Here is a 115,343-nt window from a genome sequence, read left to right as displayed (position 1 = left end):
CGACGCCGTCGACCCCGCCGGGCCGGGTGGCGACCACGCGGGCCTCCCCGCCCCCGGCGGGCAGGCACCACAGGGCGGCGGGGGCGTCGTCGCCCCCCTCGCCCTCGACGGCTGCCGGGTCGGGTCGGGAGGAGGTGAAGAGCAGGTCACCGGCGGGGGTGAACACCGCGGAGGACTCGCCCCGCGCGCCGCGGGTGAGCCGCCGGGCGGCCCGCTCGCCCGCCGGGTCGACCTCCCACAGCGACGTCGTCGAGCCGCCACCGCGCTGGTCGAGCAGGGAGACCGCCGTGACGAGCCGGGTGCCGTCGGGCGACAGGGCGAGGCCGGACGTGCGGGGCAGGCGCGTGAACGCCGTCAGGTCGTGGAAGGGACCGGTCACTGCTCCTGCCTACCAGCACCCGACCCACCGGTGCCCGAGCGGGCGGCGAGCATCGCGTTGTAGGCGGCGAGCTCGGCGTCGCCGTCGCGGTCGGCGGCGCGGTCGCGGCGCTTCTGCTCCTTCTCGTCGCTGCGCGACCACTGCACCGCCAGCACGACGACGAGCAGCAGGGTGGGCAGCTCGCCGATGCCCCAGGCGATGCCGCCGCCGGTGCGCTGGTCGGCGAGGGCGTCGACGCCGAGGCCGAGGCGCGAGAACCAGTCGGCGGCGAGCAGCTCGTTGCCGGTGGTCAGGGAGACGCCGAAGAAGGCGTGGAAGGCCATCGTGGCCAGCAGCAGCACCAGGCGGAGCGCGTACGGGGTCTTCCACTCGCTCGGGTCGACGCCGATCACCGCGGAGGCGAAGAGGTACCCGGTGAGCAGGAAGTGCACCTCCATCAGCTCGTGGCCGAGGTGCGTGGAGAGCGCCAGCCCGAACAGCGGCGAGAAGTAGAAGACGATGACGCTGCCGGCGAAGAGGACGGCGGCGACGACCGGGTTGGTGATGGACCTCGCCCAGCGGGAGTGGACCAGGACCGTGAGCCACTCCCGCGGGCCGCGGCTGCCGTCGCGGCGCTTGGGCAGGGTGCGCAGCGCGAGCGTGATGGGCGCTCCCGCGACGAGCAGCGGCGGCACCACCATCATGATCGTCATGTGCGCCACCATGTGGGCGCTGAACAGCAGGTCGATGTAGGCCTGGGGCCCGAACGAGGTCACCCACGCGAGCACCGCGCACCCGGCGAACCAGGCGATCGAGCGGCCGACGGGCCACCGGTCACCGCGGGCCCGCAGTCGCTGCAGACCGGCGGCGTAGGCGACCACGAGCGCACCGGCCGCCACGAGCCACAGCAGGTCGGGGGCGGGCTGCAGGAGCAGCCGCGGCAGCGTGGCGGGCAGCGGCGGCACGACGTCGCTGGTGAGCTGCGCCGCGAGGGTGCGGGGGCCGTCGCCGGCGGCCGAGGCCGGAGGGCCGGTGCGCACGAGGGCGACGGCGACGCCGATGACCGCCGCCATGAGGACCACCTCGCCGGTGACGAGGCGCCAGAACGGTCGCTGCGCGGTGGCGCGCCCGGCCGTGCCGGAGCCGACGGAGCCGCCGCGCCCGCCGGCGCCGCGGGCGTCCAGGGCGGCCAGGGCGTGGCGCCGGTGGGCCCAGCCGGCGGCGCCGAGGGCGACCGTCGCCGCGGTCTTGACCCCGAGCAGCGCGCCGTACGGGCTCACCAGGCCGCTCGCCGTGGCGCCGACCTGCACCCAGCCGTTGGCGAGCCCGGAGACGACCACCAGCACGAAGGACCCGAGCGCGAGGGCGGAGTAGCGGCGGGCGATGACGGCGAGCCGGTCTCCCAGCTGCGGTCCCACGACGGCCAGGGCCACCAGACCGCCGGCCCAGGCGCCCACGCCCAGCACGTGCAGCCACCACCCGGACACGGCGGTGTGGTGGCCGCCCTCGGCGCTGCCGTGGCTGCCGAGGGCGATGGGCACCAGCGACGCGGCCACCAGCAGCGCTGCGGCGCCCGCCCCGCTGGCGGAGGTGATGCCGAGGCACACGACGGTGCCGGCGAGCACCGCGAGCACCGCGGCGCTGAGCAGCACCTGGCCCGGGGTGACCTCGGTGAGGAAGTACACGATCTGGCTGCCCAGGTCGGGGGCGGTGAGCGGGGTGCCGGCGATGTCGGCGAACGACAGGACGGGCTGGACGACGGCGGCGAGGACCCACGCGACGGCGGCTCCGGCGGCGAGGCGGGCGGCGGTGCGCCACGCGGCCGTGTCGGGGACGAGCGCGAAGGCCATCAGCAGGAGCGTGCCGAGCACCACGGAGACGGCCAGGTCACCGGCGGTGCGGACGACGGGCAGGCCCCAGCGCACCAGCGCCCCCGCGTCGCCCAGGACGCCCGGGACCGCCGCTCCGGTGGCGACCATGCTCACGACCAGGGCGAGGAGCGCCACGGGCACGCCCAGCACCAGGGCGAGCCCGGCGGGCGACCGGGTGGGGCCCGCGCTCGGCGGACGTCCCGCACCCGACCGCCCTGCGCCCGGCGCACGACCCGACGCCTGCTGCTGCACCACCACCCGAGAAGGGTAGGTCTCGCCGACGGCAGCCCCACCCGTTCCGAGAACCGGAGTAAGGCAAGCCTTGCCTGATCTAGCGCCACGGCCCCACACTGGCGCCCATGACCGCCTCCCCCACCTCCCCGGCCCTGCTCCCCGCGGCCGTCAGCGCCCGGACCATCGCGGCGGGCAGCGGCGTCGCCACCCTCGCGGTCGCGGGCTGGCGCAGCACCGGGGTGCTGCACGGCTGCGACGACCTGGGTCGCCTGGTGCTGCTGCTCCCGCCCGACGCGGTGCTGCCCGACCTGCCGCCGACCGGCCCGCCCGCGGGCACGACCGTGCTGGAGGTCGAGCGGAGCGCCGCCCTGCCCGACGCGACCGTGCCCCTGACCAGCATCCAGGCCTGGGTGGAGCTGGAGGAGGTGCCGCCGAGCGAGCGCGCCGACGCCCTCGAGCTGCTGGCCTCCTGCCACAGCCTGGCCGGGGCGCTGCGCAGCTGGCGCGGTCGGCGGCTGCTGCGCGGCACCGTGCTGCACGCCCACTGCCACCGCGCCCCGCGGTGCGAGGAGGTCGACGGCGCCGACTTCACCGCCGCGCGACCCGACGCCGTGGCCCCCTGGGAGGCGGACGCCCTCGAGCGCGTCCGGCTCGAGCTCCGCGAGGAGCTGCTGTCCGGGCTGCGCCGCTGCGGCTCCTCGGGGCGCTCGGCGCTGGTGCTGGACGGCCCGGCGTGGCGCGGCACCGGCGACCTCGCCGACGCGCTGCCCATCGCCGTCGACGAGCGCGGCATCACGGTGCTCGGCGTCCTGTCCGACGGCGACCGGCTCCACCTGCGGCTGCCGTTCGGCGCCGTCCCTGCCGACGTCGAGGACGTGCTCGACCTCACGGCGACGGCCCTGCACGAGGCGGTCGCCGCAGCCGCCTGACCGACCGGACGTGGCGCTCCGTCGCTTGATCGTCGCCGGGGTTCGACCCCACCCCGGCGACGATCATGCAGGTCCGCGCCACCTGGCGACGCGGACCGGGGCCTCAGAGGCGGCGGTCGGCCAGCACGGGGAACCGCTCGCGGCAGGAGGCCACCTCGTCGAGGTCGACGTCGACCGACAGGACCTCCTCGCCGGCACCGGCCTCGGCGAGGTCCTCGCCCCACGGGGAGACGACGGCGCTGTGCCCGGCCATCTCCGTGCCGGCGTGCGTGCCTGCGGTGCCGACGGCCACGAGGACCACCTGGTCCTCCACGGCCCGGGCGCGGGTCAGCAGCCGCCAGTGCGCGAGGCGCGCCGCCGGCCAGGCCGCGGGCAGCAGCACCAGCTCGGCGCCGAGGTCGACCTGGCGGCGGAACAGCTCGGGGAAGCGCACGTCGTAGCAGGTGGCGAGCCCGGTCCTGGTGGTCCCACCCGCTGCGTCGAGCGGCAGGTCGACGACGACGACGTCCTCGCCGGCCTCCATGAGCTGGGGCTCCCCGACGCCGAAGCCGAAGCGGTGCACCTTGCGGTAGGCGGCGGCCACCGCGCCGTCGCGCCCGAGCACCACCGACGTGTTCCAGAGGTGGCGGCCCTGCGGACCGGGCTCGGCCGTCCGCTCGACCAGCGACCCGGCGTGCACCACGGCGCCGGCGGCGCGCGCGGCGTCGGCTAGGGCTCGCAGCACCGGGCTGTCGTCCAGGGGCTCGGCGCGCTGCTCCCACTCCCGGTAGCTGAAGCCGCCCGGGGCCCACAGCTCGGGCAGGACGACGAGGTCGGCCCCGCGCTGCTCCGCCACGAGCGCCGCGACGCGCTCGACGCGGGCGGCCACCGGCTCGTCGTCGCCGTAGCCGACCTGGAGCACGCGCACGTTCACCGACCTGGACACGGCTGGCACCCTAGGCGCCGTGAGCGCACCCGTCCTCCTCCTCAACGGCCCCAACCTCGGGCGCCTCGGGCTGCGGGAGCCCGACGTCTACGGCTCGACCACGCTGGCCGAGATCGAGACCGCCTGCACGGCGCTCGCCGGTGAGCTGGGGCTCGACCTCGCGTGCCGCCAGACCGACCACGAGGGCGAGATGATCGGCTGGGTCCACGAGGCCGCCGACCTCGGCGCCGGCGTGGTGCTCAACCCGGCCGGGTGGACCCACACGTCGGTGGCCCTGCGCGACGCGTGCGCGCAGCTCACCGCGCCGCTGGTGGAGGTGCACCTGAGCAACGTGCACGCCCGAGAGCCGTTCCGGGCGCACTCCTACATCTCACCGGTGGCGGCAGCCGTCGTCGCCGGGATGGGTCCCGAGGGCTACCTGGCCGCGCTGCGCTACCTCGCCGGGCGCCTCACCACGAGCTGACGCCCCCTCCTCCGCAGCCGGGCGCCTCACTGCGGTTCCCGACCCTCTCGGAACCGCAGCCAGGCGCCTCACTGCGGTTCCCGGCCCCTCCGGAACCGCAGCCGGGCGCCTCACTGCGGTTCCCGACCCTCTCGGGACCGCAGCCAGGCGCCTGGCTGCGGTCCGGGGAGGGGTCAGGCCCAGCGCAGGGCGGTGTCGGGGCGCTCCAGGACCCGGGCGACGTCGGCGAGGAACTTCGAGCCGAGGTCGCCGTCGACGAGGCGGTGGTCGAAGGACACCGACAGGTCGACGACGTCGCGCGGGCGGACCTTCCCCTTGTGCACCCAGGGCTTCTTCTTGACCTGGCCCACGCAGAGGATCGCGGCCTCGCCCGGGTTGAGGATCGGCGTGCCGGAGTCGACGCCGAACACGCCGATGTTGGTGATCGAGATCGAGCTGCCCGACAGGTCCGCCGGCGACGACCTGCCCGACCGCGCCGTCTGCACGAGGTCGCCGAGGGCGTGCGCGAGGTCCTTGAGGGACATCGTGTGCGCGTCCTTGATGCTCGGGACGATGAGCCCGCGCGGCGCGGCGACGGCGATCCCCAGGTTCACGTAGTGCTTGACCACGATCTCCTGGGCGAGCTCGTCCCAGCTGGCGTTGATGCCGGGGTGGCGGGCGGCGGCCAGGCAGACCGCGCGCGCCACGAGCAGCAGCGGGGAGACGTGGACGTCGCGGAACTCCCGCTCGCCGCGGATGCGCTCGAGCATCTTCATCGACCGCGTCACGTCGACGGTCACGAAGGCCGTGGCGTGCGGGGCCGTGAACGCGCTGGCCACCATCTGGCGGGCGGTGGCGCGGCGCACCCCGCGCACGGGGATCCGGGTCTCGCGGGGCTGGGCGGGGACCATCGGCACCCCGCCGACCAGCACGTCGTCACCGGCCGGGGGCTCGGTGACCGAGGCGCCCGCGCCCGGGCCGGCGCCGTGGCGCGGCGGGGGCGGTGAGCTGAGGTCGACGCGGGCGTCGACGAAGGCGCGGACGTCGTCGCGGGTGACCACGCCGCCGTCGCCGGAGGCGGGCACGCGGGTGAGGTCGACGCCCAGGTCGCGGGCGAGGGCCCGCACCGGGGGGCTGGCCAGGGGGCGGCCCGTCTCCTGGGAGGGGACCCGCGAGGGCGCGGCGGGGGCAGCAGCCGCGGGGGCGCCGTTCCGGGCGGACGCCGCGACGGTGCGGCGGCGGCGGGCGGGGTGCCCGGCGGTCGCGGGCCGCACGCCGTACCCGACCAGGACGGCCTCGCGCTCGGCCTCCTGCTCGTGCTCGACGGCGGAGACGGCGCCGCCCTCGCGGCCGGAGCCGCCCTGGCCGGTGGGGGCGACGGGCGCCGGGCGGTGCGGGTGGTCGGCCTCGACGGAGGGGGCGGTGGTCTGCACCGCGATGAGCGGGGTGCCGACGTCGACGGTGGTGCCCTCCGGCACCAGGAGCGACACGACGGTGCCGGAGAACGGCGTGGGCAGCTCGACCACCGACTTGGCGGTCTCGACCTCGACGACGGGATCGCCGTCGGTGACGACGTCGCCCACGGCGACGCGCCAGGTGACGACCTCGGCCTCGGTGAGGCCCTCGCCGACGTCGGGGAGCAGGAACTGCTGGGTGCTCACGGTCTCCTCCTGGTTCTCGGTCTCGGCAGCGGGGGCGGTCAGCGCGCGAGCACGCGGTCGACGGCGTCGAGCAGCCGCTCGGCGTCGGGGAGGTAGTGCTCCTCGATGCGGGCCGCCGGGTAGGGCACGGCGAACCCGCCGACGCGCAGCACCGGCGCCTCGAGGGAGTGGAAGGCGGCCTCGGTGACGCGTGCGGCGACCTCCGCGCCCAGGCCGAGGAAGACGGGCGCCTCGTGGACGACCACGACCCGCCCGGTGCGCCTCGCGCTGGCGACGACGGTGTCGGTGTCGAGCGGCGAGAGGCTGCGCAGGTCGACGACCTCGAGCTCCACGCCCTCCTCCGCGGCGGCCTGGGCGGCGTCGAGGGCGACGCGCACGGTGGGCCCGTAGGCGACGACGGTGGCGGCGCCACCAGCAGCGGCGCGCTCGGCGGTGACGGGGCGGGCGACCCGCGCGGAGTGCAGGGACGGGGCCTCGGCCAGGGACGCGGCCCCGGCGGTGACGTCGCCCTTGTCCCAGTAGCGGCGCTTGGGCTCCATGACGACCACCGGGTCGGGCTGGGTGAGCGCCTGCCGGAGCATCCAGTAGGCGTCCTGCGGGGTGGCCGGGGCGATGACGCGCAGCCCGGCGGTGTGCGCGAAGTACGCCTCGGGCGACTCGCTGTGGTGCTCCACCGCGCCGATGCCGCCGCCGTAGGGGATGCGCACGACGACGGGCACCGTCCCGGCGCCCGCCAGGCGTGCGGGCATCTTGGCCAGCTGGCTGACGATCTGGCTGAAGGCGGGGTAGACGAACCCGTCGAACTGGATCTCGCAGACGGGCCGGTAGCCGCGCAGCGCCAGCCCGACGGCGGTGCCGAGGATGCTGGCCTCGGCGAGCGGGGTGTCGACGACGCGGTCCTCGCCGAAGGCGGCCTGCAGCCCGTCGGTGACGCGGAAGACGCCGCCGAGGCGGCCGATGTCCTCGCCCATCAGCAGGACCTTCTCGTCGGCGGCCATCGCGTCGTGCAGCGCGGCGGTGATGGCCTTGGCGAGGGTCAGCGTCGTGGGGGTGCTCTCGTCGGCACCTCCGGCCGGGCTCGGCGCGGGGCGGGTGGCGGTGGTGGTCATCGGGCCTCCTCCGGCTCGGTGGCGATCCAGGTCTCCAGCCAGGCGCGCTCCTGCGCGACCAGCGGGTGGTCGCCGGCGTAGGCGTGGTCGAACATGCTCAGCGGCTCGGGGTCGGACATCTCCCGCACGCCGCGGCGCACGCGGGCGGCGAGCTCGTCACCCTCCGCGCGCACGGCGTCGAAGAAGGCGTCGTCGGCGCCGCCGGTGGACCGCAGGTGCGCCTCCACGCGGGTCAGCGGGTCGCGGGTGGCCCAGAGCTCGTCCTCCTCGCGGGGGCGGTAGCGCGAGGAGTCGTCGGAGGTGGTGTGGGCGGCGACGCGGAAGGTGAGCGCCTCGACGAGGGTCGGTCCGCCGCCGCTGCGGGCGCGGTCGGCGGCCTCGCGGACCACGGCCTCGACGGCGAGGACGTCGTTGCCGTCGACCTGCACGCCCGGGACGCCGAAGCCCTCGGCGCGGCGGGCCAGGGGGGCGGCGAACTGGCGGGAGGCCGGCGAGGAGATCGCCCAGCCGTTGTTCTGGCAGAAGAAGACCACGGGGGCCTGGAAGACGGCCGCCCAGTTGAGCGCCTCGTTGACCTCGCCCTGGGAGCTGGCGCCGTCGCCGAAGCAGGCCAGGACGGCCGTGTCGCGCGCCGGGTCTCCGGTGCCGACGTCGCCGTCGCGCTGGACGCCCATGGCGTAGCCCGTGGCGTGGGGCAGCTGGGCGCCGATGACGAGCGTGTAGGGGTGGAAGCCGCTGGCCGTCGGGTCCCAGCCGCCGTGGCTCGCGCCGCGGTAGAGGCTGAGCACCTGCAGCGGGTCGACGCCGCGCACCCAGGCGATGCCGTGCTCGCGGTACGTCGGGAAGACGTGGTCCTGGGCCGCCAGGGCCCGGGCGGCACCGATCTGCGCGGCCTCCTGGCCGGTGCCGCTCGCCCACAGGGCCAGCTCGCCCTGGCGCTGCAGGGCCGTGGCCTCCGCGTCGAAGCGGCGGACCATCGCCATGTCGCGGTAGCGCTCGCGCAGCTGCTCGGCGCCGACGCCGGAGACCAGCTCGGCGTGGCGCGCGCGGTCGCCGGAGGCGTCCTGGCGGACGCCGTCGGGGCTCAGCAGCTGGACGGGCTCTGCGGTGGCAGCGGGCACGCGACCTCCTCGGACGGACTACCTACGGGTCCGTACCTTACGGTTCCGTAGGTCCGAGGGGAAGCCGCGCCACCCCACCGCCCCCAGCCGTCACGCAGCACCCGGCCGCGGGCCGGGTCAGCCGACGCGGTCGGGGCTCCAGGTGGGGAGGAAGGCCCCGCACACCTCGAGCAGCACGTCGTCGGCGGCGACGTCGCCGACGGTGGCGCGCACGCCGTCGTCGCCGTAGCCGCGCACCGACAGGCCCGCCCCGGCGCACGCGGCCACCAGCGCCCCCGTCGAGCTGCCGACGGGGAGGAAGACGAAGTTCGCCTCCGACCGCGGGAGCCGCCAGCCCTGGCGGGTCAGCTCGGCGACCACCCGCTCGCGCTCGTCGACGATGGCGTCGACCCGCTCCAGCAGGGCCTCGGACTGCTCCAGCGAGGCCACCGCCGCCAGCTGGGCGATGCCCGAGACGCCGAAGGGCACCGCGGTGCGGCGCAGCGCCTCGGCCACCGGCTCGTGCGCCACGGCGTAGCCGACCCGCAGCCCCGCGAGCCCGTAGGCCTTGGAGAAGGTGCGCAGCACCATGACGTTGGGGTGCGCGCGGTGCGCGGCCAGGCCGTCGGCGGCCTGCGGGTCGCGCACGAACTCCAGGTACGCCTCGTCGACGACGACGAGCACGTCGCGCGGCACCCGCGCCAGGAACGCCTCCAGCTCCTGGGCCCCCACCACCGGACCGGTGGGGTTGTTCGGCGTGCACACGAGGACCAGGCGGGTCCGCTCGGTGATGGCACCGGCCATGGCGTCGAGGTCGTGGCGGCCGGCGCCGTCGAGCGGCACCGGCACGGGCGTCGCCCCGGAGAGGCCGACGACGATCGGGTAGGCCTCGAAGGAGCGCCACGCGAAGACGACCTCGTCACCGGTCTCGCACACCGCCTGCAGCAGCGAGCCGAGCACCCCGACGCTGCCGGTCCCGGGGACGACGCGCGCCGCGGGGACGTCGAGGTGCTCCGCGAGCGCGCCGACGAGGTCGGCCGAGCTCATGTCGGGGTAGCGGTTGAGCTGCGCGGCGGCGCGCTGGACGACCTCGAGCACCGCCGGCAGGGGCGGGTAGGGGTTCTCGTTGGAGGAGATCTTGAACGAGGCGCCGCCGGGCCCCACCGGGGCCGGCCTGCCGGGCACGTAGCCGGGCAGCGCGGTGACGGCGGCGCGCACGCGCGGGGAGGTCGGGCTGGTCATGCGCGCCACGGTAGACACCGCGGGGCGCGCCGCGTGCTCCACGCGGTGGACCGGTGATCACTCCCGCGTGCGGACTCCGCCGCGCAGGAGCACCCTCGCGAGGTGAGCAGCACGACACAGCCGCGCAGGGGCGGCGCAGAGGGCCAGGAGAAGACCACCGGCAAGGTGATCGCGATCGCCGTGGTCGCGGCCGTCGGCGGCTTCCTGTTCGGCTTCGACAGCTCGGTGGTGAACGGCGCCGTCGACGCCCTCGCCGCCCAGTTCAGCATCGGGGCGCTACTCAAGGGCTTCACCGTGTCGTGCGCACTGCTGGGCGCAGCGGTGGGCGCCTGGTTCGCCGGCCCGCTGGCCGACAAGTACGGCCGCACCCGCGTGATGGTCGTCGCGGCGGTGATCTTCGCCGTCAGCGCCGTCGGCTCGGGCCTCGCGTTCGCCGTGTGGGACCTCATCCTGTGGCGCGCCGTCGGCGGCATCGGCATCGGCGCCGCCTCCGTGATCGCCCCCGCCTACATCGCCGAGGTCTCCCCCGCCGCCATCCGCGGGCGCCTGGGCTCGCTGCAGCAGTTCGCCATCACGATCGGCATCCTCTCCGCGCTCGTCTCCAACGCCCTGCTCGCCGGGGTGGCCGACGGCGCGAGCGGAGACCTGTGGTTCGGGCTGCCCGCGTGGCGCTGGATGTTCCTCGTGGGGGTCGTCCCCGCCGTCGTGTGGGCCGGGCTCGCGCTCGCGGTGCCGGAGTCTCCCCGCTACCTCGTGGCCAAGGGCCGCAAGGAGGAGGCGGGTCGGGTGCTCGCCAGCATCCAGGGCCTGCGTGACGGCGCCCTGGTGAAGCGCCGCATCGCCGAGATCGCGAAGCACCTGGCCGCCGAGCGCGACCCGTCGCTGCGCGACCTCAAGGGGCCGCGCCTGGGCCTCAAGCCGATCGTCTGGGTCGGCATCCTGCTGTCGGTGTTCCAGCAGGCCGTGGGCATCAACGTGATCTTCTACTACTCCACGTCGCTGTGGAGCTCGGTCGGCTTCGACGACTCGCAGTCCGCGCTGTTCTCCGTCATCACCGCCGTGACCAACGTGCTCGTGACCCTGGTGGCCATCGCGCTGGTCGACAAGGTGGGCCGCCGGCCGATGCTGCTGGCCGGCTCGCTCGGCATGACCGTGTCGCTCGGTGCCATGGCGCTGGCCTTCACGCAGGGCACGGCCAGCGGCCAGGACCTGACGCTGCCGGCCCCCTGGGGCCCGGTGGCCCTCGTGGCGGCGAACCTCTTCATCGTCTCGTTCGGCATCACCTGGGGCCCGATCGTCTGGGTGCTGCTCGGCGAGATGTTCCCCGGGCGCATCCGCGCGGCTGCGCTGTCGGTCGCCGCCGCCGCGCAGTGGATCGCGAACTTCGTCATCAGCACCACGTTCCCGCCGCTGGCGGAGATCGGCCTGCCGGTGGCGTACGGCCTCTACACGGTGCTCGCGCTCCTGTCGTTCTTCTTCGTGCTCAGGGCGGTCCCCGAGACGAAGGGCCGCGAGCTCGAGGACATGGACGACCTCAAGGTGGAGCGCCGCCAGCGCTCCCACGCCTGAGGTCTGCGCCCACCGACCCGCTCCCTCACCCGTGGGGCGTCGGGTCGACGGTCCTGCCCACCACCTCGGTGACCGCCGAGGTGGCGCCGGGCCCGGCCGTGAAGGGTGCGAGGTGCTCGCGCCAGGCCACCAGCGAGGGCTCGTCGGAGGCGTCCACCCGCTCCGCGAGCTCGACGTAGCCGTCGCCGTCGTGGGCCCCGAGACCCTCCGGCGTGGGCGCCACCACGGTGGTGCGGCCCGGTGCGTCCGGGCTCGGGGCCAGGTCGAGGGCCGGCACCAGGTCGTCGGGGTGCTCCATCGACAGGACGGTCACGCCGGGCGGCACGTCGGCCGCCCCGACCGGTGACCCGGCCGTCACGACCGTGGTGACGGTGAACCTCTCGGCGACGGCGGGGTCGCCGGCGACCTGCGCCGCGGCGATGCCCCCCAGGCTGTGGCCGGCGAGCATCACCGGCTCGTCGCGGGCGACGCCCGCCTCCTCCAGGGCCTGGACCACGAGGTCGGTGTAGGCCGAGGGCATCCCCGCCTCCGCCCTCAGCGCCGTGCCCGCCGACATCGGGTTGCGCGAGTCGGGGTCCCAGTCCTGCACCCCGGGCATGTAGACGATGGCGCTCCTGCGGCCGTCGGCCGCCGTGACCACCTCGACGCGGACGCGCCCGGCCGGCCCGGTGTGCTCGTCCGCCGTCGCGCGCACCCGCGCCATCACGGCCCCCGTCCCGCTCGGTGGGCCGGCGGTGGCCACCGCAGCGGGCACCGGCACCACCGCCGTCGTGACGCGGGTGGCGTCGGCGGTGCCCGAGACGGCTCCGACCTCGAGCAGCCCCCGGGCGACGCGGGGCGAGGGCGACCGGCCCGCCACCACCGCACCGGCTCCTCCGACGACGGTGCCGACCAGCGCGGACAGCAGGAGGCCGGGGTCGGCCAGGCGGACGCCCACGGACGGTCCGCCCGCAGCTCCCGCACCGGTCGCCCCGGGCACCCCGGCGACCACGGCGTCGGTCATCTGCTGCGCCGTCATCCCCCCCACCGGTGCCGGGGCGGCCAGGGCACCGACGAGCCGGTCGGGACCCAGCTGACCGCTGGGTGCTCCCCCGCCCAGCGGGCCGGCGAGCCCGGTGGTGGGCCGGCGGGCCGTCTCCTCGGCGTCGGGGACGGCTCGGTCACCGCCGTCCCGGAGGAAGGCGCCGACCGCGGGGAGCGCACCGACGGCGGCGCTGAGCAGCAGGGGCGAGGCGGCGACGACGGTAAACCGCGTCACCACCCAGAGGCCGTCGGCCGTCGCCTCGGCCTGCCGGTAGGCCGCCGCGGCGAGCTGCACGGCGGTGGCGAGCTGGTCCTCCTGGTCGCCGCCGTCGCGCAGCCGGCGCACGGCGGCGACCACGTCGCCCTCCAGCTCGAGCACGCCGCCGGGGCCGGCGGCGAGGCCCGCGAGACCGTCCAGGAGGCTGCGGCCGAGCCCGAGGTCGGCCGCGGCGTCGTCCAGGGCCGCGGCGCTGGAGCGCAGCCGGACGACGGCGGCGTCCAGGTCCTCCAGCTGGGCGGCGGTGCCGCCGGAGCCGCCCCGGACCCGCAGGTCGCTGCTCACCACGCGTCCCCCGAGACGAGCCGGGCGCGGCGGGCCGCCTCGTCGGCGAGGTCCAGGAGGTGGCGCTGCACGTCCAGCAGCTGGGCGGACCGCTGCTCCAGGACCCCGGTGAAGGCCCCGGCCGCAGCGCCGTGCCAGTCGGTGCCGACGAGCTGCTGGTGCACGGCCACCTGGGTCGAGACCACGGCGGCCGCGGCGCGGGCCCGCGCCGACAGCGCCTCCAGCGCGGCGGCGGCGAGCGCGGCGAGCTGGGCCTGCACGGCCGCCGCGGTGCCAGCGGCGTCGGCGGCGGCGGGGTCGGGGAGGAGCGCGGTGGCTGGCACGGCGAGAGGCTGGCAGGAACGGGTCCACACCTGCGGCGACGTCGGGTCCGCCTGTGGAAAACCCCGCCGACCGAGGGCGCCGCGCCCCACCGGGCCGGGGCCGGAGGTGCACGACCTGTCGCTCGCGACGTACCGTCCGGTGCCGTGGACGACGCACGACCCGTCTGGCAGGGGCTCGCCGAGCCGCAGGAACCGACCTTCGCCTGCTCCCCCCCTCCGGGGACGGCGCGCGTCGACGTCGTCCTGGCGGCCGCCGGCGGTCGGGTCCCGCAGTGGGTGCTGCGCCGCCTGCCCGAGGGCTACCGGCCGGTGCCGGTGCCGATGGACGCCTCGGCCCCCGACGGCCTGAGCAGCGCCTGGGCCGTGGGCCTGTCCCGCTCCACCGCGCCGGTGGTGGCGCTGCTGGACGGGCGCAGCGGCGTCGACCCCCACGAGCTCGAGCGCCTGGCGGAGCCGGTGGCGAGGGGCAGCGCCGACGTCGTCGCCGGGGCCCGCCGGGCGGGGCTCGGCCCGTCCGCGCTCGCCTGCTGGCCCCCGCACCGCCGGCTCGCGGCGCGCCGGGCGACCCGGCGCCTGCAGCAGGACCCGGCGCTCGCGGCGCTGCGCCCCACCGACGCGGTGCCCGCCCTCGCGGGGCGCCGGCAGCTGCTGGCGGCCGTCGCCGTCCCCGGCCCGCGCGAGCTGCTCGCCGCGGCCGCGGACGGCGGGTGGCGGTTCGCGGAGGTACCCGTGCGCTGCGGCTCAGGGACGCTGTCGCGGTGACCCCCGGCGCGTCGCCGGCCACCTCGCCCGAGGAGCTCCTGGCCGGCCTGGTCCACCGCGTCGAGGTCGAGGTGCTCCACCTGCTCGTCTCCCCCGTCCACCGGTACTTCGGGAGGCCCAAGGACGGGCCGCTGCCCTTCGACGGCGCCGACGGCGCCGAGGACGGGGACGACGGCGCGCGCGGCCCCGCGAGCGAGGACCGCGAGACCGCCGACGTCGTCGCGGGGCGAGGGATCGTCGGAGACCGCTTCTTCGGCAAGGCCGCCCACATGGACGCGGCCGTCACGCTGCTCGCCGTCGAGGCTCTCGAGGCGGTGGCCGCCCAGCTCGGGGTCGCGCCGTTCGACCCGCTGCTGGCCCGCCGCAACGCCGTCCTGCGCGGTGCGGAGCTGGAGCCGCTGCGCGGGGGGCCCTTCGCCCTCGACTGCGGTGACGGGCCGGTGCTGCTGGCGGGCCGCCGCCCCGCCGCGCCGTGCGCGTGGATGGACCGGCAGCTGGCTCCCGGGGCCCACGCGGCGCTGCGCGGGCGGGGTGGCCTGCGGTGCGAGCCGCTCGGGTCCGGCCGGCTGCGCCGCGGCCCGGCCCTGCTGCTGTCGCCGGTGCCGCTCGACCCGGCGCGGGCCGGGGACGCCGTGCTCCCGCGGGGAGGCCGCCGGCTCCCCTGAGGCGGCGCACCCCGGTGGTCCCTCCCGGCCGTCCCCCTACACCACCGGACCCCGCCGGAAGGATCTCGACGCGCCCACGGCGTGGCGCCACCGTTCGACCACGCTGCGTACCTAGCGTTCTCGTGGTGACCGCTGTGCCGGAGATCCCGCACCCCTCCCGCTCCCTGCTGGAGGAGCTGGTGCTGCTCGAGGGCGGTGCCCAGGAGCGGCCCGTCGGCGGCGTCCCCCGCCCGCGCGCCGGGCTCGAGCTGGTCGACACCCCCGCGGCCGCCGCGAGCACCCCCCTGTCGGTCCGTGCCTGCGCTCGGGTGCGCGGCGCCGCGTCCGCGACCGGGCTCGGCCTCGTGGTCACCGGCATCGCGCTGCACCTGCTGCCGCTGCCCTGGCCGCTGCTGGCCGGCGACGCCGCCACGGCCGCGGGCCTGGCGGGGGTGGCCCTGGTGGGTCTCGCCTCGCTGCTGTCGGTGCTCGCGCCCCGCGGCCGCTGGAGCGCGCTGCAGGTCATGGGCACCCCGCTGGCCGGTCGCAGCGTCGAGGTCGACGACTCCAGCGCCGGGCCCGCCGCCTACGGGCGCGCCCACGCCGTGGGGCTGGTGCTCGACGTCGCCGTCCCCGACCCGGCCGCCGTCCCGGTCCCCGGACGGCGCGCGGCGCTGGCCCGCCGCCTCGGCCTGCTCCCCGTGGGCGACGCCGCGACGTTCGGCCAGCCGGTCCTGGCGCCGGCCGACGCCACCGTGGTCCGCGTGGTCGACGGCGTGCGCGACCACGCCTGCCGCGCGAGCGCCCCGGCGCGGGTGCTGGGCGGGCTGCTCGACGCCGGCCGCGAGCTCCTGGGCGCCCGCGCGGTGCTGGGCAACCACGTCGTCCTGGACTGCGGGGGCGGCCGCTACGCGGTGCTGGCGCACCTGCAGCGGCGCTCGGTGCGGGTGTCGCGCGGCGACCGCGTGCTGCCCGGCCAGGTCGTCGGCTCGGCGGGCTGCTCTGGCGCCGTCGCCGAGCCCCAGGCCCAGCTGCTGTGCGTCGACACACCCCGCCTGCGGGTGGCGGCGGGCGTGCCGGTGCGCCTGGTGGTCCAGCTCCCCTGACCTCCCGGCGGCGCACCGGTCACCCGGTCGGCCGCACCTCTCCAGGGCCCCCGCACCGCTCGGCGCGGGGGCCCTCGTGCACCTGGGAGGATCGGGCTCCGTGACCACCTCGAGCACCCCCCTGGCCGACGCCGGCTACGCCCTCGGTCCCCTCGACGGCCGCTACCGCGGTGCGGTGGCCCCGCTGGTGGAGCACCTGTCCGAGGCCGCGCTCAACCGCGAGCGGCTGCGCGTCGAGGTCGAGTGGCTCCTGCACCTGACCACCACCGGTGCCGTTCCCGGTGCCCGTCGCCCCGGCGACGACGAGGCGGCGCACCTGCGGGGCCTCGTCTCCGGCTTCGGCCCGCAGGCGGTCGCGGAGATGGCCGAGATCGAGCGCGAGACCGTGCACGACGTGAAGGCCGTCGAGGTGTGGCTGCGCCGCCAGATGGCCGGCACCGCCAGCGCCGACCTCACCGAGCTGGTCCACTTCTGCCTCACCAGCGAGGACGTCAACAACCTGTCGTACGCCCTGATGGTCCAGGGCGCCGTGCACCGCACGTGGCTGCCCGCGGCGCGCGCCCTGCAGGTCCAGCTGGCCGGCATGGCGCACGACGCCGCCGGTGCCGCGATGCTGGCCCGCACCCACGGCCAGCCGGCCACGCCGACGACGCTGGGCAAGGAGCTGGCCGTCACGGCCGCCCGCCTGGACCGCCAGCTGCGCCGCGTGGAGCGCACCGAGGTGCTCGGCAAGCTCAACGGCGCGACGGGCACGTACGCCGCCCACGCCGTCGCCGTCCCGACCACCGACTGGCAGGAGGTCTCCCGGACGTTCGTGGAGGGCCTGGGCCTGGTGTGGAACCCGCTGACCACCCAGATCGAGAGCCACGACTGGCAGGCTGAGCTGTACAGCGACGTCGCCAGGTTCAACCGCGTGCTGCACGACCTGTGCACCGACGTGTGGAGCTACATCTCGCTGGGCTACTTCGCCCAGGTGCGCGGGATGGGCACCGTCGGCTCGTCGACGATGCCCCACAAGGTGAACCCGATCCGCTTCGAGAACGCCGAGGCCAACCTCGAGGTCTCCAGCGCCCTGCTCGACGTGCTCGCCTCGACGCTGGTGACCTCGCGCCTGCAGCGCGACCTCACCGACTCCTCGATGCAGCGCAACGCGGGCACCGCCTTCGGGCACTCGCTGCTCGCGGTCGAGAACGTGCGCAAGGGCCTGGCCGGTCTGGACGTCGACGAGGCCGCGATGGCCCGCGACCTCGACGCCAACTGGGAGGTGCTGGGCGAGGCGGTGCAGTCGGTGATGCGCGCGGCCTCCGTGGCCGGCGTCGCGGGCATGGACGACCCGTACTCCCGCCTCAAGGAGCTGACCCGCGGCCGCCGCGTCGACGCCGAGGGCATGCGCGCCTTCGTGGCGGGCCTGGGCCTGCCCGACGAGGCCCGCGACCGCCTCCTGGCCCTCACCCCGGCCGGCTACACGGGCCTCGCGGCGGAGCTGGCCCGCACGGTCTGACGACCGCCCGGCGAGGGGCGGGTCCGGTCGGACGCCGACAGGACCCGCCCCGCCGCGGCGTTCAGCCGCGGGCGGCCGCGATCGCCCGCACCTCGTCGGCCGACAGCTCCACCGACGCGACCGCCAGCAGGGCCGGCAGCTGCTCGGGGCGGCTCGCGGAGGCGATCGGCACGGCGCCGAGAGCGCGCAGGTAGGCGAGCGCCACGGTCGCGAGCTCGGCGTCGCGGTCCTGCGCCACACCGCGGACGGCGTCGAGCACGGCCCAGCCGCTGTCGGTGAAGTGCTTGCCCTGCACGCCGCTGGCGCGGGGCGACGTCGGCAGCTCGCCGTCGCGGGAGTACTTGCCGGTGAGGAACCCCGACGCGAGGGTCGAGTACGGCAGCTGCACGAGACCGTGGCGCTCGGCGGCGTCCACGACGCCGGCGGAGGTGGGGACGACGGCGCTGCCGGGGTCCTGCACGGCCACGGGGCCCGGGACGCCCGCGCGGCGGGCGGCCTCGACCGCGGCGTCGATGCGCTCGGCCGACCAGTTGCTCACGGCCCAGGCGCGGGCGCGGCCGTCGGCGACGGTCGCGGCGAACGCCTCGACGACCTCCTCGACGGCGCGGTCGGGCTCGTCGCGGTGGGCGTAGAAGAGCGTGACGGCGTCGAGCTGCAGGCGCTCCAGGGAGCCGTCGAGCGAGCGGGAGACCGACGCCGGGGAGAGGTCGGTGGGGTCCTTCGCGCCGGTCTTGGTGGCGATGTGCACGCCGCCCTCGCTGGCACCGCTGCGGGCGAGCCAGCGGCCGATGACCGCCTCGCTCTCGCCGCCGCTGTGGCCCTCGACCCAGGCGGAGTACACGTCGGCGGTGTCGACGAGGTTGCCGCCGGCCTCGCGGTAGGCGTCCAGCACGGCGTGGGAGGCGCCCTCGTCGGCGGTCCACCCGAACACGTTGCCCCCGAGGCACAGGGGGAAGAGGCCGACGCCGGTGCCGCCGAGGGCGACCGTGCCGGTGCCCGAGACCGAGGTGCTGCCGGTCGGGTCGGCCGGGGTGCTGCTGGGAGCGCTGGAGCTGGTGGTCATGAGCGGCTCCTACCCGCACCCGGCCCCGGGATGCGTCAGCGGCGCGGGGGGCGCTCGGCGTCGGGCGGGGTGGTCTGGTCCCAGCCCTTGAGCACGGGCTCGCGGATGGTCTCGCGCGGGCCCTCGCGCCGCGCGCTGCGCATGGCGTGCGCGACCATCGCGATGAAGAAGCCGATGAGGATGATCGTCCCCCAGAGGACGACCCCGACGATGCCCGAGCTCACCTCTCCACGGTACGTCCGCGGCCGGCGTGCTCCCGACCGCCGATCGCGGACGTGGTCGCGGTCACGACGGGCGGGCGCGACCACCCGGGTCTAGCGTCCGTCGGGTGTCGACGCCGACCGCCGCCTCCGGGCAGGGCTCCTCCGCCACGGCCAGCACCACGGGCGGTCGCCGGCACCGCGACAGGTCGCACTGGCTCTACACCGCCGTCATCGCGGCGGTGGTGCTCGGGGCGCTCGTCGGCGGTCTCTTCCCCGACGCCGGTGCGTCGCTGTCCGTGCTCGGCGAGGCCTTCGTCCGGCTGATCACGATGATGATCTCGCCGGTCATCTTCTGCACCATCGTGCTGGGCATCGGCTCGGTGCGCGCCGCCGCCACGGTCGGCAAGGTGGGCGTGCTGGCGCTCGTCTACTTCGTGGCGATGTCGACGTTCGCCCTCGCCATCGGCCTGGTGGTGGGCAACTTCGTGCACCCCGGCGACGGGCTGCAGGTGCGGGGCACGTACGAGCCGCCCGCCGGGGAGGCGGAGGAGGGCGGGTTCCTCCTCAACCTCATCCCGACCACGCTGATCTCGCCGCTGGTGCAGGAGCAGGTGCTGTCGACGCTCTTCGTGGCGCTGCTGGTGGGCTTCGCCATCCAGTCGCTCGGCGGCAGCACGGCCGAGGCGGCGCTGCGGGGCATCGGCACGTTCCAGAAGGTCGTCTTCAAGGTGCTGGCCATGATCATGTGGGTGGCGCCGATCGGGGCCTTCGGGGCGATCGCCGGCGTGGTGGCCGAGACCGGGTGGGACGCCCTGCTGGGCCTGCTGCGGATCATGCTGGCCTTCTACGCGACCTGCGCGATCTTCGTCTTCGGCGTCCTGGGCACGATCCTGCGCCTGGTGACGGGGGTGAGCGTCTTCAGCCTGCTCAGGTACCTGGGGCGCGAGATCCTGCTGATCGTTTCGACGTCGTCGTCGGAGACCGCGCTGCCGCGCCTGATCGCCAAGATGGAGCACCTCGGGGTGGCCCGGCCGGTGGTCGGGATCGTCGTGCCGACGGGGTACTCGTTCAACCTCGACGGCACCGCGATCTACCTGACGATGGCCTCGATCTTCATCGCCGAGGCCACCGGCCAGCCGCTGAGCCTCCCCGAGCAGGTCAGCCTCCTGGTCTTCATGATCATCGCCTCCAAGGGCGCGGCCGGGGTCACCGGGGCGGGCCTGGCCACCCTCGCGGCGGGCCTGCAGAGCCACCGCCCCGAGCTCGTGGGCGGGGTGGGCCTCATCGTCGGCATCGACAGGTTCATGTCGGAGGCCCGCGCGGTCACCAACTTCTCCGGCAACGCCGTCGCGACGCTGCTCGTGGGCCACTGGACGCGCCAGCTCGACCGGGAGCGCGTCACCGAGGTGCTGGCGGGCCGGCGGCCCTTCGACGAGGCGACGATGCTCGACGACGGGCACGGCGGCGGCGCCCACGACGCCGCGACGGAGACCGCGCGCGGCGACGCCGCGGACGCCGTCCACCGCTGACCGGCTCCACCCCAGCGGTCGGGACGCCCCCTCACAGCGGACGCCCAGCCCGCGCTCGGACACTGGGCCGCGTGACGCAGGTGGAGCCCGCCCACGAGGGCCAGCACGAGCAGCCCGAGCAGGAGCTCGCCCGCGGCCGCGTGGCCGCCGAGGTGCTGCTGGTGGCGGCGCTGTCGCTGGGGCGCTCCGGCGTCTACGCCGTCGTCCAGCTCGTCGCGCTGGCGACGGCGGCCGGCGGCGTGGCCGCCGGCACCGCGACGCTCAACCCCTCGCGCAGCCAGCGCCCCTACCTCGACCTCACCTACCAGCTGCTGGGCATCGGCTTCGCGCTGGTGCCGGTGGCGCTGTGCCTGTTCCTGCTGGCCGGTGGCACGTCGGGCCGCGGGCCGCTGCTCCCGGCGCTGGGGCGCACCTGCCGACGGATCGGGTTCGACCTGCGGCGTCCGGGCCGCGACCTGCTGCAGGGCGTCGGCCTGGCCGCCGTCATCGGGATCCCCGGCCTCGGGCTGTACTGGCTGGGGCGCCAGCTCGGGTTCACGGCCGACATCCAGGCGTCGGCGCTGAACACCCTGTGGTGGACCGTCCCCGTGCTCGTCCTCTCCGCGCTGCAGAACGCGGTGCTGGAGGAGGTCGTGGTCGTCGCCTACCTGCTCGACAGGCTGCCGCGCCTGGGGCTGCGGCGCCCCCGCTGGCTGGGCCGGCTGTCCCCCTCGGCGTGGACCGTGGTGTGGGTGGTGGCCGCCAGCTCCCTGCTGCGCGGCAGCTACCACCTGTACCAGGGCTACGGCCCGGGCTTCGGCAACCTGGTCATGGGCGTCGTCTTCGCCCTCGTCTACTGGCGCACCCGGCGCGTGATGCCCCTCGTGGTGGCGCACACCCTGCTCGACGTCGTCGCGTTCGTGGGCTACCAGTACCTCGGAGGGGCGCTGGGCCTGCGCTGACGACGAGCCGACCGACGGCGGGCGGCTCAGCGCAGGAGGTCCGCCAGGGCGTCGATACCGGGGACCGCGAGGTCGGGCTCGGTCATGACCGCCGGGTGCGGCCCGAGCGCCCCGGCCCGGCCCGGCCTGTCGACCCAGGCCGTGGTCAGCCCGGCGCGGGCGGCCCCGTCGACGTCCCAGGGGTGGGCGGCCACGAGGAGCGCCTCCTGCGGGGTCACCCCGGCCTGGTCGAGCGCCCAGGCGTAGGTGCTGGGCGCGGGCTTCCACAGGCCGCCGGGGGCGTCGGCCACCGACAGCGCCCCCTCCACCAGGTCACCGGCGCCGCCGGCGGCCAGCAGGCGGTCGGTGGTGCCGGCCGCGCCCTGCGACAGCGGCACGAGCCGCAGACCGCGCTCGCGCAGGGCCTGCAGGCCGGGGAGCACGTCGGGGTGCAGCGGCAGCTCGCCCACCGCCTCGACGACGGCGAGCGCGGCCTCCTCCAGCCGCTCCGCGGGCAGGCCCGCGTGGTGGAGCACCGAGCGGGCGCCGGCGAGGCCGACGTCGGTGAAGCGCTGGGCGTCGCCGTGCAGCGCGAGGGCGAAGCCGTCGCGGAGCACCCCGGTGAACCAGGTCTGCGCGAGGTGGCCGGGGGCACCGACGGCCTCGAACGCCCCGGCCAGCTGGGAGGTGTCGGTCAGCGTCCCGTTGACGTCGAGGAGCACCACGCGCAGCGGGGGCTCGGCGCCGTCGAGGGCGTCGCCCCCCTCGCGCGCGGCGTCGCGGGAGGTGTCGGCGCTCGGGGTGGCGAACCTGTCGTCGCCGGGAACGGTGCTCACCGCACGAGCCTGCCCCGGCCCTCACGCTCCCGCCTCACGAGCAGCTCACGGACGGGGCACGAGCAGCTGGGTCGCCGCGAGCTCGCGGTACAGCGGCGCGGTCTCGAGCAGCTCCTCGTGGCGTCCGGCGCCGACCACGCGACCACCGTCGAGCACCACGATCTGGTCGGCGTCCACCACGGTGGAGAGCCGGTGGGCGACGACGACGAGCGCCGTCCCCCCGCCGTGGCGCTGGACGGCGGCGAGCGCCTCGGCGAGCGCGGCCTCGTTGCGGGCGTCGAGGCTGGCGGTGGGCTCGTCGAGGAGCAGCAGCTCGGGGCGGGCCAGGAGGGACCGGCAGATGGCCAGGCGCTGGCGCTCGCCGCCGGAGAGCATCACGCCGGCCTCCCCGACCTGCGCCTCCAGGCCGAGGGGCGAGCGGGTGGCGAGCGCGGTCAGCCCGACGGCGGCGAGCACCTCGGCGACCTCCGCCTCGGTGGCGCCCGGTGCGGCCAGCAGGAGGTTCTCGCGCAGCGTCCCGGCGAGCACGGGCGCCTCCTGCTCGACGTAGCCCAGCCGGGCGCGCAGTGCGGCGCGGGGCAGGTCGCGCAGGTCGGTGCCGTCGAGGCGGATGCTGCCGGAGGTCGGGTCGTCGAAGCGCTCCAGCAGCCCGAGCAGCGTCGACTTGCCGGCGCCGGAAGGGCCGACCAGGGCCGTGCGCGTGCCGCGGGGGACGCTGAACGAGACGCCGTCGAGCACGAGGCGGTCGCTGCCGCGGTGGGCGAAGGAGACGGCGTCGAGGGCGAGCAGGGGGGCGTCCGGTCGCCGGGCGAGGGGATCGCCGGGCCGGGTGGCGGCCGCGGTGGGGCGGGGTGCCGGGTCCTCGGGGTCGAGGGCCAGCACCTCTTCGACCCGCTCGAGGGCCCCCAGCCCGAGCTGCAGCTGGGAGTAGGCGCCGAGCAGCTGCCCCAGGGGCATGACCAGCAGGAACAGGTAGAGGATGAACGCCACCAGCTCGGCGACCCCGAGGGCGCCGCTGGCCACGCGGTACCCGCCGACGCCGAGGACGGCCACGAAGGCCCCCTGCACCGAGACGCCGACCAGCGGGGTGATGAGGGCCTGCACCCGGGCGGCGCGGACGCCGGCGTCGTAGGCCTGGGCGGCGGCGGCGCCGACGGCCTCGACCTCGCGGTCGGTGGCCCCGGAGGCGCGCAGGGTCCGCACCGCCCCGAGCGCCCGCTCGACGGCGGCGGTCATCGCGCCGACGCGCTCCTGGGAGGCGCGGGCCAGGGCGCGCAGCCGGCGGCCCACCGAGACCCCGGCGACCATCCCGACCGAGACGGCGGCGAGGGTGACGAGCAGGAGCACGGGGTCGACCAGCGCCATCGCGACCACCGCACCGACGGCCACGACCACCGAGGAGGCCACCTCGACCAGGCCGGAGGTCACCACGGCCCGCAGCAGGGTGGTGTCGGCGCCGACGCGGGAGATGAGGTCGCCGGTGCGGCGGGCGTCGATCTCGGCGACGGGCAGGCGCAGCAGCCGGTCGACCAGCCGGCGGCGGGTGCTGAGCACCACGCCCTCGGCGGTGCGCTGCAGGAGGTACTGCTGCGCCGCCCCCAGCAGCGAGGCCGCCACGAGCACGACGACGACGGCCACGACGGCGCCGCCCGCGGGCCGGGAGCCCTCGACGGTGGTGATGACCCGGCCGACGAGCAGGGGCTGCGCCAGCGACGCGGCGGCTCCGACGAGCGACAGGCCAGCCGCCCCCAGCAGGGGGCCGCGGTGTGCCCGCAGGTGCGGCAGCAGGGTCCGCAGGCCCACCCGACCGCTCGTCGGCGCCGCGGAGCTCATCCCCGCGCCCCGGTGGCCGCGGACGGGCGGGCGGGTCTGACCAGAGCCGCCAGCAGCAGGGCGAGGGCGGCGCCGGTGCACCAGCCCGCGAGGACGTCGGTCAGCCAGTGCGCCCCCAGGTAGACGCGCGTGAGCCCCACCGCCAGCGCGAACGCCCCCGCCGCACCGACGGCGAGCACCCGGGCCGAGGCGCTGCGCAGGGCGAGGACCGCCAGGACGGCGAGCGCGGTGGCCAGCGACGCCGACGCGGTGGCGTGGCCGCTGGGGAAGGACGGGTCGAGCGGGGCCTCGAGGGCGTCGGTCGCGGGAGGCCGCGGCCGGTCCACGAGGCGCTTGGCGCTGGCGCTGACGGCCGGCGAGAGGCCGACCACCAGGAGGCCGTAGACCGCCGGCCGCCACGAGCGCCAGCGCAGCGCCAGGGGCACGGCCACCGCCGCCGCCAGCACCGCCCGGTAGGGCGTGGTGCCGAGGTCGGAGACCGCGTGCACCACCGGTGTCAGGCCGGGGGAGCGCAGCGCCTCACCCGCGGCCTTCGCGGGAGCGTCGAGCCGGGCCAGCAGCCCGTCGTGCGTCGCGTCGGCCCAGACCGCGACGGCCAGGGCCGCCAGCACGCCCGCGGCGACGAGCAGGAGCCGCCGCGCCCGGTGGCTCACCGGGAGGTCCCCCCCAGCCGCGCAGCGCGGGAGCGGGCGTCGGCGGCGGCCGTGCGCAGCATGGTGCCCCGCGGGGAGGTGGCCATCAGCGCCAGCTCCTCGGCGGGGCTCGTGACCCCGTCGAGGAAGCGCAGCACCCGCTCCGGCGGGTTGCGGCGGAAGAGCCGGACGAAGAAGTCGGGCCCGTCGAGACCGCCCCGCTCGCCACCGGCCAGCAGGCCGCGCAGCACGAGGGCGTCCATCCAGGCGTGGCGGCGGGGGTAGGGGCGCGGCAGGTCGACCCGGTCGCCCGCGACCCCGCCGACCAGCTGCTCGGCCAGGGCGCGGGCGTCGCGCTGCATCGCGGAGAACGCGTACCCGGTGGAGGGGCGCACCGCGCCACCCGCCGTGCCCAGCCGCAGCACGCGGCTGCGGACCAGACCCGGCGGCGGGGAGGCGCGGCGGGAGAACACCGCGTCGGTCATGGGGATGGCACCGGTCTCGGAGTGCTCGACGGTCCCGGCGGAGGTCCCCAGCGCCCGCTGGCGGTAGGTGGCCAGCTCGGCGGCCTGGGTCGCACCGTCGAGCAGCTCGGGCACGAACGCGGTGTGCTCCACGAGGGCGGTGGAGGCGTCGGTGGGCAGGCAGTAGCCGAAGGCCAGGCCCGTCGGAGGCTGCGGCACCGAGAAGTCCATGAGCACCGCGCGGTCCGGGTCGACGCCGGCCGCCGGGACCCTCACCCGCTCCCCGAGGAAGTGCTGCACCAGGGAGCTTGTCGCCGCCCGCACCGGCGGCGCCGGACGGGAGTCGAGCACCAGCGACCCGCGCACCTCACCCGCCCCGGTGGTGACGACGGCGCCCGCGCCGTCCTCCCGCACCCCGTCCGCCGTCGCGGCCAGGTGCTCGACCTCCAGGGCCCCGCGCTCGCGGGCGCGGTCGACCAGCGCGGCGACGTGGGCGTAGTAGTCCTCGCCGCGGACCATCGCGTACCGCAGGCGCCCCAGGTCGAGGGGGAGGTCGGCGCCGCCGGGGGCGACGACGTGCACGGCGTCCCAGGCGCGGTGCACCGCGGGGGCCAGCGACGCCTCGGCGGCGGAGCCGCGCTCCACCCAGGAGCACCAGGTGCGGTCGGCCGGGCGCTCCACCAGGCGGTCGAGCGGGTCGACGACGACGACGCGCAGCGGCGCGCTGCGACGGCCGCCGGCACCACCGGGCCCCTCCAGGGCCAGCGCGAGCTGGTGGAGCACCGCCGTCCCCGCTCCCCCGGAGCCCAGGAGCACCGCGTCTGCCGGGAGGGACGCTCGTCGCACCCGTCGATGCTCGCCCACAGGCCGGCGATCGTCACGCGGAGGGGTCCCGGACGAGCGCTACCGTGTCGCCCGTGAGCACCCTCGTGACCACCGAGCGCCTCGTCGTCCGCGACTGGGAGCCCTCCGACGTCGCCGCAGCGCTGGCCGTCTTCGGCGACGACCGCGTCGCCCGCTGGCTGGCCCCGGCCGCCGAGGCGGTGGCCGACGAGGCCGAGATGCTCGAGCTCTTCGAGGCGTGGGAGCACGAGCAGGTCCGCCAGGACGGCGACCTCGAGCAGTTCGTCGGCCGGTGGGCGCTCGCCCGCAAGGACGACGGCGTCGTGGTCGGCGCCCTGGTGCTGCGCACGATGCCCCCGCACGACGCCGACCTCGAGATCGCGTGGCAGCTGGCCCCCGAGCACTGGGGCCACAGCTACGCCAGCGAGGGCGTGCGCGGCCTGGCCGCGTGGGCCTTCGAGCAGGGCGCCGCCGAGGTGTTCGCCGTCATCCGCCCCGGCAACGAGCGCGCCGAGTGGATCGCGCGCCGCCTGGGCATGGAGTGGGTCGGCGAGACCGACAAGTACTACGACCTGCACCTGCGCGCGTTCCGGCTCCGCCCGAGCGACCTGGCCCCGCCGGACCCGGTCACCACCGGGATGATCCCCGTGGTGAAGGCGACGCCGCCCCCCGCCTGAGCGGAGCTCAGCGCCGGCGGCGGCCCTCGTCGGAGCGCACCCGGCGCGGGAACCGCTGCGCCAGCGCCACCCTGATCGGGGGCACCACCACGCCCTCGGCGGCCAGCTGCGCCCGGACCTTCCGCCGGGTGGCCAGCACCCCGACGAGGCCGACCGCCCAGATGACGTACTGGACGCTGAACGCGGTGCGGAAGTCGTCGAGGGAGTAGTCGCCCCCGGTCGCGTCGAGCACCACCCCGACGGCCAGCACCACCACCAGGCTCGCCACGAACCCGCCGACGTTGACGATGCCGGTCGCGGTGCCCTGCCGGTCGGCGGGGTTGAAGGTGCGGGCGTAGTCGAAGCCCACCATCGAGCCCGGTCCGCCGCTGGCCAGAGCGAGCACCAGCACCCCGAGCAGCCACAGCGGCGCCGGCCCCGGCCAGGCGATGACCGCCGTCCACGCGGCCGCGTTGAACGCCACGATGGTCAGCACCAGCCACGACCGCCGCAGCGGGTGCCGCGAGACCAGCACCCCCAGGAGGGGACCGGCCACGAGGCCGGCCACCACGTACGCGGTGAACAGCGCGCTGACCGTGGCCTGCGGGACCCCCTCGCCCCGCTCCAGGAACGGGAAGCCCCACATCAGCGCGAACACCGTGCCGGGGAACTGCGTGACGAAGTGGCTCCACAGCCCCAGCCGCGTGCCGGGGTGGCGCCACGCCCGCACCAGGTCGCTGCCCGCCTTCGACCAGCTCAGCGGCGGCCCCGAGCGCGAGCGCACCCCGGGGGCGTCGCGCACCACGAGGGCGACCAGCACCGCCGCCAGCACGCCGAGCGCCGCGGCGGACGCGAACGCCGTCGTCCACCCCCGCACCGCCAGCAGCGCCACCAGCGGCACCGCCGAGAGGACCTGGCCCAGCTGGCCCATCAGACCGGTCAGCTGCGTCACCACCGGCGCGTGGCGCGCGGGGAACCAGGCGCCCACCAGGCGCAGCACGCTGATGAACGTCAGCGCGTCACCGGCGCCCACCAGCACCCGCCCCAGCACCGCCAGCGGCAGCACCGCCCCCACCGCGAGCACCAGCTGCCCCAGGGCCATGAGCAGGCCGCCCGCCACGACCAGGCGCCGCGTGCCGTACCGGTCGAGCAGCACCCCCGCGGGCACCTGCAGCGCCGCGTAGACCACCAGCTGCAGCACGGTGAACAGGGCCACGGCGCTGGCGGTGGTGCCGAACCTCTCCACGGCGTCGAGCCCGGCCACGCCGAAGGAGGTCCGCTGCAGCACGGCGACCACGTAGGCCACCACCGCCACCGCCCAGACCGTCCAGGCGCGCCACGGTGATCTGGTGCTCGCCACGGGCCCAGTGTGGCGGAGGGTCAGACGTCGAGCTCGAACCACACGACCTTGCCGACGGGTGCGTCGTCGACGCCCCAGCGGCGGGCGACGACGTCGAGGATCGCCAGGCCGCGGCCGTCCAGGGCGCCGGCGTCGCTCTTCTGCACCTTGGGGCGGCGGGAGTTGTCGTCGCCGACGCGCACTCCGACCCGGCGGCCGTGGACGGCCAGCTCGAGGTGGACGTCGCTGCGGCCGTGGAGCACGGCGTTGGTGACCACCTCGCTGACCAGCAGCTCGAGGGTCTCCAGCTCGTCCTGCCCGACGCCCGCCTCGCGGCAGCGCTGCACCACCAGCCGCCTCGCCGCGCCCGCGGACGCGACGTCGCACGGCAGGTCGAAGGAGACCCGGACCGTGTCGAGGGGAGGGAGGTGGCGCGCCATGGGGGTCTCAGTGTCTCCCGGCGGCGCCAGACGGCAACCGCCGGCCGTCACAGCGCGTGACGACCGGCGGTCGGAGAGCGGTGCCGGCGCGCTCGGCGCCGGGCCCCGCGGGGCTCAGCGGGCGGTGTAGGTGAGGCAGGCGGCGGTGTCCGCGCCGCTGGCGCCGGCGCCCACGCGGATGGAGCTGGCCGAGCACTCGAGGTCGGCGTTGAACGAGCACTCGGTGCGCGAGCAGGCGCCCACCTGGGCGACGACCTTGTCGAGGCCGCCCTTGGTGCCGAGCGGGATGAAGGTGCCGCAGTCGGCGGAGCCGTCACCACCGCTGACGGTGATGGCGAAGGCGTGGCAGCCGTCGTGGTTGTACGAGCAGCCGGCGACGGTGCACTCGCTGACGGCGGGCATCTCGAGCGTGGCCATGGTGACCTCCAAGGTCGTCGGAGAAGCAATTCTTTTGGCTCACCATAAGGCGGAGACTCGAATTCCACCAGCGCGACACCCCAGGTCAGAGGCCGTTCGAGATAAACAACAACGCCGTTCTCATATTCGGTGAGGCTGCCCTCAGGAGAAAGAGGAAGGGCAGCCTCACCAGAATTCGGTGAGGCTGCCCTTCCTCGTCAGGAGGTGCTGTGCGTCAGCGGTACGACGAGGTGGTGTACGTCGTCGGTCCGCCGCTGCGACGGGCGCTGCCGCCGCGGCCCTGGCCGCCGCTGGAGCGCTGGCCGGTGCTGCGGCCGCCAGCCGCCCCACGACCGCCCGAGCCGCCGCGGCCGCCCGAGCCGCCGCGCCCCGCGGACGAGCGCGCGGGCTGCTGCTGCACCGGGGCGACCGGCGCGGGCTCGACGTGGGGGGCGACCTCGCCGGTGAGGCGCAGGACGACGTCGGACGCCGCCGTCGTGCGCTGGTGCTGCTCGGCGGTGATGCGCGCCTGGCGCATCATCACGGCCACCTCGCGGTTCTGCTCCGGCAGCACGACGGTGACCACGTCACCGCCGGAGCCGGCGCGCGCGGTGCGCCCGGAGCGGTGCAGGTAGGCCTTGTGCTCGGTCGGCGGGTCGACGTGCACGACGAGCTCGACGTCGTCGACGTGGATGCCGCGGGCCGCGATGTCGGTGGCGACCATCACCTTCACCTCGCCGGAGGAGAAGGCGTCCAGGTTCCGCACGCGGGCGTTCTGCGACAGGTTGCCGTGCAGGTCGACGGCGGGGATGCCCTGGGCGGTGAGCTGCTTGGCCAGCTTCTTGGCCTGGTGCTTGGTGCGCAGGAACAGCACGCGGCGCCCGGTGCCGGAGGCGAGGTGGCGCACGACGTCGTTCTTGGCGCCGACGTCGGAGACGTGGAGCGCGTGGTGGGTCATCGCCGGCGGCGGGGCGGTCGCGCTGTCGACCGAGTGCGTCAGGGGGTTCACGAGGAACCGCTTGACCAGCACGTCGACGCCGTTGTCCAGCGTCGCGGAGAAGAGCAGGCGCTGGCCGCCGGCCGGGGTGGCGTCGAGCAGGCGGCGCACGCCGGGCAGGAAGCCCAGGTCGGCCATGTGGTCGGCCTCGTCCAGGACGGTGACCTCGACGCCGTCGAGGGTGAGCTCGCGCTGGCGCAGCAGGTCCTCGAGGCGGCCCGGGCAGGCGATGACGATGTCGACGCCGCCCGCCAGGGCGGTGACCTGGCGCCCCTGCGGGACCCCGCCGAAGATCACGGTGGTGCGCAGGCCGGCGGCCTTGGCCAGCGGCTCGACGGTCGCGGCGATCTGGGTGGCGAGCTCGCGGGTCGGGGCGAGCACGAGGCCGCGGGGGCGGCGGGGGGCCCGCGCCGCGGAGCCGGCGGCCACGCGCGCCACCAGCGGCAGCGCGAAGGCGATGGTCTTGCCCGAGCCGGTGCGGCCGCGGCCGAGCACGTCGCGGCCCGCGAGGGTGTCCGGCAGCGTGGCGGCCTGGATCGGGAACGGGCTGGTGACACCGGACGCGGCCAGGCTCGCTACGAGCGGGGCCGGGACGCCGAGGGCGGCGAACGACGGCGCCGAGGCGTCGGCGGCGGTGGTCGCGGGAGCGCTGCCCAGCGGGGCCGCCGGGGTCGCTGCGGCGGGGGCGGCCGGGGAGTGCTCCGGGGCCGCGGGGCGGACGGGCCGCTGCGAGGGCACCGCGGCGGCGCGGTCGGCCGGAGCCGCGTCGCGCGCGTCCCGAGGGGCCTGGCCGGCGGCCGGGGGGCCCTGGGGGGAGCCGCTGCGACCGCGACCGCCGCGGCGGCGGCGCGGGGCGCCGGAGCCGGCCTCGCGGGCCGGGCCCTGCGCGCTGTGGCCGGGGCCGTTGTGGCCGGGGGTGTGGTGACCGGGGGTGGTGGGCATGGGGGTCCTGTCGTCTCGTGCCCCGGGCACGCGCAGCGCGCGGCAGCAGGGCGTCGGGCGGGCCCGCTGGGGGCCGCTCCGGGCTGGTCACCTCCCGCCGGGGCGTCACGCCGGCGCGGCGCGGGAGGTGGTGCTGGGGATCGGCGGCCCGGGTCGAGCGCTCGCGCTCGACGTCCCAGGCGCTGCCGCGCACCCCCAGTGTGCCTCATGCCGCGCGCCGACCGACAGCGACACACCACATCCGTCACACGTGGAACACGAGTCCCGTGCGTCACGCCCCAGCGTCACCAGGTCGGCGGATCGGCGACCTGCAGCGCGTCGTCGTCCACCCGGAAGGTGCGCGCCTTCCCGACCCCCGTGTGCGGACCCTCGAACCGCACCGTCACGCGGCCCACCCCGGACCCCTGGACCCAGCCGGCGCCGTGCTCGTCGTGCACCACGTCCTGTCCCGGGCGCCACTGCCGCTCGGCGGGTGCGGCGGGTGCGGCGGCATTCGGCGGCGCGGCGGCCTCGACCTCCTCGACGTCCTCGACCCCGGTCGCCGCGTCGACGTCGCCAGGAGCTCCGTCCGGGGCGCCGCCGCCGTGATCGCGGTGCTCGGCGTGCTCGGCCTCCACGTCGGCGAGGGCGGCGAGGAGGTCGGTCTGGACCGGGGCGTCGAGGTCGTCCGTCGCCCCCACCAGCCCGGAGACGCCCACCCCGAGCAGCCTCAGGCCGCCGGTCGCGTCGATCGCCTGGAGCAGCGGGAGCGCGGCCGCGACGATCTCCTCGGCGCTGGCGACGGTCCCCGCCCCCGCCGTCGTCCCCGCCGTCGTCCCCGCCGCCGTCGTGGCCGACCGGGCCAGGGTGGAGAAGTCGTAGCGCTTGGCCTTGACCGTCACGGTCCGCCCGCGCAGGTCCGCGGCCTGCAGCCGCTCGGCCACGCGGCCGGCGATCCTGCGCAGCTCACCCGCGAGCACGGCCCTGTCGACGACGTCGGTGGCGAAGGTCTCCTCCGCGGAGACGGACTTCGCCTCGCGCTCGGGCACCACGGGGCGGTGGTCGACACCCAGGGCCGCCGCGTGCAGCGCCGCTCCGGCCGCGCGACCCAGGAGGCCGACCAGCTCGCGCTCGTCGGTGGCCGCCAGCTGCCCGACGGTGCTCACCCCCAGCCCCGCCAGGCGGGCCTGCGTGGCCGGCCCCACCCCCGGCAGGCTCCGGACGCCCAGCGGCGCCAGCACCGACCGCTCCTGACCCGCGGGGACGACCAGCAGCGCGTCGGGCTTGCGCAGGTCCGAGGCGACCTTGGCCACGAGCTTGCTGGTCCCCACCCCCACCGACGCGGTCAGCCCCACCTCGGTGCGCACCCGCTCGCGGAAGGCCGCCGCCGCGGCGAGCACGCCGTCGTCCTCCGGACCGGTGGAGGAGCCGGACAGGTCGACGTACGCCTCGTCGAGCGAGAGGGGCTCCATCAGGCCCGCTGGCCCGGCCAGCTCCGCGAGCAGCGCCATGACCTGCGACGACGCCGTCCGGTAGGCCGAGAACCGGGGCGAGAGGTAGGCGGCCCACGGGCAGGCGCGGCGAGCGGCCGCCGTGGGCATGGCCGAGCCGACGCCGAAGGCCCGCGCCTCGTACGACGCCGTGGCGACGACCCCCCGCCACGCGGTGCCGCCGACGACCACGGGCTTGCCGCGCAGGGAGGGCTTGTCGCGCTGCTCGACGGCGGCGTAGAAGGCGTCGAGGTCGACGTGCAGGACCGTCCGACCGGCCGGGCCCGCGGGGGTGGGCGGCACCCGCTGACGGTAGGCGCCCGGGGCGCCGCGCGCTCGCGCCGGGGAGCGCGACCGGCACGGCGACCGGACGCGACCGGCCATCCGATGACCGGCCGTCCACAGATCTGGCCGGATTCCCACCAAAACCTGTCGGAGGCGCACAGGGTCTGCGTAGGTTGTGGGCGTTCGCCCCGCAGCGCTGGGCCCCGGCCGACCACGTCGTCCGCCGGGGCGGCGCGCGCCCGGGGGCTCACCGACACGGAGGTCATGACCCTTGAGCGCATCCACGGCACGCCACCGCGCCCAGACGCAGCCGAACCGGGTGGCACGCCGTGCGCTCGGGATCGCCGCCACCGCCGCCGTGGCCGCCGCGCCCGTGGTGGCCGTCGCAGCGCCGGCGTCCGCGGCCAGCGGGTCCACGTGGGACCGCCTGGCGCAGTGCGAGAGCACCGGCGACTGGTCCATCAACACCGGCAACGGCTACTACGGCGGCCTGCAGTTCTCCAGCGGCACCTGGAAGGCCTTCGGCGGAGGCGACTACGCCTCCCGTGCCGACCTGGCCAGCCGCGAGCAGCAGATCGCCACGGCCGAGAAGGTCCTCGCGAAGCAGGGCTGGGGCGCCTGGCCCTCGTGCTCGCGCAAGCTGGGCCTGAGCAACGCCGACAAGGCCGGCTCGGCCGCTGCGGCGCCCGACGTGACGCGCACCGCGCAGGCCTCGCGCTCGGCGGCGCGCACCGCCGCCCCGCCGGCTCCGAGCGGCTCCTACACGGTCGGCGCCGGCGACACCCTCGCCTCGATCGCCGCGGCGCGGGGAACCACCTGGCAGGCCATCTGGTCGGCCAACAAGGGCGTCATCGGCAGCAACCCGAACCGCATCTTCTCCGGCCAGGTGCTCAGCGTCTGACTCGCCGGGCTGACCTCGGCAGACGCCTGCCGGGGCCGGCCCCCAGACAGGAGATCACGCAGAGCGACCCCCGAGGAGGAGGTCGACACTCTGAGTGATGTGTGTCAGTTTGGGTCGCGATGACTGAAATGACTCGAACCTTCCGCGTCCGACGTCCCTCGACCCGCCGCCTCCTCGCAGGCGTCGCAGCAGCATCGCTCCTGACCGCTCCGCTGGTGGCCCTGACCGGCACCGCGGCCCAGGCCGCCACCGGGTCCACGTGGGACCGCCTCGCCCAGTGCGAGAGCACCGGCGACTGGTCCATCAACACCGGCAACGGCTACTACGGCGGCCTGCAGTTCTCGCAGAGCACGTGGCAGGGCTTCGGCGGCGGGCAGTACGCCTCCCGCGCCGACCTCGCCTCCCGGGCCGGGCAGATCGCCACCGCCGAGAAGGTCCTGGCCGTCCAGGGCTGGGGCGCCTGGCCCTCCTGCTCCAAGAAGCTCGGTCTGTCGAGCGCCGACGAGGGCGGCTCGGCCGCTGCCGACGAGGTGACCGCCTCCCGCAGCGCGACGAGCGCGTCGCGCTCCAGCGACCGCGCCGCGGCCCCTGCGGCCGCGACCTCCGGAGGCTCCTACGTGGTGCGCAGCGGAGACACGCTCTCGCGCATCGCCGCCGCCCACGGGACCTCGTGGCAGGCCCTGCACGCCGCCAACACCGCCGTCATCGGCGCCGACCCGGACCGCCTCCGGGTGGGGACCACCCTCTCCGTCTGAGCGCTCCTGGCGTGCACACCGTTGTCTTAGGTCTGCCTAACATGGCGTGGTGCATGCAGACGTGGTGCGGACCGAGAAGCTGACCCCCACCCTCGTGAGGGTGGTGCTCGGCGGCCCCGGGCTCGACGGCTTCACCATGGCCGACGGCACCGACGCCTACGTCAACCTGGCCTTCGCGCCCGAGGGCGCGCCCTACGGCCCGGTGTTCGACCCGCAGGAGGTGCGCGGGCTGGGGCTCCCCCGGGAGCTCCAGCCCGTGCGCCGCCGCTACACCGTCCGCTCGTGGGACCCGGTGCTCCGCGAGCTGGCGATCGACTTCGTGGTGCACGGCGACGAGGGTGTGGCCGGGCGCTGGGCCGCAGCCGCCCGGGCCGGTGACGTGCTGGTCCTGGAGGGTCCCGCCTGCGGCTACCGGCCCGACGCCGATGCCGCCTGGCACCTGATGCTGGGCGACGAGTCGGCCCTGCCGGCCATCGCGGCCTCCCTGGAGGCGCTGCACCCCGACGCAAGGGCCGTGGTGCGTCTGGTGTGCGACGGCCCGGAGCACCGCGTGCCGCTGTCCAGCCCCGGCGACGTCGACGTCGCCTGGCTCGTCCGCACCGGCAGCGCGTCGGACGGCGAGCTCCTCGCGGAGGCTGCGCGCGCCCTGGACTTCCCGCCCGGGCAGGTGCACGCCTTCGTGCACGGGGAGGCCGAGGAGATCCGTGCGGTGCGCCGCCACCTGCTCGTCGAGCGCGGGCTGCAGCGCTCGGACATGTCGTGCTCGCCGTACTGGCGCCGCACGATGACCGACGAGGCGTGGCGCGCGGTGAAGCGCGACTTCATCTCGGCGATGGACGCCGACGTCGCCTGAGGCCCCGGCTCGCAGCTGGCGGGCCGCTGGCGTCAGCCGGCGGCCATGTCGACGAACCGCGAGTAGTGGCCCTGGAAGGCCACCACGATCGTGTCCGTCGGTCCGTTGCGGTGCTTGGCGACGATGAGGTCGGCCTCGCCGGCGCGGGGGCTCTCCTTCTCGTAGGCGTCCTCGCGGTGCAGCAGGATGATCATGTCGGCGTCCTGCTCGATCGCGCCGGACTCGCGCAGGTCGGACATCGCCGGCTTCTTGTCGGTGCGCTGCTCGGGGCCTCGGTTGAGCTGCGAGATCGCGATGACGGGGACCTCGAGCTCCTTGGCCAGCAGCTTCAGCGCGCGGGAGAACTCCGAGACCTCCTGCTGGCGGCTCTCGACCTTCTTGCCCGACGTCATCAGCTGCAGGTAGTCGATGACGACGAGCTTGAGCCCGTGCTGCTGCTTGAGGCGCCGGCACTTGGCGCGGATCTCCATCAGCGTCATGTTGGGGCTGTCGTCGATGAAGAGCGGGGCCTCGCTGACCGCGCCCATGGTCTTGGCCAGGCGGGTCCAGTCCTCCTCGCGCATCGTGCCCTTGCGCATGTGCTGGAGCGGCACCTTGGCCTCCGCGGACAGCAGGCGCATGGTGATCTCCGTCTTGCCCATCTCCAGGGAGAAGACGACGGCGGGCATGTTGTTCTTGATCGAGGCCGACCGCAGGATGTCCAGCCCGATCGTGGAGTTGTGCGTCGGCACCATGGACCGCGTCGCGAGGTACAGGTGCGACGGGTGCTCGATCTCGATGCACCGCACCGGCACGCTGGGCACCGGAGCGACGCTGACGACGGACCGCTGACGCGTGCGGGCCGTGCCCGGGCGGCGGCGGTCCTTGTGCACCAGTCGCTTGCGCTCGAGCCAGAAGACGTCGTCCTCCGTCGTGAAGGTGATGGTGGAACAGGTCGCCCGTGCTGCGTTCCGCGTCCTGACCTGCTTCTGCGACACCCCGCAGCGGTACCCCAGGCTCAGGACGAGCTCCTGGACGTCCCGCGCCAGGCGCTCGTCGGTCACCGCGAACTGCACGCTGCCCGTGGGGTTGACCGTGCCGTCGCTGTCGAGGAGGCCAGCGAGGAGGGCACGCCGCTGCGACTCGCTGCTCCTGAGGTACGCCGCAGGGATGTGCTTCTCCCCCAGCACACCGAGTCCCCGCAGCAGAGCCCGGACCGAACCGCGCTCCTGGTGGCAGGTCGAGCAGCGGCCCAGCCCTGTCGACGGCCGCCCGCAGTCCGGACACGTGGGAGCCGGCGAGGGCGCGCTGACGGCCTGCGCCCGACCGCCGCAGGAACGCCCGCACGTCCGCACCTGTGACGTGCGCGGACGGAAGGTGGCCGCGCAGACGACGCAGGACCGGTCTGAGACCTCCGGGTGCACGAGGGACCACCCGTAGCTGATCGTGCTGCCGACACGGCGCATCTCGTAACCCTCGGACTCGAGGTGCATGACGACCTCGTGGTCAGCGGTCGAGATGCGCGCCGAGTCCGTGTGACCGTCACCGAGCCAGATGCCCAGGGCGTAGGGGGTGATGGGGAGCTGTCGGTCCCCCAGCGCCAGGGGAGCAGCGACCGCCACCGTGTGCTCGGCGCGACCGTCAGCTGTGCCGCACCGCACCGTCCGTGCCATCTGCTCGGTGGTGCGGATCCGCGGCGGGGCTCCCCTGCGTCGCTCCGAGCGGTCCTGCGTGGCCCACTGGTGCTGGGCGTCGGCGACGACGGTGGTGCCGTCGTCGAAGACCACCTCGTAGCAGGGTCGGTCGACCAGCACCTCGGTCGCCGCGACGACCCGCGTGGGGGTGCCGTCGGCCGCGATGACCTCGTCGCCCACGGCGACCTCGCCCATCGTCGTCCAGCCCGTCGGCGTGGGCAGGGGCGTGTCGAGCGCCAGGGCCTTTCCGATGGCGGGGCGGGCGGCGATGACGATCATCTGGCCGCCGTGGAGGCCGTTGGTGAGGGCGTCCAGGTCGGTGAAGCCGGTGGGGACGCCGATCATCCCGTCGCCGCGGTGGCTGGAGGCCTCGATCTCGTCGATCGTCGCCTCGATCGTCGAGCCCAGGGGCACGTAGTCCTCGGTCTGGCGCTGGTCGGTGACCGCGTAGACCTCGGCCTGGGCGGTGTTGACGAGCGCGTCGACGTCGCCGCCCTCGGCGCTGTAGCCGAGCTGGACGATGCGGGTGCCGGCCTCGACGAGGCGGCGCAGCACGGCCCGCTCGCGCACGATCCGGGCGTAGTAGCCGGCGTTGGCCGCGGTGGGCACCGAGGAGATCAGCGTGTGCAGGTACGCCTGCCCGCCGACGCGGCCGATCTCGCCCTTGCGGGTCAGCGTGGCGGCCACCGTGATGGCGTCGGCCGGCTCGCCGCGGCCGTAGAGGTCCATGATCGCGTCGTAGACGAGCTCGTGGGCCGGGCGGTAGAAGTCGGTGCCGCGGATCTGCTCGACGACGTCGGCGATGGCGTCCTTGCTCAGCATCATGCCGCCGAGCACGCTCATCTCCGCGGCGACGTCCTGCGGGGGGCGTGCGGCCCAGCTCCTCGCTGGGGCCGCCGGAGGACTCGTAGTGCTCCAGGTCAGCCAGTGACATCCGCGCCCGCCCTCCCGTCCTGACCCGAGCGGTCTCCCGCTCCTCCTGGTCCTGCTCCTGCACCCGGTCCCGTGCACCCGGCCACCCGCACATCAAGCCACGCACCACTGACATCCCGGCGACCCACCCGGTGAGCAGTCGTCGGAGGAAGGGGCGGAGGCCGGGACGTCGCTGCTGCGGGGGCGGTGCACCCGGGGGTGCACCTGCGACGGTAAGCGCCCCGCGGGCTCCACCGGAGCGGTTCTGCACCGGCGGCGCGCGGGGCCTGTGGACAGCGAGCGGGGCGGGCCTCCCACCTGCACCGGAAGGGCGCAGAGTTATCCACAACCTGGGGACAAGCCTGTGGACAACTGTGGATAACTCCGTGTGGATCACCGCAGGACAGGCTGTGAGCAGCCTCGATGTCCATCCACGGGGTGTGGACAGTTCGTCATCCACAGGGTGAACCGCAGGTGTCGGCGTGTCGTGACACCGGCGTGTCGCGGCAGACGCGCCGGTGGTGACGCTGCGGTGATCCGCGACTCCCACCCGCTGCGACCCACCGTCCACCTCGTCGGCCCAGCGCCCACCGGCCTCAGCGGCCACCCCCGGCGAGGGGTGGACTGCTGCAGGTCTTGGCGGTCCGTGGCCCGCAGAGCCCCTGGGAGCCCACCGATCGCCAAGACCTGCACGGAGCTGCCCGCGTGCAGCCCCAAGGCCCCCAGGGCCACCCGCTCGCGGCGACCACAGGACCACCGGCACGGCCCGCGCCCCGCACGCACGACGCCGCCCGCCCCGCGGGGTGCGGGACGGGCGGCGTCGGGTGCTGCAGCGGCGCTGCAGGAGGCCGGGGCTCAGGCCTCGGCGACGACCTGCACGTCGATGGAGGCCGAGACCTCCGGGTGCAGGCGGACCTGCACCGTGTACTCACCGGTCGAGCGGATCGGGTTGCCGATCTCGATCTTGCGGTGGTCGACGGAGGTGCCGGTGCTGTCCTTGACCGCCGAGGCGACCGAGGACGGCGTCACGGAGCCGAACAGGCGGCCGCCGGTGCCGGTGCGCACCGCGAGGCGCACGGAGGCGTTCTCGAGGCGCTGCTTGACGGCCTTGGCCTCGTCGACCGAGGCCAGCTCGCGGGAAGCGCGGGCGGCGCGGATGGACGCCACCTGCTTCTCGCCGCCCTTGGTCCAGCCGGTGGCCAGACCGCGGGGCACGAGGTAGTTGCGGCCGTAGCCGTCCTTGACCTCGACGATGTCGCCGGGCGCACCGAGGCCGGTGACCTCCTGCGTGAGGATGAGCTTCATCTCGTCAGTCCTCTCAGCGGGGCGAGCTGGTGTAGGGCAGCAGGGCCATCTCGCGCGCGTTCTTCACGGCGGTGGCGATCTGGCGCTGCTCCTGGACGGACACCCCGGTCACACGGCGGGCGCGGATCTTGCCGCGGTCGGAGATGAACTTCCGCAGCAGCGCGGTGTCCTTGTAGTCGACCGTGGTGATCTTCGCCGCCTTGAGCGGGTTGACCTTCTTCTTGGGCTTGCGCACAGCGGGCTTGGCCATCGTGGAGCTCCCTCTCTCGGAGCCCGGCCCCGCTGGCAGGGGCCGGGATGGTGGTGGGTCAGACGGGCGGGAGCGGGTGCTCCGCCCGCGTGTGGAGCGGGTGGTGCTGGTGGTTCAGGCCTGGTGGCCGACCGGGCCGACCGTCAGAACGGCGGCTCGTCGTTGAAGGAGCCGCCGCCCCAGCTGCCGCCGCCGGAGGACGAGCCCCCGCCGGAGCCGCCGGAGGACGAGCCCCCGCCCGACGGGCCGGTGGCCCACGGGTCGTTCGACTGCTGGCCGCCGCCGGAGGACGAGCCCCCGCCGGAACCGCCGCCGAAGCCTCCGCCGCCGCTGCGCTGGGTCTTGTTGACCTTCGCGGTGGCGTAGCGCAGGGAGGGACCGACCTCGTCGACCTGCATCTCGACGACGGTGCGCTTCTCGCCCTCCTTGGTCTCGTACGAGCGCGAGACCAGGCGGCCGACGACGACGACGCGCGAGCCGCGGGTCAGCGACTCGGCCACGTTCTCCGCGGCGTCGCGCCAGACCGAGCAGCGCATGAACAGCGTCTCGCCGTCCTTCCACTCGTTGCTCTGGCGGTCGAACGTGCGCGGCGTGGAGGCCACGGTGAAGCCCGCCACGGCAGCCCCGGACGGGGTGAACCGCAGCTCGGGGTCGCTCGTCAGGTTGCCGATCACGGTGATCGTCGTCTCGCCGGCCATGGGGGCTCCTCGGGTGTTCTCGTCAGCGGCTGGGCGTCGGTCGCTGGTCCGGCTGCTGGTCTAGCAGCCGCCGGTGACAGCGGGTCGACGTCGGGTCAGCGGGCGTCCGGGCGCATGAGCTTGGTCCGCAGCACGGCCTCGTTGAGGTTGAGCTGGCGGTCGAGCTCCTTGGCCGTGGCCGGCTCGGCCTGCATCGTCACGACGGCGTAGATGCCCTCGGACTTCTTGTCGATGTCGTAGGCCAGGCGACGACGGCCCCAGATGTCGACGTTGTCGACGGTGCCACCGTCGTTGCGGACGACGTTCAGGAACCGGTCGAGCGAGGGAGCGACGGTGCGCTCCTCGAGCTCGGCGTCGAGGATGACCATCAGTTCGTAGGCGCGCATCAGCGACCCACCTCCTCTGGACTCGGCGGTCACGGTCTCTCCGTGACAGGAGGTGCCGCTCCCCACCAGGGCGGTGGAGGCAGCGGCGTGCGGTCCGCACAGGCGGACCACCCCTCATGCTACCGGTTGCTCCAGCCGCTCCGGTCCCGCCGCTGGTCCGGGCTCGGCCGACCCCGCCGAGCGCTCGCGCGGGCTGCGCCGCCCCACCAGCCGGACCCCCTGGGCCGCGAGCCAGCCCACCGCCAGGAGGCGCACCACGAGGACCACCGCGTAGCCGCCGGGCGAGAGCCCCCGGCCGTCCTCGGAGCTGGTGGCGTAGATGTACAGCCAGGTGCCCGTGGCGGCCGCGCACTCGGCGAGGCCCCAGAGCAGGTGGTCGCGCCAGCGGGGTGCGGCGACGGCCGCCAGCGGCAGCAGCACCAGGGTCGCCTGCACCGGCACCGAGGGGGAGACGACGAGCGCGCCGCCCACGAGGACGAGCGCCACGGCCGCCAGGCGCGCGACCGGGTCCGCGCCGACGGTCCGCGCTGCCGCCGCGGCGCCGAGCAGGACGACGACGAGCAGGCCGACCCCCGCCAGCACCGACACGGCGGTGGCGGGCAGCGGGCCCCAGGGCACCTGCGAGCCGTCGGGCAGGGTGCCCTGCAGGCTCGGGAGCAGCCAGACCGAGCCGAAGCCCGCACTGCCCCCGCCGTCCCACCAGCGCGAGCCACCCGGCTGCGTGCTCGTGCCCACCCGGGCGGCGAGCGTGACCAGTCCTGCGGCCAGCACGGCGGCGGCGGTGGCGGCGAGGGCCTCCAGCGGTCCGAGCGGCTCCCCGGCGTCACCGCTGCGCCGGCGGGCGCGGGCGTGCTCGCGGCGCCCGACGAGGACCACCAGCCACAGCGCGACCAGGACCAGGGCCGCCACCGGCCGGACGCCGGCCGCGAGGCCGACCAGGGCGCCGGCCACGGCCGGTCGGCGCCGGGCGAGGGCCAGGAGCGCCCCCGCCAGCAGCGCGACGCCGACGAGGTCCACCGACACCAGCCCGGCGACCACGACGACGGGGCTCAGCGCCACCAGCGCCGCGTCCCAGGGGGAGCCCGAGGTGCTGCGCGCCCTGACCACCAGGACCGCCGCCACCGAGAGGCAGAGGGCCGCCAGCACCACCGACAGGTCGAAGGCGCCGCGGGGAGTACCGGTCGCGAGGTCGAGCAGGCGCAGGACGACGGCGGTGGTGGGCGGCTGACCGCTCGCGCCGCCGGGCGCTGCGCCGGTGCCCACCAGGGCCGGGACGTCGGAGTAGCAGGCGTGGACGTACTGGTCGGGCGAGGCCCAGCCGGTGGTCCGGCAGTGCTGGCGCAGCAGGGCCGCGAGGGCCACGGGCAGCACCGCCGCCAGGGCGAGCAGCACCGCCGGACCCCGCGCTCCTGTCAGCGTGCTGCCGGCGCGCCGGCCGAGGGGCCCCCCGACCAGCGCGCTGGCGGCGCGGACCACCGGGTCGTCGTCACCGGGCCGGTCGGGCCGGTCGACCCGGTCGGGCCTGTCAGCGGAGCCGGGACCCGCGGGGTGCGCCACCGCCCGCGTCAGCCCTGCGCGCGGCCCGCACCGGGGCCGGCGGCGGGGCCACCCGCACCCCGGCCCTGCCCAGGACCGCCCTGGGCCGCCTGGGCGGCGGCGCCGAGCCGCGCCGCGGCGCGGTCGGCGATCGAGGGGGCACCGGCCGCCTGCGGGGTGTCGCCGGCGTCCTCGGTGGGCCCCTCGGTGGCGCCGTCCTCCCCGTCGGTGGGCGACTCCGAGGGCGAGGCCGAGGGGTCGCCCGTCGGCGTCGCCGAGGCGGTGTCGGTGGGCGTCGGGGTGGCCGTCGCCGTGGGCGAGGGGCTGGAGCTGACCTGCTTCGACGGGCTCGCGAACTTCTCGACCTTCGTGTCCTTGAGCGCCTTCGTCATGTACGAGGTCCATATCTTGGCCGGGATCGTGCCACCGGTGATGTCGCTCTTGACCCCACCCCACCGGCCCAGGCCGAGCTCCTCGTAGTCCGGCGCGGGCCCGGGGTTGTACAGGACGACGGCTGTCTCCAGCTGCGGTGTGAAGCCGTTGAACCACGCCGCCTTGCTGTCGTTCGTGGTGCCGGTCTTCCCGGCGATCGGGCGGTTGCCGAACGCCTTGCCGACGCTCGCCGCCGTGCCGCCGCTCTTGGTGACGGCCTGCATCGCGTAGACGGTGTCGGCCACGGCCTGCTCGGAGAAGGGCGTGGTGTCCTTGTCGCGACCTGCCCTGTAGCGCGTCTCGTCGCCCTGGCGGACCTCGGCGACGAAGTGCGCCGGACGGACCGTTCCCCCGTTCGCCAGCGCCGCGTAGGCCTGCGCCATCTGGAGCGGGTTGACCGCCGAGCTGCCCAGCACGTTGGAGACCGCGGACTTCGCGCGGTCGTCCATGTCGATGCCGAGGGCTGCGGCGGCCGCAGCGGTCTTCTCGGGGCCGATCTCATCGTTCAGCTGCATGTAGATCGTGTTCACGGAGTCCGCCGTGGCAGCGACAAGGTTCATCTGGCCGAGGGACTGCCCACCGAAGTTGCTCACCGGTGTGTTGGCGAAGGTCATCGGGCTGCGTCCGCTGAAGGTGCTGCTCAGGGTGATGCCGCTGCTGGGTCGTCCAGAGCAGCGAGCAGGGTGATCGGCTTGAACGTCGAACCGGCCTGGGCGCTCGCCTGGGTGATCGCGTTGACGCCGGTCGTGGCTCCGAGCGGGTCGGGGCCGCCGTACATCGCGACGACTCCGCCGGTGGCCGGGTCGATGGAGACGAGGCCCGCGCGAACGGTGTCGGGGCGCCCGCTGGTGGGGTAGGCGTTCTTGTCGTTCATCGTGTCGATGGCGGCCTGCTGCTTGGTCGCGTCGATGGTCGAGACGATCGACAGGCCCGAGGTGGCCACCTGGTCCGACGTCGTGACGCGCTGCGAACCACCGTCGAGGGTCGCCACCGTGAGCCCGTTGTCGAGACCCTTGACCTCATCGACGACGGACTGGAGCACGTACCCGTTCGGCCCCTGGAACCACTGCGGCTTGAGCTGCTCGGCGATCGTGGGGATCGTCGGGTTGGCGGCGACCTCGTCCGCGGAGATCTTGCCCATGCCCTGCAGGGCGCCCATCACGTAGGTGTAGCGCTTCTGCGCGTTCCCACCCGTGTCGGTGGCCGGGTCCCAGGCGGAGGGCGCCGGGAGGATGCCGATGAGGAAGGCGGCCTGCTCGTGCGTGAGCTGGGTCGGGTCGACGTCGGGCCCGAAGTACGCCTCGGTCGCCGCGCCGATGCCGTAGGCGCCGCGCCCGAAGTACACCGTGTTGAGGTAGCTCGTGAGGATCTGGTCCTTGCTGTACTTCTGGTCGACCTTGAGGGCCTGGATCGCCTCGGTGGCCTTGCGCGTGTAGGCGCGCTGGTCGTTGCCGGTGATGTTCTTGACGTACTGCTGCGTGATCGTCGACCCGCCGCCGAGGTCGGAGTTGCCGGTGATGACGCCCCAGACCGCGCGGCCGATGCCGGTGACCGAGACGCCCTTGTTCTCGTAGAAGGTCCGGTCCTCGCTGGCGACGGCCGCGTCCTTGGCCGCCTGGGGCATCTGCTCCGCGGTGAGCGGCTTGCGGTCGATGCCGTTGTTCAGCTCGCCCATGACGGTCGTGCCGTCGGAGTAGTAGACGGTCGTCGTGGCGACGAGCGCGTCCTCCTTCATGGTGGGCACCGACGTCGAGGCGTAGGCGAACGCGCCGACGCCGGCCACGACGAGGACGATCAGCAGCATCCCTCCCAGCACCGCCGGGAGCCAGCGCCGGCGGCGGGCGGGGCGTGCGGGGGGCCGCTGGCCACCGCCCTGGGGGCGCGGGGAGCCCCCGCGAGCAGCAGGAGCGGAGCGCCGGCTCGGCGCCGGGGTGCGAGCAGCCACCGGGTGCGTCCCTCGGGTCTGGGGTGCCCCGGCTCGTCGCCGGGGAAGGTCACGGACCTCCCCAGTATGGGCCGACCGGCTGAAGCCGACCTGGACTTCGAGGGAGCCGAGCACGGTCGGTTCGCGCCCGTCGGAGTCGGTCGCTACAGTCCTGTGATGTATCGGTTCGATACATCAGTGGTGAGCGCCCCAGCGGTGCGGCAGGGGAGGTGGCTCGTGGCGCGCGGTTCCGACGCCCTGACCATCGCCGTCCTCGGCCTGCTGGACGACTGCCCCCTGCACGGCTACGAGCTGCGCAAGCGCATCGACCTCGTCATCGGCCCGCTGCGGCGCCGCATCTCCTTCGGCAGCCTGTACCCGGCGCTGCGCTCGCTGGAGGCGCAGCAGTGGATCACGCAGAGCACCCCCACCAGCGCCGTCTCGCCGCTCACCGGCCGCCGCAGCCGCGTCGTCTACCAGCTGACCGACGCCGGCCGCGAGCAGCTGCGCTCGCTGCTCGCCTCCTCCGGGCCCGCCACCTGGGAGGACGAGCAGTTCGACGTCCACTTCGCGTTCTTCGGCAGCACCGACGCCACCACGCGGATCCGCATCCTCGAGGGCCGGCGCACCCGCGTGGTCGAGCGCCTGGAGCGCGTCGGCGCCGCCCGCGCCAGCGCCCGCCCCGACAGCTGGAGCGCCGAGCTGCACCGCCACACCACCGAGTCGCTCGAGCGCGAGCTGCTATGGCTCGACGAGCTCGTCGAGCGCGAGCGCTCGGGCCGCGGCCCCGCGCCATCCCCGACCACCTCCCGGCCGTCGCAGCGCCCAGCTGACGCCGCCGGGCAGGTCCGCACCACCCGCACCACCACCAGCGAGCCGTCCGGCCAGCTGTCGTCCGAGCCGTCCAGCTGAGCGCTGGACGACGACCAGAGGAGATGAACCGGATGAGCTCCATCCGCGTCGCCGTCGTGGGCGTCGGCAACTGCGCCGCGTCCCTGATCCAGGGTGTCGAGTACTACAAGGACGCCGCGGACGACGCGACCGTCCCGGGCCTGATGCATGTCCGCTTCGGCGAGTACCACATCAAGGACATCGAGTTCGTCGCCGCGTTCGACGTGGACGCCAAGAAGGTCGGCTTCGACCTGTCCGAGGCGATCTTCAACTCGGAGAACAACACCATCAAGATCGCCGACGTGCCGCCGCTGGGCGTGCCGGTGCAGCGCGGCGTCACCCACGACGGCCTCGGCAAGTACTACCGCGAGACCATCGAGGAGTCCGACGCCGAGCCGGTCGACGTCGTCCAGGCCCTCAAGGACGCCCGCGTCGACGTCCTGGTCTGCTACCTGCCCGTCGGCTCCGAGGACGCCGCGGAGTTCTACGCGCAGTGCGCCATCGACGCCAAGGTCGGCTTCGTGAACGCCCTGCCGGTCTTCATCGCCTCCGACCCGGAGTGGGCCAAGAAGTTCACCGACGCCGGTGTGCCGATCGTCGGTGACGACATCAAGAGCCAGATCGGCGCGACCATCACGCACCGCGCCCTGATGCGCCTCTTCGAGGACCGCGGCGTCATCGTCGACCGGACGTACCAGCTCAACGTCGGCGGCAACATGGACTTCAAGAACATGCTCGAGCGCGACCGCCTCGAGTCGAAGAAGATCTCCAAGACGCAGGCCGTGACGAGCAACGTCGACCACGACCTCGGCAAGCGCAACGTCCACATCGGCCCGAGCGACTACGTCGAGTGGCTCGACGACCGCAAGTGGGCCTACGTGCGCATGGAGGCCCGCAACTTCGGCGACGTGCCCCTGAACATGGAGTACAAGCTCGAGGTCTGGGACTCCCCGAACTCGGCCGGCGTCATCATCGACGCGCTGCGCGCCGCGAAGATCGGCCTGGACCGCGGCATCGGCGGCCCGCTGACCTCCCCGTCGTCGTACTTCATGAAGTCGCCGCCCGTGCAGAAGCGCGACGACAAGGCCAAGGACGACGTCGAGGCCTTCATCGCCGGCACCAACGAGCGCTGACCGGCGGGCCGCGGCTCCTCCGCTGGGGGAGACTGGGCCCATCGACGCTCACCACACCGACGGCCCGGTCCCCCTGGGGGGCCGGGCCGTCGGCCGTCTCCGCCGCCCGCACCCACCTCGGGCCTGCTGGCGGGGGCGGCGGCCGTCGCCCGTTCCACGGGAGCCCGGCGGCTGGTGTCCGTGCGGCTGCTCGGACAGGCCGGCGACGGCGTGCTGCAGGCGGCGCTCGCGTCGTTCGTGCTGCTCTCCCCCGAGCGCGCCGCCTCGCCCGCCGCGATCGCCGGGGCGATGGCGGTGCTGCTCCTGCCGTTCACGCTCGTCGGGCCGTGGGCGGCGACCGTGCTCGACAGGTTCCGGCGCCGGCAGGTGCTCGTGGTCGCCTCGGCCGTGCGCGCCGTCATCGCGCTCGTGGCGGCCGTCGCCGTGGTCACCGCCCCGCCGCTGGTGGTGCTCGTCGTGGCTCTGGCCTACCTCTCCGTCAACCGGCTGCTGCTCGCCGCGCTGTCCGCCTCCCTGCCGCGCGTGCTGCCGGCGCGCGACCTCGTCGCCGCGAACGCCGTCGTCCCGACCGCTGGCAGCGCCGTGGCCCTGGGGGCCGGAGCCCTCGCCCTCGGGGTGCGGCCGTGGGTGGGTGCGGGTGACGCCGGGGACGCCGGGGACGCCCAGCTGCTCGTCGTGACGGCGGTGCTGTGCGCCGCCGCGGGTGCCGTGGCCCTCCGGATCGGGCGGGACGCGCTCGGCCCGAGCGCCCAGGAGGTGGCCGAGCGAACGCGCCCGGAGCGCGACCTCGTGGGCGCGCTGCGGCACCTCTGGGAGCGCCGGTCGGCCGGTGGGGCCCTGCTGCTCATCGGGGCCCACCGCCTCGGCTACGGGATCGCCCTCGTGATGTCCCTGCTGTACGCGCGGACCGCCGTCGACGGCTCGGCAGCGGGCGCCGCCCCCGCCGGTGCCACGGGGAACAGCTCCGGGCTGCTCGCGGCGACCGCGCTCGTCGGCGCCGTGACGCTCGCCTCGGGTCTCGGCTTCGCCCTCGCCGCGGCCCTCACGCCGGTCGGGGCGCGGTGGCTGGGTCCGGCGCGGTGGGGTCGCCTGGCCGCCGGCTGCTCGGCCCTGGCTCCCCTGGCGCTCGCCGTGGCACCAGGCCCGGTCACCCTCGTGGTCGCCGCCGGAGCCCTGGGGCTCACCGCGCAGTGCGTGAAGATCTCCGTCGACACCCTGGTGCAGACCGGCGTCGACGACGCGTTCCGCGGTCGGGTGTTCGTCCTCTACGACGTCCTGACGAACGCGGCGACGATCGCCGCAGCGGGGCTGGCCGCGCTGGTGCTCCCCCTCGACGGCTACTCGGTGCCCGTGCTGCTGGCCCTGGCGGTGTGGTGGGTGGCCCTGGCCGCAGCCAGCGGGCTGCGGCGCTCCGCCACCCGCACCTGACGCCGTTCCAGGGCGTCCGCGTTCCACGGGGAACCGGGCCGCACTCTGTCGCGGTGGCGAGAAACCCGTGAAACGACGCCACCGGCAGGAGCAGGCTGCCGCACGTGGACCCCGAGCGCACGACGCGGATGCCGCTGGACGAGGCGCTGCGCGTCCTCGACGTGCTGGAGGCGCACGGCGTCGGCGCGGTGGTCGGCGGCGGCTGGGGCGTCGACGCCCTCGTCGGCCAGCAGACGCGCGAGCACTCCGACCTCGACCTGTGGCTGACCGCCGAGGCCTTCGAGCCGTTCGTCGTGGCTGCGGGGGAGCTGGGCGTCGACAGGCTGTCACCGTGGCCGGGGGACAGGCCGTGGAACTTCGTGGTGACCGACGGAGCCCTCCTGCGCCTCGACCTCCACCTGCACGAGGAGCTGCCCGGCGGCGAGGTGCACCACGGCAGCGCCGCTGCAGGGGTGCGCTTCCCACGGGCGGCGCTCCAGGGGACCGGGGTGATCGGAGGGCGGTCCGTGCGGTGCGAGGCCCTCGAGTGGTCGCTGCGGTGGCACCAGGACTACCCGCCCCGCGCCGTCGACCGCCACGACGTGGCCCTGCTGTCGGGCCTCGCGGGCCGTCCCGTGCCGGAGGGCTACGAGGTTCCACGCGGCACCTGACAGACCCGCCCTGGTCGTACCGGCGGGCAGACGATCCGTGTCGACCCGCGGTCCAGCCCGGCCCGATGACGTCGGCACACCGCTGTGACCACGACCAGATCCGTGGACGAGATCCACGTCGTCCAGCTCGACCCGGAACGCTCGACGGGTGGAGGTCGCGGAGGTGCGTCGTCAGGTCTGGCAGCTCGGGGGAGTCGCACGTCGCGATGAGCTCGACGTGCACCACCGCGCGCTGGCGCGGGCACCGGACGGCGGAGCCGTGGTGCGCGTGGCTCGCGGTGCGCACGCGCGGTCCGACCAGCAGCCGGCGCCAGCCGCAGCCGCACGGGCCGGGGGAGTCGCCTCGCGCGCGAGCGCCCGCAGCTGTGGCTGCTCGACCTCGTCCCTGCGCCTGCACGTCCCCACGTGACCGTCCGCCGGAACCGCCGGATGGCGCTGGCTGCTTCCGCTGGGCTGGTTCCGCACTGGTCCGACCTGAGCGACGACGATGTCGACGGACTCGTCACGAGCCCCCCTCGTCCGAGCGGACCAGACCCGCGGTGCCGGTCGACTGGCGGTCCTGCGCGTCGCGCGGCGCGCCTCGACCGAGGCCGCCAGCCCCTTCGAGTGGCACGGGCAGCGCCGGGCGCTCGTCACTGACTGCCGCCGCCACGACGACCTGGTCGCTGACGGGTGGAGCGTCCTGCGGTTCCGTGGGAGCAGGTCGCGCTCGACGAGGAACGGGTGGCTCAGGCGCTCACCGACACCGCAGCGCTCCGCCGAGCGCGGACCGGCGGTCGTACCGGCCAGCAGGGCTCGCAGCTGAGGCAGCGGTTCCCCGTGGAACGACGGCGCTCGCGGAAGACGCCGACGCGGGGGGGGCCGGCCGCCCGCGCGAGCAGCTCCCCCGGCGGCTCGCCCGAGCCGTCAGCCGCCGGCGGGCAGCTCGTGGTCGGCGGCCTCGGGCTGCTCGGCCCACCACCGGAGCAGCTCGGCGCGAGCCGCCTCCTCACCGAGCATCCCGGCGTCGAGGCGCACCTGCAGCAGGTGCCTGTACGCGCGCCCCACCACCGGACCGGGCCGGATCCCGAGGATCCGCATCACCGCGGCGCCGTCGAGCTCGGGGCGCACGGCGTCGAGCTCCTCCTGCGCACGCAGCGCGGTGATGCGCTGCTCGAGCTCGTCGTAGGTGCGCTGGAGCCGCTCGGCGGTGCGCTTGTTCCGCGTGGTCGAGTCGGAGCGCGTGAGCGCGTGGAGCCTGTCGAGGAGCGGCCCGGCGTCCGTCACGTAGCGGCGCACGGCGGAGTCGGTCCACTGGCCCCCGCCGTAGCCGTGGAACCGCAGGTGCAGCTCGACCAGCCGCGAGACCTGCTTCGTCGTCTCCTTGTCGAACTTCAGCGCCTTCAGCCGCCGGGCCGTCATCTTGGCGCCGACCACCTCGTGGTGGTGGAAGCTCACGCCGCCGCCCGGCTCGAACCGCCGCGTGGCCGGCTTGCCGATGTCGTGCAGCAGCGCCGCGAGGCGCAGGACGACGTCGGGTCCGTCGGCGTCGAGCCCGTACCGCTCCTCGAGGGCGATCGCCTGGCGCAGCACGGTGAGGGAGTGCTCGTAGACGTCCTTGTGGCGGTGGTGCTCGTCGACCTCCAGCTGCAGCGCCGGCAGCTCGGGGAGCACCACCTCGGCGAGGCCGGCGTCGACCAGCACCCGCAGGCCGGGCACCGGGTCGGTGGCGCGCAGCAGCTTCACCAGCTCGGCCTGCACGCGCTCGGCAGACACGATCTCGAGCCGCGAGGCCATCGCCTGCGCCGCCGCGAGCGCCTGCGGTTCCACGTCGAACCCCAGCTGTGCCGCGAAGCGGGCGGCGCGGAGCATGCGCAGGGGGTCGTCGTCGAAGGAGCGCTCGGGGGCGACGGGCGTGCGCAGGTACCCGGCGGCGAGGTCGCCCAGGCCGTCGAACGGGTCGGCGAAGACCATCTCGGGCAGGCGCAGCGCCATGGCGTTGACGGTGAAGTCGCGGCGGGCGAGGTCGCCCTCGAGGGTGTCGCCGAACTCGACCACGGGCTTGCGGGTGGTGGGGTCGTAGACGTCGGAGCGGTAGGTGGTGACCTCCACCACGACGGGCTGGCCGCCGCCGCCGCTGCGCCGCGAGCGCGCGCCGATGGTGCCGAACGCGCGGCCGGCGTCCCACGTGGTGCTGCCCCAGGCGGCGAGGATCCGCTCGGTCTGGTCGGGGCGCGCGGAGGTGGCGAAGTCGAGGTCGAACTCCCCCTCGCCGCCGAGGCGCCCGAGCAGGGCGTCGCGCACGGAGCCGCCGACGAGGGCGAGCTCGTGGCCGGCCTCGGCGAAGCGCGCGCCGAGCGCGGTGACGTCGGGGGCGACGCGCGCCAGCTCGGTGACGGCGCGGCGCTGGGCCGCCAGCAGCGCGTCGTCGCGGGGGTCGTCACCCGCGGCGCCGGAGGGCTGCTCCTCGGGGTGCTCGGGGGTTCCGGATCCAGGGGGAGGCGCGACCACGAGCGTCAAGGCTGCCAGAGGTCCTCTCGTTACAGTGGCGGACATGTCCTCAGGCGATCGTCGGCAGGCGCCGGGGCAGCGGCGCGGCGGTCCGGGCTCGAGCCCGCGCGGCCCCTGGCGGACCACCGGGCGCACCGTCGAGGAGGTCTCAGCCGGCGGCATCGTGGTGGAGACGTCGACGGGGGAGGCGCGGGCCGCGCTGATCGCCCGGCTCAACCGCGCGGGGCGCCTGGAGTGGTGCCTGCCGAAGGGGCACCTCGAGGGCGAGGAGACCCCGGAGGAGGCCGCCGTCCGCGAGGTCGCCGAGGAGACGGGCATCACCGGTCGCGTGGTGGGCACCCTCGGCACCATCGACTACTGGTTCTCCGCGGAGGGCCGCCGGATCCACAAGACCGTCCACCACTTCCTGCTCGAGGCGACCGGGGGAGCGATCAGCGTGGAGGGCGACCCGGACGCCGAGGCCGTCGAGGCGGCGTGGGTCCCCGTGGCCCAGCTGCGGGAGCGGCTGGCCTTCTCGAACGAGCGGCGCATCGCCCTGGCCGCGAGCGAGCTGCTCGCCGCCGGCGAGTGAGCGCGACCCGGCGCTGCGGCGCTCGCTCGACCGTCCGCCGGGTGCTGGGCGCGCTGGCCGTCGGCGCGCTGGGGCTCGCCCCGCTCGTGGTGCCGGCCGGGGCCTCGGCAGCGGCCGCTGCTCTGCCCACCGCCGTGCCCGCCGCGCTGACGGCGGCGGTTCCGGCGTCCGGCGTCGACGTCGAGCTGGAGCAGGTGCAGCCCTCGGCCCTGGTGCCCGGTTCCGACCTCGTGGTGCGGGTGCGGGTCACCAACGCCCGGACGACGTCGCTCGACGGCGCGAGGGTGCGCCTGTTCGTGAACTCGCCGGTGCTCGCCACCCGCTCCGAGGTGGCGTCCTGGGCCGCGGGGGAGGGGGTCCAGGGCGGTGACCGCTTCGTCGGCGTCGACGGCTCCGAGCTGCCGCTCGACGTCGACCTGGCTCCCGGGGCGAGCACCGAGATGACGTTCGACGTGCAGGCCGACCAGCTCCGGCTCGGCGAGGAGTTCGGCGCCCGGGGGATCACCGTCGACGTCCTCGACTCCTCCCTGCAGCGCCTCGACGCGCTGCGGTCGTTCGTCGTGTGGATGCCCCAGGGCGCTCCCCCGGCCAGCGCGGGGCTGACCGTCCTCGCACCGGTCGTCGCCGGGGCACCCGACACCGGCACGGGGCAGCTGCCCCTCGACGCCCTGGAGCCCGAGGTCACCGGTGACGGCCGGCTCGCCCGCGTCATCGGCTCGGTGACCACGCCGGCCACGAGCCTCGTGGTCGACCCGGCGGTGCTCGGCCCCTACGCCCGCTCCGCACAGGACCCGACCGGGTCCGGCGCGACCGCCTCCCCCTCGTCCTCCGGGACGCCCACCGGATCCGCGAGCGCGACGACGACGGAGGCGCCCAGCGCGACCGCGAGCCCCTCCACCACGGGGACCCTCGTGGCCGGCGACGGGGGTGACGCCCCCGCAGCGGTGCAGAGCTGGCGGGCCCGGCTCCTGGCCCTGAGCCCCGGGGGTGTGGTGGCGCTCCCCCGTGGCGACACCGACGTCGCCGGGGTGGTCGGCGCCGGCACCACCGGCCTGCTCTCCCTGGCGGTCGCCCAGGGCACCGCTGCCGTGACCACGGCTGCCGGCGCTCCCCCGGCGGCCGGGCTCGTGTGGCCGGTGGCCCCCGTCGCCGCCTCGCAGCTCGTGCTCGCCGCCTCCGCCGCCGCCCAGGACGGCGAGGCGCCCGCCGTCGTGGTCGACGCCGCGGCGGTGCCCGGTGCCGTGTCCGCCCAGGGCACCTCCGCCTCCACCGCACAGGTGCAGGCGACCGGGTCCGACGGGTCGACCTCCGCGCCGGTGCGGGCCGTGCTCGTCGACCGGACCGACTCGTCCCTGCTCCTGAGCGCCACCCAGCCGGCCACCGACGGCTCGGCCGCCGACCCGGCGGAGGTGGGGGCCCGGCTGCTGGCCGACAGCGCGGTGGCCGCGGCAGCGGGCGCGGGAGGCCAGGAGCAGGGCCTGGTGCTGGCGCTCCCCCGCACCTGGGACCCCGACCCCGTCGCGGCGAGCTCCGTGCTCAGTCAGCTCAGCTCCGCGCCCTGGGTGCGCAGCGAGCCGCTGACCGACCTCCTCTCCTCGGACGGCGCCACCGCCGGTGACCCCGTGACCGTGGGCGACGACGCCACCCCGGCCGCGGCTGAGGTGTCCGCGGTCCTCCCCGCCGACGGGCTGATCACCGCCCAGAGCGCGGTGGACGCGGTGCGGCGCGCGGGGACGCTGGTCGACGACCCCGCGCTGCTGGAGCAGCCGGTCGAGATCGGCGCGGTCGCCGCCGCGTCCGCGGGGTGGGCGGACGAGCAGGACGCGTGGCGCACCCAGCTGGCCGCGCTCGCCCAGCGCCGCGAGCAGCTGGGTGGGGCGGTCGCCGTCGTCTCGGGGAGCCCGCTCGTGGTCGTCAACAAGGTCGTGAGCCTGCCGGTCACGGTGCGCAACGACCTCTCCCAGAACGCCAGGGTGTGGGTCAGCGTCACCTCCACCAGCCTGCGGCTGCAGCCGGGGGCGGCCCAGGAGATCGTCGTCCCCGCGGGGTCGACGCAGGTCGCCTACCTGCCGGTGCGCGCCGTCTCGAGCGGTGACCTGACCCTCTACGCACGGCTCACCGACCGCGCAGGACAAGCCGTGGGGGGGCCAGGTGAAGGTGCCGGTGAGCGTGCGCGCCGACTGGGAGAGCCGCGGCATCGCCATCGCCGGCGTCGTGGTCGTCCTGGTCTTCGTGGGCGGCGTGGTCCGCACGGTCGTCCGCGTGCGCCGCCGTCCCGCTCCCCCCGTTGTGCGCACCGCCGAGGAGGCCGACGGCGACGGCCCGCCCGCCCGCAGACCCGAGGAGTCCACCCGTGGCTGACCCCACCCCGCCCCCGCCTCGACCGCTCCGGCAGCTGCCGCTGGCGAGCCGGGTGCCCCGGAGGCGGTGGACGCCGGAGGGCGCCTCAGCACCAGGGCCCTCGGACGGGCGAGCGCGGTGATGGCCGCGGGGACAGCCGCCTCTCGGCTGCTCGGCTTCGTGCGCGCAGCGGTGCTGGCGGCACTGGTCGGCGGAACGATCTCGGTGGGTGCCAACGCCTTCGGCCTGGCCAACACGATCCCCACCAACCTGTACCTGCTCATCGCCGGTGGCGTCCTCAACGCCGTCCTGGTGCCCCAGGTGGTCAAGGCGATGCAGCGCCCGGACGGCGGCGCCGAGTACCTGGACCGCCTGGTGACCGCGGCCGTCGTCGTGCTCGCCGCCGTCACGCTGGTGCTCACGCTCGCGGCTCCGGCCGTGGTGTGGGTCTTCTCCACCCAGGCCCCCTCGGACCAGAGGGCGCTCGCTGTCGCCTTCGCCTTCTGGTGCCTCCCGCAGGTCTTCTTCTACGCCCTCTACACGCTGCTCGGACAGATCCTCAACGCCAAGGGCCTCTTCGGGGCCTACATGTGGGCCCCCGTCATCAACAACGTCGTGGCGCTCGTGGGCATGGGGGTGTTCTTCGTGGCCTTCGGCGGCATCAGCGCCGACGCCTCCACCCAGGCGTGGACCCCCGCTCGCACCAGCGTGCTGGCCGGCACCTCGACGTTGGGCGTGGTCGCTCAGGCACTGGTGCTCGTGGTCCCGCTCCGACGCGCGGGCATCCGGCTGCGGCCGAGGTGGGGCGTGCGCGGCATGGGCCTGCGCAGCGCCGGGAAGGTGGCCGGGTGGACCTTCGGCGCCCTCCTGCTGAGCCAGGCGACGGCTCTGGTCGTCAGCAACGTGACCACCTCGGTCCCCGGGTCGGCCGGCGCTGGCAACGGCGCCTGGGGCAACGCCTTCCTCCTGTTCATGCTCCCCCACTCGCTGGTGACCGTGTCGCTCGTCACCGCGATGTTCACGCGCATGAGCGCCGCCGCTGCCCGCGGTGCGGTCGACGAGCTGCGGTCCGACGTCTCCCTCGCCCTGCGCACCGTGGGCGTCGCCATGGTCCTGGCGACGGCTGGCCTGGTGGTCACGGCCGACGCCGCCGGGTTCCTCGTGGGCGGCTTCCGGGCTGACCAGGCGCGGCAGCTGGGTCCGGTGGTGGCCGTGGCCGCCCTGGGCCTGGTCCCCTTCAGCGCCACCTACCTCGTGCAGCGCGGCTTCTACGCGCTCGAGGACGCGCGGACGCCGTTCTTCGTGCAGTGCCTCGCCACAGCGCTGTGGGTGGGCGGGGCCCTCGCGTCCTTCGCGCTGCCCGAGGCGCAACGAGTGGTCGGCGTGGCGGCGGCCCTGGCGGTGTCCCAGTGGGCTGGTGCCCTGGCGGGTGCGTGGGCCCTCCACCGGCGCCTGGACGGCATCGAGGGGCGCCAGGTCCTGCAGACGCACGTCCGGCTCCTGGTCGTCGGTCTCGCCGCCGCGGCAGCGGGACTCGCCGCCACCCGACCGCTCGGCGGCCTGCTCGACCGCGGGATCCCCGGGGCGGTGCTGCTCGCCGTCGTCGGCGGCGCCGTGGTGGTCGCGGTGTACGCAGCCGGGCTGTGGCTGCTGCGGGTCCGGGAGGTGCAGCCGCTGCTGCGCCGCCTCCCCGGACCGCTCCGCCGCCGCTGAGCCACCGCCCCCTCGGGCACGCCCCCACCCCTCACCGGGCAGACGCGGACGAACCCCCGCGAGCCGGGCGCACCGCCCTGCCCCGACCCGCGACGCGCCCTCGCGACGCGCGCTCGCCTCCGGGCTCCGGGAGGTCTCCCGGCCTAGCATGGGCTGACGTCTCGCACGCGCCCCGGACAGGCCGGGAGCCCCGGGCGGAGCATCGCGGGGAGGGTGGGCAGTGGTGAACGGCCAGTCAGACCTGTCGGCGCCGACCTCGGACGGCACGGCCACGGGCCCCGCTGCGACGGGCGCCCGCGCCCGGACCGCCGCCGGCTCCGTCGGGGTCCTGCTGGACGGCCGCTACCGGCTCCTGCAGCGCCGCACCAAGGACGGCCCTGCCGCCACCTGGGACGGCGAGGACGACCAGCTCCTGCGCCCCGTCGTCATCCACGTGGTCTCGGGCGCCACCGCCGCCGAGGCCGTCGACGCCGCCCGCCGCTCCGCCGCCGTCGAGGACGAGCGGCTCCCCCACCTGCTCGACGTCGGGCTCGAGCGCGCCGCCGACGGCAGCGCCCTCGGCTGGGTCGTGACCGAGCGCTCGCCCGGGCGCACCCTGGCGGACCTCCTCCGCGAGGCCCCCCTGCCCGCCTCGCGGGCCCGCGCCCTCGTCGGCGAGGCCTCCGCCGTGCTGGCCCGTGCCAGCCGCTCGGGGCTGCACCACCGCCGCCTCGACCCGAGCTCGGTCGCGCTGACCGCTGACGGCGCCGTCAGCGTGCTGGGCCTGGAGATCGCCAGCGCCGCCGCCGGCCTGCCGCCCCGCACCCCCGCCGAGGCCGAGCGCGAGGACGCCGAGGGCCTGGTCCGCCTGCTCTACGCCGCGCTGACGGGCCTGTGGCCCGCTGGTCGGAGCGGCTCGCTGGGCGCGGCCCCCACCGGCCGCGGCGGTGCCCCCGTCACACCCGGCCAGCTGTCCACCGGGGTCCCCGACGACCTCGACGCGCTGTGCGCCGCCGTCCTGGGCCCCTACCGCGAGGGCCCGGCCACCCCCTCCGACGTGGCCGCCGTGCTCGCACCGTGGGGCAGCTCCACCGGGCCCGTCACGCGCACGGGGCTGGGCGTCAGCGTCCCGGAGAGCTGGCCCGTCCCCGACCGCACCGCCTCCGCTGCGTCCCCGAGCGCCGGCGCTGCCGACGCCGCCGGGACGGCGGACGCCCCCGCCCGGGCGTGGTCGTCCGCGCCGGTGCGCGCACGGCTCGGCGGCGGTCCCGGACTCCACTTCGCGGGTGCTGCCGGTGCCGGTGCCGGTGCTGGTGCTGGTGCCGCCGAGGAGGCTGGCGCAGCACCGGGTGCGCCGGTGACCCCGGCGCCCGAGACCCGCGCCTCGCGGCGAGCCGCCCAGCGCCGGGCCGAGCGCGAGGCCGCCGGGGGCGACGCCTTCGAGGCGCTCCTCGGACCGGTCAGCGGCCCCCGGCCTGCCGTCCCGCCAGCCGCCCCGGTCGCCACGGCCCCCGTGGCCCCGCCGGAGCCGCGCCCAGCCGCTGCCGCCCCGAGCGCCGCTGCCCCCGCCGCCCCCGCAGCGACCACCCCCCTCGCGCCGGCGCGCTCGCCCCGCGAGACCACCGCCGCCTTCGACGACACCGACGCCTTCGACGACACCGACGCCACCGACTGGGTCGGCGCGGGCTGGGGCCACGCCCCCGCCGGCGCCCGTCCTGTGGCTCGACCCGAGGCGCGACCCGCGGGCCGCGCCCGTCCTCGCCCCCGCCGGTCCGAGAGCCGGCCCGCCGCGGTCGTGGCTCCCGCCCGCGCCCGGGTCCAGCCGACCGCCGCGCTGCACGAGGACGTCCAGGACGACCACCCCCACGACCACCCCCGCGAGCGCCGCCGCCGCGGACCGGTGCTGGCCGTGCTGGGCCTCGTGGCCGCCCTCCTGGTGGCCCTCGTGGTGCTCGTCATCGCCAACGCCTCCGCCCTCGGAGGGGTCCTGGGCATCGCGCCGTCGGACGCCAGCACGGGCAGCGCGGCCGCGCCGCACGCCGCAGGCGCTGACGGCGCCGCCCCGGGCACCGGCGCCTCGGAGCCCGCCGCCGACGGTGCCACCGAGGGCGCCCCGGCGGCGGAGGTCACCGGGGCCACCCCCGCCGACCCCTTCGGCGACGGCACCGAGAACGACGCCGCCGCGAGCCGCGCGGTCGACGGCGACCTCGCCACCTCCTGGACGTCGAGCACGTACACCAGCGCCGCGCTGGGCAACCTCAAGCGCGGCGTGGGCCTCTCCCTGCAGCTCGGCGACGGCACCACCCCCAGCACCGTGACCTCGCTGTCGCTGACCACGCAGGGCACCGGCGGCACCGTCGAGGTCCGCAGCAGCCCCGACGGCGGCTACGAGGGCAGCACCGTGCTGACCACCACCGCCGCGGGCACCGGCGGCCAGACCGTCGAGGTCCCCCTCGACCAGCCCGCCACCGCCACGCACCTGCTCCTGTGGTTCACGCAGCTCCCCGCGAACGGCACCGGCTACGCCGCCGCCGTCGACGAGGTCTCCGCTCGCTGAGCCGCCGAGGCGCGGCCGGGGAACACCGCGCGCCTACGATCCGTTGCACGAACGGCGCCGGGAGACCCCGGCGGCTCGATGTGGCGGAGGAGCCTGCCTGTGACTTCGGACGACGTCCGCGACCTGGTGATCGTGGGTTCTGGGCCCGCCGGCTGGACGGCGGCGATCTACGCCGCCCGCGCCGACCTGAGGCCCGTCGTGGTCGCCGGCTCGGTGACCGTCGGCGGTGCGCTGATGAACACCACCGAGGTCGAGAACTTCCCCGGCTTCCCCGAGGGGCTCATGGGCCCCGACCTCATGGAGCGCATGCAGGCGCAGGCCGAGCGCTTCGGCGCCGAGGTCGTCTACGACGACGCGGTCGAGCTCGAGCTGACGGGTGACGTCAAGGTGGTGCGCACCGGCCTCGGTGAGACCTACCGCTCGCGCGTCGTCGTCCTGGCCACCGGCTCCGCCTACCGCGAGCTGGGCCTGCCGAACGAGAAGCGCCTCTCCGGCCACGGCGTCTCCTGGTGCGCCACCTGCGACGGCTTCTTCTTCAAGGGCAAGGACGTCGCCGTCGTCGGCGGCGGCGACTCCGCCCTGGAGGAGGCGACCTTCCTGACGCGCTTCGCCGAGTCGGTCACCCTGGTGCACCGCCGCAGCGAGCTCCGCGCCTCGAAGATCATGCAGACCCGGGCGCAGAACGACCCGAAGATCCGCTTCGCCTGGAACAGCGCCGTCGAGGACGTCCTGGGCGAGGGCAAGGTCACCGGGCTCCGCCTGCGCGACACCACCACCGGCGAGCTCCGCGACCTGCCGGTGGAGGGCGCCTTCGTGGCCATCGGCCACGACCCGCGCACCGACCTGTTCACCGGCCAGGTCGACCTCGACGACAAGGGCTACGTCGCGGTCGACGGGCGCTCCTCGCGCACCAACCTCCCGGGCGTCTTCGCCTGCGGCGACGTGGTCGACCACGAGTACCGCCAGGCCATCACCGCCGCCGCGTCCGGCACGGTCGCCGCGCTCGACGCCGAGCGCTACCTGGCGGCCCTCGCCGACACCGACTCCCCGCGGGTCGCTGCCGTCGAGGCCGAGGAGGTCGCCGAGGCGACCGCCGTCGGCTGACGAGCCCCGCCGCGCACCACCAGACCACCTGACCGTCCACCGACCCACCGCAGAGAGGAACCGCCATGACCGCTCGCGCCGTCACCGACGCCACCTTCGACACCGAGGTGCTGCAGTCCGACAAGCCCGTCCTCGTCGACTTCTGGGCCCCCTGGTGCGGCCCGTGCCGCCAGGTCTCCCCGATCATCGAGGAGATCGCCAGCGAGAACTCCGAGGCGCTCGACGTGGTCAAGGTGAACACCGACGAGAACCCGCGCACGTCCGCGGCGTACGGCATCACCTCGATCCCGACGCTCAACGTCTACAAGGGCGGTGAGCTGGTGAAGCAGATCATCGGCGCGCGCCCGAAGCCGGTGCTGCTGAAGGAGCTCGCCGAGTTCATCGGCTGACGCACCCGTCCACGACGAAGGCCCCCGACCGCGAGGTCGGGGGCCTTCGTCGTGCGGGCGGCCAGAGCCCCGCCGCGACCCCCTGGCGGCCCTGTGACGGCCCTGTGACAGCCCGGAGGGGTCGGTCAGACCCCGGAGAGGACGGGCACCCGCGCGCGCCCCAGGATGCGCTCCAGGGCCGCCTCGACGTCCTCGCGCCACGACAGGGCCGTCCGCAGCTCCAGGCGCAGGCGCGGCCAGCGGTGGTGGGGCCTCACCACGGTGAAGCCGACGGCCTCGTAGAAGGCCGCGGGGACGACGCAGTCCGCCGACAGGCCCAGCCGCCGCTCGTCGACCTCCGGGCCGGCGGCGCCGAAGGCCTCCAGCGCCCGCACGCCGCGCTGGGTGAGGTCCTTCGCCGCGCTCTGCACGAGCATCCGCGCGATGCCCCCGCCGCGGTGCTGGGGCAGCACGTGGCCCGTCATGAGCAGGACGGCGTCACCGCTGACCGGTGAGGTGGGGAAGCTGCGCGAGCGGGGGACGTGCACCGGCGGGGCGTAGGTGACGAAGCCGGCGAGCGCGTCGTCGACGTACGCCAGCCGCCCCGCGCTGCCCCACTCGAGCAGCACCGAGGACAGCCACGCCTCCTTCTCGAAGGCGGTGCCCCCGGCGGCGACGGCGCGGCCCGCCGAGACCGGGTCGAGCTCCCAGGACACGCAGCCGCGGCAGCCCGAGGGCAGGTCCGGCAGGGACTCCAGGGTCAGCGGGGCGATGCGGCGCGACACGCCGGTCCGTCCGGAGGGGTCAGAGGGCGCCGGTGGGTGCGTCCGCACCCTCGGCGTCGTCCGCGGCGGCGGCCCCGGCCACCGAGCCGGCCTCGTCCGGCGCGAGGGACCCGAGGATCCTGTCGAGGTCCTCCAGGGTCGCGAACTCGACGGTCAGGCGGCCCTTGCGGGCGCCCATCGCGACGCTCACGCGGGTGTCGAACCTGTCGGACAGGCGGGCGGCCAGGTCGTCGAGGACCGGAGCGGACGCCGAACGCACCTGCTCGCGCGACGGCCGGGGCGCGCCGACGCCGCCGAGGGCCACGAGCTCCTCGGTGGTGCGCACCGACAGGCCCTCGGCCACGATCCGCTGCGCCAGGCGCTCCATCGCGTCGCCGGTGGGCAGCCCGAGGAGGGCGCGGGCGTGGCCGGCGGACAGCACCCCGGCCGCCACGCGCCGCGCGACCGACGGGGGCAGGCGCAGCAGGCGGATGGTGTTCGAGATCTGCGGCCGGGAGCGCCCCAGGCGCTGGGCGAGGGAGTCGTGCGTGCAGCCGAAGTCGTCGAGGAGCTGCTGGTAGGCGGCGGCCTCCTCCAGCGGGTTCAGGTCGGAGCGGTGGAGGTTCTCCAGCAGCGCGTCGCGCAGCATGTCCTCGTCGGTGGTGTCGCGCACGATCGCGGGCACCGTGGTCAGGCCCGCGCTCTCCGCGGCGCGCCAGCGGCGCTCGCCCATGACCAGCTCGAACGACATCTGCTCGTCGGGGCCCTGGGCGGCGCCGTCGGCGCGGCGCAGGGGCCTGACGACGACCGGCTGCAGGACGCCGATCTCCTTGACGCTGTGCACCAGCTCGGCGTGCGCGTCCTCGTCGAAGACGAGCCGCGGCTGGCGCGGGTTGGGGCTCACCGAGCCGACGGGCACCTCGGCGTACCAGGTGCCGGGGATCGGGAGGAGGTCCTCCTCGTCGGCCCCCGCCGTGGACCGCGATCCGCCGCGGCGCGGGGCCTGGCGGGCCGGGGCGCCGTCGCGCAGGTCGATGACGGCGGGGTCGGCGGTGCCGCCGTCCTGGGCCGCCGCGGCAGCCGGCGCCGCGGCGGGGGCGGCTGCGTCCTCGCGGGGCCGCTCGGCGCGGGCGGTCGGCCGCACGGCGGTGAGCTGGCCGGTCACCTCGGGTGAGACCGCGTCGGGGATGAGGGCTCCCAGCCCGCGGCCGAGCCCCCGGCGTCGCTCGCTCACGACCGTCCTCCTGCTGCTCGGCGCTGGCCCCGGGTGCTGCGGTCCGGCGTCCACGACCCGCGCAGGTCGAGCGGGCCGGTGCGCAGGTCGACGACGTCGGACGGGCCGCCCTGCGGCTCGGGCCGCTCCTCGGGCCCGTCCTGCGCCTCGACCGGAGCGGGCTCCTCGGCCGCGGCGGGCTCCTGGACGGAGACCCCGGGGGCCGGCGCGGGGGTCGGCGCCTCGTCCTCGGCAGCCCCGGGCGCCTCGTCAGCGACCTGAGCTGCCTGGGCCGCCTCGGCGGCCTGGCGCACGCGGGCCTCGTGGCCCTCGGAGAGCTCACGGGCCGCCTGGAGGTACGACAGCGCCCCGGAGTTGCCCGGGTCGTAGGTCATGACCGTCTCGCCGTGGCTGGGGGCCTCGGAGATGCGCACGGAGCGGGGGATGGAGGTCTCCAGCACCCGGTCCGGGAAGGCGCGGCGCACCTCGTCGGCCACCTCGCGGGCGAGGCGGGTGCGCGCGTCGAACATCGTCAGCAGGATCGTGGAGATCTCCAGCACCGGGTTCAGCGACCGCTGGACCAGCCCGATGTTGTTGCGCAGCTGCGTGAGGCCCTCGAGCGCGTAGTACTCGCACTGGATGGGGATCAGCACCTCGCGGGCCGCCACCAGCGCGTTCAGGGTGATCAGGCCCAGGCTCGGGGGCAGTCGAGCAGCACGTAGTCGAGCCGGGGGCGCCCCTGGGCCTCGCGCTCGGCGACGTGGTCGGCCAGCGCGGTCTTCAGCAGCGAGACGCGGGCCACCATGTCGGGCTCCTGCGCCAGCTCCATCTCGGCGCCGGCGAGGTCGATGCTCGCCGGGCAGACCTCGAGCCCGCGCACGTCGGGGCAGGGGCGCACGGCCTCGGACAGCGGCAGTCCGTCGACCAGGACCTCGTAGGTGCCGGGCGTGCGGTCCTCGTGGGCGACGCCCAGGGCCGTCGAGGCGTTGCCCTGCGGGTCGACGTCGAGGACCAGCACCTGCAGCCCGCACTGGGCGAGCGCGGCCGCCAGGTTGACGGCGCTGGTGGTCTTGCCGACGCCGCCCTTCTGGTTGGCGACGGTCAGCACGCGGGTCTGGTCGGGCTTGGGCAGCGTGCGGCCCCGCAGCCGGATGCGGCGGCGGGCGTCCTCGGCGGCCTGGCGGGCCAGCGGGGTGTCCTCGCCGGCGTCGGGGATGGCCTGCGCGAGGAGCGCCCTGCGGGCGGTCTCCTCGGCGTCGCTGGTCAGCTCGGGCGCGCGCTCAGCCACGTGGCTGCCGCGTGCGCCTGCGCGCCGCTCGTGATCGACCACCGACGTCCTCTCCGCCTGGCGCACCCCCGGCCGGGTGATGAGCGGCACCCACAGTAACGCTCAGCACGGTGGTCGGGACGGGGACGACGCCGGTCCCGGCCTCCAGCAGGCGGGGGTCGAGCCCACCGGCGCGCGCCAGCGCCCCGCGCGAGGCCTCCAGCTCCTCGGCCGCGCTGCGGCCCTTGAGCGCCAGCAGGAGCCCGCCCCGGCGCGCCAGCGGCAGGCACCAGCCGGCCAGGCGCTCCAGCGGCGCGACGGCGCGGGCGGTGACGACGTCAGCGGGCTCGAGGGCCAGCGGGCGGCCGGGCGCGGCGTCCTCGGCGCGCCCGCGCACCACCCGCACCCGGGAGCCCAGGTCGAGGTCGGCCACGACCTCCCCGAGCCAGGTCGCGCGCCGCTCCAGCGGCTCCAGGAGCACCACGGACGCGTCGGGGCGCGCCAGGGCCAGGCACAGCCCGGGCAGGCCCGCCCCGCTGCCGACGTCGACGACCGACGCGCCCTGCGGCAGCAGCTCCCCGACGACGGCGCAGTTCAGCACGTGGCGCTCCCACAGCCGCGGGACCTCCCGGGGCCCCACCAGACCGCGCTCCACCGCGGAGGTGGCCAGGTGGCCGGCGTAGCGGCGCGCCAGGGGGGCGCCGTCGCCGAAGACGGCGGCGACGGCCCCCCGGAGCTCCTCGGGCTCGACCAGCTCGGTCGGCCCGGGCAGCTCGGTCGGTCCGGTGGGCGTCACCTCAGCCGGCGGCCGAGACGACGACGCGCCGGTGCGGCTCCTCGCCCTCGGAGTCGCTGACCAGGCCGGCGGCGGCGACGGCGTCGTGCACGACCTTGCGCTCGAAGGGGTTCATCGGGTCGAGGGCCACGGGCTCGCCGTGGCGCTGCACCTGCTGGACCGCCTCGGCGGCCAGGCCCTGGAGCTCCTCGCGCCGGCGGGCGCGGTGGCCCGCGACGTCGAGCATGAGGCGGCTGCGCTCGCCGGTGCGCGCCTGGACGGCCAGGCGCGTGAGGTCCTGGAGGGCCTCGAGGACCTCACCGCGCTGGCCCGCGAGCCGCTGCAGCGCGGCGCCGTCGGCGCCCTCGCCCACCACGGAGACGGCGGCGCGGCCGTCCTCCACGTCGATGTCGATGTCACCGTCGAGGTCGGCGATGTCGAGGAGCTCCTCGAGGTAGTCGGCGGCGACCTCGCCCTCCTCCTCCAGGCGGGCGATGCGCGTGCGCCGCTCGCCACCGGCCTCGGTGGTGGCCGCGGGGGCCTCGTCGCCGGCGGGGGTCCCCACGGCTCCGGGGGTCTCCTGCGCGTCCTGCTCAGCGTCCAGGTGGGTGCTCACCACGGCCTCCTCGTCGTCTCGTGCGCGTCGTTCAGTTCTGGGAGCGGGCGGGACCGCGGTTGCGGTCCTTCCGCTTGGGCTGCGTGCGCTGCCCGGCGCGGGCCGCGGGCTGCTCCTCGACGACCTCGCCGGCGACGACGTCGGTCGAGGCCACGCCGTGGCGGGCGCGCTTGCGGGCGCGACGGGCCTCGAGGGCCTCCTCGGCCTTGGAGCCGGGGGCGGGCATGCGCCGGATGACGTAGGCCTGCTGGCCCCCGGTCCACAGGTTGGTGGTGAACCAGTAGATGAGGACGCCGATCGGGAAGTTGACGCCGGAGACGGCGAAGATGATCGGGAACAGGTACATGATCAGCTTCTGCTGCTGCGCGAACGGGTTGTCCAGCGCCGAGGCCGGCATGTTCTTGATCATCAGCTGGCGCTGCGTCGTGAACGTCGTGGCGCTCATCGCGACGATCAGGATCGCCGTGAGGATCTTGACGTTGAGGTCGTCGCTGCCGAGGAACGTGTCGGTCAGGCGCGCGCCGAAGATGCTGGACTCCGCGGCCTGGCGGGCGAGCTCGCTGGTCAGCGGGCCGACGCCCTCCTCGTTGCGGATGCCGTAGTTGAGCACCCGGAACAGGGCGAAGAAGATCGGCGCCTGGAGCAGGATCGGCAGGCAGGAGGAGAAGGGGTTCGTGCCGCTGGAGCGGTACAGCTCCATGGTCTCCCGGCTCATCGCCTCGCGGCTGGCCGGGTCGGTCTTGCCCTTGTACTTCTGCTGGATCTTGCGCATCTCCGGCTGGAGCAGGGCCATGCCGCGGCTGGCCTTGATCTGCTTCACGAACAGCGGGATCAGCACGATGCGGATGATGATCACCAGCGCGACGATCGAGAGCGCCCAGGTCCAGCCCCCGCTCTCGGGCATGCCCAGGGCCGTCAGGCCGGCGTGCGCCTGCACCATGATCCAGGCGACCACCCACTCGAGCGGGTAGATCAGGCTCTCGAAGAAGTTCATCGCGTCCTCGCGGGCTCGGGGCGTGCGGGCCCGTGGTCTCGGTGGTGGCGGGTGCTGGCGTCGTGCGGCGCTGGGCGCCGGCTACCAGTGTGGGCCCTGCGCGCCCGCGCCCGTGCCGAGCGGCTGGGGACCGGGTCCCACCCGCCGCGGGCCCAGGGGTGGCAGCGCAGCAGCCGGCGCGCGGTCAGCCAGGTGCCGACCGCGGCGCCGTGCTCGCGCAGGGCCGTGGCCCCGTAGGAGGAGCAGGAGGGGCCGTAGCGGCACACCGGGCCCAGCAGGGGGGAGACGAGCAGCTGGTAGCAGCGCACGAGACCCAGCAGGAGGAGGGCGACGGCCCGGTCCACCCGCGGAGCACGAGCAGGAGCGCCCGCAGCGCCGCGCTCACGAGCGGCCGCGGCGGGGCTGGCCCGCGGGGGCCTCGCGCAGGACGCGCTCCAGGGCGCCGGCGAGGTCGCGGTCGAGCTGCTCGTGCGTGGCCCCGGCCGCAGCGGGGTTGGCCCTGACGACCACCCGGCACCCGCCCGGGAGCGCCCCGAGGCGGTCGCGCACCAGGTGGCGCAGCCGCCGCTCGACGCGGTTGCGCACGACGGACCCGCCGACGGCCTTGGACACCACGAAGCCCACGAGCGGGGCCGCGGGCTGCTCGCCGGTGCCGACGGGCGCGGCGAGCAGGTGCACCACGACACAGCGACGCCCCGCCCTCCTGCCACCCCTCACGACGGCCGAGAAGTCGGCCGAGCGGCGCAGGCGGTGCGCAGGGGGCAGCACGGAGGGCGGGGCGTCCGCGGTCGCCTCAGGCGGAGAGCTGCTCGCGGCCCTTGGCGCGGCGCGCGGCGAGGATCGCCCGGCCGGCGCGGGTGCGCATGCGCAGCCGGAAGCCGTGCACCTTGGCCCGGCGCCGGTTGTTCGGCTGGAAGGTCCGCTTGCTCACGCCCGTCACTCCATCACGTCAGTGGTCAGCTCGCTGTCGCGGGCGGCCGGCGGTGCGGAGCACCCGACCTCACCCGACGGCCGGGTGCTCCGCACGACCCCGCGAGGGGGTCCTGGGGCAGCACGATCTCCAGCCGCAACCGCTCCACGGTAGGTGCCGGGGGGCCGCAGGGTCAACCGAGCCGTTCGGGGCGCCGGCCGCCGGAGCGCGCCGCAGGGTGCCACAGCGGCCCGGACGGGGACGGCGGCGGGTCGCCTTGTGCCGGGCTCGCCGGTGCCGCTAGCGTCTGGCGCTCCCGCTCCGGGGTCGGCACCGCCGCCACCCGAGGGTCGCCGTCCCCACCTCCGTCCACAGCCTGTGGACAACCCTGTGGACGGTGCGAGCAGGTCCGACGGACCGCGTGGGAGGGTGGGCCGGTGGCCGACGAGCAGGACCTCCCGTCCGCCTGGCCGGCGGTCATCGCCGCGCTCGGCGCCGACACCCGCATCTCCCGCCAGCAGCTGGCGTTCCTCAGGCTGACCAGGCCGCTGGGCCTGCTCAACGACATGGTGCTGCTCTCGGTGCCCAACGAGCTCACCAAGGAGATGATCGAGCAGCGGCTGCGCGAGCCCGTGGCCGCGGCGCTGTCCGAGCGCCTGGGCCGCGAGGTGCGCGTCGCGGTCGCCGTCGACACCTCCCTGACCGACGCGCCGCCGCAGGAGGCACCGCCCGCCCCCGCCCCGGCGGCGGCGCCGGTGGCCGGCCGCGATGGCGCGGAGGACGGCTCCGCCGGCGGGGTCGGTGCCGGTGACGACGAGGACGACGCCGAGGACGGCGACGGCGCCGAGCTGCTCGCCACCGGTGAGGACGGCGCGCTGTTCGGCGTCAGCCGTCCCTCCCAGGTGCCGCGCAGCCGGCGCGGCGAGCAGTCGCGCAAGGACGCCGAGCCGGCCCGCCTGAACCCGAAGTACACCTTCGACACGTTCGTCATCGGCTCGTCCAACCGCTTCGCGCACGCGGCGGCGGTGGCGGTGGCCGAGGCGCCGGCCAAGGCGTACAACCCGCTGTTCGTCTACGGGCCCTCCGGCCTGGGCAAGACGCACCTCCTGCACGCCATCGGGCACTACGCCCAGCACCTCTACCAGGGTGTGAAGGTGCGCTACGTGAACTCGGAGGAGTTCACCAACGACTTCATCAACTCGATCCGCGACGACCAGAAGAACTCGTTCCTGCGCCGCTACCGCGACGTCGACTTCCTCATGGTCGACGACATCCAGTTCCTGTCGAACAAGGTGCAGACGCAGGAGGAGTTCTTCCACACCTTCAACGTGCTCCACAACGCCAACAAGCAGGTGATCATCACCTCCGACCAGCCCCCCAAGAACCTCTTCGGGTTCGAGGAGCGGATGCGGTCGCGCTTCGAGTGGGGCCTGACGACCGACGTCCAGCCGCCCGACCTCGAGACGCGGATCGCGATCCTGTCGAAGAAGGCGATCACCGACCGCATCTCGGTGCCCTACGAGGTGCTGGAGTTCATCGGCTCGCAGATCTCCACCAACATCCGCGAGCTCGAGGGCGCCCTGATCCGCGTCACGGCCTTCGCCAACCTCAACCGGGCCGCGGTCGACCTGTCGCTGGCGGAGGTGGTGCTCAAGGACCTCCTGACCGGGGAGACGGCCCAGATCTCCCTGGCGACGGTCATGGCCCAGACGGCCGACTACTTCAAGGTGACCATCGAGGACCTCTGCGGGCCCGCGCGCGGCCGCGCCGTCGTCAACGCCCGCCAGGTCGCGATGTACCTCTGCCGCGAGCTCACCGAGCTCAGCCTGCCCAAGATCGGGCAGGCGTTCGGGGGCCGCGACCACACCACCGTGATGCACGCGAACCGGAAGGTGCGCGAGCAGCTGACCGAGCGGCGCCAGACCTACAACGAGGTCACCGAGCTGACGAACCGCATCAAGCTCCAGCACCGGGCCTGAGGTCGGCGGTCGGTCGGCGAGCCCCTGACCTGCGACGACGCGAGTTGTCCACAGGCTGTGTCCACACGTGGGGGCGGTCCACAGGCATCCACAGCCCCTGTGGACAACTTTTTCCACAGCTCCTGTGGAAAAGGCCCTCGAACCTGTGGAGAACGTGTGGACAACTGGGGGTCGTCCTGTGGACGGCGTGTGGACAGTTTTCAGCCGTCCACAGGGAGCCGTAGTTTTCCCACAATCCGTCCACAGGTCTGTCCACAGGTGTGAACAACCCCCGACCTGCGAAGACGGGGGTTTTCCACAGTATCCACAGGCCCTATGACTACTACGGAACTCTCTAGTCAGCGGATCGATCAGCGCACCAACATCTGGTCCGAGCGCTCCGACGGGCCCGACGGGGGGCCTGTGGGTCGGCGCGAGGGGAGGACCCCCGGGATCGGTATCCTCGCCGTCACGGCCCTTCCCCGGGCGGTGACGGGCTGCACCGCAGCGCCGGCGGCCCCCGCCGGAGACAGCAAGCACTGCATGGAGGTGGACCCGTGAAGTTCGGGGTCGAGCGCGACGTCCTGGCCGAGGCCGTCGGGTGGACGGCGCGGACGCTGCCCGCGCGCCCCCCGGTGCCCGTCCTCGCGGGCGTGCTCCTGGAGGCGGCGGAGCCCGGCGTCCTGAAGCTCTCGAGCTTCGACTACGAGGTCTCCGCCCACGTGGAGGTGCCCGCGGAGGTCCACGAGCCGGGCCGCGTGCTCGTCTCGGGCCGGCTCCTGGCCGACATCGCCCGCTCCCTGCCGGCCCAGCCCGTGCAGGTCTCGGTCCAGGGCCCCCGCGTGGTCGTCGTGTGCGGCTCCAGCCGCTTCACGCTGCTGACGATGCCCGTCGAGGACTACCCCGCCCTGCCCGCGATGCCCGCGGTGCTCGGCAGCGTCGCCGGAGACGTCTTCGCCTCCGCCGTCGCGCAGGTCGTCGTGGCCGCCAGCCGCGACGAGACCCTGCCGGTGCTCACCGGCGTGCGCGTCGAGATCGAGGACGGCGAGGTCACGCTGCTCGCCACCGACCGGTACCGCCTCGCGGTCCGCACGCTGCCCTGGAGCGGCGGCGAGGACCGGCCCTCGGCCACGGCCCTGGTCCGGGCGCGCACGCTCTCGGAGGTCGCCCGGTCGATGGGGAGCGGCGAGGTGGTCCTCGCGCTGTCCCCGGAGGCCGAGGGCGAGCCGGGCCGGGGCCGGGGCGCGTCCGGCCTGGTCGGCTTCGAGGCCGGCGGCCGCCGGACCACCTCGCTGCTCGTCGACGGCGACTACCCCAAGGTGCGCTCGCTGTTCCCGCCGGAGTCGCCCATCTCCGCCGTCGTCGCCGTCCCGGCGCTCGTCGAGGCCGTGCGCCGCGTGGCCCTCGTGGCCGAGCGCAGCCGGCCCGTGCGGCTGTCCTTCACCCAGGGCCAGGTCGTCCTGGAGGCCGGTGACGGCGAGGACGCGCAGGCCTCGGAGGCGATCGAGGCCCAGCTCGACGGCGACGACATCTCCATCGCCTTCAACCCGCAGTTCCTGCTCGACGGCCTGGGCGCGCTCAACGTGCCGTACGTGCGGCTGTCCTTCACGCTTCCGACGAAGCCCGCCGTCCTCACCGGCCAGACCGAGGCCGACGGCGAGCCGATCGACGATTACCGCTACCTGCTCATGCCCGTGCGGATGGCCGGCTGAGGCTCGTCCCCAGCCCTGCCGACCACCACGTGAGCAGCCCGAGCACCCCCGAACGCGACGCTGGAGGAACCATGCACATCGGTCTTGTGGGCCTGGGCAAGATGGGCGGCAACATGCGCACCCGCCTGCGCCGCGGGGGTGTCGAGGTCACCGGCTTCGACAACAACCCCGACCTGTCCGACGTCCCCAGCATGGAGGCGCTCGTCGAGGCGCTGCCGGCGCCCCGCGCGGTCTGGGTGATGGTCCCCGCGGGCGAGATCACCCACAAGGTCATCGACCAGCTCAAGGGCCTGCTGTCCGAGGGCGACGTCGTCATCGACGGCGGCAACTCCAAGTACACCGACGACGCCGCGCACGCGGAGTCCCTCGCCGAGAAGGGCGTCGGGTTCGTCGACTGCGGCGTCTCCGGCGGCATCTGGGGCCTCGACAACGGCTACGGCCTGATGTGCGGCGGCGAGGCCGACCTGGTCGAGCGCCTGCTGCCCGTCTTCGACGCGCTGCGTCCCGAGGGCCCCCGCGAGGAGGGCTTCGTGCACGCGGGCGCCGTCGGCGCCGGCCACTACGCGAAGATGGTCCACAACGGCATCGAGTACGGCCTCATGCAGGCCTACGCCGAGGGCTTCGAGCTGCTCACCGCCAAGGACATCGTCACCGACGTCACCGGCTCCTTCAAGGCGTGGACGCGCGGCACGGTCGTGCGCTCCTGGCTCCTCGACCTGCTGGTGCGGGCCCTCGAGGCCGAGGGCACCAGCCTGGGCTCGATCCGCGGGTACGTGAACGACTCGGGCGAGGGCCGCTGGACGGTCGAGGAGGCCATCAACGAGTCGGTCCCGATGCCGGCGATCACCGCGGCGCTCTTCGCCCGCTTCGCCTCCCGCCAGGACGACTCCCCGGCCATGAAGATGGTGGCCGCGCTGCGCAACCAGTTCGGCGGCCACGCCGTGGAGTCCCTCGGCGGGGACGACGCGGCGGCCGACCAGACCAGCGGCGGGGAGCCCGAGCAGGGCGCCCAGGAGGCCAGCGCCGCCGAGGCCGGACCGAGCTCCGGCACCGGCTCCACCTCCCGCTGACGGGCGGGGCCGGGTGCACGTCACGCACCTGTCCCTGGTCGACTTCCGCAACTACGCCGAGGCGGATGTCGAGCTCGGCCCGGGCCCGACCGCCCTGGTCGGGCCCAACGGGCAGGGCAAGACCAACCTCGTCGAGGCGATCGGGTACGTGGCCTCCCTCGGGAGCCACCGGGCTGCCACCGACGCCCCCCTGGTGCGCGCCGGCGCCGAGCGCGCCGTGGTGCGCACCAGGGTGCAGCGCGAGGAGCGCTCGACGCTCGTCGAGCTCGAGATCTCTCCCGGGCGCGCCAACCGCGCACGGCTGAACCGCGCCCAGCTGCCGCGGGCCCGCGACGTGCTGGGCACCCTGCGCACGGTGCTCTTCGCCCCGGAGGACCTCGCCCTGGTCAAGGGCGAGCCCGACGGGCGCCGCCGCTTCATGGACGAGGCCCTGGTCGCGCTGGCACCGCGCCTGGCCGGGGTCCGCTCCGACCTCGACCGCGTGCTTCGGCAGCGCGGGACCCTGCTGCGCCAGGCGGCGGCCGCCCGCCGGGGCTCCGGGGCCGGCGGGCGCGGCTCGCGGGCGCGGGAGCGGGCCTCGCAGGCCGCGCGCGAGGCGGGCTGGGACGACCCTGCCGCGGCCGAGGCCGCCACCCTGGAGGTCTGGGACACCCACCTGGCCGCCGCGGGCGCCGAGCTGCTGGCCGCGCGCCTGCTCCTCGTGCAGCGCCTGCACCCGCACGTCAGCAGGGCCTACGCCGCCGTCAGCGGGCAGCCGGGCGCGGACGGCGCCGGTCCCGTGCGCCTGGGGTACCGCAGCTCGCTGCCGCTGCTGGCCGACCTCGACCTCTCGGAGCCCGACGCCCCGCTGCCCCCGCGCGCGGAGCTGGCCCAGGCCCTGCTCGAGCAGATGGCCCAGGTGCGCAGCGACGAGCTGGAGCGGGGCACCTCCCTGGTCGGCCCCCAGCGCGACGACCTCGCGCTGGACCTCAACGCCCTGCCGGCGCGCGGCTACGCGAGCCACGGGGAGTCCTGGTCGTACGCCCTGGCGCTGCGCCTCGGCCTGTACGAGCTGCTCTGCGGGGAGGGCCCGCGCGACCCGGCCACCGAGCCCGTGCTCGTCCTCGACGACGTCTTCGCCGAGCTCGACGCCGGGCGCCGCACGCGGCTCGCGGGCCTGGTGGCCGGTGCGGAGCAGGTGCTCGTGACCGCCGCCGTCGCCGAGGACGTGCCGCCCGAGCTGGCCGGGAACCGGCTGCAGGTGCGGGGGGGCACCGTGACCGCCGGCACCGTGACCACCAGCACCGCCGCCCCGGGCGTCCCGGGTGCCTGAGCAGCCCCCGGCGGGAGACGCGGCCGCCGACGACGGGCCCGACGCGGCGGCGACGGCCCTGCACCGCGCCCGGGCCGCCGCCCGTGCGCGGGGTGCCCGGCCCGGGCGCCCCGGGTCGCTGACCCCGGCGCGCGGCGGGGGCGCCCCCGGTGCCGGCGGCGGGCAGCCCGGCGCGGCCGACCGGGGCACCGCCGGCCGCAGCGGCGCCCGGCCGGACGCCCGCGACCCCCAGACCGTGAGCTCGAGCATCGGGCGCCTCGTCAGCGAGCGGGGCTGGCGCACCCCCGTCGCCGTCGGCGGGGTGATGGGGCGCTGGGAGCAGGTGGTCGGGGCCGAGGTCGCGGCCCACTGCGAGCCCGAGACCTTCGCCGAGGGCGAGCTGGTGGTGCGGGCCGACTCCACCGCCTGGGCCACGCAGGTGCGCCTGCTGAGCGCCGCCGTGCTGCGGCGCCTCGGCGAGGAGCTCGGCGAGGGCGTCGTCACCCGGCTCGTGGTGAAGGGGCCCGCGGGGCCGTCCTGGCGCGCCGGGAGCCGCTCGGCCGGTGGGCGGGGACCGCGGGACACCTACGGCTGAGCCCCAGCACGACCGCAGCGGGAAAGGAGCAGGGCCGCCGCAGGACCCCCGGGTGGACCCGGGGGCTGCCCGGAGGGCTGCTGGGCCCGCAGAACGGCGTCTACGGGCCGCAGACGGGTGGGTCTGGAGCCGGGGAGGCGCGTCCGGGACGGGCTGTCGGAGGGCACCGCGTAAGATGGACGCCCTGGGCGCCCCGCTGGGCGCGCTGATGCTCGAGGAGGACCGTGGCCGACCCCACCGACGACGCCGAGGGCGCGCAGCCCACCCCGGAGGCTCTGGTCGAGCCGCTGGCGGAGCCGCGCACGAGCACCCCGCCGTCGTCCACGTACGACGCCAGCAACATCCAGATCCTCGAGGGCCTGGAGGCGGTGCGGAAGCGCCCCGGCATGTACATCGGCTCCACCGGTGAGCGGGGCCTGCACCACCTGGTCTGGGAGGTCGTCGACAACTCCGTCGACGAGGCCCTCGCCGGCCACGCCACCACGATCGACGTGGCGCTCCTGGCCGACGGCGGCGTCCGCGTCGTCGACGACGGCCGCGGCATCCCGGTCGACGTCATCCCCTCCGAGGGCAAGCCGGCCGTCGAGGTCGTGCTGACCGTCCTGCACGCCGGCGGCAAGTTCGGCGGCGGCGGCTACGCCGTCTCCGGCGGCCTGCACGGCGTCGGCATCTCCGTGGTCAACGCCCTGTCGCAGCGCGTGGAGGTCGAGGTCCGCCGCCAGGGCCACGTCTGGCGCCAGGCGTACCGCCACGGCGTCCCCGAGGCCCCCCTGGTGAAGGGCGAGGCCAGCGACGAGACCGGCACCACGGTGACGTTCTGGCCCTCGGAGGAGACCTTCGAGACCGTCGTCTTCGACTACGAGACGCTCCGCGCGCGCCTGCAGCAGTACGCCTTCCTCAACCGCGGGCTGCAGATCCGCCTGTCCGACGAGCGCCCCGCCCCCACCGAGGAGGGCGAGGACTACGACGAGTCCGTGAAGGCCCGCTCGGTCACCTACCGGTACGACGGCGGCCTGACCGACTACGTCCGGCACCTCAACAACCAGAAGCGCTCCGAGGCCGTCCACGAGACCGTCATCGCCTTCGACGCCGAGGACCCCGACCGCGGGATGTCGCTCGAGGTCGCGATGCAGTGGACCACCGGGTACTCCGAGTCGGTCCACACCTACGCCAACGTCATCAACACCCACGAGGGCGGCACCCACGAGGAGGGCTTCCGCGCCGCGCTGACCGCTCTGGTCAACCGCTACGCGCGGGCCAACAACCTCCTCAAGGAGAAGGACGAGAACCTCACCGGCGACGACGTCCGCGAGGGCCTCACCGCCGTCATCTCGGTCAAGCTCGGCGAGCCGCAGTTCGAGGGCCAGACCAAGACCAAGCTCGGCAACACCGAGGTCAAGGGCTTCGTCCAGAACCGGATGACGGAGCACCTGTCCGACTGGCTCGAGCGGAACCCGGCCGAGGCCAAGGCCGTCGTGCGCAAGGGCATCAGCGCCTCCCTGGCCCGCCTGGCCGCCCGCAAGGCCCGCGAGGCCACCCGCCGCAAGAGCTTCCTCGACGGCGTCGGCCTGCCCGGCAAGCTCAAGGACTGCCAGAGCAACGACCCGGCGCGCTGCGAGGTCTTCATCGTCGAGGGCGACTCGGCCGGAGGCTCCGCCTCCAAGGGCCGCGACCCCGAGACCCAGGCCATCCTGCCGATCCGCGGCAAGATCCTGAACGTCGAGAAGGCCCGCCTGGACAAGGCCCTGGGCAACCAGGAGGTCCAGGCGCTGATCACGGCGTTCGGCACCGGCATCGGCGAGGAGTTCGACCTCTCCAAGCTGCGGTACCACAAGATCGTGCTCATGGCCGACGCCGACGTCGACGGCCAGCACATCACCACGCTGCTGCTCACGCTGCTGTTCCGCTACATGCGGCCCCTGGTCGAGGCGGGCCACGTCTACCTGGCCCAGCCCCCGCTGTACCGGGTCAAGTGGTCCAACCGCGAGCACGACTTCGTCTTCTCCGACCGGGAGCGCGACGCGGTCGTGGCCGACGGCACCGCGAACGGCGGCCGCCTGCCCAAGGAGGGCGCCGTCCAGCGCTACAAGGGCCTCGGCGAGATGAACTGGGACGAGCTCGCGACCACCACGATGGACCGCGCCCACCGCACGCTGCGGCAGGTCACCCTCGACGACGCCGCCGCCGCCGACACCATCTTCTCGGTGCTGATGGGGGAGGACGTCGAGTCGCGTCGCTCCTTCATCCAGCGCAACGCCCACGACGTGAGGTTCCTCGATGTCTGAGCCGCCCACCACGACCGCCGTCGCCGGCAGCGGCGGCTCCGGCGACCGGATCGAGCAGATCGACCTGCAGCTGGAGATGCAGCGGTCCTACCTCGACTACGCCATGAGCGTCATCGTCAGCCGGGCGCTGCCCGACGTGCGCGACGGCCTCAAGCCGGTCCACCGGCGCGTGCTCTACGCGATGTACGACGGCGGCTACCGCCCCGACCGGCCGTACTCCAAGTGCGCGCGCGTCGTCGGCGACGTCATGGGCAACTACCACCCCCACGGCGACACGGCGATCTACGACGCCCTGGTCCGCCTGGCCCAGGACTGGTCGCTGCGGTACCCGCTGGTCGCCGGCCAGGGCAACTTCGGCTCGCCGGGCAACGACCCGGCCGCCGCGCCGCGGTACACCGAGTGCCGCATGGCGCCGCTGGCCCTGGAGATGGTGCGCGACATCGACGAGGAGACCGTCGACTTCTCGCCCAACTACGACGGCCGCGAGCTCGAGCCCGACGTCCTGCCGGCCCGGTTCCCGAACCTGCTGGTCAACGGCTCGGCGGGCATCGCCGTCGGCATGGCCACCAACATCCCGCCGCACAACCTGCGCGAGGTGGCCGACGGCGTGCAGTGGGCGCTCGCCCACCCCGACGCCACCGACGAGGAGCTGCTCGACGCGCTGCTCGTGCGCGTGCAGGGCCCCGACTTCCCGACCGCGGCCACGATCCTCGGCCGCTCCGGCATCGAGGACACGTACCGCACCGGCCGCGGCAGCATCACGATGCGCGCCGTGGTGCAGGTCGAGGAGATCCAGAACCGGCAGTGCCTGGTCATCACCGAGCTGCCCTACCAGGTCAACCCCGACAACCTGGCCTCCAAGATCGCCGACCTCGTCCGCGACGGCCGCCTCGCCGGCATCGCCGACGTGCGCGACGAGAGCTCCGGCAAGACGGGCCAGCGCCTCGTCGTCGTGCTCAAGCGCGACGCCGTCGCGAAGGTCGTGCTGAACAACCTCTACAAGCACACCCCGCTGCAGGAGAACTTCAGCGCGAACATGCTGGCGCTGGTCGACGGCGTGCCCCGCACGCTGCCGATCAACGCCTTCGTCACGCAGTGGATCACCCACCAGCTCGAGGTCATCGTCCGGCGCACGCAGTACCGCCTGCGCCGCGCGCAGCAGCGGGCGCACATCCTCATCGGCCAGCTGAAGGCCCTCGACGCCCTTGACGCCGTCATCTCGCTGATCCGGGCCTCGGCCACCACCGACGACGCCCGCACCGGTCTGATGGGCCTGCTCGACATCGACGAGCTGCAGGCCAACGCCATCCTCGAGATGCAGCTGCGGCGCCTGGCGGCCCTGGAGCGGCAGAAGATCATCGACGAGCACGACGCCCTCGTCGCGCAGATCGCCGACTTCGAGGACATCCTCGCCCGCCCCGCCCGCCAGCGGACGATCGTCGGCGAGGAGCTCTCCGAGATCGTCGCCAAGTACGGCGACGAGCGGCGCACGCGCATCGTCCCCTTCGAGGGCGACATGAGCATCGAGGACCTGATCCCCGAGGAGGACGTGGTCGTCACGATCACCTCGGGCGGGTACGCCAAGCGCACCCGGGTCGACGCCTACCGGGCCCAGCGCCGCGGCGGCAAGGGCGTGCGCGGCGCGGCCCTGCGCGCCGACGACGTGGTCAGCTCGTTCTTCACGACGACGACCCACCACTGGGTGCTGTTCTTCACCAACTTCGGCAGGGTCTACCGCGCCAAGGCCCACGAGCTGCCCGAGGGCGGCCGCGACGCCCGCGGCCAGCACGTGGCCAACCTGCTGGCGTTCCAGCCCGGTGAGACGATCGCCCAGGTCCTGGACCTGCGCGACTACGCCCAGGCCCCCTTCCTCGTGCTCGCCACGAAGAGCGGCCTGGTGAAGAAGACGCGCCTCACCGAGTACGACTCCCCCCGCTCGGGCGGCGTCGTGGCCATCAACCTGCGCGACGGCGACGAGCTCGTCTCGGCGCGGCTGGTCGGCGACGAGGACGACCTGCTCCTGGTCTCCCGCCAGGGCCAGTCGGTGCGCTTCACCGCCTCCGACGACGCGCTGCGCCCGATGGGCCGCGCGACCTCGGGCGTCACCGGGATGCGCTTCCGCGACGGCGACGAGCTCCTCGCGATGGACGTCGTGCGCGACTCCACCCCGGAGGACGTCTTCGTCGTCTTCGCCTCCGGCACCGCGAAGCGCACCGCGGTCGACCAGTACCGCGTGCAGGGCCGCGGCGGGTACGGCGTGCGGGTGGCCAAGCCCTCCGAACGCGGTGGGGACCTCGCCGGCGTGCTGCTCGTGGGCGACGAGGACGAGGTGCTCGTCGTCATGGCCAGCGGCAAGGTCGTCCGCAGCCGCGCCGCCGAGGTGCGGGCCACGGGCCGCGACACCATGGGCGTCTCCTTCGCCCGCGTCGACGCCAAGGACCAGATCCTCCTGGTCGCCCGCAACGTCGAGCGCGCCGTCGAGGAGGAGATCAGCGACGGCGAGGGCGCGCCCGGTGAGCCGGGAGCCGACGGGACCGTCGCCGGCGCCGCCGAGGCGCCGGTCGAGGGGTCCGGCGAGGCACCCGACGACGACGGTCCGGATGCCGTAGCGTCGGGCGATCCCGACACCGGAGGTGGGGCGTGAGCCCGACGGAGAAGACCGACGCGCGCACCCCCGGCGGTGCCGCTGACGAAGGGGCCGGCACCGCGGGGAAGCCAGCTCCCGCAGCCGGTGCTCCTGCGGCGTCCGCCGCCCGCCCCGCTGGCCAGGGCACCGCTGCCGGCGGTGCCGGCGTCAGTCCCTCCGCCAGTTCCTCCAGCGCCCCGGGTGCCCCCGGGGCGCGTCCCGCCGCTGCACCGGGAGCTGCGGTGGGGTCTGGCGCGGGCCGGCCGCCGGTGAGCGCCTCGTCCACCGTGCGCCAGCCGCTGGTGTCCCCGGCGCGGCCCACCGCCTCGGCGGCGCGGCCCGCTGCCGCGGGCGGCGCGGGCGGTGCCGCGGGTGCGGCGTCGGCCGCCGCCACCCGCCCGGTCGCGCGCCCGGCGGCGTCCTCCCCCTCGGCCCCGCAGCCCGCTGAGGGGTCTGCTCCGGCGGCCGCGGCGGCCGGCTCCGACGCGCCCCGCCGCGTGCGGCTGAGTCTGTCGCGGGTCAACCTGTGGTCCGTCGCGCGGCTGGCCTTCCTGCTGTCGGTGGCGCTCGGCATCATCGCCGTCGTCGTCGTGACGCTGCTGTGGGCCGTCCTCAACGCCATGGGCGTGTTCACGCAGCTCGACAGCGTCATCAGCGACGTCGTCGGCACCGAGAGCGACTTCCGCCTCGCCGACCTGCTCAGCCTGCCCCGCGTGCTGTCGGTGACGGTCTTCCTCGCGGTCGTCGACGTGGTGCTGGTCACCCTGGTCACCACCATCGCGGCGCTGCTCTACAACCTCGCCAGCGGTCTGGTCGGAGGCATCCGGCTGACCCTCAGCGACGACTGACCCCGCGGGTGCTGTAACCTCGCTCCTGCCCGGTGCGAGTGCGCCCCGGAACGGGCCTATAGCTCAGTTGGTTAGAGCGCTTCCCTGATAAGGAAGAGGTCACAGGTTCAAATCCTGTTAGGCCCACCCAGAACGTGCCCGGGGACGTGGCGCAATTGGTAGCGCACCTGCTTTGCATGCAGGGGGTTAGGGGTTCGAGTCCCCTCGTCTCCACCACCACGTGACACGCGAGAGGGCCGGTCACCCCCGACGGGGTGACCGGCCCTCTCGCGTGGACCCGCCTCAGCGGCCGGTGGAACCCGGCTTCGGCTTCGGGGTCGGGGTGGTGGCGGGCTTGGTGACGTCACCCAGCACCGAGTCGGCGCTGCCGGCCGTGGTGGCGCTCGTGGAGCGCACCGGCGGCTGCGTCGAGGCCGAGCCCGAGCTCTTCGCGGAGTCCTCGGCCTCCTCGGCCTTCGCCTTCGCGTCGTCGACGGCGCCCTGGGCCTTGCCCTTGGCGTCGTCGGCCTTGTCCTTCGCGGTGGACGCGACGTCCTCGGCCTTGTCCTTGACGGTCTCGGCGACGTCCTGGGCCTTGCTCTTCAGGTCCTCGACGACGCCCTTGGCCTTGTCGGCCGCCTTCTGGCCGCCCTGCGACGCGGACGAGCCGTCAGGAGCGGGGGTGTCGACGTCGGAGGTGGTGCTGGCGAGGCTGCCGCCGCCCAGACCGCCGCTCGCGGAGCCGGACGCACCGGGCGTCGCGGACGACAGCCGGCTCTGGCCGGACGGAGCGGTGCTCACCCCGGTGCCGGGTGCGGTCGCCGGGACCCACGGGTCCACAGCGGCCTGCTGGCGCGACTTCCACACGGCGTAGCCCGCGCCGACGGCGGCGGCGGTGATGGTGCCGAACAGCACGACGCGGCGCAGGCGGCTGCGGCGCGTGCGCACCTGCGGCTGCAGGGCGCGGGCGCCCTTGCTGACGTCGGCCAGGCGGCTCGTGGTGCCGTGAGCGGCCACGTCCGTCGCCTCGCCGGCCTTCGCGGCGGCGGCAGCCGCTGCGGCGCTCACCGCGGCGACGGCGCGGGGCAGCCACTCCTCGACGATGGTGTCGCGGGCGCTGTCGACCTTCGGCACGAGCGCGTCAGCGGCGTGCTCCACCTTGGGGGCGGCCACCTTCAGCGACCGGTCGCGCGCGTCGACGACGCGCGGCGCGGCCCACGCGTACGCCTCCTGGGCCTTGGGGCCCGCCCAGTCGCGGGCCTGCCCGGCGTAGGTGCCCGCGGCCTCGCGCGCCTGCGCTGCGTACGCGGCGGCGTTCTCCTTGGCGTGCGCCGCAGCCGGCCCCGCCTGCTCCCTCAGCTCGCCGGCGTTCTTGGCCAGCTTGTGGGCGCCCGTGAGGGCCCCCGCCGACAGCGCGGCACCCGCGGCCGCTGCCGCCTGGCCCTTGGCCTGCGCCGAGCGCTTCGCGCTGCGACCGGCTCCCCTGATCTCTCCGGCCGCTCGCGACGCCGTCTGCTCGGCGGTGCCGGCGATCGACGTCCCGGCCGCCTTCGTGGCGTGGCTGACCGCCGCGGCGGTCCGCTCGGCCCGGTTCTTGCTCCCGAACACGCGTCCTCCTCCCGGGCCCGGCTCCCGGACCGTCGCGACCATCCTGCCGAAGGGGGCCGTGATCCGCCCAGCGAGGGGTGCAGATCGCACCGGGTGCGAGGATGGGAGGCATGGAAGCGACGCTCCACACCAACCACGGGGACGTCCGCGTGACGCTCTTCCCCGACCACGCTCCGAAGACGGTGAAGAACTTCACCGGCCTCGCGACCGGCGAGAAGGAGTGGACCGACCCCCAGACGGGCGCCAAGCGCAGCGACCCGTTCTTCGACGGGCTGACGTTCCACCGCATCATCCCCGGGTTCATGATCCAGGGCGGTGACCCGGTCGGGAACGGCACCGGCGGTCCCGGCTACACCTTCGACGACGAGATCCACCCCGAGCTGACGTTCACCAAGCCCTACCTGCTGGCCATGGCCAACGCGGGCAAGCGCGGCGGCTCGGGCACCAACGGCTCGCAGTTCTTCATCACCGTCGCCGCCACCACGTGGCTGCAGGGCAAGCACACGATCTTCGGCGAGGTCGCCGACGAGGAGAGCCGCAAGGTCGTCGACGCCATCGCCGCCGTCCGCACCGGCGCCATGGACCGCCCGGTCGAGCCGGTGGTCGTCGAGTCCGTCGAGATCAGCGGCTGACCAGCCGATGACCGACCCGGTCGGGGGCGCCGCGGCGCCCGGCGGCGACCAGGGCCCCCAGGGGCCCCCCGTCTGCCCGCGGCACCCCGACCGGGAGTCGTACGTCCGCTGCCAGCGCTGCGAGCGGCCCGCGTGCCCCGAGTGCCAGCGGCCGGCGGCGGTCGGCGTCCACTGCGTCGACTGCGTCCGCGAGGCCAGCCGCACCGGCCGCCAGGCGCGGACGGCCTTCGGGGGCCAGGTGCGCCGGGGCCGCCCCGTGGTCACGCTCACGCTCATCGGCGCGTGCGTGGCGGTGTTCCTGCTGCAGATGGCCGTGCCGCAGACCACCTCGGACCTCGCCTTCGCACCCTTCCTGGGGGGCGTCGAGCCGTGGCGGTTCCTCACCGCCGCCTTCCTCCACGGCAGCTGGATCCACATCGCGTTCAACATGTACGTGCTCTTCACCATCGGGACCTACCTCGAGCAGGTGCTCGGCAGGTCCCGCTTCGCAGCCGTCTACCTGGTTGCCGCCCTGGGCGGCTCCGTGGGCTCCCTGCTCCTGGCCTCGCCAGGCACGACGTCGTGGTTCCAGCCGTCCGTGGGCGCTTCCGGCGCCGTGTTCGGCCTCTTCGGCGCGCTGCTGGTCGTCCAGCGCAAGCTGCGCCAGAACCCCGGCCAGATCGTCGTCCTGATCCTCATCAACGGCGTCATCGGGTTCGTGGTGCCGAACATCGCCTGGCAGGCGCACCTGGGCGGGCTCGTCACCGGCGCCGCCCTCGGCGCCGTCATGGCCCTCGCGCCCCAGAGGGTGCGCACCCCGGTGCAGCTGGTGGGCACCGGGGTGGTGCTCCTCGTGCTCCTGGTGGCCGCCGTCGCGAAGCTCGCGGCGACGGGCTACCTGGCCGTCTGACCCGAGTCCGGGGGAGCGGTCAGCGCCAGCGCGTGGTCATGGCGAAGCCCACGAGCACGACGCCGAAGCCGGCGGCGAGGTTGCCGGCGCCCCACGACGGCACGGGGTACTGGGTGCCGCTGATGTAGTAGACGACGATCCAGACGAGCCCGACCAGCATCAGCCCGAGCATCACGGGAACCCACCAGCGGGGGCTCGGGCGGGGGCCGGCGCTCTTCTCGCGCGGGGCTGTCCACGCGCGGCGGCGACGTATCCTCGACTCGGGCACTGGTCCTCCTCAGCAGGGCTGTACGCCCGCGAGGGTAGTCGCCCCGGACCGCGAAGGAGGGCACCCGTGCCCGACGAGGCGCCGCCGCCGCAGGAGGAGACCGCGCCCGGCGGGTCCCCGAGCCGCCGCACCCGTCTGCTCGCCGCAGTGCGGAAGCCGCGGCTGGGGACGGTGGGCGTCGTCGGGGTCCTGGTGCTCGCCGGGGGCCTGTTCGCCACCAGCGCCCGCACCGCCGACGGCACCGACCTGCGCGCCAGCGGCAGCGACCTGCGCTCCCAGGTGGTGGCGCGCGAGCGCGACGTGGCCCGCGACAGCGACCGCCTCGCCCGGCTGCAGGCCGACGTCGACGCGCTCGGCCGCGAGGTCGACGACCCGCAGGCCCAGCAGCTGCAGGCCGAGCAGGAGGACCTCTCCGCGCCCGCCGGCCTCGACGCCGTCTCCGGGCAGGGCCTCGTCATCACCCTCGACGACGCGCCCCGCGCAGGCGACGGCGCGGCTGCCACCGGGGTCAGCGCCGACACCCTGATCGTCCACCAGCAGGACCTCCAGGCCGTCGTCAACGCGCTCTGGGCCGGCGGCGCCACCGCCGTCGGGCTGCAGGACCAGCGCATCATCTCGACGTCCGCGGTGCGCTGCGTCGGCAACGTGCTGCGGCTCCAGGGACGCCTGTACGCCCCGCCGTACACCGTGAGGGCCGTGGGAGACCCCGCCCAGCTGCGGGCGGCTGTCGACGCCTCTCCGGCCGTCCAGGCCTACCTGTTGGACGCCTCCCGCGTGGGCCTGGGGTGGCAGCTGTCGCAGCAGCAGGTCGAGGTGCCCGGCTACGACGGCCCGCTGCAGCTCGCCCACGCCACCGTCCCGCGCTGACGCCAGGCTGACGTCAGGCTCGCCAGGCCGACGCCGGGCTGACCACGGGGCCCGGGCCTGCGACGATGGGTGCATGAGCGAGTCGCAGGGCCCCGAGGTGCTGGTCGTCGACAACTACGACAGCTTCGTCTGGACCATCGTCGGCTACCTCGAGCAGCTGGGAGCCCACTGCCGCGTCGTCCGCAACGACGACCCCTCGCTCGCCGAGGGCGGGCTCGACGCCGTCGTCCGCGGGGTCGACGGCGTGCTCCTCTCCCCGGGCCCGGGAGCGCCCTCGCAGGCCGGGGCGAGCCCCGCCCTGGTGCGGGCCTGCGCCGACACCGCCACGCCGATGCTGGGCGTCTGCCTGGGCCACCAGGCCCTCGGCGAGGTCTTCGGCGCCACGGTCACCCACGCCGAGGAGCTGCTGCACGGCAAGACCAGCGACGTCGTCCACGAGGGCGGCGGCGTGCTCCGCGGACTGCCGGAGCCCTTCACCGCCACGCGGTACCACTCGCTGGCCGTGGTGGCCTCCACCGTGCCCGACGAGCTCGAGGTCACGGGGCGCACCGCGGGCGGTGTGGTGATGGCCCTGCAGCACCGCGAGCTGCCCCTCCACGGCGTGCAGTTCCACCCCGAGTCGGTCCTCACCCAGGGCGGCCACCGGCTCCTCGCCAACTGGCTCACCGCCTGCGGCGACGACGGCGCGGTGGAGCGCTCCGCCGGGATGGCCCCGCTCGTCAGGCGCTGACGGGTCCCGTAGGGCTCGTCGAGGCCTGCGTCGGCCGGACGCGGGCGGCGGCGCTGGCCGTCGGGTCGGCGCCCGGCTGCAGCGTGGTGCCCGACGTCGGCGTGGCCGACGCCGAGGCGCTCGGGGACGCCGTGGGCGACTGGCTGGGCTCCTCCGACGGCTCGTCCGACGGGTCTGCGGTCGGGGACTGCGACGGTGCGTCGGTCGGGGACGGCGTGGCCGTCGGGCCGCCGGAGACGACCACCTGCACGATGCCGCCGATCGCCACGCTGCCGGCACCCGGGCTCTGGCGCAGGACCTGACCGACCGGAGCCTCGCTCGGCTCCACGGTGTAGGCGGCGCTGAGGCGGAGCTCCGTCAGGGCGGCCTGGGCCTCCTCCTGGGTCTGCCCGGCGAGGTCGGGCAGGTCGACGCTCCCGGACGCGATGACCAGGTCGACCTTCGTCCCGGGGGCGACGGACGCGTCCTTGTCGGGGTTGCTGGAGATGACCGTGTTCTGGGGCAGCGTCGAGTTCTGCTGCGTCACCCTGCCCTCCTCCAGCCCCACGGCCAGCAGGTCCTGGCGGGCCTGGCTCTCGGTGCGCCCGGCGAGGTCGGGTACGGGGACCGCCGAGGGCCCGGTGGAGACGGTGAGGACAATGGTCGACTGCGGCTCGACCCTCTGCCCCTCATCGGGGTCGGAGTCGATGACGGTGCCGGCAGCTGCGGCGTCGGCCCTCTGCACCGACGTCCCGGGGACCAGGCCCTGGTTCCGGAGCGCGTTGGTGGCGTCGCTCTCGGAGAGGTTGACGACCTGCGGGACGGTGACCAGGTTCGACTCCTGGACCGCGCGGTACGCCAGCCAGGCGCCGAGGCCCAGCACGACGACCAGCAGCGTCACGAGGAGCGCGACCACGCCGCGGTTGGCACGCCGGGGCTCGGGCTGCACCGGCAGCGGACCCGTGCCGGGGACCGGCACCGCCGTCGTCGCCCCGGTGACCTGGCCGCGGTTCCTGCGGCTGACGAAGCCGCCGGCGGCCACCGCGCGGGTCGCCTCGGTGGTCGTGGGCAGGTGGGCGGTCGCCGCGGCGGTCGCCACCGCGACGGCGGGCGCGAGGACGGGCTGACCCGCCTCGGCGGCGAGCAGGTCGTCCAGGAACTGCTGGGCGTCGTCGTAGCGGTCGTCGCGGGCCTTGGCCAGCGCCTTCAGGACGACGCGGTCGAGCTCGTCGTCGACGGCGCGGTTGTGGGCGCTCGGGGGCTGCGGGAGCTCGCCCACGTGCTGGTAGGCGACGGCCACGGGGGAGTCGCCGATGAACGGCGGACGGCCCGTCAGCACCTCGTAGAGGGTGCAGCCGGTCGAGTACAGGTCGGTGCGGGCGTCGACGACCTCGCCGCGCGCCTGCTCGGGGGAGAGGTACTGGGCGGTGCCGATGACGGCGGAGGTCTGCGTCATCGTCGCGGAGGAGTCGGCGACCGCTCGCGCGATGCCGAAGTCCATGACCTTCACCGCCCCGGACGGCGTCACCATGACGTTCGCGGGCTTCACGTCGCGGTGGACGATGCCGGCCTCGTGGGCGGCCCTCAGCGCCGTGAGGATGCCCGCGGTGATCTCGACCGCCTGCTGGGTGCCCAGCCCGCCGCCACCGGCGGCGTCGAGCAGCTCGCGGACCGTCTGGCCCTCGACGTACTCCATGACGATGTACGGGGCGCGCACCTGCGCGCCGCCGGCCTCGGTGCGGACGTCCTCGCCGGTGTCGTACACCGCGACGATCGCGGGGTGGTTCAGCCCCGCCGCCGACTGCGCCTCGCGGCGGAACCGGGCCTGGAAGACCGGGTCGCGCGCCATGTCGGAGCGCAGCAGCTTGATGGCCACGCGGCGGCCGAGGCGCTGGTCGCGCCCGGCGTGGACCTCCGCCATGCCGCCGCGCCCCAGCAGCTCGCCGACCTCGTAGCGGTCGGCGAGCACGCGGGGGGTCTCGTTCACGCTCCGCCCGCCCCGGCTGCCGCACCGGCGGCTCCGGCAGCACCGGCCGCCGGGGTGGTGGGGGCCGCCGAGGTGGCCGCGGGGCTGCTCGGCGCTGCCGAGGAGGCGGAGTCGTCAGCGGTCGCCGACGGGGCGCTGCTCGGGTCCGTGGGCGTGGTCTCCGTGTCCGCGGGGGTGGTCTCGGTGGCGCTCGGCGTGGTGGCCGAGGGGGTCGAGGCGGACTCGGACTCCCGCGGCACGGTGGTGGTGGCCCCGGTGGACGCCGACGGCGCCTGCTCCGTGGCGCTGCTCAGCTGCGTCGGGGGCTCGACGGGGTCGTCGGCCTGGCCGAGGGCGCCGGCGACCAGCGCCACGAGCACCACCAGGAGGACCGCCAGGAGCCCGATGAGCGGCACCGTCATGCGGCTGCGTCCGCGGCGCTGGCCGGTCGGCTCCGGGTCGCTCGCGGCGCGGCCGTTCTGGTCGCCGTAGCCGTCGTGCCCGAGCTGGCTGCCGGCGCCGTAGGCCGCCGCGGCCTGTGCGGAGCGGCGCGTGGGCGACGCGGCCGGCTCCGGCCACGGCACGGTGTCCTCCGAGCGCGCCGCAGCGGCCCCGAAGGGCGGCACCACGCGGGTGGCGTCGGTGGTGGGCACGCCGGAGGGCATCGCCACCGTGGCCCCGGCGGCAGCCGCGCCGGCGGTGCCGAGGCCCGCCCGCAGCACCTGCTCGGCGCGGGAGTCGTCGCCCTCGGCCACGAGCGACGCGACGTGGGCCACGACCGCGGCGTCGCGCGGCCGCGCGTGCGGGTCCTTGGCGAGGCAGGCGTCGACCAGGGCGCGGGCGCCCCGCGGCACCGAGGCCGGCAGCGGGGGCGGCGGGTCGTTGACCTGCGCCAGCGCGATCGCCACCTGCGACTCGCCCGTGAAGGGCCGCTGGCCCGCGAGCATCTCGTGGGCCACGACCCCGAGGGCGTACACGTCGACGGCGGGCGTCAGGTCGCGCCGTCCGGTCGCCTGCTCGGGGGAGAGGTACGCGGCGGTGCCCATCACCTGGCCGGTGGCCGTCAGCGGGGCCTCGGCCGCCGCGCGGGCGATGCCGAAGTCGGTGACCTTGACCCCGCCCGTCGGCGTCACCAGGAGGTTGCCGGGCTTGACGTCGCGGTGGACGATCCCGGCCTCGTGCGCCGCCGCCAGCCCAGAGGCCGCCGAGGCGATGATCTGCATGGCGCGGCGCGGCTCCACCGAGTGCTGCGTGGCGAGCAGGTCGCTCAGGGGCTCCCCCGGCACCAGCTCCATGACGAGCCAGGCGCTGCCGTCGGACTCGCCGTAGTCGTAGGTCGCCGCGATCGACGGGTGCGCCAGGCGGGCGCTGTTGCGGGCCTCGGTGCGGAACCGCGCGAGGAACCCGTGGTCGGTCGCGAGCTCGCTGCGGAGCACCTTGACGGCCACGGTGCGCCCGAGCAGCTCGTCGTGGGCCTCCCAGACCTCGCCCATGCCGCCCGAGGCGATCGGGACGGTCAGCTGGTAGCGGTTGCCCAGCACGGTGCCGGCGTCGACGCGCATCAGCCGGCGCTCCCCTCGGTCGCGGCCAGCGCGGCCTGCATGACGGACTTCGCGATCGGTGCGGCGACGCGGCCGCCGGAGGCCTCGTCACCGGCCCTGCCGCCGTTCTCCACGAACACCGCGACGGCCACCCGGGGCGCGTCGGCGGGGGCGAAGGCGGTGAACCACGCGTGCGGGGCGCTCTCGCCGTTCTGGGCGGTGCCGGTCTTGCCGGCCACCGCGACGCCGTCGATCTGCGCCGCGCGACCGGTCCCGGACTCCACCACGCCCTCCATCATGGAGGTCAGCGTGCTCGCGGTCTGCCGGGACACGGCGCGGCCCACCTCGGTCGGGCGTGGCGCGTCGAGGACCTGCAGGTCGCGCCCCCGCACCGTGCTCACCAGGTTCGGCTGCATCACCACTCCACCGTTCGCGATCCCCGCGGCGACCATCGCCATCTGCATGGGCGTTGCCTGCACGCTGTACTGCCCGATGCTCGACTGGGCCAGCTGCGGCTCGTTGAGGTCGGCGGGGAAGCGGCTGGCCGCCACCCGCGTCGGGATGTCGAGGGCCTTGTCGAACCCGAAGGCCTCGGCCTGCTCGCGCAGGGCGTCCTGCCCCAGGGCCATGCCGAGGTTCGCGTAGGCCGTGTTGCAGGACACGCGCAGCGCGTCGGCCAGCGTCGTGTGCCCGTCCGTGCCGCAGGCGCGGCCGTCGTCGTTCGACAGCGTCGCCGTGGTCTGCGGGAGCGTCAGCGTCGCGGGGCCGTCCAGGAGGCTGTCGGCGGTGTAGTCGCCGCTCTCGAGCGCGGCGGCCGTGGTGACCAGCTTGAAGGTCGAGCCGGGCGGGTAGCTCTGCGAGGTCGCCTTGCTCACCAGGGGGGCGCCCTCGGCGTCGTCCAGCTCGGCGGCGGCCGCGGCAGCTTCGGAGCGCGTGTGGGAGGCGAGGAGGTTGGGGTCCCAGTCGGGCGAGGAGTACATCGCCAGCACGTCACCCGTGCTGGGGTCGAGGGCGACGACGGCGCCCTCCTGGCCGTCCAGCCCCTCCTGCGCGGCCTTCTGCACCTCGTCGCGGATCGTCGTCTCGACCACGGCCCCGCCGGGCTCCTGGCCGGTGACGAGGTCGGAGATCTTGCGGAAGAAGAGGCGGTCGGAGCTGCCCGAGAGGTAGTCGTCCTCCGCGGCCTCCAGCCCGGTGGGGCCGGAGGTGACCGAGTAGGTGCCCGTGACCGCCGCGTACAGCGGGCCCTCGGGGTAGACCCGCTGGTAGCGGTACTGGTCGTCGACCGGGTCCGACTGGGCGATCACGGTGCCGTCGGCCGTCGTGATAGCGCCGCGCTGGCGGCCCAGCTCCTCGTAGAGGGTCCGGGTGTTGCGGGGGTCGTCGCGCAGGCGCCCGGCGTCGACGAACTGCACCCACGTGCCGGCGAGCATCAGCGCGGTGAACATGGCCGTGACCACCACCGCGAGGCGGCGCAGGGGAGCGTTCACAGGCGCACCACCTGGGTCGCGGAGGCGTCCTGCTCCGAGGGGAGCACCGGGGAGGACTCGGCGGGGACCTCGGGCGCGGGGCGGCGGGCGGCGTCGGAGACGCGCAGCAGCAGCGCCACGATCATCCAGTTGGCCACGAGGCTCGACCCGCCGTAGGCGAGGAACGGCATGGTCAGACCGGTCAGGGGGATGACGCGCAGCACGCCGCCGGCCACCACGAAGCACTGCAGCGCGATGGCGAAGGCGAGCCCGCCCGCCAGGAGCTTGCCGAAGCCGTCGCGCACGGCGACGCCGGTGCGCAGACCGCGCTCGACCAGCACCAGGTAGAGCAGCAGGACGGCGAGGAGGCCCGTGAGGCCCATCTCCTCGCCGAGGGTGGCGAGGATGAAGTCGCTCTCGGCGTACGGCACGGTCTGCGGTCGGCCCTGGCCGATGCCGGTGCCCAGCAGGCCGCCGTTCGCGAAGCCGAACAGGCCCTGCACCAGCTGGAAGCTGCCTCCGGGGGACTGGGCGTAGACCTCGGCGTCGAACGGGTCGAGCCACGCGGTGACGCGCGCCTGCACGTGGCTGAACAGGCTCCAGGCGAGCACCGCTCCGCCCACGAAGAGGGTCAGGCCGATGGCGATCCAGCTGACGCGCTGGGTGGCCACGTAGAGCATCGCCACGAACAGGCCGAAGAAGAGCAGCGAGGTGCCGAGGTCGCGCTCGAGCACCAGGACGCCGAGGCTCGCGAGCCAGGCCACGACGAGCGGGCCCAGGTCGCGGGGGCGCGGCAGCTGCAGGCCGAGCACCTTCGGGCCCACGAGCGAGAGCGTGTCGCGGGCGGTCACCAGGTAGCCGGCGAAGAAGACGGTCAGCACGATCTTGGCGAGCTCGCCGGGCTGGAAGCCGATGGGCCCGACGCGGATCCAGATCTGGGCGCCGTTGATGTTCACCCCGAGGAAGGGGACGAGCGGCAGCACGAGCAGCACCAGGCCGACGACCATCGCGGTGAACGTGTAGCGGCGCAGCAGGCGGTGGTCGCGCAGCACCACGAGCAGCGCGGTGGCCGCCAGGATGCCGATGGCCGACCACATGAGCTGGCGCTCGGCGAAGGACCCGTCGCGCGCGACGTCGAGGCGGTGGATCAGCGCCAGGCCCAGCCCGTTGAGCAGGGTCGCGACGGGCACGAGCAGCGGGTCGGCCCAGGGGGCGCGCCAGCGCACCGCGACGTGCAGCACCAGCACCAGGGCCCCCAGGCCGGCGCCGTAGCCGAGGATCCCGGCGGGCCAGGAGCCGTCGGTGGCCACCCCGACCAGGCCGTACGCCATCATGGCCACGCCCACGGCGACCGCGGACAGCCCGAGCTCGAGCCAGCGGCGCGAGCGGGGGGGCCGGGGCGCGGCGGCGGGCGCCTGGGGCGCGGCGGCGGGGCTGCTCACGGTGCGGTCTCCGCGGACTGCGCCGGGGCGGGCTCGGTGGTCGGCGCGTCGGTGGGCGCCTGCGTGGTCGCGTCCGTGGTCGCGGGGGCGGTGGTCGCGGAGGTGCTGGTGCCGGACGCGTCCGGACGGACCTCCGAGCGCAGCTCGGAGACCACGGCCTGGGCGCCGGAGAGGTCGTCGGCGGGGATGGTCTGGGCCACCCTCGAGCGCCACACCTCGGGCAGCTGCGCGACGGAGACGTCGCTGCGCTCGACCAGGGTCGAGAGGCTCACGGGGCCGAGGTCCTGCGACAGGCCCCGGTAGACGGCCACCTGGCCGCCGTCGTCGGCGACGAAGTACTGGCGCCCCAGCCACGCCGACCCGGCCAGGGCGCCGCCGCCGAGGACGACGGCGACCAGGACGAAGACCAGGAGCCTGAGCCCCCACCGCCCCCGCGTCGGGCGGCCCGGCGGCGGGTGGGCGCCCGCGCCGTCAGCCGAGCCCTCGTCGGGGTCGTCGTCGTGCTCGCCGGTGCGGGGGCCGGGTGCCGAGGGCTCGCCACCGGCGGCGGGGTCGTCGTGGACCTCGTCGGAGACGGCCGTCGCGGTGGGCACCGGCGCCGCCGCGGGGGAGCGGCCCAGCACCGCGGCGCGCAGGGCCGGGCTCGTGGGCACGCGCACCCCGCGGTCGGCGTGGGGGCTGCCGCCGCCGGCGGCGCCCACCACCTGGCGCTTGCCCGAGCCGTCCGAGGCGCGGGCCGCGGCGGCGTCCTCGCCGGACCCGGCGTGCGCGGCGTCGGCGTCCAGGACGTCGGCCACGATGCAGGTGACGTTGTCGGGTGCGCCGGCCCGCAGCGCGAGCTGGACGAGGCGGTCGGCGCAGTCGCCGACGTCGTCGAGCTCGAGCAGGGTGCGCTCGATGGTCTCGTCGGACACCACCCGCGGCAGCCCGTCGGAGCACAGGAGCCAGCGGTCGCCGGCCTCGGCGTCGCGGACGGACAGGTCGGGCTCGGGGGAGGACTGGACGTCGCCCAGCACCCGCAGGATGACGTTGCGCTGCGGGTGGTGCTCCGCCTCCTCGGCGGTGATGCGGCCCTCGTCGACCAGGCGCTGCACGAAGGTGTGGTCGCGCGTCACCTGCACGAGGCGGCCCTCGTGCAGGAGGTAGGCGCGCGAGTCACCCAGGTGCGCCAGGACCAGCCGGTCGCCCGCGCGCAGGATCGCGGTCACCGTGGTGCCCATCCCCGCCAGCGCCGGCTCGACGGCGACGCGGTCGAGCAGCGCCTGCTGCGCGCGGGCCACCGCGGCGGCCAGGCGCTGGGGGGCCTGCTCGCCGTGCGCCTCGTCGTCCAGGCCGATGAGCTCGGCGACGGCGACGGCGGAGGCGACGTCGCCCCCGGCGTGCCCGCCCATGCCGTCGGCGACGACGAGGAACCGGACGCCGGCGTAGCCGGAGTCCTGGTTGCTGGCCCGGACCAGGCCGACGTCGGAGCGCGCCGCGGCGTGCAGGGAGAGGGTCACGCGCGGAGCTCCAGGGTGGTGCGGCCGATCTTCACGACGCTGCCGACCCCGACGGGCACGGACCCGCTGACCTTGGAGGTCGCGCTGCCGCGGCCCACCGACGTGCCGTTCGTGGAGCCGAGGTCCTCCAGGGCCCAGCCGCTCGCCGAGCCGGGCGCGGGCAGGAGGCGCGCGTGGTGGCCCGAGGCGTAGTCGTCGCCGAGCACGAGGGTGCAGTCCTGGGCGCGGCCGAGGAGCACGGGGGAGTCGTCGAGGGGCAGGCGGGTGCCGGCCAGCGGGCCCTCCACGACCACCAGGGCGCGCGGGCGCTGGTCGGCGGGGCGGGGGGCGGGCTCGGGAGCCGGCGGAGCCGCGGGGCGGGGCCGGGCCGGGCGCGGTGCGGCCTGGTCCTGGGGCTCAGCCCTCGGGGGTGCGCTGGAGGCCGCGGGGGCGGCGGGCCGGGCGCCGAACAGGTCGCGGCGGAGCACGCCCACCACCCCGAGCACGAAGAGCCACAGCAGCACCAGCAGGCCCAGCTGCAGGGCGGTGACGGTGAGCTGGCTCACCAGTCGTCCCCGTCCCCGTCCTCGTCGGCGCCGGAGCCCGACAGGAAGACGACCGTGGTCGAGCCGAGCTGGATGCGGCTGCCGTCGTGCAGCACCGCGGTGCGCCCGCCGGCCGCGTCGAGGCGGCGGCCGTCGACGGTGGTGCCGTTGGTCGAGCCCAGGTCGTGGGCTGTGGTGCGGCCCTCGCTGCGCACGACCTCGAGGTGGCGCCGGGAGGTGCCCGGGTCGTCGACGACCACGTCGCACTCGCTGCCACGGCCGATGACGGTGCGCTCGGCCGTGAGCTGGTAGCTGCGGCCGTCGACCTCGAGCACCGGGTGGGCGGGCGTGGCGACCGCCGAGCTCGCCGGGGCGATGCCGCCCCGCACCCGGGCGCTGCGGACGCGGAAGACGCCGGTGGCGAGCTCGTCGTCGCGCTGGAGGCGGACGCTCACCGGACCGGAGAAGGAGTACCGCTGGGCGCGGGCGTGCTCGGTGACGGCGGTGGTCAGCTCGTCGGCGAGGGCGTCCTCCCAGGAGGAGAGGCGCTCGTGGTCGGACGGGCCGAGGTCGATCGTGAAGGCGTTGGGCACGAGCGTGCGCCCGGGGCCCACGACGGCGGACGTCGTGTCGACCTCGCGGCGCAGGGCGCTGGCGAGCTCGACGGGCTGGACCTCGCTCTTGAACGCCTTGGCGAAGACGCCGTTGACCACGCTCTCCACGCGGCGCTCGAAGCGGTCGAGCACTCCCACGGCTCCTCCTCCCCCGTCGTCGTCCGGGGCTGTCGGTGTCGGTCGTCGCACCGGTGGGACCCGGTGCCCCGCACCGATCGGCTCCCACGGATCCCGGCGGCGGCCTCCGATCGTATCGGTGACGGCTGGTGACCGCGGGGTCTCGCGGCTCCCGCGCGGCGACACGGACGGCCCAGCCGCTGGCGACCCGGACGGCGCAGTGCGCGGACCGGGGGGCGACGGGGCCGCGGGCGGGCCCGTGCTAGGTTTTCCTCTGCTCGCGCGAGTGGCGGAATAGGCAGACGCGCACGGTTCAGGTCCGTGTGCCCGAAAGGGCGTGGGGGTTCAACTCCCCCCTCGCGCACCGCGAGCGAGAGGCCCGGTCACCACGGTGACCGGGCCTCCGTCGTCCCCGGGGCGGCCCTCGGCGCGAGCCGGGCGCTCCCGGAGTGACCCTCGTCTCCTCCCCGCACGAGGTACGGCCCTGCTGTTGCCGCAGGCCCGGCGCGGAGGTAGCAAGGTCGAGCACCGCCGCCCGGGGTGCACCGTCGCGCCCCCGGAGGTCGCCGTGCTCCCCACCCGCTCCCCCTGGTCCCGCCGCCAGTTCCTCGGCGCCGTCGGCGCGGGCGCCGTCGGCGCCGGTGCGCTCGCCGGCTGCAGCAGCAGCTCGGGGGGCGGCGGCAGCGGCGAGGACGGCGCGCTCACCTTCACGCTCTGGGGCGGTGACGAGGAGCTGGCGGCCTTCAAGGCCGTCGCCGACGCCTTCCAGCAGCAGGAGGGCATCACCGTCACCCTGAACCAGCTGCCCTACGCCGACGTGCTGCCCTCGGTGGACTCGCGGATCCAGGCCAACGACCCGCCGGACCTGTTCCGCGTCTCCTACATCGACCTCGGCCGCTACACCTCCCTCGAGGGCGTCCTGGCCGACATCTCCTCGGCCCTGCCCGACGGCTACGCCGACGCCTTCACCCCCGCCCTGTGGGCCGCGGTGCAGGGCGCGGACGGCACCCCCGTCGGCGTGCCCCACCACACCGACTGCAGCGCGATGGTCTACAACGCCCCGGCCTTCGCCGCCGCGGGGATCCAGGTGCCGACCACGCTCGACGCGGCGTGGACCTGGGAGGAGCTCGAGCAGGTCCTCACCGAGGTCAAGGGCGCCAACGGCGGCGCCTACCCCGTGGCCATGAACTGGCAGGCGGCCGGCGCCTACCGGTGGCTGTCGTTCCTCGCCCAGGCCGGGGGCTCCGTCTTCGACGACGACCTCAGCCAGGTCACCATCGCCTCCGACGCCGGCCAGAAGGCGCTGGCCTGGACCCAGGGCCTCTACACCTCGGGCCTGCACGACCCCACGTTCCTGGTCCAGGCGGGCAACTACCCCGACGAGGCCTTCCCCGCCGGCTCGCCCCTCTCGATCGCCACCGGCGACTTCAACCTGCCGTCGCTGGTGACCAGCGCCACGAGCTTCGACTGGGGCGCCACCTACCTGCCCCGCGACGTCGCGGCCGCGACCGACCTGGGCGGCAACGCCGTCGTCGTCACCAACGGGCCGAACGCCGAGGCGGCCGCGAAGTTCGCGGTCTTCCTCGCCGACGCGCAGAACATGAAGAGCTTCTGCGAGGCGACGACGGTGCTGCCCACGCGCACCGACGTCACCGACCTGACCTACGCGGTGCGCCCCGACCTCATGCCCGTCTTCGTGGAGCAGGCCACCACCATCCCCGAGTCGCTGGTCACCGCCAGCACCTCACCGGTGTTCACGCAGGTCAACCAGGCGCTGCAGCAGGGCCTCGAGAGCGCCTTCGCCAGCGGCGCCGGGGTCGACGAGACGCTCCAGGGCCTGCAGATGGCCATCGAGCAGGCCCTCGAGCAGCAGCAGGCCTGAGCCGTGGCCGTCGTCGGCGCCGCGGCGCTGGAGCAGCCACCGCGGACGCAGCGGCCGGGGCGGCGCTCGCGCCGGCGGGGGGAGGCCCTCGCCGGCCTGGGCCTGGCGGCGCCCGCGCTGGCGGTCTTCGCGGTCTTCATGTTCACGCCGCTGGTGATGACGGCGTACTACAGCCTCACCCGGTACACCGGGTTCGGTGACCCGAGGTTCCAGGGCGTCGACAACTTCACCCAGATCTTCGGCGACCCGCTGTTCTGGCGGTCCCTGGCGAACACCGGCGTCTTCACCGCCGTCAGCGTCCCGCTGAGCGTCTTCGGCGGGCTGGGGCTCGCGCTGCTGCTCAACCGGGCCCTGCCCGGTCGCGGCCTGCTGAGGGCCCTGTTCTACGTGCCGGTCGTCATCTCGGCCGTCTCCGCCGGCATCATCGCCCGCTGGATCTTCAACGAGAACTTCGGCATCGCCAACCGGCTGCTCAGCGGGGTGGGCCTGCCCGAGGTGGGGTGGCAGACCTCCGGGCCCGCGGCGCTCGCCTCCGTCATCGCGGTGCAGGTGTGGACCAGCCTGGGCTTCGCCATGGTGGTCTACCTCGCCGGGCTCCAGGGCATCTCCGGAGAGGTGTACGAGGCCGCGGCGCTCGACGGCGCCGGCCGGTGGCGCGTCCTCCGCTCCATCACCTGGCCCCTGCTGGGGCCGACGACCTTCTTCATCCTCGTGTACATGGTCATCACGTCGTTCCAGGTGTTCGACATCGTGGTGATCATGACCGGCGGCGGTCCGGCGAACGCCACGACCTTCCTGGTCAACTACGCCTACGACACCGGGTTCCAGCAGCGCCGCCAGGGCTACGCGGCAGCGCTCGGCGTCGTCCTGTTCGTCATCGTCATGGTGCTGACGCTGTTCCAGTGGCGCGTCGGCCGGCGCCGGGAGGTCGCGTGACCAGCACCAGTGCGAGGCCGAGCACCGGGACGGGTGGTGCGGTCGGGTCGGGACGGGTCGACCCCGCCCGGGCGACCCCGTCGCGCCGGGGCGCCGAGCGCCGGGTGACCGGCTGGCGCCTCACCACCGCCGTCCTGCTCGCGGCCGTCGTCATCTTCCCGCTGTACTGGATGGCGGTGACGGCGCTGTCGAGCCCCGGGGCGCTGACCCGGCCGGACGCGGCCGTCTACCCGACCGAGCTGCGGTGGGAGAACTTCACCCGTCCCCTGGAGCAGTTCCCGTTCCTGCGCTGGGCCGCCAACTCCCTGACCATCGCCGTCATCTCGGTGGCGCTGACGGTGGTCATCAACCTGGCGGCGGGCTACGCCTTCGCCAAGCTCGACTTCCCGCTCAAGAACGTCCTGTTCCTGGCGATCGTCGGCACGCTCATGGTGCCGGTGCAGGTGGTGATGGTCGCCCAGTTCAACCTCGTGGTGGACCTCGGCCTGGTCAACACCCCCACCGGTGTGGTGCTGCCGCGCCTCGCGGAGGCCTTCGGGCTGTTCCTGGCGCGGCAGTTCATGGACGCCGTGCCCGACGAGCTGCTGGAGGCCGCCCGCGTCGACGGCGCAGGGGCCCTGCGGACCTTCGTGTCCATCGTGCTGCCGCTGAGCAAGCCGCTGGTCGCCGTCCTGGTGATCTTCACGTTCATGTGGCGGTGGAACGAGTTCATCTGGCCGCTCATCGTGCTGCCGGACCCCGACGCCTTCACGCTGCCGCTGGGCCTGCGCTTCCTGCAGCAGCAGTTCGGCAACGACTACGGCTCGCTCATGGCCATGTCGCTGCTGTCGATCCTGCCGATGCTCCTCGTCTTCGCGCTGTTCCAGCGCTACTTCGTGGAGGGGGTCGCCCGGACCGGCCTGCGCTGACCCGCCGCCGGGTCGCCGCCGGGCCGCCGCCGGGCCTAGGGCCGGGGGGCGGATCCGCCGTCCGACCTGCGCCGCAGGCGGCACCCAGCGGTTCCCGTTAACCTCAGGTCTCCTGAGCCCTGGAACGAGGTGTGCGTGAACGGCAACACGAGCTGGCGGTCGGCCAACACGGCCCTGCTCTCCATCAACGCGATCGAGGCGCCGATCGTCGTCACCTCCGACGAGCTCGACGAGCGCCTCGCCGGGACGATGAAGCGGCTCGGCATCCGCCCCGGCCTGCTCGAGCGGGTCACCGGCATCCGCGAGCGGCGCCTCTACCCCCGACGACGTCAGCTGCGGCGAGGCCGCGGCGATGGCCGGGTCCAAGGCGCTGTCGGAGGCCGGCATCGACGCCTCCGACGTCGGGATGCTCATCAACACGTCGGTGACGCGCTACCACCTCGAGCCCGCGGTCTCCGCCGTGGTGCACGAGTCGATGGGCCTGCCGACGTCCGCGATCAACTTCGACATCACCAACGCCTGCCTCGGCTTCATCAACGGGCTGCAGACCGCCTCGGCGATGATCGACTCCGGGCAGGTGCGCTACGCCGTCGTCGTGGGCGCCGAGGACATCTCCCCGATGTTCGACCGGACCCTGGAGCGCCTGGCCAACGAGCCGGTGACCCGCCAGGAGTACCTCGACGAGTTCGCCTCCCTGACCCTCGGGTCGGGCGCGGTGGCGGCCGTCCTGGGCCGCGCCGACGAGCACCCCGAGGGCCACCGCATCCGCGGCGGCGTGGGGCGCTCCGGCAGCTCCCACCACGGGCTCTGCGTGGCCAGCGCGGAGCAGATGAAGGCCGACGGCCGCGGGCTCCTCGAGCACGGGGTCGCCCTGGTCGGCGAGGCGTTCGACGCCGCCGACCCGGAGTGGGGCTGGAGCGAGGGCGTCTCCCGCTACGTGTTCCACCAGGTCTCCAAGATCCACATGCGCGCCCTGGTCGAGCGGACCGGCGTGCCGTGGTCGAAGGTCCCCGAGAGCTACCCCGTGCTCGGCAACGTGGGTCCGGCGTCCCTGCCCATGACCCTGGCCCGGGAGGCCGCGTCGCTCGAGCCGGGTGACCGGGTGCTGTGCCTCGGGGTGGGCTCCGGCCTCAACTCCGCCTTCTGCGAGATCGACTGGTGACCCGCGCCCCCGCGGCGCTCCCCCCGGCCGGCCTGCCCGGCCTGGACCCGGCCTGGTCGCGCCTGGTGGCGTTCACGGACGCCGACGGCACCCAGCGCACGGTCCACCTGCTCGACGGCGCGGACGCGGTCCGCGAGGCCACCGGTGCCGAGCCGGTCGGCGTGCTGCTGGCCGTGCACGGCAACCCCACCTGGTCGTACCTGTGGCGCTCCCTGCTGCTGCCCGCCGCGGCCGCCGGGTGGCGCCTCGTGGCGCTCGACCAGCTCGACATGGGCTTCTCCGAGCGCACCGGCACCCGCCGCCGCCTGGAGCGGCGCATCGACGACCTCGGCCGCCTGACCGACCACCTCGGCATCGCCACCACCCCGGTCGACGACGGCGGCGTCCCCGTCGTGACCATCGGCCACGACTGGGGCGGCGTCGTCTCCTCCGGCTGGGCCGGTCGCCACCGCGGGGCCCTGGCCGGCGTGGTGCTGCTCAACACCGCGGTGCACCAGCCCGAGGGCGCGTCCCTGCCGGCGATCCTGGTGCCGTTCACCACCAGGGGCCTGCACACCGCGGCCACCACCACCACCGACGCCTTCATGCGGGCGACGATGGGCACCGCCCGCCGCCCCCTGCGGCCGGGCGTGGCCGACGCCTACCTCGCGCCCTACCGCTGCGCCTCGCGCCGCGTGGGCGTGGGGGCCTTCGTCGCCGACATCCCCGTCACCCCCGGCCACCCGAGCGCCCCCGCCCTCGACGAGGTGGCCGCGGGCCTGTCGGCCATCGGTGCCGACCGCGTCCCCTCGCTCCTGGTCTGGGGCCCGGGAGACCCGGTCTTCCGCCAGCGCTACCTGCACGACCTGCGCACCCGCCTCCCCCATGGCGACGTCCAGCTCTTCGAGGGCACCGGCCACCTGCTGGTCGAGGACGTCGACGCCGAGCGCGGCGTCGCGGGCACCGTCGTGCGCTGGCTCGAGCGCCTCGGCGCCTCCGCCTCCGCGCCGACCCCGGGGCCCGCTGGTGAGACCGAGCGCGCACCGCTGTGGTCGGCCCTGCGCGAGCGCGCGCAGGACGACGCCGTCGCCGTCGCCCAGTTGAGGGTCGGCGCACCCGCGGAGGTGCTGACGTGGCGCGAGCTGGCCACCCGCGTCGACGACCTCGCCGAGGGCCTGGCTGCCAGCGGCGTGCGCCGCGGCGACCGCGTCGCGCTGCTCGTGCCCCCCGGCCCGGACCTGTCCGCGCTGTTCAGCGCGTGCCTGCGCCTGGGCGCCGTGGTGGTCGTCGCCGACGCCGGCCTGGGCGTCAAGGGCCTCACCCGCGCCGTCTCCAGCGCCGACCCCGCCGTCGTCATCGGCATCGAGCGGGCGCTGCTCGCCGCGCGGGTGCTGGGCTGGCCCGGGCGCCGGGTGCTCGCCGGACCGAGCGCAGGAGCCCGCCGCCGCGCCCTCGGCGACGTCGACCTCCTGGCCGACCTCGAGGCCCGCGGACGCGCCCGGCGCACCGCGCCCGGCCACGTGCCGCTGCCGGAGCCGTCGGCCTCGGACCAGGGCGCGGTGCTCTTCACCTCCGGGTCGACCGGCCCGGCCAAGGGCGTCGTCCACACCCACGCCACCCTCCAGGCGCTGCGCGACGCCGCCGCCGAGACGTGCGGCCTCGGCCCGGGCGGGTCCCTCGTGGCGGCCTTCGCGCCGTTCGCCATCCTCGCCCCGCTGCTGGGGGCGACCTGCTCGGTCCCCGAGACCGACGTCACCAAGCCGGACACCCTCACCGCCGCGGCCCTGGCCCGCGCGGTGGCGGCCGTCGCGCCCGACGACGACGCCGCGCCCCCCGTGGTCTTCGCCTCCCCCGCCGCGCTGCGCCGGGTGGTCGCCACCGCCGGCGAGGTCGACCCCGCGGGCGGTGCGGCCCTGGCGAGGGTCCGCCTGCTGCTGTCCGCCGGGGCACCGGTGAGCACCGAGCTGCTGGCCGAGGCCGGCGACGTGCTCCCCCGGGCCGAGTGCCGCACCCCCTACGGCATGACCGAGGGCCTGCTGGTCGCGCAGACCAACCTCACCGAGCGGCAGGCCGCCGGCTCCGGCGAGGGCGTGCTGGTCGGCTCCCCGCTGCCCGGGACCCGGGTGGCCACGTCGGCCCTGGACGCCTCGGGGCGGGCCACGGGCCCGCTGGTCGAGGGCGCCGAGGCGCCCACCGGCGAGATCGTCGTGCGGTCGCCGCTCATGAAGGACCACTACGACCAGCTCTGGGACGTCCAGCGCGAGAGCGTCCGCGACACCCCCGGGGCCGAGGGCGAGGCGGGCTGGCACCGCACCGGTGACGTCGGCCACCTCGACGCCGCGGGGCGCGTGTGGGTCGAGGGCCGCCTGGCCCACGTCATCACCACGAGCGCCGGTCCGGTGACCCCGGTGGGGCCCGAGCAGCGCACCGAGGCCCTCGCCGGGGTGCTCCGCGCCGCCGTCGTCGGCGTCGGGCCCGTGGGCACCCAGCAGCCGGTCGTCGTCGTCGAGTCCGAGGGGGCCGCGGTCCCCGCCGGGCCGGCCCCCCTGGAGCTGCTCGACGCCGTGCGCGCCGCAGCGGGCACGCCCGTTCCGGTCGCCGCGGTGCTCGTCGTCGACGAGCTGCCCACCGACGTGCGGCACCGCTCGAAGATCGACAGGACGAAGGTCGCCGCCTGGGCCGACCAGGTGCTGCGCGGAGAGGTCCGCGCGGAGAGGACTGGCTGGTGAAGGTCCTGGTCACCGGAGCCAGCGGGCTCCTGGGCTCCACCACCGCGGCGGCGCTGGTCGCCCGCGGTGACGAGGTCATCACCTTCCAGCGGCGCCCCAGCGGCGTCGCCGGCGCCCGCGACGTGCAGGGCGACATGTCCGACCCGGCCGCGCTGCGCCGGGCCTGCGAGGGCGTCGACGCCGTGGTGCACCTCGCCGCCAAGGTGGCGCTGACCGGGCCGGAGGAGGAGTACCGGGCCGTCAACGTCGAGGGCACCCGCGCGCTGCTGGCCGGCGCCCGCGAGGCCGGGGCCGCTCGCTACGTCCAGGTCTCCTCGCCGTCGGTCGCGCACGTGGGCACCTCGCTGGTGGGCGAGGGCGCCGGTACCGCCGACCCCGAGCACGCACGCGGCCCGTACGCGCGCACGAAGGCGGCGGCCGAGCTGCTCGCCCTGGCCGCCGACGCCCCCGGCTTCGCCGTCGTGGCCGTGCGCCCGCACGTCGTGTGGGGCCCCGGGGACACCCAGCTGGTCGGCCGCGTGGTCGAGCGCGCCCGCGTGGGCCGCATGGTGGTCATCGGCGACGGGACCGCCCTCATCGACACCACGTACATGGACGACGCCGCCGCCGCCGTCGTCGCCGCCCTCGACCACGCCGGTGACGACGACGCGCACGGGCGCGCCTTCGTCATCTCCAGCGCCCAGCCCCGCACCGTGGGCGAGCTGCTGGCCAAGATGGCCGTCGCCGGAGGCGCCCCGGTGCCCACCCGGCGGATCCCCACCCGCGCGGCCAGCGCCGCCGGGCACGCCGTGGAGGCCGTCTGGAAGGGCCTGCGCGCCGCCGGGCACCCCCTCGGGGCAGAGGAGCCGCCCCTGACGAGCTTCCTGGCCGAGCAGCTGGGCACCGCCCACTGGTTCGACCAGCGCGAGACGCAGCGGGTGCTGCAGTGGGCCCCGCAGGTCGAGCTCGACGAGGGCTTCCGCCGCGTCGCCGCCTGGTACGCGGAGCACCCCGACCGCTGATCCACAGGTTGCCGTCCACCGGCACGGGTACGGGTGCCCCATGAAGGCACTCGTCTACAACGGCCCGCGCGACGTCTCGGTCACGGACGTCCCCGACGCCCGCATCGAGGCGCCGACCGACGTCATCGTCAAGATCACCTCGACCAACATCTGCGGGTCGGACCTGCACATGTACGAGGGGCGCACCGACGTGGAGCAGGGCAAGACCCTGGGCCACGAGAACATGGGGACCGTCGAGGAGGTCGGTTCCGGCGTCACCCGCCTGAAGAAGGGCGACCGCGTCTCCCTGCCCTTCAACATCGCCTGCGGGCACTGCCGCAACTGCGGCCGCGGGAAGACGGCGTTCTGCCTGGAGGTCAACCCCGGGATGGCCGGCGGTGCCTTCGGGTACGCCGACATGGGCCCCTACCAGGGCGGCCAGGCCGAGTACCTGCGCGTGCCCTTCGCCGACTTCAACGCGCTCCGGCTGCCCGGCGGGACCGAGCACGAGCTCGACTACACGATGCTGTCCGACATCTTCCCCACCGGCTGGCACGGCACCCGGCTGGCCGGCCTGGAGCCCGGGGAGTCGGTCGTGGTCATGGGCGCCGGCCCGGTGGGGCTGATGGCCGCGTTGTCGGCGCGGATCCAGGGCGCCGACCAGGTGTACGTCGTCGACCAGCACCCCGACCGCCTCGCCCTGGCGGAGAGGGCCGGTGCGACGCCCGTCGACTTCAGCAAGGGCGACCCGGTCGAGCAGGTCATGGAGGCCACCGGCGGCGTGGGCGTCGACCGCGGCGTGGAGGCCGTGGGCTGGCAGGCGCACGACCACTCCGGCGAGGAGCACCCCGCGGGCACCCTCGACACCCTCGTGAAGGTGGTACGCGCGACCGGCGGCATCGGCGTGGTGGGCGTCTTCCCGCCCCAGGACCCGAACGGGCCCGACGAGCTCATGCAGGAGGGGCGCCTGGCGTTCCCGTTCGGCGAGTTCTTCACCAAGGGCCAGTCGATGGGCACCGGCCAGGCCGACGTGAAGCGGTACAACCGCCAGCTGCGCGACCTGATCACCCAGGGGAGGGCGGAGCCGGGCTTCATCGTCAGCCACGAGCTCGACCTGGCCCAGGCCGTCGAGGGCTACCAGCACTTCGACGCCCGCGAGGACGGCTGGACCAAGGTCGTGCTGCACCCCTGACCCCGCTCTGACCGCCTCGCGAGCCGCCTCGTGAGCGGCCTCCGCCGCCCCCCGTCTGCCGACCGGGGGTGGCGGGGGCCTGGTGCGCAGCGCCGGCCACCACCCACACTGCCTGCGTGAGCGCTCTCACCGGGCCGCCGTCGACGCCGCGGGCCCCCTCCATCACCGACGTCGCCGCGCGGTCCGGCGTCTCCATCCAGACCGTCTCCCGGGTGCTCAACGGCGCCCCGCGCGTGGCCGACGGCACGCGCCAGCGGGTGCTCGCGGCCATCTCGGACCTCGGGTACCGCCGCAACCCCGCCGCCCGCGCGCTGGCCACCGGGCGCGCCGGGGTCGTCGGGGTGCTCTCGCCCAGCTCGGCCCTCTACGGCCCGGCCTCGATGACGGCCGCGCTGGGGCTCGCGGCCGCGCAGGCCGGCGTGCACCTGGCGGTCGAGCACGTCGTCGAGCTCGACAGGGCCTCGGTGGAGGGCGGGCTGGCGCGCCTGGTCGACCAGCTCGTCGTCGGGGTCGTGGTGGTGGCGCCGGTGACCCCGGTGCTGTCGGCGCTGTCCGGTGCTCGGCTCGGGGTCCCGCTCGTCTCGGTCGACGGGGCCGCCGGAGGGGGCGTCGTCGACGTCTCGGTCGACCAGGAGGCCGGGGCGCGCCTGGCCACCGAGCACCTCCTGGGGCTCGGCCACCGCACGGTGTGGCACGTGCGCGGCCCCCTGGCCTGGCACGACGCCGCCGCGCGCGAGCGGGGGTGGCGGGCCGCCCTCGAGGCCGCCGGGCGCGAGGTGCCCCCCGCGCTGGACGGCGACTGGACCGCCGGCTCCGGGTACCGCGCGGGACAGGTGCTGGCGCGCATCCCCGAGGCGACGGCCGTCTTCGCCGCGAACGACCCGCAGGCGCTCGGGGTGGTGCGAGCGCTGGCGGAGCGGGGCCTGCGGGTGCCCCAGGACGTCAGCGTGGTGGGCTTCGACGACACCCCCGAGTCCGCGCACTTCCTGCCGCCCCTGACCACCGTGCGCCAGGAGTTCGCCGCGCTGGGGCGCACCGCGCTCGAGGTGGTGCTGGGCCTGGTGGAGGCCCGGGGCGCGGGCGCGGGGGTCGGCGAGCGGGCGGACGGTGCTACGGCGGCCGGGTCGGTGCAGCTGCCGGCGGAGCTGGTCCAGCGCGCGAGCACCGCTGTTCCACGGGTCGAGACCGTTACCCCTTCGTGACCGAAGGGGGTTGCACGACCTCTGTGTGAGCGCTCACACTCTTGCCCACCCGGAAGCGCAGGAGCTTCCCAGGATAAGGGCCCCTCAAGGCTCAGCACGCGGAGCACCGGCCCCCTCGCCGTCGAGGTGGCTGGCCCGCGGGGCGCTGCAACGCCCCGCGAGCCGCTCCGCCGATCTCCAGCACTCGCCGCACCCGCGCCTGTCAGCTCGAGCGGCGAGCACCGGTCACATCTCGAGGAGGAGACCAAGTGTTCCACGCGAAGAGGCGCACCTTCCTGTCGATCGTCGCGAGCACGGGCCTGGCCCTGTCGCTCGCCGCCTGCGGCGGTGGCGGCGACACCGCCCAGGCCGGCTCCGGCGGCGACGGCGGCGACGGCGCGATCCGGGTCGGCTACTCCCAGCTCGGGGCCGAGAGCGGCTGGCGCACGGCCAACACCGAGTCGGTGCAGCAGAACCTCACCGCCGACAACGGCTTCGACCTGACCTTCGTCGACGCCCAGCAGAAGCAGGAGAACCAGATCAAGGCCCTGCGCGACTTCGTCGCCCAGGACGTCGACGTCATCGCGTTCTCCCCGGTCGTCGAGACCGGCTGGGACGACGTGCTCCAGGAGATCAAGGACGCGGGCATCCCCGTCGTGCTGGTCGACCGGACCGTCGACACCACCGTCGAGGACCCGTACGTCACCCACATCGGCTCCGACTTCAAGGCCGAGGGCACCAAGGCCGGCGACTGGGTGGAGGAGAACGCTCCGGACGCCAAGATCTTCGAGCTGCAGGGCACCCTCGGATCCGGCGCCCAGGTCGACCGCGAGGAGGGCTTCGACGGCGTCGTCGGCAGCCAGGTCATCGGCAAGGCCAGCGGCAACTTCACCCGCGCCGAGGGCCGCACGGCCACCGAGGCCGCGCTGCAGGCCTACCCCGACATGACCATGATCTTCACGCACAACGACGACATGGGCCTGGGCGCCGTCGAGGCGATCGAGGCGGCCGGCAAGAAGCCCGGCACCGACATCCAGATCGTCTCCGTCGACGCCGTCCGCGACGGCCTGCAGGCCCTCGTCGACAAGAAGTTCAACTACGTCGTCGAGTGCAACCCGGCCTTCGGCGACCAGCTCGCCGAGCTCATCAAGAAGGTCCACGACGGGGAGGACGTCCCGAAGGAGACCGTGGTCGAGGAGACCGCCTTCGACCAGACGATCACCCAGGCCGAGGTCGACGCCCGCCCCTACTGACGGGCGGACTCCACCCACCCCGTCCTGCCGGGGGCGGCGCCGCTCGACGGCGCCGCCCCCGGCACCCCACGGAAGGCCCGACCAGCGCATGAGCACCTCCACCACCGAGACCCGGGCCGACCGCCCCGCCACCGACCGCCCCGTCGTGCAGATGAGCGGCATCACCATCGACTTCCCGGGGGTGCGCGCCCTCGACGGCGTCTCCCTGCGCCTGTTCCCGGGCGAGGTCCACGCCCTCATGGGCGAGAACGGGGCCGGCAAGTCCACCCTGATCAAGGCCCTCACCGGCGTCTACGCGATCGATGCCGGCCAGGTGCTGGTCGACGGCGGCGAGGTGGCCTTCGCCGGCCCCAGCGACGCGCAGCGGGCGGGGATCTCCACCGTCTACCAGGAGGTCAACCTCTGCGCGAACCTGTCGGTGGCCGAGAACGTCATGCTGGGCCACGAGGTGCGGCGGGGGCCGTTCGTCGACTGGCGCGCCACGCGCCGTCGCGCCGCCGAGCACCTGGCCCGCCTCAACCTCCACCTCGACCCGCGCTCTCCCCTGGAGAGCCACACCATCGCCGTCCAGCAGCTCGTCGCCATCGCGCGCGCGATGGTGGTCGACGCCAAGGTGCTGATCCTCGACGAGCCCACCTCCAGCCTCGACCGCGCCGAGGTCGCCGAGCTGTTCCGGGTGGTGCGCCAGCTGCGCGACTCCGGCGTCGCGGTGCTGTTCGTCTCCCACTTCATGGACCAGGTCTACGCGATCTCCGACCGCATGACCGTGCTGCGCAACGGCCGGCTCGTGGAGGAGCGGCTCACCCGCGACCTGCCCCGCCGCGAGCTCATCTCCCTGATGATCGGCAGGTCCGGTGAGGAGCTGGCCGGGGTCGAGGAGACCGCCCGCGCCGCCATCGGCCTGCACGACGCCGGCGCGCAGCCGCTCGTCAGCGCGCGGGGCCTGGGCCGCCAGGGGTCGGTCGAGCCGTTCGACCTCGACGTCCACCGCGGGGAGATCCTCGGCTTCGCCGGTCTCCTGGGGTCGGGGCGCACCGAGGCCGCGCGCCTGCTGTGCGGGGCCGACAGGCCCGACTCCGGCCAGCTCGACGTCGACGGCGCCGCTACGCGCCTGGCCACCCCCCTCCAGGCGCTCCAGCGGGGCATCGCCTACTCCACCGAGGACCGCAAGAAGGAGGGCATCGTCGGCGACCTCACGGTCCGGGAGAACATCGCCCTGGCCCTGCAGGCCCGGCGCGGCGCCTGGCGGCCGGTCCCGGCCAAGGAGCTCGACGCCGTCGTCGACCGCTACATGGTCGCCCTCAACATCAACCCCAAGAACCCGAACGCCCTGATCCGCAACCTCTCCGGGGGCAACCAGCAGAAGGTGCTCCTCGCCCGCTGGCTGGCCACCGACCCCCGCCTGCTGATCCTCGACGAGCCCACGCGCGGCATCGACGTCGGCGCCAAGGCCGAGATCCAGCGCCTGGTCGTCGAGCTCGCGCAGGCCGGGATGGCTGTGCTGTTCATCTCCTCCGAGATGGACGAGGTGCTGCGCCTGAGCCAGCGGGTCGTGGTCATGCGCGACCGCGTCAAGGTCGCCGAGCTGGTCAACGACGAGACCGTCACCACCGACACGGTCATGGCGACCATCGCCGCCGACCCGGCCGCCGACCCGGCCGCCGACCCGGCCGCCGACCCGGCCGCCCCCGCTGACGAGCCCCGGAAGGGGGGAGCGGCGTGAGCGCCGTCCAGACCTCGGTCCGCCGTGCGACCGGGCACGCGCTCTTCTGGCCGACCACCGCCCTGGTGGTGCTCCTGGTGGCGTGCAGCGTCGCCAGCCCCGGGTTCCTCGACGTCTCAGTGCGCGACGGCGCCCTGGTCGGCCAGCCGGTCGACCTGCTGCGCAACTCCGTGACCCCGCTGCTCCTGGCCCTGGGCATGTGCCTGGTCATCGCCACCGGCGGCATCGACCTGTCCGTGGGCGCGGTGATGGCGATCTCCCTGGCCGTCTCGCTCACCTACCTCGACGGCGCCGCCGACGCCAGCGACCCCGCGACGGTGGTCACCGCCGTCGTGCTGGGCCTGGTGCTGGGCCTCGCGGTCGGGGCCTTCAACGGGATGCTCGTCACGCTGCTCGGGGTGCAGCCCTTCATCGCCACGATGATCCTCATGGTGGCCGGTCGCGGCATCGCCATGCTCATCACCGAGGGCCAGATCACGACCGTCACCAGCCCGCCGTTCAAGGCCCTGGGAGCGGGGTCGCTGCTGGGGCTCCCGCAGGCCGTGGTCATCGGCGCCGTCGTCTTCGTCGTCGTCGCGCTCGTGGTGCGGCGCACGGCCCTCGGCATGCTCCTGGAGTCGATCGGCGTCAACCGCGAGTCGGCACGGCTCTCCGGCGTGCGCGCCCGCAGCACCACCTGGACCGTCTACGTCCTCGCCGGGGTGCTCGCGGCCCTCGCGGGCATCGTCTACGGGGCACCGACGATGGCGGCCGACGCCAACAACATCGGCCTGTTCTTCGAGCTCAACGCCATCGTGGTGGTGGTGCTCGGGGGGACCAAGCTCGACGGCGGCCGGTTCTACCTGTCGGGCCTGGTGGTGGGCGCGCTGCTGCTCACCACCATCGAGCGGGCGGTGATCATCTTCCAGCTGCCCTCGACCACGACCAACCTGTTCAAGGCCGCCGTGCTGATCGCCATCTGCATCGCCGCCTCGCCGCGCGCCCGCTCCTGGGTGCAGCGGCGGCGGTCCACCCGCCCGGAGCCGGCGCCCTCCTCGGCGCCCGCGAAGGACCCGTCGGCGAAGGAGCTGACCGCATGACCACGACCTCCAGCCCCGCGGGCAGCCGCCCCGCCCCGGCACCCCGGGACCCCTCGTCGCCCTCGCTGCTGCAGCGGCTGCGGCGGCCCGACGTCCGCTACCTGCCCGTGGCGGGGACCCTGGCCACGCTCGTGGCGCTGCTCGTGGTCGGCCAGGTGCGCTACAGCACCGCCCGCCAGGACTTCGTCAGCATGAAGCTGATCTCCAACCTGCTCATCGACAACTCGTTCCTGCTGGTGCTCGCCGTGGGGATGACCTTCGTCGTCCTGGCCGGTGGCATCGACCTCTCCGTCGGCGCCGTGGTGGCCCTGGTGGGCCTGACCGTCGCCCAGCTGTCGATCGCGGGGTGGCCGACGCCCGTGGTGCTGGTGGTCGGCGTCCTCGTCGGGACCGCCTGCGGCACGGTCATCGGCGTCCTGGTCCAGCACTTCGACGTGCAGCCCTTCATCGCGAGCCTCGCCGTGCTGTTCCTCGCCCGGGGCGCCGCCACCGTCATCGGCACCCGGTCGCTGCCCATCGACGACCCCGGCTTCTCCGCCATCGCCTCCTGGAGCCTGCGCTTCGGGGAGGGACGCACCTCCTGGCGCCTCAACGCGAGCATCTTCATCGCCCTCGGCGTGCTCGCGGTGGCCTACCTGGTGCTCCACCACACCCGCTTCGGGCGCACCGTCTACGGCCTGGGCGCCGCCGACCGCGGCCACGCGGTGGGGCTCATGGGCCTGCGGGCCGAGCGCACCCGGGTGCTCGTCTACGTCATCTCCGGCACGTGCGCCGGCATCGCGGGCCTGCTCTTCGCCTTCTACACGAAGTCCGGGTACAACCTCACCGGCGTCGGCATGGAGCTCGACGCGATCGCCGCCGTCGTCATCGGCGGCACGCTCCTCACCGGCGGCTACGGCTACGTGCTGGGCACCGGCGCCGGGGTCCTCGTGTACGGCCTCATCCAGGTGCTCAACGCCCGCGAGGGCCTCGACTCCTGGTGGACCCGCGTGGCCATCGGCGGCGTGCTGCTCGCCTTCGTGGTGCTGCAGCGGGTGATCTCGCTCAAGAAGGGCCCCGGGGCCGCTCCCGCCCGGACCTGACGACGGCCTGACGACGGCCTGACGACGGCCGGCCCCCCGACCCGGTGCCGGTGCGTCAGCCCCGGCCCTCGGCCCGGGGGCCGGGGTCCTGCGGCGGGGAGGACTCGGGGTGCTCGCCCGCGGCGCACTCGAGCTCGAAGACGCGCAGGTCGTCCTGCACCAGCTGGTCGCGCGGCACCACCCCGGAGCGGTGGCCCGCCCGGGCGAGCAGGTGGCTCGCCACCGGCGCGGTGACCAGCTGGAACAGCCCCACGAAGAGCAGGGCGACGACGGCGCTCGCGTCGGGCACCAGCTGGACCTCGACGCCGGCCAGCACCAGCAGCAGCCCCAGCACCTGGGGCTTGGTGCCCGCGTGCATCCGCATCCACAGGTCGGGGAAGCGCAGCATGCCGATGCCGGCGGCGAGCGCGAGCAGCGACCCCGACAGCAGCAGCACCGCGGAGACCCAGTCCCAGGCGCTCACGGGGTGGTCCTCCTGTGGTCCTCGTCAGTCTCGTCGTGCTCGTCGGGCTCGGAGACCGGGTCCTCCCGGCCCACGAAGCGCACCACGGCGACCGAGCTGGCGAAGCCCAGCAGCGACAGCGCGAGCAGCACCGGCACGAACACCGTGGAGCCGCGGCGGGCCACGAGGACGGCGACGCCGCACAGCAGGATCGCGACGAACACGTCGGCGGCGGCCGCGCGGTCCAGGGTCGTCGGGCCCTTCACCAGCCGCACCACCACGAGCAGGGCCGCCACCAGCAGGATGCCGAGGGCGATGTCGGTCACCACGCCCATCAGCGCTTCGCCTCCCTCACGTCGTCGGCCACGGCCACGCCGTCGCGCAGCGCTCCCGGGGCCAGGGCGGCGAGCACCCGCTCCTCCATGCGCCGCACGCTGGCGCGCACGTCGTCGCCGACCCGCTCCGGGTCTCCGGTGACCAGCGCGTGCAGGTACAGCGTGCCGCTCGGGACGTCGATGTCGACGACCAGCGTCCCCGGCACCAGGCTCAGGATCTCGGCGGTGGCGGCGATCATGGCGTCGGAGCGCGAGCGCAGCGGCGCGGCCACGATGGCGCTGGCGGGCACCGGGCCGGGCCGCACGGCGAACCAGGCGACCTGGAGGCTGGAGCGCAGCAGGTCGAAGAGCACGTAGGCCCCCAGGCGCACGGCGCCCAGCACGGAGGGGCGCGGCGCTGGCGGCAGCGTGGGCATCGGGAAGACCGCGACGAGGGCGAAAGCGGTCAGCACCCCGCCGACGACGACGACCGGGCTCACCGAGCCCCACAGGCCGCACCAGAACACGACCATCCAGGTCATGATCGGGATCTGCCGGCGGTGCGGCAGGCGGCCGCGCAGCCCCGGGCGGGTGGTGCCTCCCTGCGGGCTCACGGCGCCTTCTCCCCGCTGTCGGTGCCACCGCTGCCGTCGGCCGGGGGCGTGTCGAGCCCGCCGACCACCTGGCTGTAGCCGCGGACGTCGAGGGTGTCCTCGGCGGCGCCGTTCGCCAGGTCGAGCAGGGGCCCGGCCACGAACGTCAGCGCGCTGACCACGACCACGACGCCGGCGGCAGCGGCCACCATCGCCGGGGGCACCCGGTGGGCGCGGGCCGCAGCGGTCTCGGGGCTGACCTCGGGGTCGAGGCGGGTGGCCCGCCCCGACCAGAACGTGGCCGCCCAGGCCCGGGAGATGGCGTACAGGGTGAGCAGGCTGGTGACGACGCCCGCGACGACCAGGGCCCAGGCGGAGAACCCGCCCTCGGCGGCACCGGCGCGCAGGAGGGCGATCTTGCCGATGAACCCGGAGAACGGCGGGATGCCCGCCAGGTTCAGGGCCGGGAGCAGGAAGAGCAGGGCGATGCCGGGGGCCGCGCCGCCGAGACCGCCGAGGCGCCGCAGCGACGTGGTGCCGGCCGCGCGCTCCACCAGACCCACCACCAGGAACAGCGCCGTCTGCACGAGGATGTGGTGCACCGCGTAGAACACCGCGGCGCCCAGCGCCTCCACGGTGCCGAGCGCGACGCCGAAGAGCATGTAGCCGATGTGGCTGACCAGCGTGAACGACATCAGGCGCTTGAGGTCGTTCTGGGCGATGGCGCCCAGGATGCCCACGAGCATGGTCATGATCGCCACCACCACGAGCCCGGTGGTCACCGCGGGGGAGGAGACCTCCCCGAAGAGCACCGTCTGCGTCCGGAAGATCGCGTAGACGCCGACCTTGGTCAGCAGGCCCGCGAAGACCGCCGCCACCGGGGCCGCGGCGGTCGGGTAGCTGTCGGGCAGCCAGCCGGACAGCGGGAACGCCGCCGCCTTGAGGCCGAACGCCAGCAGGAGCACCAGCTGGAGCCCGACCGCCACCGCCAGCGGCAGGCCCGACAGGCGCCCGGGCAGGTCGGCCATGGAGACCGTGCCCGTGGCCGCGTAGACCAGGCCCAGCCCGGTGAGGAACAGGAGCGACGACACGATCGAGACCACGACGTAGGTCATGCCCGCGCGGACGCGGGCGGCCGTGCCGCCGAGGGTGAGGAGCACGTAGGAGCTGACCAGCAGCACCTCGAAGCCGACGTAGAGGTTGAAGAGGTCACCGGCGAGGAAGGCGATGGAGACGCCGGCGGACAGGGTGAGGAACGTCGGGTGGTAGATCGACACCGGGGTGCGCTCGGTGTCGCCCGTGCTGCCCTGCCCGACGCTGAAGAGCATCACCGACAGGGTGACGACCGAGGAGGTCAGCAGCATGAGCGCCGACAACCGGTCGGCGACCAGCGAGATGCCGACGCCCGCGGGCCAGGCCCCGAGCACGACCGACTGCGGCCCGTCGGTGGCGGCGCCGAACAGCAGCGCCGCCGCCGTCGCGGTGACGCCCGACAGCGCGGCGACGCTCACCCAGCGCTGCGCCACGGGGTGGCTGCCGAGCGCGAGCGTGAGCGCGGCGCCCAGCACGGGGAGCAGCACGGCCAGGGGCAGGAGCACCCGCATCAGGAGGCCTCCTCGGGCGAGCCGCTCGAGGCCGGCCGGTTGCCGCTGCCGAGCACCGGGCCACCGGCCCCCCTCGGGGCACCGCGCTGCTGGCGCGACGACGCGGGGCCGTCGCTGCTGTCGGCCGCGTCCGTCGACTCACCGGGGGGCGCGGCCTCGCCGCGGGAGCGGCCCTGCGGGCTGGTGTCGCGGACGACGTCGTCGCCCCGGGTGCCCTCGATGCGGCTGGTCCGGTAGGCCATGGCCAGCAGGAACGCCGTCACGGCGAAGGTGATGACGATCGCGGTGAGCACCAGGGCCTGCGGCAGGGGGTCGCTCGACTCCGCCGCGGTCTCCAGCGTGATCTCGCCGTCGGGGTCGAGCACCGGGGCGCGGCCCGCGCGGCCCGCCGCCGCGATGATCAGCAGGTTGACGCCGTTGCCGGCCACGAGCACCCCGAGGACCACGCGCGTGAGGTGCCGCGAGGTCAGCAGGTACACGCCGGTGGCCACCAGGCCGCCGATGGCGACGGTGAGGACGATCGTGGGGCTCATCGCGCACCCGCTCCTGCGCCGCCGCGACCGGCGTCCGCACCGGCGTCGACCTCGCGCGGGTCGGCCTCCTCGGCGTCGTCGGGCTCCTCGACGTCGGCCGTCGCCAGGTCGGCGGGTGCGGCGCCGTCGGCGGCGTCACCGGGACCGGGCATCTCGTCGGGGCCGGGCTCGCCGTCGTCCTCGCCGTCCTCCTGGTCGTGGACGGCGGTCGGGTCGGCCTCGATCTCCTCCTGCTGGGCGTCGATGCCCGCGCCCAGGCTGCGCAGGACGTCGAGCACGGTGCCCACGACGACCAGGTAGACCCCGATGTCGAAGGCCAGCGAGCTGACGAGGTGCACCTCGCCGAGCAGCGGGATCTGCAGGTAGGTGTCCGCCGTCTGCGTCGCCTGGCCCCCGAGGAGCAGCGGGACGCCGGCCGAGGCCGCGGCGATGAGCAGGCCCGAGCCGAGGAGCACGCCGACGTCGACCCGGGCGGCCTCGCCCAGCTCGTAGCGCCCGCCCGCGAGGTAGCGCAGGAAGAGCGCCAGCCCGGTGACCAGGCCCGCGGCGAAGCCGCCGCCGGGCAGGTTGTGGCCGGCGAAGAGCAGGTAGACCGAGAGCACCAGCACCGTGCCGAACACCAGCCGGACCACGATCTCGAGCAGCAGCGAGCGACGGGCCGGAGCCAGGGTGCGCACCGCGGGCAGCCAGCGGGTGGAGGGGGCGGCGTCGGGGCCGGGGGCGAAGTCCTGGGAGCTGCGCCACGTCGAGGCGACCGTCGTCGGGCTGCTGGAGCCGCCCGCCCCGCCGGCGGACGGGCCGCTGCGCAGGCGGGGGGCGCGCCCCGTGCGGTGGCGCAGGAAGACGAGGCTGGCCACGCCGGTCGCCGCGACGGTGAGCACGGTGATCTCGCCGAAGGTGTCCCAGGCGCGCAGGTCGACCAGGGTCACGTTGACGACGTTCTCGCCGTACCCGAGCTCGTAGGCGAGGCGGGCGAAGTCGACCGAGACCGGGGTCGCGGTGCGCGCGCCCAGCGCCACGGCCGCGAGCAGGGAGGCCACGGCACCGGCGCCGACGGCGAGCACCGCCCGCACCCACGGCTTGGGGCCCTTGACGAGGCTGTCGGGGGAGGGCTCGAAGGTGGGCGGCAGGCCGCGCAGCACCAGCACGGCGGCGGCCAGCGTGATGCTCTCGACGAGGGCCTGCGTGAGGGCGACGTCGGGGGCACCGGCGACCACGAACAGGCCGGCGACCGCGTACCCGGAGACCCCGGCCATGACGAAGGCCGCACGGCGGTTGCGCGAGACGGCGGTGGCGACGGCCGTGCCGAGCGCGACGAGCACCAGCACCGCCTGCAGCGGCTCGTCCCACCAGCGCCAGACGGCCGGCCACGCGCCCGTCGCCGAGGCGACGACGAGCGCCGACCCGGGACCGAGCACGAGCACGGCCGCCGCGGTGAGGACGTACTGGGGCAGGGACCCGCGCTGGTAGACCAGCGTGGTGGCGGCCGCGACCGCGTCGATCCAGCCGCGGGCGCGGTCCTGCAGGCGCCCACCGGTGAGGTGCCTCATCGCGGGGACGTCGAGGCGGTGCTGCAGGCGCTCGACGCGGGAGCGCACCAGGAAGAGCAGCCCGCCGAGGGCCAGGCAGAGCACCGACAGGCCCAGGGTCGGGGTGAAGCCGTGCCAGAGGGCGAGGTGGTACTCCTCCTCGGGCGCGGGGAAGCCCGCCGTGGCGGCGGCCACCACGCCGTCGACCGCGTGCACCACGGCCGGCACGGCGCCCGTCACCAGGCTGCCGACGGCCGCGACCAGCAGCGGCACGGACATCGAGGGCCCGGGTGCGTGGAAGTCGGCCGGGTCGGGAGCACCCTCGGGCAGCTCGCGGTCCGCGAAGGCCCCCCACACGAAGCGCGCGCTGTACGCCGCGGTGAGCACGGACCCGACCACCAGCACGGCCAGGACGGCGGCGTCAGCGGCGGGCGTGGAGCCCGGCGGCCAGCCCCCGCCCACGAGGAAGCCCTCGAAGGCCGCCTCGTGCGTGATGAAGCCGAGCATCGGCGGGAAGCCGGCCATCGACCCGGCGGCCAGCACCGAGGCCACGCACAGCACCGGGGCGCGGCGGGCCAGGCCCGACAGCTTGCGCAGGTCGCGGGTGTGGGCGCCGTGGTCGATGGCGCCGACCACCATGAACAGGCACGACTTGAACAGCGCGTGCGCCAGCAGCAGCCCGGTGCCGGCGACCGCGCCCGTGCGGCCCCCGGCGCCCACGAGCAGGGCGATGAAGCCCAGCTCGCTGACCGTGCCGTGGGCGAGCAGCAGCTTGAGGTCGTGCTGGCGCAGCGCGCGCCAGGCGCCGACCACCATCGTGGCCCCGCCCAGGACGACGATCGTCCAGCGCCAGGCGGGCACCTCGGTGAACACCGGGCCGAAGCGCACGACGAGGTACACGCCGGCCTTCACCATCGCCGCGGCGTGCAGGTACGCGCTGATGGGGGTGGGGGCGACCATCGCACCCGGCAGCCACGCCGTGGTCGGCAGCAGCGCCGACTTGGTGACCGCGCCGGCGAGCAGCAGCAGCGCCGCGGCGGTGGTGGCCGCGCCCGCCGCGGGCGGGTCGGCCAGCAGGGCCGAGATCGAGGTGGTCCCGGTGGTGACCGCGAGGATGACGATGCCGACGAGCATCGCCAGGCCGCCCGCGGTGGTGACCACGAGCGCCTGGCTGGCGGCGTACCGGGCCGCGCGCGAGCGCCCGTCACCGCCGATGAGCAGCCACGACAGCACCGTCGTGAGCTCCCAGGCGACGTAGAGGAGCACCAGGTCGTCGGCGAGGACCAGCACGAGCATGACGGCGCAGAACGCGACGAGCAGCGGCACGGTGCGGTTGCGGGTGGCCCGCTGCGACTCGCCGCCGAAGTACCCCGAGGAGTAGGCCAGCACGAGCGCGCCGACCCCGGCCACGACCAGCACCATGATCGCCGAGAGCGGGTCGAGGCGGAGCGCCACCTCGACGCCGAGGCTCGGGATCCACGACACCGACTCGCGCAGCGCCGACCCGTCGGAGCCCGCCGTGCCCGAGGCCCACTGGGCCACCAGCCAGAAGAGCACCGCCAGCGGGGCGAGAGCGGTGAGCAGCACGCCTCGGGGGCCCCAACGGCGCACCACGGGGACCGCGATGCCGGCGGCCGCGGCGTGGGCCGTCAGGAGGAGGATCATGTCCGCCCAACCCTAAGGGCTCCCGGGCCTCCCGGCCCGGTGGTCGTGTACCTCTCGGGTGACGTGATGGCCCAGGCCACCGCCGCTGCGGCCGTCGAGGGCCTACCGTGCCCGCCGTGAGCTCCGCCCCTCCCGCAGCACCGACCGCGGTCCCGCCCGCGGCGCCGCCGCACAGCGCCGCGGAGGACGCCGCCGCCCTGCTCGTCGGCTCGTTCCTGCTGGCGTGGGCGCTCCTGCTGCTCCAGCAGGCCGACGCGGTCTCCGGGGGGCTGGCGGGCGTGGCCTTCCTGGTGGCCGCGCTCGGCCCGGTCCCGCTGGGGGTCGCGTTCTTCCTCATCAACCTGCCCTTCTACGGGCTGGCGGTGCGCCGGCTGGGCTGGGGCTTCACCCTGCGGACCCTGGCCTGCGTGACGCTGACCTCCGTGCTCGCCGAGCTGCTGCCGCAGGTGGTGCGGGTGTCGATGCCCCTGTG

Annotated in this window: 100 protein-coding genes, 3 tRNA genes and 2 pseudogenes (2 of these 105 only partly in view); 52 read left to right on the top strand and 53 right to left on the bottom strand. The window is 75.3% G+C overall.

Annotated elements, in window-relative coordinates; all coding sequences use genetic code 11:
- Both F1641_RS23475 and F1641_RS17075 read right to left on the bottom strand, forming a co-directional pair.
- A protein-coding gene (locus F1641_RS23475) for an alpha/beta fold hydrolase (RefSeq protein WP_194907487.1) crosses the window boundary here: on the bottom strand, positions 1 to 379 show its start. It extends 1,724 nt beyond the left edge of the window; 379 of the gene's 2,103 nt are visible here — the first part of the coding sequence; it begins with the start codon at positions 377 to 379; the stop codon falls past the left edge of the window.
- A complete protein-coding gene (locus tag F1641_RS17075) occupies positions 376 to 2,487 on the bottom strand; it encodes a cytochrome c oxidase assembly protein (protein WP_206691344.1) in 2,112 nt (703 codons plus the stop codon). Before F1641_RS17075 ends, F1641_RS23475 begins: the two co-directional genes overlap by 4 nt.
- A gap of 101 nt (positions 2,488 to 2,588) precedes the next feature.
- On the opposite strand from F1641_RS17075, the gene F1641_RS17070 reads away from it, so the two are divergent.
- The gene (locus F1641_RS17070) at positions 2,589 to 3,392 is read left to right on the top strand and encodes a hypothetical protein (protein WP_194907483.1); all 804 of its coding nucleotides are present in this window, start codon (positions 2,589 to 2,591) and stop codon (positions 3,390 to 3,392) included.
- A 103-nt stretch (positions 3,393 to 3,495) separates the two neighbouring features.
- Here F1641_RS17070 and F1641_RS17065 read toward each other — a convergent pair whose 3' ends face one another.
- Positions 3,496 to 4,305, bottom strand: coding sequence for a nitrilase-related carbon-nitrogen hydrolase (locus tag F1641_RS17065; RefSeq protein ID WP_194907634.1), 810 nt, complete (start codon positions 4,303 to 4,305; stop codon positions 3,496 to 3,498).
- Positions 4,306 to 4,336: 31 nt separating this feature from the next.
- On the opposite strand from F1641_RS17065, the gene aroQ reads away from it, so the two are divergent.
- The gene (gene aroQ, locus F1641_RS17060) at positions 4,337 to 4,780 is read left to right on the top strand and encodes a type II 3-dehydroquinate dehydratase (RefSeq protein WP_194907482.1); all 444 of its coding nucleotides are present in this window, start codon (positions 4,337 to 4,339) and stop codon (positions 4,778 to 4,780) included.
- Positions 4,781 to 4,953: 173 nt separating this feature from the next.
- On the opposite strand, the gene F1641_RS22580 is transcribed toward aroQ, so the two are convergent.
- The 4 genes from F1641_RS22580 to F1641_RS17040 form a co-directional block, all read right to left on the bottom strand.
- Positions 4,954 to 6,420: a dihydrolipoamide acetyltransferase family protein gene (locus tag F1641_RS22580; RefSeq protein ID WP_194907480.1), complete on the bottom strand. Its 1,467-nt coding sequence runs from the start codon at positions 6,418 to 6,420 to the stop codon at positions 4,954 to 4,956.
- 38 nt (positions 6,421 to 6,458) lie between these two features.
- Positions 6,459 to 7,529 (bottom strand): alpha-ketoacid dehydrogenase subunit beta, encoded by a 1,071-nt coding sequence (locus tag F1641_RS17050; RefSeq protein ID WP_194907479.1) that lies wholly within the window; start codon positions 7,527 to 7,529, stop codon positions 6,459 to 6,461.
- Entirely contained in the window at positions 7,526 to 8,650 is a 1,125-nt protein-coding gene (locus F1641_RS17045) for a thiamine pyrophosphate-dependent dehydrogenase E1 component subunit alpha (protein WP_194907478.1), read from the bottom strand. The genes F1641_RS17050 and F1641_RS17045 overlap by 4 nt, the downstream gene beginning before the upstream one ends.
- 117 nt (positions 8,651 to 8,767) lie before the next feature.
- Positions 8,768 to 9,871 (bottom strand): histidinol-phosphate transaminase, encoded by a 1,104-nt coding sequence (locus F1641_RS17040; RefSeq protein ID WP_194907477.1) that lies wholly within the window; start codon positions 9,869 to 9,871, stop codon positions 8,768 to 8,770.
- 102 nt (positions 9,872 to 9,973) lie between these two features.
- Between F1641_RS17040 and F1641_RS17035 the strand changes: the two genes are divergently transcribed.
- Complete coding sequence (locus tag F1641_RS17035) at positions 9,974 to 11,440, top strand: sugar porter family MFS transporter (protein WP_194907476.1); 1,467 nt, start codon at positions 9,974 to 9,976, stop codon at positions 11,438 to 11,440.
- Between the two features lie 25 nt (positions 11,441 to 11,465).
- Here the strand turns inward: F1641_RS17035 and F1641_RS17030 are convergent, their stop codons facing one another.
- Both F1641_RS17030 and F1641_RS17025 read right to left on the bottom strand, forming a co-directional pair.
- Positions 11,466 to 13,025 carry a hypothetical protein gene (locus tag F1641_RS17030; RefSeq protein ID WP_194907475.1) on the bottom strand — a complete coding sequence of 520 codons (1,560 nt, stop codon included), beginning with the start codon at positions 13,023 to 13,025 and terminating at the stop codon, positions 11,466 to 11,468.
- Complete coding sequence (locus F1641_RS17025) at positions 13,022 to 13,348, bottom strand: hypothetical protein (protein ID WP_194907474.1); 327 nt, start codon at positions 13,346 to 13,348, stop codon at positions 13,022 to 13,024. Before F1641_RS17025 ends, F1641_RS17030 begins: the two co-directional genes overlap by 4 nt.
- A gap of 144 nt (positions 13,349 to 13,492) precedes the next feature.
- Here F1641_RS17025 and F1641_RS17020 point away from each other — a divergent pair, with 144 nt between their 5' ends.
- The 4 genes from F1641_RS17020 to purB all read left to right on the top strand — a co-directional run bounded on the left by F1641_RS17020 (position 13,493) and on the right by purB (position 17,361).
- Complete coding sequence (locus F1641_RS17020; RefSeq protein ID WP_194907473.1) at positions 13,493 to 14,110, top strand: hypothetical protein; 618 nt, start codon at positions 13,493 to 13,495, stop codon at positions 14,108 to 14,110.
- Positions 14,107 to 14,775 (top strand): molybdenum cofactor biosysynthesis protein, encoded by a 669-nt coding sequence (locus tag F1641_RS17015; RefSeq protein WP_309225676.1) that lies wholly within the window; start codon positions 14,107 to 14,109, stop codon positions 14,773 to 14,775. The genes F1641_RS17020 and F1641_RS17015 overlap by 4 nt, the downstream gene beginning before the upstream one ends.
- A gap of 125 nt (positions 14,776 to 14,900) precedes the next feature.
- Complete coding sequence (locus tag F1641_RS23470) at positions 14,901 to 15,860, top strand: M23 family metallopeptidase (protein WP_194907472.1); 960 nt, start codon at positions 14,901 to 14,903, stop codon at positions 15,858 to 15,860.
- A gap of 100 nt (positions 15,861 to 15,960) precedes the next feature.
- Entirely contained in the window at positions 15,961 to 17,361 is a 1,401-nt protein-coding gene (gene purB / locus F1641_RS17005) for an adenylosuccinate lyase (protein ID WP_309225675.1), read from the top strand.
- Between the two features lie 61 nt (positions 17,362 to 17,422).
- On the opposite strand, the gene F1641_RS17000 is transcribed toward purB, so the two are convergent.
- Positions 17,423 to 18,424 (bottom strand): aldo/keto reductase, encoded by a 1,002-nt coding sequence (locus F1641_RS17000; RefSeq protein ID WP_194907471.1) that lies wholly within the window; start codon positions 18,422 to 18,424, stop codon positions 17,423 to 17,425.
- A gap of 35 nt (positions 18,425 to 18,459) precedes the next feature.
- Positions 18,460 to 18,648, bottom strand: a complete 189-nt coding sequence (locus F1641_RS16995; protein ID WP_194907470.1) for a cbb3-type cytochrome c oxidase subunit 3 — start codon at positions 18,646 to 18,648, stop codon at positions 18,460 to 18,462.
- 104 nt (positions 18,649 to 18,752) lie between these two features.
- Between F1641_RS16995 and F1641_RS16990 the strand changes: the two genes are divergently transcribed.
- Both F1641_RS16990 and F1641_RS16985 read left to right on the top strand, forming a co-directional pair.
- Complete coding sequence (locus tag F1641_RS16990; protein WP_194907469.1) at positions 18,753 to 20,156, top strand: cation:dicarboxylate symporter family transporter; 1,404 nt, start codon at positions 18,753 to 18,755, stop codon at positions 20,154 to 20,156.
- An 80-nt stretch (positions 20,157 to 20,236) separates the two neighbouring features.
- Positions 20,237 to 21,097, top strand: coding sequence for a CPBP family intramembrane glutamic endopeptidase (locus F1641_RS16985; protein WP_194907631.1), 861 nt, complete (start codon positions 20,237 to 20,239; stop codon positions 21,095 to 21,097).
- A gap of 26 nt (positions 21,098 to 21,123) precedes the next feature.
- Here the strand turns inward: F1641_RS16985 and F1641_RS16980 are convergent, their stop codons facing one another.
- Genes F1641_RS16980 through F1641_RS16965 form a run of 4 tightly spaced genes read right to left on the bottom strand, consistent with a single transcriptional unit; the run spans position 21,124 to position 25,687 of the window.
- A complete protein-coding gene (locus F1641_RS16980) occupies positions 21,124 to 21,912 on the bottom strand; it encodes a haloacid dehalogenase type II (protein ID WP_194907468.1) in 789 nt (262 codons plus the stop codon).
- Positions 21,913 to 21,957: 45 nt separating this feature from the next.
- Entirely contained in the window at positions 21,958 to 23,745 is a 1,788-nt protein-coding gene (locus F1641_RS16975; protein WP_194907467.1) for an ABC transporter ATP-binding protein, read from the bottom strand.
- Positions 23,742 to 24,398 carry a phosphatase PAP2 family protein gene (locus F1641_RS23465; RefSeq protein WP_194907466.1) on the bottom strand — a complete coding sequence of 219 codons (657 nt, stop codon included), beginning with the start codon at positions 24,396 to 24,398 and terminating at the stop codon, positions 23,742 to 23,744. Before F1641_RS23465 ends, F1641_RS16975 begins: the two co-directional genes overlap by 4 nt.
- Complete coding sequence (locus F1641_RS16965) at positions 24,395 to 25,687, bottom strand: lycopene cyclase family protein (protein WP_194907465.1); 1,293 nt, start codon at positions 25,685 to 25,687, stop codon at positions 24,395 to 24,397. Before F1641_RS16965 ends, F1641_RS23465 begins: the two co-directional genes overlap by 4 nt.
- A 71-nt stretch (positions 25,688 to 25,758) precedes the next feature.
- On the opposite strand from F1641_RS16965, the gene F1641_RS16960 reads away from it, so the two are divergent.
- Complete coding sequence (locus F1641_RS16960) at positions 25,759 to 26,361, top strand: GNAT family N-acetyltransferase (RefSeq protein ID WP_194907464.1); 603 nt, start codon at positions 25,759 to 25,761, stop codon at positions 26,359 to 26,361.
- A 7-nt stretch (positions 26,362 to 26,368) separates the two neighbouring features.
- Here the strand turns inward: F1641_RS16960 and F1641_RS16955 are convergent, their stop codons facing one another.
- The 5 genes from F1641_RS16955 to F1641_RS16935 all read right to left on the bottom strand — a co-directional run bounded on the left by F1641_RS16955 (position 26,369) and on the right by F1641_RS16935 (position 32,226).
- Positions 26,369 to 27,700 (bottom strand): MFS transporter, encoded by a 1,332-nt coding sequence (locus F1641_RS16955; protein WP_309225673.1) that lies wholly within the window; start codon positions 27,698 to 27,700, stop codon positions 26,369 to 26,371.
- A gap of 20 nt (positions 27,701 to 27,720) precedes the next feature.
- Entirely contained in the window at positions 27,721 to 28,119 is a 399-nt protein-coding gene (locus F1641_RS16950; protein ID WP_194907463.1) for an ATP-binding protein, read from the bottom strand.
- Positions 28,120 to 28,233: 114 nt separating this feature from the next.
- A complete protein-coding gene (locus F1641_RS16945) occupies positions 28,234 to 28,536 on the bottom strand; it encodes a DUF1540 domain-containing protein (protein ID WP_194907462.1) in 303 nt (100 codons plus the stop codon).
- Between the two features lie 214 nt (positions 28,537 to 28,750).
- Positions 28,751 to 30,454, bottom strand: a complete 1,704-nt coding sequence (locus F1641_RS16940) for a DEAD/DEAH box helicase (RefSeq protein WP_194907461.1) — start codon at positions 30,452 to 30,454, stop codon at positions 28,751 to 28,753.
- Between the two features lie 284 nt (positions 30,455 to 30,738).
- Positions 30,739 to 32,226: a DNA polymerase IV gene (locus F1641_RS16935; RefSeq protein WP_309225672.1), complete on the bottom strand. Its 1,488-nt coding sequence runs from the start codon at positions 32,224 to 32,226 to the stop codon at positions 30,739 to 30,741.
- A gap of 301 nt (positions 32,227 to 32,527) precedes the next feature.
- Here F1641_RS16935 and F1641_RS22575 point away from each other — a divergent pair, with 301 nt between their 5' ends.
- The 3 genes from F1641_RS22575 to F1641_RS23460 all read left to right on the top strand — a co-directional run bounded on the left by F1641_RS22575 (position 32,528) and on the right by F1641_RS23460 (position 34,717).
- Complete coding sequence (locus tag F1641_RS22575) at positions 32,528 to 33,109, top strand: transglycosylase family protein (RefSeq protein WP_194907459.1); 582 nt, start codon at positions 32,528 to 32,530, stop codon at positions 33,107 to 33,109.
- A gap of 215 nt (positions 33,110 to 33,324) precedes the next feature.
- A complete protein-coding gene (locus tag F1641_RS22570; RefSeq protein WP_309225671.1) occupies positions 33,325 to 33,864 on the top strand; it encodes a transglycosylase family protein in 540 nt (179 codons plus the stop codon).
- A gap of 49 nt (positions 33,865 to 33,913) precedes the next feature.
- Positions 33,914 to 34,717, top strand: a complete 804-nt coding sequence (locus tag F1641_RS23460; protein ID WP_194907457.1) for a siderophore-interacting protein — start codon at positions 33,914 to 33,916, stop codon at positions 34,715 to 34,717.
- Between the two features lie 32 nt (positions 34,718 to 34,749).
- Here the strand turns inward: F1641_RS23460 and dnaB are convergent, their stop codons facing one another.
- The 8 genes from dnaB to F1641_RS16880 all read right to left on the bottom strand — a co-directional run bounded on the left by dnaB (position 34,750) and on the right by F1641_RS16880 (position 43,713).
- Positions 34,750 to 37,314, bottom strand: a complete 2,565-nt coding sequence (gene dnaB / locus F1641_RS16915) for a replicative DNA helicase (protein WP_255515014.1) — start codon at positions 37,312 to 37,314, stop codon at positions 34,750 to 34,752.
- Positions 37,315 to 38,157: 843 nt separating this feature from the next.
- The gene (gene rplI / locus F1641_RS16910; RefSeq protein WP_194907455.1) at positions 38,158 to 38,607 is read right to left on the bottom strand and encodes a 50S ribosomal protein L9; all 450 of its coding nucleotides are present in this window, start codon (positions 38,605 to 38,607) and stop codon (positions 38,158 to 38,160) included.
- Positions 38,608 to 38,620: 13 nt separating this feature from the next.
- On the bottom strand, positions 38,621 to 38,857 hold the full coding sequence (rpsR, locus tag F1641_RS16905; protein ID WP_109772846.1) for a 30S ribosomal protein S18: 237 nt from the start codon (positions 38,855 to 38,857) through the stop codon (positions 38,621 to 38,623).
- Positions 38,858 to 39,000: 143 nt separating this feature from the next.
- Positions 39,001 to 39,555 carry a single-stranded DNA-binding protein gene (locus F1641_RS16900; RefSeq protein ID WP_194907454.1) on the bottom strand — a complete coding sequence of 185 codons (555 nt, stop codon included), beginning with the start codon at positions 39,553 to 39,555 and terminating at the stop codon, positions 39,001 to 39,003.
- Between the two features lie 95 nt (positions 39,556 to 39,650).
- Positions 39,651 to 39,941, bottom strand: a complete 291-nt coding sequence (gene rpsF / locus F1641_RS16895) for a 30S ribosomal protein S6 (protein ID WP_194907453.1) — start codon at positions 39,939 to 39,941, stop codon at positions 39,651 to 39,653.
- Positions 39,942 to 40,055: 114 nt separating this feature from the next.
- Positions 40,056 to 41,498 (bottom strand): glycosyltransferase 87 family protein, encoded by a 1,443-nt coding sequence (locus tag F1641_RS16890; protein WP_194907452.1) that lies wholly within the window; start codon positions 41,496 to 41,498, stop codon positions 40,056 to 40,058.
- 8 nt (positions 41,499 to 41,506) lie between these two features.
- The gene (locus F1641_RS16885) at positions 41,507 to 42,523 is read right to left on the bottom strand and encodes a penicillin-binding transpeptidase domain-containing protein (RefSeq protein WP_194907451.1); all 1,017 of its coding nucleotides are present in this window, start codon (positions 42,521 to 42,523) and stop codon (positions 41,507 to 41,509) included.
- 26 nt (positions 42,524 to 42,549) lie between these two features.
- Positions 42,550 to 43,713: a transglycosylase domain-containing protein gene (locus F1641_RS16880; RefSeq protein ID WP_194907450.1), complete on the bottom strand. Its 1,164-nt coding sequence runs from the start codon at positions 43,711 to 43,713 to the stop codon at positions 42,550 to 42,552.
- Between the two features lie 357 nt (positions 43,714 to 44,070).
- Here F1641_RS16880 and F1641_RS16875 point away from each other — a divergent pair, with 357 nt between their 5' ends.
- The 4 genes from F1641_RS16875 (at position 44,071) to F1641_RS16860 (ending at position 47,935) form a co-directional block, all read left to right on the top strand.
- Positions 44,071 to 44,745 carry a PadR family transcriptional regulator gene (locus F1641_RS16875; RefSeq protein WP_206691339.1) on the top strand — a complete coding sequence of 225 codons (675 nt, stop codon included), beginning with the start codon at positions 44,071 to 44,073 and terminating at the stop codon, positions 44,743 to 44,745.
- Positions 44,746 to 44,777: 32 nt separating this feature from the next.
- The gene (locus F1641_RS16870; protein ID WP_194907446.1) at positions 44,778 to 45,857 is read left to right on the top strand and encodes an inositol-3-phosphate synthase; all 1,080 of its coding nucleotides are present in this window, start codon (positions 44,778 to 44,780) and stop codon (positions 45,855 to 45,857) included.
- A gap of 174 nt (positions 45,858 to 46,031) precedes the next feature.
- Positions 46,032 to 47,285, top strand: a complete 1,254-nt coding sequence (locus F1641_RS16865) for an MFS transporter (protein ID WP_194907444.1) — start codon at positions 46,032 to 46,034, stop codon at positions 47,283 to 47,285.
- A 104-nt stretch (positions 47,286 to 47,389) separates the two neighbouring features.
- A complete protein-coding gene (locus tag F1641_RS16860) occupies positions 47,390 to 47,935 on the top strand; it encodes a nucleotidyltransferase domain-containing protein (RefSeq protein WP_206691338.1) in 546 nt (181 codons plus the stop codon).
- A gap of 906 nt (positions 47,936 to 48,841) precedes the next feature.
- Here the strand turns inward: F1641_RS16860 and F1641_RS16855 are convergent.
- Positions 48,842 to 50,470 (bottom strand): CCA tRNA nucleotidyltransferase, encoded by a 1,629-nt coding sequence (locus tag F1641_RS16855; RefSeq protein WP_194907442.1) that lies wholly within the window; start codon positions 50,468 to 50,470, stop codon positions 48,842 to 48,844.
- Between F1641_RS16855 and F1641_RS16850 the strand changes: the two genes are divergently transcribed.
- The 7 genes and pseudogenes from F1641_RS16850 (at position 50,469) to trxA (ending at position 59,078) form a co-directional block, all read left to right on the top strand.
- A complete protein-coding gene (locus F1641_RS16850; RefSeq protein WP_194907440.1) occupies positions 50,469 to 50,996 on the top strand; it encodes an NUDIX hydrolase in 528 nt (175 codons plus the stop codon). The two genes, F1641_RS16855 and F1641_RS16850, sit on opposite strands and share 2 nt — an antisense overlap.
- Positions 50,900 to 53,086, top strand: a pseudogene (locus tag F1641_RS24025) (DUF6049 family protein); the annotation flags it as partial. The gene F1641_RS16850 and the pseudogene F1641_RS24025, both read left to right, overlap by 97 nt.
- A gap of 73 nt (positions 53,087 to 53,159) precedes the next feature.
- On the top strand, positions 53,160 to 53,357 hold the full coding sequence (locus F1641_RS16835) for a DUF6049 family protein (protein ID WP_194907437.1): 198 nt from the start codon (positions 53,160 to 53,162) through the stop codon (positions 53,355 to 53,357).
- 66 nt (positions 53,358 to 53,423) lie between these two features.
- A complete protein-coding gene (gene murJ / locus F1641_RS16830) occupies positions 53,424 to 55,049 on the top strand; it encodes a murein biosynthesis integral membrane protein MurJ (protein WP_309225667.1) in 1,626 nt (541 codons plus the stop codon).
- Between the two features lie 223 nt (positions 55,050 to 55,272).
- Entirely contained in the window at positions 55,273 to 57,585 is a 2,313-nt protein-coding gene (locus tag F1641_RS16825) for a hypothetical protein (RefSeq protein WP_194907435.1), read from the top strand.
- A 78-nt stretch (positions 57,586 to 57,663) separates the two neighbouring features.
- Positions 57,664 to 58,689: a thioredoxin-disulfide reductase gene (gene trxB / locus F1641_RS16820; RefSeq protein ID WP_194907434.1), complete on the top strand. Its 1,026-nt coding sequence runs from the start codon at positions 57,664 to 57,666 to the stop codon at positions 58,687 to 58,689.
- A 65-nt stretch (positions 58,690 to 58,754) separates the two neighbouring features.
- Complete coding sequence (trxA, locus tag F1641_RS16815) at positions 58,755 to 59,078, top strand: thioredoxin (protein WP_194907433.1); 324 nt, start codon at positions 58,755 to 58,757, stop codon at positions 59,076 to 59,078.
- A gap of 125 nt (positions 59,079 to 59,203) precedes the next feature.
- Here trxA and F1641_RS16810 read toward each other — a convergent pair whose 3' ends face one another.
- The 9 genes and pseudogenes from F1641_RS16810 to rpmH form a co-directional block, all read right to left on the bottom strand.
- A complete protein-coding gene (locus tag F1641_RS16810) occupies positions 59,204 to 59,842 on the bottom strand; it encodes a GNAT family N-acetyltransferase (RefSeq protein WP_194907432.1) in 639 nt (212 codons plus the stop codon).
- A gap of 19 nt (positions 59,843 to 59,861) precedes the next feature.
- Positions 59,862 to 61,055 (bottom strand): ParB/RepB/Spo0J family partition protein, encoded by a 1,194-nt coding sequence (locus F1641_RS16805; protein WP_194907431.1) that lies wholly within the window; start codon positions 61,053 to 61,055, stop codon positions 59,862 to 59,864.
- A gap of 311 nt (positions 61,056 to 61,366) precedes the next feature.
- A pseudogene (locus F1641_RS16800) lies at positions 61,367 to 62,250 on the bottom strand (ParA family protein); the annotation flags it as partial.
- A gap of 64 nt (positions 62,251 to 62,314) precedes the next feature.
- Positions 62,315 to 63,073: a 16S rRNA (guanine(527)-N(7))-methyltransferase RsmG gene (gene rsmG / locus F1641_RS16795; RefSeq protein WP_194907625.1), complete on the bottom strand. Its 759-nt coding sequence runs from the start codon at positions 63,071 to 63,073 to the stop codon at positions 62,315 to 62,317.
- Between the two features lie 25 nt (positions 63,074 to 63,098).
- A complete protein-coding gene (locus F1641_RS16790) occupies positions 63,099 to 63,692 on the bottom strand; it encodes a protein jag (RefSeq protein WP_375541501.1) in 594 nt (197 codons plus the stop codon).
- Positions 63,693 to 63,723: 31 nt separating this feature from the next.
- Complete coding sequence (gene yidC, locus F1641_RS16785) at positions 63,724 to 64,686, bottom strand: membrane protein insertase YidC (protein ID WP_194907429.1); 963 nt, start codon at positions 64,684 to 64,686, stop codon at positions 63,724 to 63,726.
- Positions 64,683 to 65,030 carry a membrane protein insertion efficiency factor YidD gene (gene yidD, locus F1641_RS16780; RefSeq protein ID WP_194907427.1) on the bottom strand — a complete coding sequence of 116 codons (348 nt, stop codon included), beginning with the start codon at positions 65,028 to 65,030 and terminating at the stop codon, positions 64,683 to 64,685. Before yidD ends, yidC begins: the two co-directional genes overlap by 4 nt.
- A gap of 37 nt (positions 65,031 to 65,067) precedes the next feature.
- Positions 65,068 to 65,454, bottom strand: a complete 387-nt coding sequence (gene rnpA, locus F1641_RS16775; protein ID WP_194907426.1) for a ribonuclease P protein component — start codon at positions 65,452 to 65,454, stop codon at positions 65,068 to 65,070.
- A 25-nt stretch (positions 65,455 to 65,479) separates the two neighbouring features.
- Entirely contained in the window at positions 65,480 to 65,617 is a 138-nt protein-coding gene (rpmH, locus tag F1641_RS16770) for a 50S ribosomal protein L34 (RefSeq protein ID WP_194907425.1), read from the bottom strand.
- 416 nt (positions 65,618 to 66,033) lie between these two features.
- Between rpmH and dnaA the strand changes: the two genes are divergently transcribed.
- From dnaA to F1641_RS16720, 10 genes are all read left to right on the top strand, one after another.
- Entirely contained in the window at positions 66,034 to 67,575 is a 1,542-nt protein-coding gene (dnaA, locus tag F1641_RS16765) for a chromosomal replication initiator protein DnaA (protein ID WP_194907424.1), read from the top strand.
- Positions 67,576 to 68,111: 536 nt separating this feature from the next.
- The gene (gene dnaN, locus F1641_RS16760) at positions 68,112 to 69,266 is read left to right on the top strand and encodes a DNA polymerase III subunit beta (protein ID WP_194907423.1); all 1,155 of its coding nucleotides are present in this window, start codon (positions 68,112 to 68,114) and stop codon (positions 69,264 to 69,266) included.
- A gap of 71 nt (positions 69,267 to 69,337) precedes the next feature.
- Positions 69,338 to 70,336 (top strand): phosphogluconate dehydrogenase (NAD(+)-dependent, decarboxylating), encoded by a 999-nt coding sequence (gnd, locus tag F1641_RS16755; RefSeq protein ID WP_194907422.1) that lies wholly within the window; start codon positions 69,338 to 69,340, stop codon positions 70,334 to 70,336.
- A 13-nt stretch (positions 70,337 to 70,349) separates the two neighbouring features.
- Positions 70,350 to 71,648 (top strand): DNA replication/repair protein RecF, encoded by a 1,299-nt coding sequence (locus tag F1641_RS16750; RefSeq protein WP_194907421.1) that lies wholly within the window; start codon positions 70,350 to 70,352, stop codon positions 71,646 to 71,648.
- Positions 71,641 to 72,222 (top strand): DUF721 domain-containing protein, encoded by a 582-nt coding sequence (locus F1641_RS16745; protein WP_194907420.1) that lies wholly within the window; start codon positions 71,641 to 71,643, stop codon positions 72,220 to 72,222. The genes F1641_RS16750 and F1641_RS16745 overlap by 8 nt, the downstream gene beginning before the upstream one ends.
- 224 nt (positions 72,223 to 72,446) lie before the next feature.
- Positions 72,447 to 74,507: a DNA topoisomerase (ATP-hydrolyzing) subunit B gene (gene gyrB / locus F1641_RS16740; RefSeq protein ID WP_375541500.1), complete on the top strand. Its 2,061-nt coding sequence runs from the start codon at positions 72,447 to 72,449 to the stop codon at positions 74,505 to 74,507.
- Positions 74,500 to 77,151, top strand: coding sequence for a DNA gyrase subunit A (gyrA, locus tag F1641_RS16735; protein WP_194907419.1), 2,652 nt, complete (start codon positions 74,500 to 74,502; stop codon positions 77,149 to 77,151). Before gyrB ends, gyrA begins: the two co-directional genes overlap by 8 nt.
- A gap of 251 nt (positions 77,152 to 77,402) precedes the next feature.
- Positions 77,403 to 77,981 carry a DUF3566 domain-containing protein gene (locus tag F1641_RS16730; protein ID WP_194907418.1) on the top strand — a complete coding sequence of 193 codons (579 nt, stop codon included), beginning with the start codon at positions 77,403 to 77,405 and terminating at the stop codon, positions 77,979 to 77,981.
- A gap of 52 nt (positions 77,982 to 78,033) precedes the next feature.
- A tRNA-Ile gene (locus F1641_RS16725) sits at positions 78,034 to 78,107 on the top strand.
- 14 nt (positions 78,108 to 78,121) lie between these two features.
- A tRNA-Ala gene (locus F1641_RS16720) sits at positions 78,122 to 78,197 on the top strand.
- Positions 78,198 to 78,263: 66 nt separating this feature from the next.
- Here F1641_RS16720 and F1641_RS16715 read toward each other — a convergent pair.
- The gene (locus F1641_RS16715) at positions 78,264 to 79,568 is read right to left on the bottom strand and encodes a hypothetical protein (RefSeq protein WP_194907417.1); all 1,305 of its coding nucleotides are present in this window, start codon (positions 79,566 to 79,568) and stop codon (positions 78,264 to 78,266) included.
- 110 nt (positions 79,569 to 79,678) lie between these two features.
- On the opposite strand from F1641_RS16715, the gene F1641_RS16710 reads away from it, so the two are divergent.
- A complete protein-coding gene (locus F1641_RS16710) occupies positions 79,679 to 80,200 on the top strand; it encodes a peptidylprolyl isomerase (RefSeq protein WP_194907415.1) in 522 nt (173 codons plus the stop codon).
- Between the two features lie 7 nt (positions 80,201 to 80,207).
- Entirely contained in the window at positions 80,208 to 81,089 is an 882-nt protein-coding gene (locus F1641_RS16705) for a rhomboid family intramembrane serine protease (RefSeq protein ID WP_194907414.1), read from the top strand.
- Between the two features lie 19 nt (positions 81,090 to 81,108).
- Here F1641_RS16705 and F1641_RS16700 read toward each other — a convergent pair whose 3' ends face one another.
- Positions 81,109 to 81,357 carry a cell division protein CrgA gene (locus tag F1641_RS16700; RefSeq protein WP_194907413.1) on the bottom strand — a complete coding sequence of 83 codons (249 nt, stop codon included), beginning with the start codon at positions 81,355 to 81,357 and terminating at the stop codon, positions 81,109 to 81,111.
- A gap of 66 nt (positions 81,358 to 81,423) precedes the next feature.
- Between F1641_RS16700 and F1641_RS23455 the strand changes: the two genes are divergently transcribed.
- On the top strand, positions 81,424 to 82,224 hold the full coding sequence (locus F1641_RS23455) for a DUF881 domain-containing protein (protein ID WP_194907412.1): 801 nt from the start codon (positions 81,424 to 81,426) through the stop codon (positions 82,222 to 82,224).
- 73 nt (positions 82,225 to 82,297) lie between these two features.
- A complete protein-coding gene (locus F1641_RS16690) occupies positions 82,298 to 82,954 on the top strand; it encodes an aminodeoxychorismate/anthranilate synthase component II (RefSeq protein WP_194907411.1) in 657 nt (218 codons plus the stop codon).
- Here the strand turns inward: F1641_RS16690 and pknB are convergent.
- From pknB to F1641_RS16655, 7 genes are read right to left on the bottom strand one after another with little or no spacing between them, the layout of a single operon-like run.
- A complete protein-coding gene (gene pknB / locus F1641_RS16685) occupies positions 82,944 to 84,920 on the bottom strand; it encodes a Stk1 family PASTA domain-containing Ser/Thr kinase (protein WP_194907410.1) in 1,977 nt (658 codons plus the stop codon). The two genes, F1641_RS16690 and pknB, sit on opposite strands and share 11 nt — an antisense overlap.
- On the bottom strand, positions 84,917 to 86,461 hold the full coding sequence (locus tag F1641_RS20185) for a serine/threonine-protein kinase (protein WP_206691336.1): 1,545 nt from the start codon (positions 86,459 to 86,461) through the stop codon (positions 84,917 to 84,919). The genes pknB and F1641_RS20185 overlap by 4 nt, the downstream gene beginning before the upstream one ends.
- Entirely contained in the window at positions 86,461 to 87,930 is a 1,470-nt protein-coding gene (locus tag F1641_RS16675) for a penicillin-binding protein 2 (RefSeq protein WP_194907409.1), read from the bottom strand. Before F1641_RS16675 ends, F1641_RS20185 begins: the two co-directional genes overlap by 1 nt.
- Positions 87,927 to 89,351 carry an FtsW/RodA/SpoVE family cell cycle protein gene (locus tag F1641_RS16670; RefSeq protein WP_309225665.1) on the bottom strand — a complete coding sequence of 475 codons (1,425 nt, stop codon included), beginning with the start codon at positions 89,349 to 89,351 and terminating at the stop codon, positions 87,927 to 87,929. The genes F1641_RS16675 and F1641_RS16670 overlap by 4 nt, the downstream gene beginning before the upstream one ends.
- Positions 89,348 to 90,850: a PP2C family serine/threonine-protein phosphatase gene (locus tag F1641_RS20180; protein ID WP_206691335.1), complete on the bottom strand. Its 1,503-nt coding sequence runs from the start codon at positions 90,848 to 90,850 to the stop codon at positions 89,348 to 89,350. The genes F1641_RS16670 and F1641_RS20180 overlap by 4 nt, the downstream gene beginning before the upstream one ends.
- Positions 90,847 to 91,395 (bottom strand): FHA domain-containing protein, encoded by a 549-nt coding sequence (locus F1641_RS16660; protein ID WP_194907408.1) that lies wholly within the window; start codon positions 91,393 to 91,395, stop codon positions 90,847 to 90,849. The genes F1641_RS20180 and F1641_RS16660 overlap by 4 nt, the downstream gene beginning before the upstream one ends.
- On the bottom strand, positions 91,392 to 92,126 hold the full coding sequence (locus tag F1641_RS16655) for a DUF3662 and FHA domain-containing protein (RefSeq protein WP_194907407.1): 735 nt from the start codon (positions 92,124 to 92,126) through the stop codon (positions 91,392 to 91,394). The genes F1641_RS16660 and F1641_RS16655 overlap by 4 nt, the downstream gene beginning before the upstream one ends.
- A gap of 259 nt (positions 92,127 to 92,385) precedes the next feature.
- On the opposite strand from F1641_RS16655, the gene F1641_RS16650 reads away from it, so the two are divergent.
- The 13 genes from F1641_RS16650 to F1641_RS16590 all read left to right on the top strand — a co-directional run bounded on the left by F1641_RS16650 (position 92,386) and on the right by F1641_RS16590 (position 108,191).
- A tRNA-Leu gene (locus F1641_RS16650) sits at positions 92,386 to 92,469 on the top strand.
- 204 nt (positions 92,470 to 92,673) lie between these two features.
- The gene (locus tag F1641_RS16645; protein ID WP_194907619.1) at positions 92,674 to 93,987 is read left to right on the top strand and encodes a sugar ABC transporter substrate-binding protein; all 1,314 of its coding nucleotides are present in this window, start codon (positions 92,674 to 92,676) and stop codon (positions 93,985 to 93,987) included.
- Between the two features lie 3 nt (positions 93,988 to 93,990).
- Positions 93,991 to 94,923 (top strand): carbohydrate ABC transporter permease, encoded by a 933-nt coding sequence (locus tag F1641_RS16640; protein ID WP_206691334.1) that lies wholly within the window; start codon positions 93,991 to 93,993, stop codon positions 94,921 to 94,923.
- Entirely contained in the window at positions 94,920 to 95,831 is a 912-nt protein-coding gene (locus F1641_RS16635; protein ID WP_206691333.1) for a carbohydrate ABC transporter permease, read from the top strand. Before F1641_RS16640 ends, F1641_RS16635 begins: the two co-directional genes overlap by 4 nt.
- 352 nt (positions 95,832 to 96,183) lie before the next feature.
- On the top strand, positions 96,184 to 96,993 hold the full coding sequence (locus F1641_RS16630; RefSeq protein ID WP_206691332.1) for a 3-oxoacyl-ACP synthase III: 810 nt from the start codon (positions 96,184 to 96,186) through the stop codon (positions 96,991 to 96,993).
- Positions 96,990 to 99,701: an alpha/beta fold hydrolase gene (locus tag F1641_RS16625; RefSeq protein WP_206691331.1), complete on the top strand. Its 2,712-nt coding sequence runs from the start codon at positions 96,990 to 96,992 to the stop codon at positions 99,699 to 99,701. The genes F1641_RS16630 and F1641_RS16625 overlap by 4 nt, the downstream gene beginning before the upstream one ends.
- Positions 99,698 to 100,702, top strand: a complete 1,005-nt coding sequence (locus F1641_RS16620; protein WP_194907405.1) for an NAD-dependent epimerase/dehydratase family protein — start codon at positions 99,698 to 99,700, stop codon at positions 100,700 to 100,702. The genes F1641_RS16625 and F1641_RS16620 overlap by 4 nt, the downstream gene beginning before the upstream one ends.
- A 40-nt stretch (positions 100,703 to 100,742) precedes the next feature.
- Positions 100,743 to 101,873, top strand: coding sequence for a glutathione-independent formaldehyde dehydrogenase (locus F1641_RS16615; protein ID WP_194907402.1), 1,131 nt, complete (start codon positions 100,743 to 100,745; stop codon positions 101,871 to 101,873).
- A gap of 116 nt (positions 101,874 to 101,989) precedes the next feature.
- The gene (locus tag F1641_RS16610) at positions 101,990 to 103,075 is read left to right on the top strand and encodes a LacI family DNA-binding transcriptional regulator (protein WP_194907401.1); all 1,086 of its coding nucleotides are present in this window, start codon (positions 101,990 to 101,992) and stop codon (positions 103,073 to 103,075) included.
- A 248-nt stretch (positions 103,076 to 103,323) separates the two neighbouring features.
- Complete coding sequence (locus F1641_RS16605) at positions 103,324 to 104,307, top strand: ABC transporter substrate-binding protein (RefSeq protein ID WP_194907400.1); 984 nt, start codon at positions 103,324 to 103,326, stop codon at positions 104,305 to 104,307.
- Between the two features lie 88 nt (positions 104,308 to 104,395).
- The gene (locus F1641_RS16600; protein ID WP_194907399.1) at positions 104,396 to 106,030 is read left to right on the top strand and encodes a sugar ABC transporter ATP-binding protein; all 1,635 of its coding nucleotides are present in this window, start codon (positions 104,396 to 104,398) and stop codon (positions 106,028 to 106,030) included.
- The gene (locus F1641_RS16595; protein WP_194907398.1) at positions 106,027 to 107,109 is read left to right on the top strand and encodes an ABC transporter permease; all 1,083 of its coding nucleotides are present in this window, start codon (positions 106,027 to 106,029) and stop codon (positions 107,107 to 107,109) included. Before F1641_RS16600 ends, F1641_RS16595 begins: the two co-directional genes overlap by 4 nt.
- On the top strand, positions 107,106 to 108,191 hold the full coding sequence (locus tag F1641_RS16590; protein WP_194907397.1) for a sugar ABC transporter permease YjfF: 1,086 nt from the start codon (positions 107,106 to 107,108) through the stop codon (positions 108,189 to 108,191). Before F1641_RS16595 ends, F1641_RS16590 begins: the two co-directional genes overlap by 4 nt.
- A 55-nt stretch (positions 108,192 to 108,246) precedes the next feature.
- Here the strand turns inward: F1641_RS16590 and mnhG are convergent, their stop codons facing one another.
- The 6 genes from mnhG to F1641_RS16560 are packed head-to-tail and all read right to left on the bottom strand — an operon-like array spanning position 108,247 to position 114,871.
- Positions 108,247 to 108,654 carry a monovalent cation/H(+) antiporter subunit G gene (mnhG, locus tag F1641_RS16585; protein ID WP_194907396.1) on the bottom strand — a complete coding sequence of 136 codons (408 nt, stop codon included), beginning with the start codon at positions 108,652 to 108,654 and terminating at the stop codon, positions 108,247 to 108,249.
- Positions 108,651 to 108,968 carry a monovalent cation/H+ antiporter complex subunit F gene (locus F1641_RS16580; RefSeq protein WP_194907395.1) on the bottom strand — a complete coding sequence of 106 codons (318 nt, stop codon included), beginning with the start codon at positions 108,966 to 108,968 and terminating at the stop codon, positions 108,651 to 108,653. The genes mnhG and F1641_RS16580 overlap by 4 nt, the downstream gene beginning before the upstream one ends.
- Complete coding sequence (locus tag F1641_RS16575) at positions 108,968 to 109,561, bottom strand: Na+/H+ antiporter subunit E (RefSeq protein ID WP_194907394.1); 594 nt, start codon at positions 109,559 to 109,561, stop codon at positions 108,968 to 108,970. The genes F1641_RS16580 and F1641_RS16575 overlap by 1 nt, the downstream gene beginning before the upstream one ends.
- On the bottom strand, positions 109,558 to 111,144 hold the full coding sequence (locus F1641_RS16570; protein ID WP_194907392.1) for a Na+/H+ antiporter subunit D: 1,587 nt from the start codon (positions 111,142 to 111,144) through the stop codon (positions 109,558 to 109,560). Before F1641_RS16570 ends, F1641_RS16575 begins: the two co-directional genes overlap by 4 nt.
- Entirely contained in the window at positions 111,144 to 111,677 is a 534-nt protein-coding gene (locus F1641_RS16565) for an NADH-quinone oxidoreductase subunit K (protein WP_194907391.1), read from the bottom strand. Before F1641_RS16565 ends, F1641_RS16570 begins: the two co-directional genes overlap by 1 nt.
- Positions 111,674 to 114,871: a Na+/H+ antiporter subunit A gene (locus F1641_RS16560; protein WP_206691330.1), complete on the bottom strand. Its 3,198-nt coding sequence runs from the start codon at positions 114,869 to 114,871 to the stop codon at positions 111,674 to 111,676. Before F1641_RS16560 ends, F1641_RS16565 begins: the two co-directional genes overlap by 4 nt.
- Positions 114,872 to 114,987: 116 nt before the next feature.
- On the opposite strand from F1641_RS16560, the gene F1641_RS16555 reads away from it, so the two are divergent.
- Positions 114,988 to 115,343, top strand: partial view of a YitT family protein gene (locus tag F1641_RS16555; RefSeq protein ID WP_194907390.1) — the 5' portion only. Its footprint extends 280 nt past the window's final position; 356 of the gene's 636 nt are visible here — the first part of the coding sequence; the start codon lies at positions 114,988 to 114,990; its stop codon lies off the right edge, out of view.

The sequence above is a fragment of the Quadrisphaera sp. INWT6 genome (assembly GCF_015390235.1).
In the GTDB taxonomy this organism is placed as follows: Bacteria; Actinomycetota; Actinomycetes; order Actinomycetales; family Quadrisphaeraceae; genus Quadrisphaera.
Note: the sequence above shows the minus strand (reverse complement) of the source record. Positions and strands in the feature narration are given on the sequence as shown.

Excerpts from the sequence above, each read along its gene's own strand:
- F1641_RS16590 (WP_194907397.1), top strand. The coding sequence starts at position 107,106 with ATGACCACGACCTCCAGCCCCGCGGGCAGCCGCCCCGCCCCGGCACCC.
- rpsR (WP_109772846.1), bottom strand. The coding sequence starts at position 38,857 with ATGGCCAAGCCCGCTGTGCGCAAGCCCAAGAAGAAGGTCAACCCGCTC.
- trxA (WP_194907433.1), top strand. The coding sequence starts at position 58,755 with ATGACCGCTCGCGCCGTCACCGACGCCACCTTCGACACCGAGGTGCTG.
- gyrA (WP_194907419.1), top strand. The coding sequence starts at position 74,500 with ATGTCTGAGCCGCCCACCACGACCGCCGTCGCCGGCAGCGGCGGCTCC.
- F1641_RS16710 (WP_194907415.1), top strand. The coding sequence starts at position 79,679 with ATGGAAGCGACGCTCCACACCAACCACGGGGACGTCCGCGTGACGCTC.
- F1641_RS16945 (WP_194907462.1), bottom strand. The coding sequence starts at position 28,536 with ATGGCCACGCTCGAGATGCCCGCCGTCAGCGAGTGCACCGTCGCCGGC.
- F1641_RS16690 (WP_194907411.1), top strand. The coding sequence starts at position 82,298 with ATGAGCGAGTCGCAGGGCCCCGAGGTGCTGGTCGTCGACAACTACGAC.
- F1641_RS17000 (WP_194907471.1), bottom strand. The coding sequence starts at position 18,424 with ATGACCACCAGCTCCAGCGCTCCCAGCAGCACCCCGGCCGACCCGACC.
- yidC (WP_194907429.1), bottom strand. The coding sequence starts at position 64,686 with ATGAACTTCTTCGAGAGCCTGATCTACCCGCTCGAGTGGGTGGTCGCC.
- rpsF (WP_194907453.1), bottom strand. The coding sequence starts at position 39,941 with ATGCGCGCCTACGAACTGATGGTCATCCTCGACGCCGAGCTCGAGGAG.
- F1641_RS16560 (WP_206691330.1), bottom strand. The coding sequence starts at position 114,871 with ATGATCCTCCTCCTGACGGCCCACGCCGCGGCCGCCGGCATCGCGGTC.
- rplI (WP_194907455.1), bottom strand. The coding sequence starts at position 38,607 with ATGAAGCTCATCCTCACGCAGGAGGTCACCGGCCTCGGTGCGCCCGGC.
- F1641_RS16850 (WP_194907440.1), top strand. The coding sequence starts at position 50,469 with ATGTCCTCAGGCGATCGTCGGCAGGCGCCGGGGCAGCGGCGCGGCGGT.
- F1641_RS16975 (WP_194907467.1), bottom strand. The coding sequence starts at position 23,745 with ATGAGCTCCGCGGCGCCGACGAGCGGTCGGGTGGGCCTGCGGACCCTG.
- trxB (WP_194907434.1), top strand. The coding sequence starts at position 57,664 with ATGTGGCGGAGGAGCCTGCCTGTGACTTCGGACGACGTCCGCGACCTG.
- F1641_RS17050 (WP_194907479.1), bottom strand. The coding sequence starts at position 7,529 with ATGACCACCACCGCCACCCGCCCCGCGCCGAGCCCGGCCGGAGGTGCC.
- F1641_RS16570 (WP_194907392.1), bottom strand. The coding sequence starts at position 111,144 with ATGCGGGTGCTCCTGCCCCTGGCCGTGCTGCTCCCCGTGCTGGGCGCC.
- F1641_RS16940 (WP_194907461.1), bottom strand. The coding sequence starts at position 30,454 with ATGCCCACCACCCCCGGTCACCACACCCCCGGCCACAACGGCCCCGGC.
- F1641_RS16900 (WP_194907454.1), bottom strand. The coding sequence starts at position 39,555 with ATGGCCGGCGAGACGACGATCACCGTGATCGGCAACCTGACGAGCGAC.
- F1641_RS16885 (WP_194907451.1), bottom strand. The coding sequence starts at position 42,523 with ATGACCTTCGCCAACACACCGGTGAGCAACTTCGGTGGGCAGTCCCTC.
- F1641_RS16855 (WP_194907442.1), bottom strand. The coding sequence starts at position 50,470 with ATGTCCGCCACTGTAACGAGAGGACCTCTGGCAGCCTTGACGCTCGTG.
- F1641_RS16600 (WP_194907399.1), top strand. The coding sequence starts at position 104,396 with ATGAGCACCTCCACCACCGAGACCCGGGCCGACCGCCCCGCCACCGAC.
- F1641_RS16615 (WP_194907402.1), top strand. The coding sequence starts at position 100,743 with ATGAAGGCACTCGTCTACAACGGCCCGCGCGACGTCTCGGTCACGGAC.
- F1641_RS16870 (WP_194907446.1), top strand. The coding sequence starts at position 44,778 with ATGAGCTCCATCCGCGTCGCCGTCGTGGGCGTCGGCAACTGCGCCGCG.
- F1641_RS16950 (WP_194907463.1), bottom strand. The coding sequence starts at position 28,119 with ATGGCGCGCCACCTCCCTCCCCTCGACACGGTCCGGGTCTCCTTCGAC.
- F1641_RS17070 (WP_194907483.1), top strand. The coding sequence starts at position 2,589 with ATGACCGCCTCCCCCACCTCCCCGGCCCTGCTCCCCGCGGCCGTCAGC.
- F1641_RS16580 (WP_194907395.1), bottom strand. The coding sequence starts at position 108,968 with ATGGGCGTGGTGACCGACATCGCCCTCGGCATCCTGCTGGTGGCGGCC.
- F1641_RS16880 (WP_194907450.1), bottom strand. The coding sequence starts at position 43,713 with ATGCTGCTGATCGTCCTCGTCGTGGCCGGCGTCGGCGCGTTCGCCTAC.
- F1641_RS17040 (WP_194907477.1), bottom strand. The coding sequence starts at position 9,871 with ATGACCAGCCCGACCTCCCCGCGCGTGCGCGCCGCCGTCACCGCGCTG.
- gnd (WP_194907422.1), top strand. The coding sequence starts at position 69,338 with ATGCACATCGGTCTTGTGGGCCTGGGCAAGATGGGCGGCAACATGCGC.
- F1641_RS16565 (WP_194907391.1), bottom strand. The coding sequence starts at position 111,677 with ATGAGCCCCACGATCGTCCTCACCGTCGCCATCGGCGGCCTGGTGGCC.
- F1641_RS16630 (WP_206691332.1), top strand. The coding sequence starts at position 96,184 with ATGGCCGGGTCCAAGGCGCTGTCGGAGGCCGGCATCGACGCCTCCGAC.
- F1641_RS16705 (WP_194907414.1), top strand. The coding sequence starts at position 80,208 with ATGACCGACCCGGTCGGGGGCGCCGCGGCGCCCGGCGGCGACCAGGGC.
- F1641_RS20185 (WP_206691336.1), bottom strand. The coding sequence starts at position 86,461 with ATGCGCGTCGACGCCGGCACCGTGCTGGGCAACCGCTACCAGCTGACC.